General features: G+C 57.2%; 90 protein-coding genes, 2 tRNA genes and 1 riboswitch (1 of these 93 running past the window's edge). Of the genes, 64 read left to right on the top strand and 28 right to left on the bottom strand.

Annotated elements, in window-relative coordinates; translation table 11 throughout:
• On the bottom strand, window positions 1–758 hold the 5' portion of the coding sequence (locus ALMA_RS06320; RefSeq protein ID WP_094726861.1) for a hypothetical protein. Its footprint begins 529 nt before the window's first position; only the first 758 of its 1,287 coding nucleotides appear in the window; the start codon lies at window positions 756–758; its stop codon lies beyond the left edge, outside the window.
• Entirely contained in the window at window positions 751–1,653 is a 903-nt protein-coding gene (locus ALMA_RS06315; RefSeq protein ID WP_094726860.1) for a hypothetical protein, read from the bottom strand. The genes ALMA_RS06320 and ALMA_RS06315 overlap by 8 nt, the downstream gene beginning before the upstream one ends.
• A gap of 268 nt (window positions 1,654–1,921) precedes the next feature.
• On the opposite strand from ALMA_RS06315, the gene ALMA_RS06310 reads away from it, so the two are divergent.
• Window positions 1,922–2,554, top strand: coding sequence for a hypothetical protein (locus ALMA_RS06310; protein WP_148140279.1), 633 nt, complete (start codon window positions 1,922–1,924; stop codon window positions 2,552–2,554).
• Window positions 2,555–2,573: 19 nt separating this feature from the next.
• Window positions 2,574–2,975, top strand: a complete 402-nt coding sequence (locus ALMA_RS06305) for a hypothetical protein (protein ID WP_148140278.1) — start codon at window positions 2,574–2,576, stop codon at window positions 2,973–2,975.
• A 101-nt stretch (window positions 2,976–3,076) separates the two neighbouring features.
• Here ALMA_RS06305 and ilvD read toward each other — a convergent pair whose 3' ends face one another.
• The gene (gene ilvD / locus ALMA_RS06300) at window positions 3,077–4,936 is read right to left on the bottom strand and encodes a dihydroxy-acid dehydratase (protein ID WP_094726857.1); all 1,860 of its coding nucleotides are present in this window, start codon (window positions 4,934–4,936) and stop codon (window positions 3,077–3,079) included.
• Between the two features lie 129 nt (window positions 4,937–5,065).
• Between ilvD and rpoZ the strand changes: the two genes are divergently transcribed.
• The 5 genes from rpoZ (at window position 5,066) to ALMA_RS06275 (ending at window position 11,541) form a co-directional block, all read left to right on the top strand.
• Window positions 5,066–5,335 (top strand): DNA-directed RNA polymerase subunit omega, encoded by a 270-nt coding sequence (gene rpoZ, locus ALMA_RS06295; RefSeq protein ID WP_086106022.1) that lies wholly within the window; start codon window positions 5,066–5,068, stop codon window positions 5,333–5,335.
• Window positions 5,336–5,445: 110 nt separating this feature from the next.
• Window positions 5,446–6,672 (top strand): methionine adenosyltransferase, encoded by a 1,227-nt coding sequence (gene metK / locus ALMA_RS06290; RefSeq protein ID WP_094726856.1) that lies wholly within the window; start codon window positions 5,446–5,448, stop codon window positions 6,670–6,672.
• A gap of 8 nt (window positions 6,673–6,680) precedes the next feature.
• Window positions 6,681–9,020, top strand: coding sequence for a primosomal protein N' family DNA-binding protein (locus ALMA_RS06285; RefSeq protein ID WP_094726855.1), 2,340 nt, complete (start codon window positions 6,681–6,683; stop codon window positions 9,018–9,020).
• 27 nt (window positions 9,021–9,047) lie between these two features.
• Window positions 9,048–9,992, top strand: coding sequence for a methionyl-tRNA formyltransferase (gene fmt, locus ALMA_RS06280; protein ID WP_094726854.1), 945 nt, complete (start codon window positions 9,048–9,050; stop codon window positions 9,990–9,992).
• Window positions 9,985–11,541: a transcription antitermination factor NusB gene (locus ALMA_RS06275; protein WP_094726853.1), complete on the top strand. Its 1,557-nt coding sequence runs from the start codon at window positions 9,985–9,987 to the stop codon at window positions 11,539–11,541. The genes fmt and ALMA_RS06275 overlap by 8 nt, the downstream gene beginning before the upstream one ends.
• A 15-nt stretch (window positions 11,542–11,556) precedes the next feature.
• Here ALMA_RS06275 and serB read toward each other — a convergent pair whose 3' ends face one another.
• On the bottom strand, window positions 11,557–12,219 hold the full coding sequence (gene serB, locus ALMA_RS06270; protein ID WP_094726852.1) for a phosphoserine phosphatase SerB: 663 nt from the start codon (window positions 12,217–12,219) through the stop codon (window positions 11,557–11,559).
• 80 nt (window positions 12,220–12,299) lie between these two features.
• Between serB and ALMA_RS06265 the strand changes: the two genes are divergently transcribed.
• The 7 genes from ALMA_RS06265 to ALMA_RS06230 all read left to right on the top strand — a co-directional run bounded on the left by ALMA_RS06265 (window position 12,300) and on the right by ALMA_RS06230 (window position 23,841).
• Entirely contained in the window at window positions 12,300–13,067 is a 768-nt protein-coding gene (locus ALMA_RS06265; RefSeq protein ID WP_094726851.1) for a DUF3800 domain-containing protein, read from the top strand.
• Between the two features lie 885 nt (window positions 13,068–13,952).
• Complete coding sequence (gene arc / locus ALMA_RS06255) at window positions 13,953–15,542, top strand: proteasome ATPase (RefSeq protein ID WP_094726849.1); 1,590 nt, start codon at window positions 13,953–13,955, stop codon at window positions 15,540–15,542.
• The gene (gene dop / locus ALMA_RS06250) at window positions 15,539–17,032 is read left to right on the top strand and encodes a depupylase/deamidase Dop (RefSeq protein WP_094726848.1); all 1,494 of its coding nucleotides are present in this window, start codon (window positions 15,539–15,541) and stop codon (window positions 17,030–17,032) included. Before arc ends, dop begins: the two co-directional genes overlap by 4 nt.
• Before the next feature lie 10 nt (window positions 17,033–17,042).
• The gene (locus ALMA_RS06245) at window positions 17,043–17,900 is read left to right on the top strand and encodes an inositol monophosphatase family protein (protein ID WP_094726847.1); all 858 of its coding nucleotides are present in this window, start codon (window positions 17,043–17,045) and stop codon (window positions 17,898–17,900) included.
• 1 nt (window position 17,901) lies between these two features.
• The gene (locus tag ALMA_RS06240; RefSeq protein ID WP_094726846.1) at window positions 17,902–18,138 is read left to right on the top strand and encodes a ubiquitin-like protein Pup; all 237 of its coding nucleotides are present in this window, start codon (window positions 17,902–17,904) and stop codon (window positions 18,136–18,138) included.
• Window positions 18,139–18,164: 26 nt separating this feature from the next.
• Complete coding sequence (locus ALMA_RS06235) at window positions 18,165–19,685, top strand: proteasome accessory factor PafA2 family protein (RefSeq protein WP_158520676.1); 1,521 nt, start codon at window positions 18,165–18,167, stop codon at window positions 19,683–19,685.
• Window positions 19,686–19,791: 106 nt separating this feature from the next.
• The gene (locus tag ALMA_RS06230; protein WP_158520675.1) at window positions 19,792–23,841 is read left to right on the top strand and encodes a Cna B-type domain-containing protein; all 4,050 of its coding nucleotides are present in this window, start codon (window positions 19,792–19,794) and stop codon (window positions 23,839–23,841) included.
• A gap of 76 nt (window positions 23,842–23,917) precedes the next feature.
• Here the strand turns inward: ALMA_RS06230 and ALMA_RS06225 are convergent, their stop codons facing one another.
• The 12 genes from ALMA_RS06225 to ALMA_RS06170 form a co-directional block, all read right to left on the bottom strand.
• A complete protein-coding gene (locus tag ALMA_RS06225; RefSeq protein ID WP_086106009.1) occupies window positions 23,918–24,199 on the bottom strand; it encodes an HU family DNA-binding protein in 282 nt (93 codons plus the stop codon).
• Window positions 24,200–24,410: 211 nt separating this feature from the next.
• Window positions 24,411–27,011 (bottom strand): lysylphosphatidylglycerol synthase transmembrane domain-containing protein, encoded by a 2,601-nt coding sequence (locus ALMA_RS06220; RefSeq protein ID WP_094726843.1) that lies wholly within the window; start codon window positions 27,009–27,011, stop codon window positions 24,411–24,413.
• 158 nt (window positions 27,012–27,169) lie between these two features.
• The gene (gene purB / locus ALMA_RS06215) at window positions 27,170–28,606 is read right to left on the bottom strand and encodes an adenylosuccinate lyase (protein ID WP_094726842.1); all 1,437 of its coding nucleotides are present in this window, start codon (window positions 28,604–28,606) and stop codon (window positions 27,170–27,172) included.
• A gap of 34 nt (window positions 28,607–28,640) precedes the next feature.
• Window positions 28,641–30,068: a PGAP1-like alpha/beta domain-containing protein gene (locus ALMA_RS06210; protein WP_094726841.1), complete on the bottom strand. Its 1,428-nt coding sequence runs from the start codon at window positions 30,066–30,068 to the stop codon at window positions 28,641–28,643.
• Window positions 30,065–30,325 (bottom strand): hypothetical protein, encoded by a 261-nt coding sequence (locus ALMA_RS06205; protein WP_094726840.1) that lies wholly within the window; start codon window positions 30,323–30,325, stop codon window positions 30,065–30,067. Before ALMA_RS06205 ends, ALMA_RS06210 begins: the two co-directional genes overlap by 4 nt.
• A 92-nt stretch (window positions 30,326–30,417) precedes the next feature.
• Window positions 30,418–30,975 (bottom strand): DUF6466 family protein, encoded by a 558-nt coding sequence (locus ALMA_RS08205; RefSeq protein WP_211278344.1) that lies wholly within the window; start codon window positions 30,973–30,975, stop codon window positions 30,418–30,420.
• Entirely contained in the window at window positions 30,972–32,096 is a 1,125-nt protein-coding gene (locus ALMA_RS06195) for a vWA domain-containing protein (RefSeq protein WP_244568900.1), read from the bottom strand. Before ALMA_RS06195 ends, ALMA_RS08205 begins: the two co-directional genes overlap by 4 nt.
• Window positions 32,096–33,187, bottom strand: coding sequence for a vWA domain-containing protein (locus ALMA_RS06190; protein WP_094726839.1), 1,092 nt, complete (start codon window positions 33,185–33,187; stop codon window positions 32,096–32,098). The genes ALMA_RS06195 and ALMA_RS06190 overlap by 1 nt, the downstream gene beginning before the upstream one ends.
• Window positions 33,188–33,691 carry a hypothetical protein gene (locus ALMA_RS06185; protein WP_094726838.1) on the bottom strand — a complete coding sequence of 168 codons (504 nt, stop codon included), beginning with the start codon at window positions 33,689–33,691 and terminating at the stop codon, window positions 33,188–33,190.
• A gap of 15 nt (window positions 33,692–33,706) precedes the next feature.
• Window positions 33,707–34,630 carry a DUF58 domain-containing protein gene (locus ALMA_RS06180; RefSeq protein ID WP_244568899.1) on the bottom strand — a complete coding sequence of 308 codons (924 nt, stop codon included), beginning with the start codon at window positions 34,628–34,630 and terminating at the stop codon, window positions 33,707–33,709.
• A 46-nt stretch (window positions 34,631–34,676) separates the two neighbouring features.
• The gene (locus tag ALMA_RS06175; protein WP_094726837.1) at window positions 34,677–35,759 is read right to left on the bottom strand and encodes an AAA family ATPase; all 1,083 of its coding nucleotides are present in this window, start codon (window positions 35,757–35,759) and stop codon (window positions 34,677–34,679) included.
• An 84-nt stretch (window positions 35,760–35,843) separates the two neighbouring features.
• Window positions 35,844–36,548, bottom strand: a complete 705-nt coding sequence (locus ALMA_RS06170) for a uracil-DNA glycosylase (protein WP_086106001.1) — start codon at window positions 36,546–36,548, stop codon at window positions 35,844–35,846.
• Between the two features lie 107 nt (window positions 36,549–36,655).
• Between ALMA_RS06170 and ALMA_RS06165 the strand changes: the two genes are divergently transcribed.
• The gene (locus ALMA_RS06165; protein WP_094726836.1) at window positions 36,656–37,375 is read left to right on the top strand and encodes a LytR C-terminal domain-containing protein; all 720 of its coding nucleotides are present in this window, start codon (window positions 36,656–36,658) and stop codon (window positions 37,373–37,375) included.
• A 174-nt stretch (window positions 37,376–37,549) separates the two neighbouring features.
• A complete protein-coding gene (gene groL / locus ALMA_RS06160; protein ID WP_086105999.1) occupies window positions 37,550–39,163 on the top strand; it encodes a chaperonin GroEL in 1,614 nt (537 codons plus the stop codon).
• A gap of 160 nt (window positions 39,164–39,323) precedes the next feature.
• Here the strand turns inward: groL and ALMA_RS06155 are convergent, their stop codons facing one another.
• Window positions 39,324–39,611, bottom strand: a complete 288-nt coding sequence (locus ALMA_RS06155; protein WP_094726835.1) for a WXG100 family type VII secretion target — start codon at window positions 39,609–39,611, stop codon at window positions 39,324–39,326.
• 264 nt (window positions 39,612–39,875) lie between these two features.
• On the opposite strand from ALMA_RS06155, the gene ALMA_RS06150 reads away from it, so the two are divergent.
• From ALMA_RS06150 to ALMA_RS06135, 4 genes are all read left to right on the top strand, one after another.
• Window positions 39,876–40,607, top strand: coding sequence for a response regulator transcription factor (locus ALMA_RS06150; RefSeq protein WP_094726834.1), 732 nt, complete (start codon window positions 39,876–39,878; stop codon window positions 40,605–40,607).
• A gap of 60 nt (window positions 40,608–40,667) precedes the next feature.
• Window positions 40,668–42,971, top strand: coding sequence for a sensor histidine kinase (locus ALMA_RS08325; RefSeq protein WP_094726833.1), 2,304 nt, complete (start codon window positions 40,668–40,670; stop codon window positions 42,969–42,971).
• A gap of 243 nt (window positions 42,972–43,214) precedes the next feature.
• Complete coding sequence (locus ALMA_RS06140; protein WP_094726832.1) at window positions 43,215–43,604, top strand: cold-shock protein; 390 nt, start codon at window positions 43,215–43,217, stop codon at window positions 43,602–43,604.
• Between the two features lie 45 nt (window positions 43,605–43,649).
• Window positions 43,650–44,684 carry a DUF3027 domain-containing protein gene (locus ALMA_RS06135; protein WP_244568898.1) on the top strand — a complete coding sequence of 345 codons (1,035 nt, stop codon included), beginning with the start codon at window positions 43,650–43,652 and terminating at the stop codon, window positions 44,682–44,684.
• A 5-nt stretch (window positions 44,685–44,689) separates the two neighbouring features.
• Here ALMA_RS06135 and ALMA_RS06130 read toward each other — a convergent pair whose 3' ends face one another.
• Window positions 44,690–45,631: a universal stress protein gene (locus ALMA_RS06130; protein ID WP_094726831.1), complete on the bottom strand. Its 942-nt coding sequence runs from the start codon at window positions 45,629–45,631 to the stop codon at window positions 44,690–44,692.
• Window positions 45,632–45,816: 185 nt separating this feature from the next.
• Between ALMA_RS06130 and ALMA_RS06125 the strand changes: the two genes are divergently transcribed.
• Window positions 45,817–48,384 carry an ATP-dependent Clp protease ATP-binding subunit gene (locus ALMA_RS06125; RefSeq protein ID WP_094726830.1) on the top strand — a complete coding sequence of 856 codons (2,568 nt, stop codon included), beginning with the start codon at window positions 45,817–45,819 and terminating at the stop codon, window positions 48,382–48,384.
• A gap of 264 nt (window positions 48,385–48,648) precedes the next feature.
• Here the strand turns inward: ALMA_RS06125 and ALMA_RS06120 are convergent, their stop codons facing one another.
• Together ALMA_RS06120 and ALMA_RS06115 are read right to left on the bottom strand one after the other, a co-directional pair.
• Complete coding sequence (locus ALMA_RS06120; protein WP_094726829.1) at window positions 48,649–50,811, bottom strand: energy-coupling factor transporter ATPase; 2,163 nt, start codon at window positions 50,809–50,811, stop codon at window positions 48,649–48,651.
• Entirely contained in the window at window positions 50,808–51,383 is a 576-nt protein-coding gene (locus tag ALMA_RS06115) for an ECF transporter S component (RefSeq protein ID WP_094726828.1), read from the bottom strand. The genes ALMA_RS06120 and ALMA_RS06115 overlap by 4 nt, the downstream gene beginning before the upstream one ends.
• Window positions 51,384–51,390: 7 nt before the next feature.
• Window positions 51,391–51,510: riboswitch (FMN riboswitch) on the bottom strand.
• 169 nt (window positions 51,511–51,679) lie between these two features.
• Between ALMA_RS06115 and ALMA_RS06110 the strand changes: the two genes are divergently transcribed.
• Window positions 51,680–56,242 (top strand): Cna B-type domain-containing protein, encoded by a 4,563-nt coding sequence (locus tag ALMA_RS06110; RefSeq protein WP_158520674.1) that lies wholly within the window; start codon window positions 51,680–51,682, stop codon window positions 56,240–56,242.
• Between the two features lie 121 nt (window positions 56,243–56,363).
• Here the strand turns inward: ALMA_RS06110 and ALMA_RS06105 are convergent, their stop codons facing one another.
• A complete protein-coding gene (locus ALMA_RS06105; protein ID WP_094726826.1) occupies window positions 56,364–57,212 on the bottom strand; it encodes a nitroreductase family protein in 849 nt (282 codons plus the stop codon).
• Between the two features lie 126 nt (window positions 57,213–57,338).
• Between ALMA_RS06105 and ppgK the strand changes: the two genes are divergently transcribed.
• From ppgK to ALMA_RS06090, 3 genes are read left to right on the top strand one after another with little or no spacing between them, the layout of a single operon-like run.
• On the top strand, window positions 57,339–58,097 hold the full coding sequence (ppgK, locus tag ALMA_RS06100; protein WP_094726825.1) for a polyphosphate--glucose phosphotransferase: 759 nt from the start codon (window positions 57,339–57,341) through the stop codon (window positions 58,095–58,097).
• A 1-nt stretch (window position 58,098) separates the two neighbouring features.
• Window positions 58,099–59,274 carry a pyridoxal phosphate-dependent aminotransferase gene (locus ALMA_RS06095; RefSeq protein WP_094726824.1) on the top strand — a complete coding sequence of 392 codons (1,176 nt, stop codon included), beginning with the start codon at window positions 58,099–58,101 and terminating at the stop codon, window positions 59,272–59,274.
• A 2-nt stretch (window positions 59,275–59,276) separates the two neighbouring features.
• Window positions 59,277–59,888 carry an FUSC family protein gene (locus tag ALMA_RS06090; RefSeq protein WP_094726823.1) on the top strand — a complete coding sequence of 204 codons (612 nt, stop codon included), beginning with the start codon at window positions 59,277–59,279 and terminating at the stop codon, window positions 59,886–59,888.
• On the opposite strand, the gene ALMA_RS06085 is transcribed toward ALMA_RS06090, so the two are convergent.
• A complete protein-coding gene (locus tag ALMA_RS06085; RefSeq protein WP_148140276.1) occupies window positions 59,854–62,019 on the bottom strand; it encodes a hypothetical protein in 2,166 nt (721 codons plus the stop codon). The genes ALMA_RS06090 and ALMA_RS06085 overlap by 35 nt on opposite strands.
• Before the next feature lie 227 nt (window positions 62,020–62,246).
• Between ALMA_RS06085 and ALMA_RS06080 the strand changes: the two genes are divergently transcribed.
• The 4 genes from ALMA_RS06080 (at window position 62,247) to ALMA_RS06065 (ending at window position 70,222) form a co-directional block, all read left to right on the top strand.
• A complete protein-coding gene (locus ALMA_RS06080; RefSeq protein WP_148140275.1) occupies window positions 62,247–65,729 on the top strand; it encodes a tetratricopeptide repeat protein in 3,483 nt (1,160 codons plus the stop codon).
• A gap of 26 nt (window positions 65,730–65,755) precedes the next feature.
• Complete coding sequence (gene ligA, locus ALMA_RS06075) at window positions 65,756–68,386, top strand: NAD-dependent DNA ligase LigA (RefSeq protein WP_094726820.1); 2,631 nt, start codon at window positions 65,756–65,758, stop codon at window positions 68,384–68,386.
• A gap of 62 nt (window positions 68,387–68,448) precedes the next feature.
• The gene (locus tag ALMA_RS06070) at window positions 68,449–69,591 is read left to right on the top strand and encodes an Mrp/NBP35 family ATP-binding protein (RefSeq protein WP_094726940.1); all 1,143 of its coding nucleotides are present in this window, start codon (window positions 68,449–68,451) and stop codon (window positions 69,589–69,591) included.
• The gene (locus ALMA_RS06065; RefSeq protein ID WP_094726819.1) at window positions 69,584–70,222 is read left to right on the top strand and encodes an SGNH/GDSL hydrolase family protein; all 639 of its coding nucleotides are present in this window, start codon (window positions 69,584–69,586) and stop codon (window positions 70,220–70,222) included. The genes ALMA_RS06070 and ALMA_RS06065 overlap by 8 nt, the downstream gene beginning before the upstream one ends.
• Here the strand turns inward: ALMA_RS06065 and ALMA_RS06060 are convergent.
• On the bottom strand, window positions 70,187–71,146 hold the full coding sequence (locus ALMA_RS06060; RefSeq protein ID WP_158520673.1) for an alpha/beta hydrolase family protein: 960 nt from the start codon (window positions 71,144–71,146) through the stop codon (window positions 70,187–70,189). The genes ALMA_RS06065 and ALMA_RS06060 overlap by 36 nt on opposite strands.
• A gap of 82 nt (window positions 71,147–71,228) precedes the next feature.
• Here ALMA_RS06060 and ALMA_RS06055 point away from each other — a divergent pair, with 82 nt between their 5' ends.
• A complete protein-coding gene (locus ALMA_RS06055) occupies window positions 71,229–71,777 on the top strand; it encodes a Panacea domain-containing protein (RefSeq protein ID WP_158520672.1) in 549 nt (182 codons plus the stop codon).
• Between the two features lie 436 nt (window positions 71,778–72,213).
• Here the strand turns inward: ALMA_RS06055 and glnA are convergent, their stop codons facing one another.
• The 4 genes from glnA to ALMA_RS06035 form a co-directional block, all read right to left on the bottom strand.
• Window positions 72,214–73,647 carry a type I glutamate--ammonia ligase gene (glnA, locus tag ALMA_RS06050; RefSeq protein WP_086105979.1) on the bottom strand — a complete coding sequence of 478 codons (1,434 nt, stop codon included), beginning with the start codon at window positions 73,645–73,647 and terminating at the stop codon, window positions 72,214–72,216.
• 264 nt (window positions 73,648–73,911) lie between these two features.
• Window positions 73,912–74,637, bottom strand: a complete 726-nt coding sequence (locus tag ALMA_RS06045) for a DUF4191 domain-containing protein (RefSeq protein WP_094726816.1) — start codon at window positions 74,635–74,637, stop codon at window positions 73,912–73,914.
• A 75-nt stretch (window positions 74,638–74,712) separates the two neighbouring features.
• Complete coding sequence (locus tag ALMA_RS06040; RefSeq protein ID WP_094726815.1) at window positions 74,713–76,143, bottom strand: dihydrolipoyl dehydrogenase family protein; 1,431 nt, start codon at window positions 76,141–76,143, stop codon at window positions 74,713–74,715.
• Window positions 76,144–76,248: 105 nt separating this feature from the next.
• The gene (locus tag ALMA_RS06035; RefSeq protein ID WP_094726814.1) at window positions 76,249–76,881 is read right to left on the bottom strand and encodes a DUF3043 domain-containing protein; all 633 of its coding nucleotides are present in this window, start codon (window positions 76,879–76,881) and stop codon (window positions 76,249–76,251) included.
• Between the two features lie 137 nt (window positions 76,882–77,018).
• Here ALMA_RS06035 and ALMA_RS06030 point away from each other — a divergent pair, with 137 nt between their 5' ends.
• From ALMA_RS06030 to recN, 24 genes are all read left to right on the top strand, one after another.
• Complete coding sequence (locus ALMA_RS06030; protein ID WP_094726813.1) at window positions 77,019–78,392, top strand: dipeptidase; 1,374 nt, start codon at window positions 77,019–77,021, stop codon at window positions 78,390–78,392.
• 268 nt (window positions 78,393–78,660) lie between these two features.
• Window positions 78,661–79,191 (top strand): hypothetical protein, encoded by a 531-nt coding sequence (locus ALMA_RS06025; RefSeq protein ID WP_148140274.1) that lies wholly within the window; start codon window positions 78,661–78,663, stop codon window positions 79,189–79,191.
• 9 nt (window positions 79,192–79,200) lie between these two features.
• A complete protein-coding gene (locus ALMA_RS06020) occupies window positions 79,201–79,452 on the top strand; it encodes a hypothetical protein (RefSeq protein ID WP_094726811.1) in 252 nt (83 codons plus the stop codon).
• Window positions 79,453–79,704: 252 nt separating this feature from the next.
• On the top strand, window positions 79,705–80,358 hold the full coding sequence (locus ALMA_RS06015) for an ECF transporter S component (RefSeq protein ID WP_094726810.1): 654 nt from the start codon (window positions 79,705–79,707) through the stop codon (window positions 80,356–80,358).
• The gene (locus ALMA_RS06010) at window positions 80,359–82,509 is read left to right on the top strand and encodes an ATP-binding cassette domain-containing protein (protein WP_094726809.1); all 2,151 of its coding nucleotides are present in this window, start codon (window positions 80,359–80,361) and stop codon (window positions 82,507–82,509) included.
• Between the two features lie 71 nt (window positions 82,510–82,580).
• Window positions 82,581–83,420 (top strand): TrmH family RNA methyltransferase, encoded by an 840-nt coding sequence (locus tag ALMA_RS06005; protein WP_094726808.1) that lies wholly within the window; start codon window positions 82,581–82,583, stop codon window positions 83,418–83,420.
• 141 nt (window positions 83,421–83,561) lie between these two features.
• The gene (gene pheS / locus ALMA_RS06000; protein WP_094726807.1) at window positions 83,562–84,629 is read left to right on the top strand and encodes a phenylalanine--tRNA ligase subunit alpha; all 1,068 of its coding nucleotides are present in this window, start codon (window positions 83,562–83,564) and stop codon (window positions 84,627–84,629) included.
• Between the two features lie 90 nt (window positions 84,630–84,719).
• A complete protein-coding gene (pheT, locus tag ALMA_RS05995) occupies window positions 84,720–87,362 on the top strand; it encodes a phenylalanine--tRNA ligase subunit beta (RefSeq protein ID WP_094726806.1) in 2,643 nt (880 codons plus the stop codon).
• Between the two features lie 16 nt (window positions 87,363–87,378).
• Window positions 87,379–87,990 (top strand): DUF4190 domain-containing protein, encoded by a 612-nt coding sequence (locus tag ALMA_RS05990; protein WP_094726805.1) that lies wholly within the window; start codon window positions 87,379–87,381, stop codon window positions 87,988–87,990.
• A 152-nt stretch (window positions 87,991–88,142) separates the two neighbouring features.
• The gene (gene argC, locus ALMA_RS05985) at window positions 88,143–89,243 is read left to right on the top strand and encodes an N-acetyl-gamma-glutamyl-phosphate reductase (RefSeq protein WP_094726804.1); all 1,101 of its coding nucleotides are present in this window, start codon (window positions 88,143–88,145) and stop codon (window positions 89,241–89,243) included.
• Window positions 89,240–90,418, top strand: a complete 1,179-nt coding sequence (gene argJ / locus ALMA_RS05980) for a bifunctional glutamate N-acetyltransferase/amino-acid acetyltransferase ArgJ (RefSeq protein ID WP_094726803.1) — start codon at window positions 89,240–89,242, stop codon at window positions 90,416–90,418. Before argC ends, argJ begins: the two co-directional genes overlap by 4 nt.
• Before the next feature lie 14 nt (window positions 90,419–90,432).
• Window positions 90,433–91,392: an acetylglutamate kinase gene (gene argB / locus ALMA_RS05975; RefSeq protein ID WP_094726802.1), complete on the top strand. Its 960-nt coding sequence runs from the start codon at window positions 90,433–90,435 to the stop codon at window positions 91,390–91,392.
• Window positions 91,392–92,639, top strand: coding sequence for an acetylornithine transaminase (locus ALMA_RS05970; protein WP_094726801.1), 1,248 nt, complete (start codon window positions 91,392–91,394; stop codon window positions 92,637–92,639). Before argB ends, ALMA_RS05970 begins: the two co-directional genes overlap by 1 nt.
• Window positions 92,640–92,683: 44 nt before the next feature.
• Entirely contained in the window at window positions 92,684–93,664 is a 981-nt protein-coding gene (gene argF / locus ALMA_RS05965; protein ID WP_094726800.1) for an ornithine carbamoyltransferase, read from the top strand.
• 31 nt (window positions 93,665–93,695) lie between these two features.
• Window positions 93,696–94,340, top strand: coding sequence for an arginine repressor (locus ALMA_RS08265; protein ID WP_244568897.1), 645 nt, complete (start codon window positions 93,696–93,698; stop codon window positions 94,338–94,340).
• A gap of 227 nt (window positions 94,341–94,567) precedes the next feature.
• On the top strand, window positions 94,568–95,806 hold the full coding sequence (locus ALMA_RS05950) for an argininosuccinate synthase (RefSeq protein ID WP_094726799.1): 1,239 nt from the start codon (window positions 94,568–94,570) through the stop codon (window positions 95,804–95,806).
• Between the two features lie 78 nt (window positions 95,807–95,884).
• Window positions 95,885–97,357: an argininosuccinate lyase gene (gene argH / locus ALMA_RS05945; protein ID WP_094726798.1), complete on the top strand. Its 1,473-nt coding sequence runs from the start codon at window positions 95,885–95,887 to the stop codon at window positions 97,355–97,357.
• Window positions 97,358–97,610: 253 nt separating this feature from the next.
• Window positions 97,611–97,907 carry a thiamine-binding protein gene (locus tag ALMA_RS05940; RefSeq protein ID WP_244568896.1) on the top strand — a complete coding sequence of 99 codons (297 nt, stop codon included), beginning with the start codon at window positions 97,611–97,613 and terminating at the stop codon, window positions 97,905–97,907.
• A 111-nt stretch (window positions 97,908–98,018) separates the two neighbouring features.
• Window positions 98,019–99,338 (top strand): tyrosine--tRNA ligase, encoded by a 1,320-nt coding sequence (gene tyrS / locus ALMA_RS05935; RefSeq protein ID WP_086105956.1) that lies wholly within the window; start codon window positions 98,019–98,021, stop codon window positions 99,336–99,338.
• Between the two features lie 2 nt (window positions 99,339–99,340).
• A complete protein-coding gene (locus tag ALMA_RS05930) occupies window positions 99,341–100,897 on the top strand; it encodes a tetratricopeptide repeat protein (protein WP_094726797.1) in 1,557 nt (518 codons plus the stop codon).
• 20 nt (window positions 100,898–100,917) lie between these two features.
• Window positions 100,918–101,985, top strand: a complete 1,068-nt coding sequence (locus tag ALMA_RS05925) for an HAD-IIA family hydrolase (RefSeq protein ID WP_169712323.1) — start codon at window positions 100,918–100,920, stop codon at window positions 101,983–101,985.
• Window positions 101,985–102,734: a TlyA family RNA methyltransferase gene (locus ALMA_RS05920; RefSeq protein WP_094726795.1), complete on the top strand. Its 750-nt coding sequence runs from the start codon at window positions 101,985–101,987 to the stop codon at window positions 102,732–102,734. Before ALMA_RS05925 ends, ALMA_RS05920 begins: the two co-directional genes overlap by 1 nt.
• A 74-nt stretch (window positions 102,735–102,808) precedes the next feature.
• Window positions 102,809–103,720 carry an NAD kinase gene (locus ALMA_RS05915; protein ID WP_094726794.1) on the top strand — a complete coding sequence of 304 codons (912 nt, stop codon included), beginning with the start codon at window positions 102,809–102,811 and terminating at the stop codon, window positions 103,718–103,720.
• The gene (gene recN, locus ALMA_RS05910; protein ID WP_094726793.1) at window positions 103,721–105,454 is read left to right on the top strand and encodes a DNA repair protein RecN; all 1,734 of its coding nucleotides are present in this window, start codon (window positions 103,721–103,723) and stop codon (window positions 105,452–105,454) included.
• 157 nt (window positions 105,455–105,611) lie between these two features.
• Here the strand turns inward: recN and thrC are convergent, their stop codons facing one another.
• On the bottom strand, window positions 105,612–107,147 hold the full coding sequence (gene thrC, locus ALMA_RS05905) for a threonine synthase (RefSeq protein WP_094726792.1): 1,536 nt from the start codon (window positions 107,145–107,147) through the stop codon (window positions 105,612–105,614).
• 87 nt (window positions 107,148–107,234) lie between these two features.
• Between thrC and ALMA_RS05900 the strand changes: the two genes are divergently transcribed.
• From ALMA_RS05900 to ALMA_RS05855, 10 genes are all read left to right on the top strand, one after another.
• Window positions 107,235–108,506: a glutamate-5-semialdehyde dehydrogenase gene (locus ALMA_RS05900; protein WP_094726791.1), complete on the top strand. Its 1,272-nt coding sequence runs from the start codon at window positions 107,235–107,237 to the stop codon at window positions 108,504–108,506.
• Window positions 108,503–108,979 (top strand): hypothetical protein, encoded by a 477-nt coding sequence (locus tag ALMA_RS05895; RefSeq protein WP_094726790.1) that lies wholly within the window; start codon window positions 108,503–108,505, stop codon window positions 108,977–108,979. Before ALMA_RS05900 ends, ALMA_RS05895 begins: the two co-directional genes overlap by 4 nt.
• Complete coding sequence (gene nadD / locus ALMA_RS05890; protein ID WP_094726789.1) at window positions 108,976–109,719, top strand: nicotinate-nucleotide adenylyltransferase; 744 nt, start codon at window positions 108,976–108,978, stop codon at window positions 109,717–109,719. The genes ALMA_RS05895 and nadD overlap by 4 nt, the downstream gene beginning before the upstream one ends.
• A 329-nt stretch (window positions 109,720–110,048) precedes the next feature.
• Complete coding sequence (locus ALMA_RS05885; protein WP_086106955.1) at window positions 110,049–111,062, top strand: ribose-phosphate diphosphokinase; 1,014 nt, start codon at window positions 110,049–110,051, stop codon at window positions 111,060–111,062.
• 86 nt (window positions 111,063–111,148) lie between these two features.
• Window positions 111,149–111,219: transfer RNA gene (locus ALMA_RS05880), tRNA-Gln, on the top strand.
• 172 nt (window positions 111,220–111,391) lie between these two features.
• Window positions 111,392–112,189: an HAD-IIA family hydrolase gene (locus ALMA_RS05875; RefSeq protein ID WP_086106954.1), complete on the top strand. Its 798-nt coding sequence runs from the start codon at window positions 111,392–111,394 to the stop codon at window positions 112,187–112,189.
• A 38-nt stretch (window positions 112,190–112,227) separates the two neighbouring features.
• Complete coding sequence (gene glmU, locus ALMA_RS05870; protein ID WP_094726788.1) at window positions 112,228–113,613, top strand: bifunctional UDP-N-acetylglucosamine diphosphorylase/glucosamine-1-phosphate N-acetyltransferase GlmU; 1,386 nt, start codon at window positions 112,228–112,230, stop codon at window positions 113,611–113,613.
• Window positions 113,614–113,670: 57 nt separating this feature from the next.
• Window positions 113,671–114,141: a ribosome silencing factor gene (gene rsfS, locus ALMA_RS05865; protein WP_094726787.1), complete on the top strand. Its 471-nt coding sequence runs from the start codon at window positions 113,671–113,673 to the stop codon at window positions 114,139–114,141.
• A gap of 10 nt (window positions 114,142–114,151) precedes the next feature.
• Window positions 114,152–114,949, top strand: coding sequence for a histidine phosphatase family protein (locus ALMA_RS05860; RefSeq protein ID WP_094726786.1), 798 nt, complete (start codon window positions 114,152–114,154; stop codon window positions 114,947–114,949).
• 123 nt (window positions 114,950–115,072) lie between these two features.
• Window positions 115,073–115,145, top strand: a tRNA-Ala gene (locus ALMA_RS05855).
• Window positions 115,146–115,343 lie beyond the last annotated feature (198 nt).

Genomic DNA, 115,343 nt, shown 5'->3' with positions numbered 1-115,343 from the left:
GGATAGAAGTGCCAGATAACGTAGTCGAAGTAGACATATCCACGGCCCACAAGCTGTGAGATGAGAACATCACCCCAGAAAATGGTGGCAAATCCTCCCACTACAGTACTCGCGCTGAGCTTGGCGCTGAATGTGCGCGTATAGCTTACGGTGAATCTGTGGGAGACGAAGAGGAGATACGCGGGAGCTACTATGCTGCACAGGATAAGTCCAGGATTTAGCCAGTCGAGAGTATATACATCTCGGGTTTCTCCTCGAATAGTGACGAGGATACCAGCGAAGAGGAGAAGAATGACTGTGGCTATGATAGTGTCACGCTGCGCTTTCTGATCTGGTGTAGCAGAGGGGTTCCACTGGCACTTCAGCAGTGCTGCGAGGGTGAGGAACATCATGAGGAGAAGAGATAGGAGTGTAACCTCAAAAGTATACTGACTACCCGTGTATGCTATAAGGAACTGATATATATCGTCTGCAGTGTACAAGGAAACGTCACCAAGTCCGAGATGTACCGCTGTAAAGAACCCTATAGCATAAGCAGAGATTCTCAGGGCGCGGCTGGTTACAGTGGTGTGTGCGGTGCCCAGTAGTCCGAGGAAGATGAGCGGGAAGACAAAACCTATGAGTGCGCTTGCTGTACCGAGAGCTTGTGGGGCTAGCATAGTGTCCTGCGAGTAGACGATGAGACACGTCACGGTCAAGAATGCGATGCTGAGAAAGCTCCATATGAGGACAGCTGGGCGCGACGAATGATTAGTCATAAGAATGCCTTCTTTCATTTCTCCCTATCATCATAAGACTGACTATGCTCAGGAGCATCATGCAGAAGGCTATCTGGACATTCAGAATCTGTCCCGTGTGATAATTCGCGAAGCTATTATCTGGTGGAGTACCGGTGAGAGCATCGCTGGAGGAGATGATGACGAGGGAGAGGAAGAATTGGCAGAAGGAAAGGAACAGAACGAACAGGCGCGTACTTTCTGAAGCGTAACGCGCCCCAGCGTACGCGAGCGCAGCGGGAAGCAGGAAGCCGCAGATGGCGAGGCTGACAAGCGAGGCAGTCCAGACGAGCTCGCCGGTCAGCAGTGCGCGGCCGGCGACGAGGAGCCCCGAGACAGTCAGAAGCGCGGACGCAGGAAGAACTGCAGAAGACCTGAATCTGGAAACGTGCTGCGGGCGGGCGTTCAGAGTAATGATGAACAGGATGACGATGCTCATGAGACTCGTAAGCAGGATGACGAGAGGGTAGTCATCCCGGGCGATGCTGTCGGGCGTCATGAGATCATGTTCGAGGGCGACGGTCTTCAGCGCGAGGTCTCCATAAAAGATAAACGCGAGCGTGCCGAGGATGGTCAGCGCGCTCAGGCCGGCCGATGCCCAGCGTACGGTGCCGGAGTTCAGTCTATGCGTGAGAAGGAAAAGGTATGCGGGCGCGACGATGCCAGTGAGGAGAGGGGCAGGATTATCCCAGTCGAGGTCGCCGTAGCTGGCGAAGAGAGTGGCGGAATGCGAGGAGAAGAGAAGGAGTACGAGTGAGGCTGCCGGGCACAGTGTGATGGCGAGGGTGTGTACGCTCCAGTGTGTCTTCGGGGTGGCTTGTGCCGAGTCCTGCCTGCTCGGGAGGGGAATGCGCGTATGCGCGGTGTGAGGATTCATGATAAACCCGTCTCTTCTGTGGTGTGTAGCGCCGTCGATAACGAATCTTTTCCCGCACCACTGAAGGAAAAGATTAGATAATATTCTACTCGGATGGGAGGTCCAAGCACATGGATGGAGTATATTATTCGGACGGTTGTGAGACTATAGCATGCATGATAAATAGAGATACGGAAAATAAGGATTGGCGTGTCGCACCTTTGGTGAATATAAAATATATGTTAACTTTTCAAACGAAAAGTTAGAACCACTAAGAAAGTAGGCAACGATGCGTACACGACATCACTTTATTTATACCGTAATGGCCGTTCTAGCTATTCTGGGGTTTGTTTTTTCTATGCCGCATAGTTATGCTCTGGAGACAGAGAATACGGGAATTCCAGCAGAAATACGAGGACTAGATTCATATATATCCTACTCTACTTCTGAAGGTTTTATGCTGAATGATAAGGAAGCTATCCTTCGAGGGTATACACAAGAGTCTATTAACCAAGTTAAAAAGAATTTGGAGGTTATGAACCTTATTAATAGTCAGACAGAATACGCTAGCGTGAGTGGTGCAGACTTGACTGTATATGTTCCTCCAGATTCGTCGATGAATTCTGGGTATAGTGCGTTTCGTGCTGCTCCAGCTCGTGGAGTGAACAAAGTAGTAGCTCACTGGTATGGAGTCACTGAAACGTGGATGGATAGCAAAGCAGCTGATAAGTTTATTAATGCACTTAAGAGCGGAAAAACTCCGGCTGGTTTCATTACTGGCTGGGTAGGTGTAGCTACTAAAGTCATGCTGAATTCTCTTATCCAGAATGCAACCGCTGCTGCTAAAAAGGGAAGAGGCATAATAGCATACTCCCAGATGAATTCTGTGGGTAATATGAATATATGGTTCGGCGCACAGTAGCACAGTGAATAATGGAGGAATGAAAATGAAATTCTCTTCGACTGCTAAAAATGCGGTGCTACTCATAGCATATATAGCGGTTTCTACTGCGCTTTCGCTATGGTTAACTCAGTATGATGGAACACATCAAGGAGTGTACTTTTTAGGTACATATACGTGGATTCTTCCATTATCGGCACTTATACTGGTGTGCGGAAGTTTCCTTTTAGCGTTACGTTTTATAGGAAAATACTTTGTGGCTATGTGCTATGTGGAGCTCGTGACGCGAGCAGTAATGCAATCGATTACTCTCCTTAACCTTCAAGGAGTAGAGAATCTGATGTATGTAGTGACTGCAGTAAATATCATATCGGATATCGCGGTGTTTGTACTCTTCTGCTTGTGGCTTTTCTCGCCAATGCGGAAGAAAGAGAATGCATAGATTTTCGGGTTTGATAGAGGAACGCATAGACGAGTATAAAGTGGAGTGCAGGTTTTAACTGCGACGAGTTAAAACCTGCACTCCACTACTATCGACTCAGCTTACTCCGCCTGATGCGCGAGCTTATTAATTAGCTCTGGGTCACGCGTGGCGCCCTTATCTGCAGAGCGAGCGAAGGCGGCGTATGCTTTCAGAGCGAGCGAGACCTGGCGGTCGCGGTGTGGACGGTAGCCGTACCCGTTTTCTATGGCTTCGCGGCGCTGAGCGAGAACTTCGTCTGGCACATCCACGTTTATCGTGCGGTTCGGGATGTCTATGACGATGGTGTCCCCGTTCTCCACGAGAGCTATAGGTCCGCCGGCAGCAGCTTCTGGGGCGATGTGACCTATGGACAGCCCGGACGACCCACCCGAGTAGCGCCCATCAGTCAGAAGTGCCACCTGCTTACCGATGCCCTTACCCTTTACGAAGGACGTAGGGTAGAGCATCTCCTGCATACCAGGGCCGCCCTTCGGGCCTTCGTAGCGGATGATCAGAGCCTGGCCAGGCTTCAGAGTGTCATTCAGAATCACTTCCACAGCCTGCTCCTGAGACTCCACCACGAGAGCTTCGCCGGTAAACGTCCAGATGGATGGATCCACGCCAGCAGTCTTCACTACGCAGCCATCTGGAGCGATGTTTCCACGCAGAACGGCCAGGCCTCCCTCGGTCACGGATGGGTGGTCGATGTCATGGACAGCACCATTAATATAGTCGCGGTCCAGAGTCTCGAAGCGTGCGTTCTGGCTCATGCCTTCTGCTGTACGCTCGCCACCCGGAGCAGCAGTAAAGAGGTCGAGTGCCTCGTCGGTCACGCTGTCTCGTCGGATATCCCAGTCATTCAGCTTCGCTTCGAGAGTAGGGTAGTCCACAGAGTGCACGTCACGGTGGAGCTTTCCACCACGGTCCAGCTCGCCGAGGATGCGGGAGATACCACCAGCGCGGTGAACATCTGAGATCTCCCATGGTCCCGATGGACTCGCCTTACAGATGCATGGCACGGTGTGGGAGATGCGCTCGATGTCTTCGAGAGTAAAGTCCACATCGGCGCTCTGTGCAGCAGCGAGGATGTGCAGCACAGTATTCGTGGAACCACCCATGGCCACATCCATGGTCATAGCGTTCTCGAACGCATGCTTCGTCACGATGGAGCGTGGAAGCACAGAGGCGTCATCCTCATGGTAGTAGCGGTTCGCCAGTTCCACTATCTTCGCGCCAGCCTTTTCGAAGAGGGCAGTGCGTGCGGCGTGGTCAGCCAGTGTGGTGCCGTTCCCAGGAAGGGCTAGGCCGAGAGCTTCCATCAGGCAGTTCATGGAGTTTGCGGTGAACATACCTGCGCAGGAGCCGCACGTCGGGCAGGCGGTGCGCTCATAGGCGAGCAGGTCCTCATCCGAGACAGTGTCATCTGCCGAGGCATACATGACGTCGATGAGGTCAGTGCTCTTCGTGGTGCCGTCCGAGAGGGTAGTGGTACCCGACTCCATAGGGCCGCCGGAGACGAAGATGGTAGGAATGTTCAGTCGTAGCGCTGCCATGAGCATACCTGGGCTGATCTTATCGCAGTTCGAGATGCAGATCAGAGCATCAGCGCAGTGTGCATTCACGGAGTATTCCACAGCATCGGCTATGATGTCTCGGCTCGGCAGCGAGTAGAGCATTCCTGTGTGGCCCATGGCTATGCCGTCATCCACAGCTATGGTGTTGAACTCGCGCGGAATGCCGCCTGCCTGCTTAATGGCATCTGAGACGATGCGCCCCACCTTATTCAGGTGAACGTGTCCTGGAACGAACTCGGAGAAGGAGTTCGCGACGGCGATTATAGGCTTGCCGAAGTCTTTTTCTTCGACGCCGGCGGCACGGTAGAGTGCGCGAGCACCAGCAAACATGCGGCCGTTCATGATAGTAGCGGATCTCATCTTCATACCTGCTTATACTAGCGCGCAGGGCTGGAATATGCCGCGTGGCGTTCACGTAGTGGGAAGTACGGTGGTCTGAGTACACTAGAGAGAACTAGAAAAGACTAGGAACACGTAGTTTCGTATGGGAGAAAAATGGCACTGGGAACTAACCCTGAACCACAGGGACTTGTAAATCCTCCATTGGATGAGCTTACTGAGCACGTAGACTCGAAGTATGCACTGGCTATGTTCGCAGCTCGTCGCGCTCGCCAGATTAACTCGTACTTTACGCAGCTGAATGAAGGCCTGCTGCAGAATGTGGGTCCGCTCGTCGAGTACCAGAATCATGATAAGCCGCTGTCCATCGCTTTCCGTGAGATTAACGACGGTCTGCTGGAAGCGACGTTAGGCGACGACGAGTAAGCTCGCTTTATTTTAGGTCAATTTTTCGATCCCGCGCACTAGCCCCCACACGAGCGGCTGACGCGGGATTTTTGCACGCATACAGGACGCCAGGAGGAGCTGCGGACAGCATGACACAGGACATTCATCTTTTTACCTCGGAATCCGTGACGGAAGGGCATCCGGATAAGGTCTGTGACCAGATATCGGACGCCATTCTCGACGCCTACATGGCTGCGGATCCACACTCGCATGTGGCTGTGGAGACCTGCGCGACAGCGGGTCAGTTCGTCATCTTCGGCGAAGTCTCCTCGTCTGCCCATGTGAATGTCTCGAAGGTGGCACGTAATGTGCTCACGCGCATCGGCTACACAGACTCGCACATCGGCCTCGACGCGGACACGGTGGGCATTATGGAGTCCATCATCGAGCAGTCTGCAGAGATAAACCAGGGCGTGAGCGCCGAAGTGCGCGCGAAGGCAGCTGGCACAGGGAAAGTGAACAGTGCTGAGCAGCGCTATGAACTGCAGGGCGCTGGAGACCAGGGACTCATGTTCGGCTATGCGACGGATGAGACCGCTGAGCTTATGCCTCTGCCTATCGTTCTCGCACATAAGCTCGCTGCACGTCTGGCAGCTGTGCGCCACCAGGGTATCGTGCCTCACCTGCGTCCGGATGGAAAAACACAGGTGACGGTGGCGTACGACGAGCAGGAGCGCCCACTGTATGTAGATACAGTGGTGGTCTCCACTCAGCATGATCCTGAGGTCACGCAGGAGTGGATACGCCAGCAGATTCGTCAGCATGTGGTGGAGCCTGTCCTCGCACAGGTCTGTGGTGAAGAAATCACCCACGCAGACTACACGCTTCTCGTGAACCCTACGGGCTCCTTCGTTCTCGGTGGTCCCGCTGCAGATGCAGGCCTGACCGGGCGAAAGATCATCGTGGATACCTACGGCGGTGCCGGACATCACGGTGGTGGCGCCTTCTCTGGTAAGGATCCGAGTAAGGTGGACCGCTCAGCAGCGTATGCAGCGCGCTGGGTGGCGAAGACCATCGTGGCTGCAGGCCTAGCTCACCGCGTGGAAGTTCAGGTGGCGTACGCCATCGGTGTGGCAGATCCTGTGTCCGTGTATGTGAATACCTTCGGCACTCAGACCGCGTCTCGCGCGAAGATAGAGCGCGCTGTGAAGCGCGTTTTCGACCTGCGGCCAGCCGCGATTATCGATGAATTGGGACTGCTCGCACCGCTGTACGCGAAGACAGCAGCATACGGACACTTCGGACGCCCAGAGTTCAGCTGGGAAAGCACGGAGCGAGCCGAAGCGCTGAAGGCAGTAGTCGAGCAGATGAACTAGGAGAACGCATGAACGAGGAGAGCGCGCACGCCCAGCAGCCAGCACTCGACGGGCTGGCTGTGCGCAAGCGCGCATCCTCGCGTTCTGCGGCGGCGAAGGCGCGGGACGCGAAAGCGGCAGCTGAGCTCGCGCCGGCCGCACACCAGCCCATAGCGCGCGTGGTACTGGATATTCAGACGCCGCATCTCGGTCGTCTTTTCGACTACATCGTCCCCGAAAAGTGGGCGAAGCTCGCGCAGCCGGGCGCTCTTATCCGCACACGCTTCGGTGGTCAGCGCGTGTCCGGAATCATCTGGGAACGCGCGGACGAAAGCAGTGCGCCGCGTTCCTCTCTGCGCCCACTCGAACGCGTACTGACCACAGTGCCCCTCGTGGGCGAGCACATGCGTGCCGAAATCGATGCCATAGCCCAGTACTTTGGCGGAAGTAGCGCGAACATCGTGCGTCTCGCGGTACCGCCGCGCGTGGCGAAAGTGGAGGGAGAACTGGCAGACTCGGACAGAGCGCACGTCCACGCAGACAGCACACATCTCGACACGCTTACTGCACTCTATGCGAACATGAGTGAGCTGAATCGTGCGCTCGCCATACATACAGTCAGCGCGCACGTGGTGTGGGATACGCTGGCCGGCTTTACAGATGGACTCGTGCAGTGGCAGTATGACCTCACGTGGCTGGCGCGCGCGGCTCTCGACCAGGAGCGGCCGTCCGTTTTTATTCTTCCAGACATGCGCCATGTGACTCAGCTCGCCGAAGCGCTGCGCCGCAGTGGATGCAGGGAGCTGAGCCGTGATGCTGCCACTGGGCAGTGGCAGGGGGATTTCGTGGTTCTGAACGCATCCCTGCCAGCAGCTGACCGGTATCGCGCATACTATGCGGTCAGTCAGGGGAAAGTGAGCTGTGTGCTCGGCACGAGGGCTGCTATGTATGCTCCTGTGGGGCCGGGGGCTGTGTATGTCTCGTATCATGATCACGTGTATCAAAACTGGGACGGGTTTACCCCCTACCCGAACGTCTGGGACGTGCTGAAGCTGCGTGCAGAGCGTAGCCGCGGAATCGTAGTGAATGCGGGATATGTGCGTAGCCGCATGAGTCAGTGGCAGATGGATGCGCACGAAAAAACGACCATAGAAGTTCATGCTCTTCCGGCAGTAGCTGCTGAACGCAGTGCGTGGGTGCGGCATCTGAACCGGGAAGAACTCGAACGTTTGGCAGATCCGGCCATCGGAGCTCGCGTGCCGTCCACGGCTGTGCGTGCGCTGCGCTCTGCTGTGGAGCGCGGACCTGTGCTGCTGAGCATTCCGGCGCGCTCGCAGTCTGCTGTGCTGTGCTGTGGAACGTGCAGGAAGCTCGCGGCGTGCAGGCGGTGCTTGGGGCCGCTCATGCCGGCGGGGGCTGCGGCATCGGCTCAAGAGAGTTCTGCAGCGTCGGGGCAGGGCGTACCTCAGCGCGCACTTCAGCGCACGCGCGAACAGCATGCCGTCTGCCAGTGGTGTGCCACGCCTACCTCGTCCGCCACGTGGACCTGCCGGCACTGCGGCGGCTCTGCCATGCGTCTGCTCCACGTGGGGACGGAAGGGACGGCGCAGGAGCTCGCAGGGCTGATCCAGGGTGTGCCCATCGTCATCTCCACGCCACATCAGGGCAGGGGAGTAGTGGACTGGATACCGAATAAGCCGGCGGTGGTCATCGCCACGCCGGGCGCGGAGCCTGTGGTGCGCGCGGCTGGAGGAGACGCGGCTGGACGCGCGAACGGCTCGAGTCAGCACGCCGGCTACCAGACAGTGGCCATCATCGACGCGTGGACGAGCTTGTACGGATCTGCGCTCGATCAGCGCATCGATACGCTGACGAGCTGGGCTGAAGCTGCCGCGCTGTGCGTGCCTCGACGCGAGGGCGGGCAGGTGCTCATTCTCGGTGAGGCAGAACGCAGCGTGGCGCAGTCCCTGCTTCTGCAGGATACGCGTGTGCTGGCTCGGCAGGAGCTTTCTGATGCGAGAGAAACGGGACTCCCGCCGGTGATCAGTGCAGCCCTCGTCTGGGGGGAGAAGAATAGCGTGCTGCAGGCTGTCAGCGCGGTAGAGGCAGACTTTGGCGGGCTTCCTGCCATTCAGACTCTAGATGGCGAGCTTCCGTCTGTGCTCGGACCAGTTCCGAAATCCATTCCGCAGACTATGCGCCAGCAGTACATGGAGGGGATGTATCAGCGTGTCCAGTGTGTGATACGAGTCCAGCATGCGGACCTTCCTCGTCTCGTGCGCTCATTACGTGACGCCCAGGCGCGCCACACTGCGGCGAAGGGCAGTGAAGAACTGCATTTTCATGTGCATCCGAAGAACTTGATATAGTCGAAGACCTAGAGAAATGAGGACTGTATGACACGTATACTTTTCGCTGGAACTCCTGATGTGGCCGTAGCGCCCCTGAAAGCGCTCGTCAGTGCTGGAGGAGACCTCGAGGTCGTGGGCGTGCTGACGCGTCCGGATGCGCCGCAGGGTCGTGGACGCAAGCTCATGCCGAGTCCGGTAAAGCAGGCCGCGCTCGAGCTGGGCCTGCCGGTCATCGAAGCGAAGCCGACCTCGCCGGAGTTTTTCGAGGCTGTGCGTGAGCTTCAGCCGGAGATGGCTGCTGTGGTCGCGTATGGGAATCTGCTCAAGCAGGAGGCTCTCGACGCGATTCCGCTCGGCTGGTATAACCTCCACTTCTCGCTGCTTCCGCTGTGGCGTGGCGCCGCTCCTGTGCAGCGCGCCATCTGGGCTGGGGACGAGGTGACGGGTGCGTCCGTGTTCCGCATCGGTCCGGGCATGGATGATGGCCCAATTCTCGCTCAGCTGACGGTGAGCATAGGCGCACACGAAACCTCAGGCGAGCTGCTGCAGCGCCTTTCGGAGGATGGTGCGCTCCTGCTGTGCTCAGCTTTACAGGGACTCATCAGTGGCGAGGTCACTCCTCAGCCACAGGACGAGGGTTCGTACGAGCACGCGGCGAAGATCCATCCGGATGATGCGCGCATTCGTTTCGACGTACCTGCCTTCGCAGCAGACCGTCAGATTCGTGCCTGTACTCCAGAACCAGGCGCGTGGACCGTGCTTCATAACGGTGAGGATGATGTGCAGCTGCATGTGCTGCGCGCTCAGATCAGTGAGGTAGAGGAAGAATTGACCCCAGGAAAGCTTCTCGTCACGAAAAAGCACGTGTGGGTGGGCACGAGCACGCAGCCGCTCGAACTGCTCGACGTGAAGGCACAAGGAAAGAAGCAGATGCGGGCAGCGGACTGGGCGCGCGGCGCTCGCCTCGAGGACGGAGCATACTGTGAGTAAAGCGAAAACTCTCGCCAAGCGCGTGCGGCAGGGCCGTATGCCGCAGCAGGCGCCGAACGCGCGGTCTGTGGCCTACTCTGTGCTTACGAAAGTGCAGGAACAGGACAGCTACGCGAATCTGCTGCTGCCACACGTGCTGGGCGGATCAGAACTCAGCACGGATGACAAGCGCTTCGTTACGGACGCGGTCTACGGCACGCTGCGCTGGCGCGGACTGCTTGACGCCGTTATCGTCTCTGCGCACGGTCGCTCGCTGAACTCCATTAACAAGCGCCTCGTGAACGTGCTACGCCTGGGCGCGTACCAGTGGCTCTTCATGAACGGCGCGGAATATGCCGTGGTGAACGAATCCGTGAAACTCGCGAAAAAGCGGGCTGGACAGCAGACGACGGGATTCGTGAATGCGGTGATGAGAAAGATAGTCGCGCGCACTCTCGATCAGTGGCGCGAGACGCTCTCGCAGGAGTCGTCGTATGAGGATGAGGCCGAACGTCTCGCCGTCCAGTACTCACATCCAGCGTGGATAGTACGCGAGCTGGCGGCGGCGTGGAATGCGGGTGGATATGCGCCTGAACCGAGTGTGAAGGAATCCGGCGTGAACGAGGAGCTAGAGGGTCTAGAGGGTCTCGAAGCCATGCTCGCCGCGGATAATGAAGCGCCAGCCGTAACGCTGTGCGTGCGCCCGAGCCTCGCGGACATGGACGCCGTGTATGACGAGGTGGAAGCGCTCGGCGGTCGTGTGCAGCGCGGCGAGCTTTCGCCGTATGCGCTGCGCGTACGGGGCGTGAATCCGCAGAATCTCGCGAGTGTAACGGAAGGTCGCGTGGGCGTGGAAGATGAGGGCTCGCAGCTCGCGGCTCTCGCGCTCGCGCTGGCTCCGGTGGAGGACGCTGATGGCGTGAAGGGCGCTGAGGGCACAGAGGACGCTGCGGAAAGGGGCGAGCGCTGGCTGGACATGTGCGCCGGTCCGGGCGGAAAAACTGCGCTTCTGGCGTCTATCGCACAGGAAGTGGGAGCCACGCTGAGCGCTAATGAGCCGCATGAGCACCGCCGCGAGCTCGTGCGTGAGAATCTGAAAGCTATCGATGCGGGCACGCTCGGCGAGATATCAGGGCGCGATGGGCGCGAGTTCGGCGCTACTTTCCCGGGTGCGTTCGACCGCGTGCTCGTGGACGCTCCGTGCTCGGGGCTCGGAGCGCTACGCCGTCGTCCGGAAGCGCGCTGGAGGAAGACTGCTGAGAGCGTGCAGGAGCTGGCTTCTCTGCAGAAAGAGCTGCTGAATAGCGCTCTGGATGCGACGCGTTCGGGCGGCGTGGTAGCATACGTGACCTGCTCGCCTGTGCTGGCGGAGACGCGCGACATCGTGTCTGCTGTGCTTTCGGCTCGTTCGGATGCGAGCCGGCTGGACGTGCCGAGTGTTCTCGAAGAGCTCAATTCATCGATACCGCTTCCTGCCTCTGTGGATAGCGCAAGTCCGCGGGATATGCAGCTCTTCGAGAACATTCACGATACGGATCAGATGTTCATAGCACTGATACGGAAGATATAAGGAGGAGAGGAATGCTCAGCGTCGTGAGTCGTGACGGTCGATGATGTCCAGAGCGAGCGCGAGATTTCGCTCGTTAATCTGGTACGGCGCTGCAGCTCTCGTCACAGGCTTTGCGCAGAAAGCTATGCCCACTCCAGCCGCCTGAATCATAGGAATGTCGTTCGCGCCATCGCCGATGGCTATGGTCTGATCCAGGGTAAGACCATCTTTTTCAGCCCACGCGCGCAGCTGTGCGAGCTTCGTCTCCTTGGTGACGATGTCTGACGTGACAGTACCATCAAGCACACTCTGACCGTCCTCTCTGGTCGAAGTGCCGAGGGTGTGCGCGTAGCAGTAGTCGATGCCGAGCTCGGCCACGAGCTTATCGGCCACCTCGTGGAATCCTCCCGAGACTACGCCCACCGTCCAGTCCCGTGCGTGCGCAGTGTCGATGAGTGTGCGTGCGCCATTCGTGACATGAAGACGAGCGTAGACCTCGTCGAAGATATCGGTGCTCAGACCCTTAAGTAGACGAACGCGCTCCTGAAGTGCCCGCGTGAAATCTATCTCCCCATTCATAGCTCGAGCAGTAATCTCAGAAATCTGCTGTCCGAAACCGCAGGCGTCACCGAGTTCGTCGATAACCTCTTCGTCGATGAGAGTGGAGTCTATGTCCATAACGAGTAAGCGCTGAGTCATAGTAGAGATGATAGTGGAAGGCGGGGAGAGAGGTGGGTAGAGGCGACGTGTTCTGCTGGAGAAACGGGTAGTATGAAGTTATGTTGAAGGCATATATAGATGAATCGTATACTCTTCCTTCCGTGCGAGGTGCAAGAGGAATTTACTATGTCGGTAGCTTACTCGTGGATGAGCAGCAAGATGAGTATATTAATCGCGAATTGAGTGTATTGAGAGAAAATGTACATAGGAAATTCGGTATTCCACAGGATGCTGAGTTTCATGGACACTGCATGTTCCATTATAAAGATGATTGGGAATGCATGTATGGTTTGCATAAGCAAACGCACGGTATCTATAAGGCAGCTATGCGTATTCTTGCTGACTCTGGTGGAATCTTAACCTTTCGTGGTATTCGCATAGAGCAAGGTAATGAGGAATATCAGTGGAAAGTCCGCGAAGCGCATGGGCTTGCACTACAGCACTGCTTAGATAGGATTAACTTCATAGGTGAATCGCTACAAGAAGATATTCTTATCATTGCGGATAAAGTAGAGGATGCTGCAGCTCAAGAAGGTCGAATTCGGTATATCCAAGAGAATGCGAGTCATGAAGAGTATGAAAAGCGAGCGCTTGCGAATATACTTTTCCCATTTCACTGGGAAGATTCCCGAGAGTTTGTAGGGCTACAAATGGTGGATATGGCCTTATTCATTTCTGCTCGTGCAGCTTCGGCAGAAGCGAAAGGGAATGACAAATCGCAAGGGGATAAAGCTGTTCTCGCAACGGCAAATATTATTAAGTCGAATATACGTAATTCCGGAGTGGTATTTGCGGAAAAACAGAAAATTACAAACGAAATATTTTAAAAATGCTGAAGGGCTACCGTAGTAGCCCTTCGCCGAACCGCAATCCTGATACTATGTCAGGCTTGTCGTATTTACGATTATATCCGAAGGTAGCGTATACGTCAAGTTAGAACACGATGAGCAGACATTCGTATTACGAATAATAGGTGAAAAGGAACTCCCATCTATCGTCTGTGAGAGCGTAATACTCAGCGAAATATCGCGTTACACCATCACGGTGGGATTCTGTAATGGTTATGGAGTCTGGTCTTTTCCTTCCGTAGAGTGTATATGCGCAGCATTAGATAAAGATATGGCATGCTTCCTGCCAAGAGCTGAATAGCGTCGGCGACGATTCTGACCACTCCAGAGAAGGATGAAGATACAGCGTTCCTATAGCTGCCAGAGTGAGAATGCTATTTCATGGGTATCTTTTCATCGTTGTTCCGAGGGGCAGAGAAAGTACAGCACAGCAAAAGCGACTCCACTGATAGCGATGTAAGGAATCATGGTGAAGAGAACCACATAATGTGCAGCACTCCAGGCTGGGTGTGTGAGAAACTCGAGATAATACAGAAAAGTGTGAATCATGCCGAGGAAAAGAATAAAAAGACAGACAGTCCAGCGCAGTATGACAAAAAACTCATGTGATAGTGGTGTATTCATAATAGGACACCTTTCCAGCTCTGGAATATTCTCTTATATTTTATCACGAGATGTTCGCGCAGGGGAAACTTCCCTATGATGATATCTATATATCATCGATGTCATTCACATGGACTATGCTTATATATAACAGTAGTCCCCTAAGCCTCTTTACAATGCTCAAATCTGGGGACTCATTTATATCATCCATAGCGTGTGCCCTCACTGTCCTGTAGCCTAGTACTAGCTCAAGGAGGAAACATGCCACCAGAGAACGCACAGCCTAGCCAGAACGCACAGGATCTCACTGCCCAGATCGACCAGTTGCGCCACAGAAACCACTCGCTGGCCGCTGCTCTGCGCAAAGCCACGGATCAGCTCCAGGAAGCACGCAGTGCTATGCATGCACTGAGTAATCCGCCACTGACCACAGCCACGTTCGTGCGCATCTACTCGGACAGCACAGTGCAGGGCCTGCGCATTACCACTCTCGAAGTCATAGCGAACCACCGCCACCTCGTCGTGGCAGCATCCCCAGAAGTCCAGCCCATGCAGCTGCGTGCAGGTCAGCATGTCCTCCTAGATGAGAATATGCGTGTAGTAAGAACAGAAGACTTCCCTTCCCTAGGGCGCGTATCCATAGTGATTCAGGTCCTCGAGGGTTCTCGCCTTCTCGTGCGCGACGCCGCTGGTAACCGTAGTGTTATCCGTCGCGCACATAATACCCTCCATACGCACATCGACCCGGATGATACGGTCCTCGTGGATGACAGCGGTGAGTATGCCATTCAGGTTATGGAGTCCAGCAAAGCCCAGGAGCTGCTACTCGAAGAGTATCCAGACACGAGTTTCGCGGACATTGGCGGTCTCGACGAGCAGATTCGTCAGATTCGTGACGCGGTTCAGCTACCGTTTACGCACCGTGAGCTCTACTCCTTCTATGGCCTCGAAGCTGCGAAGGGGATTCTGCTGTACGGTCCTCCAGGGAATGGTAAGACGCTGCTGGCGAAGGCCGTCGCTCACGAACTCGCTGCAGACCAGCAGGGCGCATTCCTGTCCGTCAAAGGCCCAGAAGTGCTCAGTAAATTCGTGGGCGAAGCGGAGCATATGATTCGCATGGTCTTCGAGCGAGCTCGCGAGATAGCGGCAGAAGGCAAGCCAGTGGTCATCTTCATCGATGAGATGGATTCGCTTCTACGCACGCGCGGCACGGGTGTTTCTTCAGATGTGGAGACCACGGTCGTGCCGCAGTTCCTCTCCGAGCTCGACGGCCTCGAAGACTTAAAGAACGTCATTATCATCGGTGCGTCGAACCGCCTCGACATGCTCGACCCAGCGGTGCTGCGTCCAGGGCGTCTCGACATAAAGATACCCATCGGCGCTCCAGACGAAAGAGCAGCCCGCGCCATCCTCGCGCAGTACATCGATGCGCGCATGGTGGAACAGGATGACGTGGACAGCATTCTGGATACCGGAGTACATAGTATTTATGACGAGACGAAGACCATAGCAGAGCTCACGTGCGAGACAGAAGCACCACTTACCGTCCGCATGAGTGAGCTCATCTCGGGCGCGCATCTGAAGAATATCGTGGACCGCGCGAAGATGACCGCGGTGAAGCAGAGCCTAGAGGCGGACGAGCCCGTACACGCGGCAGGCGAGACAGGTGCGTCGCCGCGTGTCCTACTTACACCAGGGCACATCCGTCAGGCTGTAGAGGACGAGTATGACGAGATGCTCTCCACGTGCGCGCATACCACGCTCGGCGGCTGGAATCTGCTGCTCGAGCTGAACGGCCGGCGTGTGCGCTCCGTCCGCATGCATGACGAGAGAGAGGAGATGCGCGCATGAGCGTTCGCCGCGTGATGGGCACCGAGACCGAGTATGGCATTAGCGCGCGGGGAGGCGAGTATGAGAATCACGCGCAGCTGAGCTTCGACGTCATTCAGGCCGTCGCGCAGCTGAATCCTCGCACTCAGCATGTGCGCTGGGATTATGGCAGCGAGAATCCGGTGCAGGATGCGCGCGGATATGCCATGCCGCGTGCACATGTGCGCTCGGATCTGCTCACGGATTCGCCGGCGCTGCGTGCCACGAATGCCCCGCAGATAAACGGTGCACGCGTGTATGTGGACCACGCGCATCCCGAGTATTCCTCACCGGAAGTGCTCACTCCTCGAGACGCTGTTACATATAATCGCTCAGGAGATGAGATTATGCGCCGCGCTCTGAAGACATCAGGTCAGCAGATTACCCTGTACCGCAGTAATGTGGATGGCAAGGGCGCGAGCTGGGGGAGCCATGAGAATTACCTCGTCGAGCGTTCTGTCCCCTTCGAGCAGCTCGCCACGCTGTTTACTGTGCATGCGGCCACACGGCAGATTTTCACCGGTTCGGGTCGCGTGGGGCTCGGCCAGGCGAGTGAAGAGCCGGGCTTTCAGATCAGCCAGCGCGCGGATTATTTTACGCAGAAGGTGGGTCTGCAGACCACGTTCGACCGGCCCATCGTGAACACGCGCGACGAGCCGCATGCGTCTGGCGCGTACCGCCGATTCCACGTCATCGTGGGCGACGCGAACCGCATGGACGTGCCCGAGCTGCTGAAGGTGGGGACTACGAGTCTGCTGTTCTGGGCGCTCGAGCACGACGCGAATCCGGCTGCTTTCCTCGAGAGCATCGCGCTCGCCGACCCGGTTTCCGCGCTCCACGACATCTCGCATGACCTGAGCGTGACGCAGACGTACCGTACGCTGCAGGGTGAGGAGCTTTCCGCAGTCCAATTTCAGCTCCGCCTTCGCTCGTGGGTCTATGCAGTGGCGGCCGCCACCTACGACACAGACTCCCGAGGAGAGCCTCTATGGCCCGACGACGACACAAAGGAGGTCGTGGCACTGTGGACGCAGGTGCTGAAAGACCTGCTGAAGGTCTCGAAGGCAAGTGCGGATGAGCGCCTGAATATGACAGAAGAAGCCGGCCGCCTCGAATGGCTGCTCAAATGGCAGATTCTCGAATCCATGCGTCGGCGTAAAACCACGACGTGGTCGAGCCCACTCCTGAAAGCCATGGATATCTCGTGGGGAAGTCTCGCTCAGAGCTCTCTGTGGGAGAAGGTCTCCTCTCGCTCGCAGAGGCTGATCAGTCAGGGGGAGATTGACACTGCGACGAAAAATCCTCCCGAGGACACGCGAGCGTATACGCGCGGACGTGTACTCGCCGAGCGTCCAGAGGAGGTCATCGCGGTGTCGTGGGATACGGTCACACTCGCGGACGGCGTGCTCCACATGGACGACCCGTACACGTTCACGGCTCAGCATAAAATAGACTCTACGAATCGATCATAAAGGAGGATATATGGACTTGCAGCAGCTCGCCATGCAGGTAGCGAAGATTACGCAGGACGCGGGGCGTCACGCGGCTCAGGACCAGCTCACTCCTCACGTCCTGCGCACAGCCTCGCCGGCGGATGAACAGAAGACGAAGTACTCGTCGGACATCGACGAAACGGTGGTGCGGTATCTTCGCGAAAAGATTCTCGAGGTAAACCCGCTGGACGGATTCTGGGAAGAAGTGGGGTCCGAGCGCACGCCGGGCGCGTACTACTGGTGCATAGGACACATCGACGGATCGATAAACTACATGCGGAATATGCCGGAATGGACCATTACGGTCTCCGTTTTCTCCATAGGCGAGGACGGCTCGGCGACGCCGGTCATCGGCGTAGTACACGCGCCGGCGCTGAACGTGACATATGTGGCAGCCGCAGGACACGGAGCCATCCGCATCCGCCGTTCGGTCATCGGAGAGAAGCGTGAAGCCATTATGCCTACCACCACGCCGCGCCTGAAGGGCTCGGTCATCAGCTTCGGCATGTCGTACTTCTCCCGCGAGTCCATGCGCGCACTGAATACCGTATCCGCGCTCGCCGGCCTGCCGTCAGACATCAAGCGCGTGGGGCCAGCCTCGCTGGACCTGTGTAAAGTGGCAGACGGTACATATGATGCGTACTTCGAGCCATCCTTGCATTCGTGGGACGTTCCAGCAGTTTCTGCTGCTACCGTCGTGGTCTGGGAAGCGCAGGGACGTCTGTGCCAGTGGGATAAGACACCTATTAGCTGGTATAAGACGAATGATGTGGTGGCATGTAATGGGCTCATCTTCGACGAGCTCAGCGGATACTTGCTCGAGAATATGCCGGAGGATGCGCAGTAATATGCCAGAACAGATCTATGCACAGAATCAGTCGTTCGAGCAGAATGAGGAGCAGGACGCGGAGCTGAACGAGGCGCAGGCTGCTGGGCAGGCGAACGCGCAGACCGGCACTCAGGCAAAAGCACAGCTTTCGGATGCCATCCTGGACGTGGACTCTCTGCTCGATGACATCGAGTCCACTCTCGAAGAGAACGCCGAAGAATATGTGAGTAGCTTCGTGCAAAAAGGTGGGGAATAAGGGGACTAGGCAGCAAGGAGAGAGCAGTGCCTCAGCTTCGAGACAGTAGTAATTCTGGCCCCACATCGCGCACTTTATCCGTCACACCGGATACGAGCTTCGAGCGCATCTTCGGCATCGAGACCGAATATGGGTTGAGCGTCACGGGTGAAAAGTCTGCTACGGAGGGCGCCAAGCACGGGGAAACGAAGCTGGATGCTGCCCGCGTGGCCTCCGTTATGTTCGAACCCGTGGTCGCGCAGTCGCGCTCCACGAATACGTATGCGGATAATGGGTCGCGCCTCTACCTCGACGTGGGAGCACATCCCGAGTATGCCACGGCAGAGGCACGCACAGTCAGTGATGCTGTGCTGCTCGATGCTGCGGGAGAAAACCTCATGGCCGCTCTCGCTCATGGTGCGGAGCGTGCGCTGCAGGAGCGCGAAGGCGAGCCAGACCTGCGCGTGCACATGTATAAGAATAATGCGGACTCGCAGGGGCACTCCTTCGGCTGCCATGAGAATTATCTCGTACGTCGCAGCGTGAGCCTGCGCGAGCTCGAAAAATGCTTTATTCCATTCCTCGTGACACGCCAGATTTTCGCGGGAGCAGGAACCTTCCGCGATGGCGAGTACCAGATAAGCCAGCGCGCAGACTTTCTTGATGACACGATATCCTCGGCGACGACCCGCTCGCGTCCCATGATTAATACGCGTGACGAACCGCACGCGGACTCGCGCTTGTACCGGCGTCTGCACGTCATCGTGGGGGACTCGAACCGCTCTCAGCGTGCCACCTGGATGAAGATGATGACCGCGCACCTCGTGCTGTGTATGCTCGAAGCGCAGTCGCGCGGGGAAGACTACCGTCTCGGTGTCTTCGCTATGAACGAGCCGGGCTTCCATATGAAGAAGATTTCGCGTGACCTGGACTTCCGCTACCGCATTCCGCTATCTGGGGGAGTGGAAGTGTCTGCTATCCAGATACAGCGCGAGTACTGTGATGCGGCTGAGCTTTTCCTGCAGCGTCATGCGGATGAGCTGAAGCCAGATATGCGTGAGGATGCGGCTGTGTGTGTGCAGCTGTGGAGGCGCACGCTCTCGCAGTGTGAGGCGCGCGACTGGACTGCGCTGGCGTCCTGGGTGGACTGGGTGGCGAAGTATCAGCTTATTTCGGGAGCTGTGCGCCGTGGTGCGAGCGAGGCGAAGGGATTACAGCTCGACTTCGCGTATCATGACATCGCGCATGATACGGTTTTTTCTGCTTTGCAATCGCGTGGTTTTGTGCAGGCTCTGTACAGCATGGACGCTGTGCGCCGTGCTCGGCATGAGGCGCCTCGCGGAACTCGTGCTGAGCTGCGTGGGGAGTTCCTGCGTCTGGCTCGACAGTCGCCTGCGCGCTGGAGTGCTGACTGGACGAGTCTTTCGGCAGCGCCGGCTCAGGAGACGCGCGCGGTGACGGCGCATATCCTCGACCCGTTTAGCGTAGAGAAGACGTCCGAGTATGAGGCTGTGTGCGCGGTGCTGCGTGGTGGGCGTGGCGAAGATCCGATGCTGCCGCTCATATAGTTTTCGTTCGATTTTTCTGGTAAAGCGCACAACCATTCTGTGCGCTTTTTGCTTTTCTGGTATACTAGAAGCGAATGTTTTCAGTTTCGACGACGAGGGCGGAGACATGAAAAGGGTAAGAAATATTCTTATCATCCTCGTGGCAGTGCTGGGCATGAGTATCCCACTGACCACTGGTTCAGTGCGGGCTTTCGCGGAAGAAGTCACCGATATTTATGTGGATGGCGCTAAAGGGGATGATACACGGACAGGACTCGATGCAGGGTCTGCAGTACAGACGCTTGAGAAAGCGAAAGAATTGGCACTCGCACATAACGCAGAGCGCCTCCGCGTCACCGGAACACTGAACGTATCCGGCGACGTCACACTGAAGGGAACGCGGGCGGTGCTGATGCGCGATCCGGCGTTCGACGGATATCTGCTGAACATCACCGGGCCGACCACTCTCTCGGACATCACGGTGGACGGGAACGCGGCAGAAGCGAAGGCCACGAAATCGCTTATTCAGCTGAAAAATACCTCACTGGAGATACGCGACGGGGCGGTGCTGACGAATAATATTCTGACGGATTTGCAGGCGTATCATGCAGAGGGTGGAGCCGTATATGCGGAAAATGCCACTATAACCATGATGGGCGGTGTCATCTCGCGAAATACGGCTAACCGAGGTGGAGGTATCTACGCCCTCGGGAGCATTATAACGATGAGTGGGGGCATCATCGAGGAAAACCATGCTGTCGTGGATTACACGCTTCTGAGATCCTCGAGGGATCCGGCTGAGCTATACAGTGCTGGTGGAGGCATAGTCATCTTCGATGGCGGAACTCTGAACCTGAGTGCACGTGCTGTGATACGAAATAATTCCTCATCTGATATAGGTGGCGGTATCTCCTTAGGAACCACACAGGCAAGCATAGGGTCGCTGTACCTGAACATGACAGGTGGAACTGTCTCGGGAAATACTGCAGGAGCTTCTGGTGGAGGTATCTTCGTACAGGTGGGGATATCACTCGCAGGATATCCTGAGTACGAAACTGTAGCTCGGATAACAGGTGGAGATATCACTGGAAACGTTATGAGTGATCGTGGAGATGGAAACACCGCTTTCGGCGGTGGTGGTGTCTATGTAAATGGAAACCTCAGTTCGGGGGATGGATATACTTTCCATAATGGAATTCTTTATCTCTCAAACGCGCTCATCACAGATAACTACGCGTGGATGGAGGGTGGCGGATATGCGTCCTGTCCTATATCTACGACGCGGATAGACGATGGCGCGGCAGCCATATATGGGAATCGTTCCGAGATGGCAGCCAAAGATGTGTATGTCCTCGGCAGTCATGATGAGGAGTGGGAAGTTCATGCGGGAAACCCGACATACTCCGTCTCTCCACTCATGCTCGGAAACCAGCCTGCGCACTGGAAGGATAATGCAGGGACAGAAGTGCCACTGGATAAGCTCTCTGGCGTACTGAACGGTGCTCAGAATGAGTCCCTCGACCTCCATACCGATGAAACTCCGAGCGAAGCTGCTCTGAGCCATGCACGCGTGCGCATTACGGGAAATGAATCTCGCACACGCGGAGCAGGAATAGGATCGAACGGAACGGTCATCATGACTGCTCTCGCTGATTCGACTCCGCCGGACCCGCCAGCTCCAGAGGTGACGAGTGTCCACGTGACCAAGCGCTGGGATGGCTTGAGCGGAGAAGGCTCCGAGGGAAACCGTCCCGTCCTACCAGAGAGCATTCAGGTGGAGCTCTACCGCGCGACGGGCGCAGACGGTACAGAGCCGGAGTACATAGGCTATCAGTCCATCACTCCTGATGCAGACGGAAAATGGGAGACTACCTTCACGAATCTTCCATCGCGCTCGCCAGATGGAACGGCATACGCTTACAGCGTTCGCGAACGAGCTCTTTCGGGATACAGCTCCGAAGTTACCGGTAGTGCAGCAGATGGCTTCGTCATCACGAATAAGCCGGCAGTATCCGTCTCCGTGCGTAAAGTCTGGGAGGGTACTCCAGCTGACCGCGTGACGGTGGAGCTGCTGGCAGACGGTGAGGTCATCCAGACGCGAGAGGTGACGGCTGCTGACGGCTGGGCTACCACTTTCACAGACCTTCCGGTTCGCTCGGCAGATACGGGTGCGCGCATAGCGTACACAGTTCGCGAGCGGGCGCTGGATGGATATGCGACCACGGTGACGGGTAGCGTAAGCGATGGTTTCGTCATCACGAATGCTCAGCGTACATCGGTATCGGTAGAAAAGCGCTGGCTCGGTAAGCCTGCGGACCGTGTGACTGTGGAGCTTCTGGCGGATGGTGAGGTGGTTCAGACGCGTGACCTGACCGCGACTGACGGCTGGACGACTCGCTTTACGGATCTTCCGGTGGTGTCGAATGGTCAGACCATTACGTATACGGTCCGCGAGCGTGCTCTGGATGGGTATGCGACCACGGTGACAGGCAGCGCTGCAGACAGTTTCGTCATTACGAATACGGAGCTGACATCTGTCCACGTGACCAAGCGCTGGCTCGGTGCGCCGGCTGAGCGTGTGACGGTGGAGCTTCTGGCGAACGGTGCTGTGACGCAGAAGCGCGATATCACATCTGCAGAAAACTGGACGACCACGTTCGAAAATCTGCCGACTACGGATGCGGAGGGGAAGGCCGTGGCGTATTCCGTACGCGAGACGCTACTGGACGGCTATGCATCTACTGTGTCGGGTAGTGCTGCAGAAGGTTTCGTGCTGACGAATACGGAACTAACGTCCGTCCGCGTGACGAAACGCTGGATAGGTCAGCCTGCGACTTCTGTGACGGTAGAGCTGCTCGCTGGTCAGCGTGTGGTCGAATCGACGACGCTGACTGCTGAAACCGGCTGGGAGACGACGTTCGAGAATCTGCCGACTACGGATACGGATGGAACCGCCATAGCATATACCGTGCGTGAGACCCCGATTCCTGGATACGCGTCTGTTACTTCAGGCAGTGCGGCTGAGGGTTTCGTGCTGACGAATACCGCGCTTCGGGACATTACCGTAACGAAGCGGTGGGTGGGCGTGCCTGCAGAGGGCGTCATGGTGGACCTGCTGGCAGACGGTGTGGTCGTGCAGTCGCGTGAACTGACTGCTGCAGGCGGCTGGATGGCAATCTTCTCGAACCTTCCAGTATCCACTGGCGATCATGACATCCTCTATACAGTGCGTGAGCGCCCTGTGGAGGGATACTCGACAGTCGTGGATGGTTTCCTTATCACGAATACTGAGCTGATGTCGGTGAAAGTGACGAAGCGTTGGATCGGTGAGCCTGCTGATGCTGTCACGGTGGAGCTTCTGGCTGGAGATCGTGTGGTGCAGTCGAGGACGCTTACCGCTGAGACGGGATGGGAGACTGTCTTCGAGAATCTGCCGGTCGGGGAGTATACAGTCCGTGAGGTTCCACTCGACGGGTACTCTTCGAGTGTCGCGGGAAATGCTACGGATGGGTTCGTGCTCACGAATACTCAGCTGCGCAGCATCGAGGTGACGAAGCGCTGGGTGGGCGTGCCTGCAGCTCGTGCGAGTGTGGACCTGCTGGCGGATGGTGTGGTCATCGAGTCGCGTAACATCACTGCAGAAGATGGGTGGCGGACTGTGTTCGCAGATCTTCCAGTATCCACTGGCGACCATGACATCCTCTATACGGTTCGTGAGCGTCCTCTCGAAGGATACTCGACAGTCGTGGATGGTTTCCTTATCACGAATACGCAGCTCACATCAGTGAAGGTGACGAAACGCTGGGTGGGTACTCCTGCAGATTCTGTGACAGTGGAGCTTCTGGCTGGAGATCGTGTCGTGGAGTCGAGGAAGCTCACTGTGGATACGGGCTGGGAGACTGTCTTTGAGAACCTGCCGGTCGGAGAGTATACAGTCCGAGAGATTCCACTCGACGGGTACACCTCGACGCTCACAGGGAATGCCACGGATGGGTTTGTGTTCACGAATACACAGAATCCGACCGTGCCTATCTGCCCAGACTGTGTAGTGAAGCCACAGCCGAAGGCGAGAAAACCGCTGCTCGCCCGTACAGGAACGAGTGTGAGTACTCTCGTCTTTGCGCTGGTTCTGGCGGCGATGATGTCTGCTACTGTGCTTCTGATACGGAGAAAGTAGGAATCAGAAAAGGTGAGGGGCGGGTCTCATGACCCGCCCCTCACCTTAATAAAGAAAGGAAAAAGAAAAGAACGTCTTACTCCTGTGCAGCCTTCTTCAGGAGGGAACCTGCGGTGAGCTTCACGCCCTTGCTTGCAGGAATCTCGATGGTTTCGCCGGTGCGTGGGTTACGACCGGTACGAGCAGCGCGCTCCACGCGAGCTACGGACAGAACGCCGGTCAGACGCAGGCCTTCGCCGGTCTGCAGGGACTCAGCGAGTACTTCCTGGAAAGCATTAACAGCAGCTTCTGCCTGTACCTTGGTGAGGTTAGTCTTCTGAGCGATCTTTGCGACGAGGTCAGACTTGTTATATGCCATTATCATATCCTTCTAGTTAGGGGCTCCTCGTGGAGTCCGTTACACACATCTACGATAATACACGATATTTTCCGCAAAATCAGCCAAAAACGGCGGAAACTCGCGGAAAATATGAAATTTTCCACTTTCGGAGTGTCTCAGAACAAAATTTGTAAAGGAATAGTGTGCAAAACGCCACTATACTCAGGTTCGTCGTGTATTATGGGACGTTTTATATAAGATTCTTCTTTCCGAGCCAGCTCATGGCCATGGCTCCCAGAGGAATACGGATCCAGTAGGTCATGACTCTAAAAAGCAGAGCAGCAGACAGAGCCACTGCGGAAGGAATACCCACGCCAGTGAAAGCTACAGTCAGAGACGTCTCCACGCCACCGAGTCCACCAGGAGTAGGAGCAGCAGAACCGATGGTATTCGCTACGAGAAAGATGAACGTCGTCTCTATAAAGCTTGCTGGCATATTAAAAGCCTGCAAGGCTGCCCAGAAGCTTAAGCCGAGCATGAGGTTCTGGAACACGGATCCGAGAGCACCGAGGGCGACCTTTCCAGGCTGAGTGAGAAGAAGGATGAATTGACGGGCAAAGTTCTTCACACGAGGCAGAAGCTTCACGAGGATAAACTGACGAACGGGCGGCACGAGCATACTCAGAGCGATGCCGAGCGCCACGACGCCGAGCAGAACAGCGAGCGTGCCCGTCGGCACGAGGCCAGTCAAGCCGTTATTCCCCGTAAACAGGCCGAGCGCGACCATAAGCAGGAACGTCGTAGCGAACTGAACCGCCACGACGGCACTCATAGCAGCCGTAGCCGCCGTATTCTTATGACCGGTTTTGCGCAGAAAACGCAGATTCACGAACGCAGGCCCCACGCCTGCCGGCATACTGACAGCGGCAAAACTCTGCGCGACCTGAGACATAAAAATGCCGAGATAGTCCCGCTTCTCACGGTCCATATACGTGGCGAGGGTGAGCGACGTGCCGAACCATGACGCGCAGCCAGCCAGAAGGCTTACGAGCGCGAACACAGGATTCGCATTCTGCACACTCTCTACCACAGCGCGTACGTTCAGCTGCGTGAGAATAACCGAAAGCGCCACCACGATGAGAAAAGCAGTAATGAAGTTCCGCACGTTAAAGCGGGACAGTGCCACCAGCTCGACGGTGTCCGGCTCTGTATCTTCGGACGTGGTCACAGCGATGAGCCGGGTGCGCACTTCCTTCGAGAGCGTGCGCGACCATCCCGCAAGCTCGCGTACTGAGGACGGGATGAGCACATTCTGAATATAGGGGGCCACACTGCTGAGGGTAGCTTTATCCCAGACTTTCTGCGCGGCGCTCAGCGTGGTATCGATGCCGAGGAGAGCGGACAGAAGGATGAGGATCTGCACGCGGTCTGCAGCTATATTCGTAGCGCTGGATGCGAGGTCTCCGTTCTCCCAGCCACACAGAATGAGGTGATTGGTTTCGCGGGCGGAGGTGGAGGACGTGGTGGCCGTGCTACTGTCGCTCGCCTCACTACTGTCGCTCACCTCGCGGGCGAGTGCGTTCGGTGAAATGTGACGATGGGTAATACCGCGCTGATGAGCAGCGTCGAGGTAGCTCAGAACACTCACAGCATCGGCTTCGCTCAGCTGTGTGAACTCATCGAAACTGACCTGCTGGATGTTCGCATTCTCGTGAAGGAACAGAACAGAAGATTCATGCGAATCCGCTACAGCATAAGGACCTACAGCGCTCAAGCCGGCATCACGGAGAGCCAGAAGCATGAGGAAATGATGGTGTGTCATGTCCACGACAGAACGGTCGTGGCGCAGAGAAAGTCCTGTGAGCTTGAGCCACTGCCACAGCTGACGTAAGTAGCTCTGGCTATGACGCTGTGTATCTGCTACGGACGCAGTATAGCGCTCACCGCTGCGTGTGATGACGAGGTAACGGCGGGAATTATAGGTGAGGTCATCATCCGCGCTATACGCAGAAGGAGCCCCAGGAACCTGAAGAGTACCACGCGTACTCGTGTCTCCCATGTACTGGATGCTCTCTGGTTCGAGTCCTACTGAGCGAGCAGCATCCACGAGGTCTTCTCCCCACACTCCGAAGCTCGGCGAGCCCACGGCGTAACGGATGATGAGGCCTACCATGCGGCCGAGCAGGAGAGCTATGGCCATGCTGACGAAGGAATTCGCTGAAAGCATGACGAGCAGAGCGGACACTGTAAACATAGTATTCCAGCTCCAGCCGAGCGTGGAGCGGCTACGGCGAGGTCCTGCACAGGTGAGGAAGGCAGTCAGCCCAGCAGAAAGCTCAGGGAAGAGGTACTGCACGTGGCTGGCTGAGCGCAGAGAGTCGATAAGAGGCTGGTAGCCTATAACGGTGATGAGCTGTGAGACTGCTATAGCTGCGGCTATGCCTGCGAGGAATCCTAGCATGGAGATGACCGTCTGCCACCATTCGCGGTGGGTGAGCATCTGGACGACCACACTAATGGTAATGACCACCATAGTGGCCTGCTGCAGGAAGGAGAGCGGCAGTGCGAAGAGCCAGTCGTTCAGGAGGTCTCCCACAGTATGTGCATCTTCTTCCACGCCACTGGTAACGCCATGAAGGTAGAGGGAAAAGAGCGCGAGAAGAATGGCTCCCACGAGAGCGAGTGATGCGTTCGTAAGGTCAGAGAAGTCGTGCGCACGGTGAGGCTCGGCGTCGGTGATGTGGACGCTGGTGATGTGGACGCTGGCATCGTCGCTGCGAGTAGCGTCGTTCGCTACAGCTTCCGGGTCGCGTGCAGCATTCGGGGTAGGGGAAGAAGAATTCGAATCCATGGGGTATAGCGCTCATCTCTCAGTGGTGTATGACCTGGTCTTTATGGAGTTTTCCTACTCTATCTGACCAGTTCGAGTCATCTATAGTGCGAAAGAGGCAGTAGCTGTGCCACTGCCTCTTTCTCGGAGCTAAAATGTGCTTCCAGTATAGCAGAAAATTACTGCTGGATAAAGTCCACGAGGCTTTCGGCAGCACCCGTGTAGGTGGCAGGAGTGAGTGCGGCCAGGCGTTCAGCGGTATCCTCTTCGAAGTTCAGAGTGGAGATGAACTTTTCTACATCCTCATGCGAGATGGAGTGTCCGCGCATGAGTTCCTTCACACGCTCGTAAGGATTATCCATGCCCTCTACGCCTTTCAAAGCCTGAGCGCGCATAGCGGTCTGGATAGGCTCGCCGAGTACTTCCCAGTTATCCTCCAGCTCGCCAGAGATGATGGCCTCATTCGGATGAATGGACTCGAGACCGCCCGAGAGGTTATACAGGGCGAGCATGCCATAGCCGAAGGCGGACCCCACGTTACGCTGTGTGGTCGAATCCGTCAGGTCTCGCTGCCAGCGGGACTCTACGAGAGTAGCACTCAGTGAGTCCAGCAGAGCGCAGGAAAGCTCGAGGTTTGCTTCTGCGTTCTCGAAGCGGATAGGATTCACCTTATGTGGCATGGTAGAAGAGCCCGTAGCTCCCTTGACAGGGATCTGCGCGAAGACACCGCGGGATATGTACATCCAGATGTCCTGTGCGAGGTTATGTGCTATGCGGTTAAAGTGGCTCATGGTCGAGTAGAGCTCAGCCTGCCAGTCGTGGTTTTCTATCTGCGTGGTCAGAGGATTCCACGTTAGTCCCAGGCGCTGGGAGACGAACTGGCGGGACAGGTTCACCCAGTCTACATCTGGAAGAGCTGCCAGGTGTGCGCCGAAAGTACCTGTGGCACCATTTATCTTTCCGAGGTATTCCTGCTGCTCTATAGCGTGGAGCTGACGGCTGAGGCGGTAGACCCACACTGCGCACTCCTTACCAAGAGTGGTAGGAGTGGCAGGCTGACCGTGTGTGAGGCTCAGCAGTGGCATGGAGCGCGTGCTCTCGGCGAACTCAACCATGCGAGTGACCAGTCCTCGCGCGGCTGGAAGCCACACGTTCTCCACAGCACCCTTAATGCACAGTGCATAGGAGAGGTTATTAATGTCCTCGCTCGTGCAGGCGAAGTGGACGAGAGGCTTAAGGCGACCCAGCTGTGTGCCTTCACCAAGTGTCTTATGAGCATCTTCGAGGCGTCGGTCTATGTAGTACTCCACAGCCTTCACATCGTGGCGAGTGACGGACTCTATCTCTGCCAGTTCAGCTATGCCTGTGGCGCCGAAGTCTTCTTCTATGGCGCGCAGGTACTCTATCTCGTCCTCCGTGAGCGGCTCGACGCCAGGGATGAAGGAGTGTGAGCTGTTCCCATTCGCCAGTTCTATCATCCACTCGACCTCGACGTGAATGCGCGCACGGTTCAGTGCAGGCTCGCTGAGGTATTCGACGAGAGGAGAGGTAGCGGACTGGTAGCGTCCATCCAGTGGGCTCAGAGCGATATGTGGGGTAATATCAGTCAAGTTCATACTCCTAGAATACGTGAAGGGCTAAACGCGTGGATCAGGGTCCTGTATTCTCTGGTGTTCTGTGCGTATGCTCGGAATCCGGCTCCTTATTCATCCGGCACTCATAGGCGAGATTCCGGTCGAGCCTGCCCTCGGTAAGCTCAGAAAAGTGGGTTTCGTGTGCTTCAAGTTCAGGGCTGGGCAGGCGCTTAGCGTCGCGGAACGTGGCCGTATGGTAGTTCATCGCGTGTGAGAGCTCATGCGTGTCCTTTGCATTCGGAACGCGCGTAGGCTGCAGGCTCGCGCTGGGCTGGGAGTCTCGTATCCTCCCACGCACCGTCAGCCAGTGCTCGCGTATGGGGTTATCTTTTCCGTCGAGGCTGGAGACGAGTTCGCGGTCTGTTTCTACGCTCGTGACCCACGTTTTACTCGTATCGATGGGGTGGCGTGCTATGGGAGATCCTGCCGTCACCACGTGCGAGATGGTATACGGATGCTGCGACGCGCTCGCTATGGATGCGGCGATGATGCCGCCCTGCGAGTGTCCTACAAGTGCCACGGGTTCGCCTGGCTGTATTCCGGCTTGCTGCATAGCGCTCAGGACGGCGCGCTGGCTGTCTGCAGTGGCGCGCGCACGTTCGCTCCTCGCCATGAGGTCCACGTTTTGCGGCCATCCGAATGGCGAGTCTTTCTGCCCGTCTGTGCCTGGGATAGTGACTACCCAGGAGTGCATTCCGTTCGCGCGCGTGTAGCGCTGGATGCTGACGGTACCGTGCTTGAGGCTGCTGAGAGTTTCGAGGTTCGCTAGGCTCTGGCTGAGCGTAGAGGCGGCAGGCAGTGGTGCAGCTGGCATGGGCGTGACGGTGAGGGAGTTTCCCTGCCAGACATCGGCCAATTCTTCCGCTCCCTTCGCGAGTCTTTCCGCGGCTCCAGGTACGCCTCTACCGTTCGATAATCTATTTCCTAACTGGTCGAGATAAATCTGCTGCTCTCTAGGATGCCGGCCGAAGAATCCTGCCAAGGATGCTTTCCCCGAGCTTAGCTCTTCTGCAGCACTTACTGCTGCGAGCCCTAGTCCCGTCTGAACGGGGAAAACATACGAGGATGCGGCCAGGAGAGACTGCATCCAGCGTGAAGTCTGAGCTTCTGCATGCGAGTAGAGGTGCAGAGCGCGCATGAGCTTATCGGCAAGGTCACGTAGATAAGCAGCGTAGGATTCGAGCAGAAGAGCGGTCTGTTCACAGTGCCGTGCGGCTTCACTCAAGGGTGCAGCGGCGGGGCTCATTGCGTAGATATGCTCAGGACAGGCGTACGACGAGCTCATCTGCTGGGAGGCGAAGAAAGCACTCTGACCGTAGGCGTGAGCACAGCGGGAGAGCTCGTCTGCATGATTCCACAGGAGGTGAGCAGACGAGATGAGGTCGTCAGTGTTTTCTATAAGAGTGCTCGACGCGAAAACTTCCGCGCTCGTGTAGAGGCTCATAGCACACCACTGACACGAAAATGCTGGAGCTGAGACCGTAAGGAGATACACTGCTGACGAAAAAGCTCAGAGGAGTGTCCCGTCCAGTTCAGAGCTTCACACCGCTGTAGTGCAGACTCTGTAGATGCCACAGTGGTATCCGCCATAGCGGACGCTTCACGCAGAACCTCCTGCGTCTGCTGGAGAAGAAGAGAGCACGTGCAGGTGGTGAGGCGCTCAAGCAAGGGCGGTGTCTGGAAGAAAATGTCAGTACGCATAGAGACATTTTCCCAGAGAACCATGCGAGGAGTCTAGCGTGAGAGGTACATGTGACCCGATGTGGATAACCGTGTCGAACCCCTGTGAATAACTACCACGGCTTCTTCGTAGTCGTCTTCGGTGCTTGTGGCGTGTATGTCTGCTGATTCTGGGCATTATTATCCGTGAGCGTACGCATACGCTCCTGAGTGTCCTGGTCGAGAGTACTCGTCGAGGAGCTGCTGGATGAGGATGATGAATCAGAGGATGAGGACGAAGAGTCCGAAGATGAGGACTGTGAAGAGGCATCAGAAGAATTCTGCTGCTCCATATCCTTTTTAATCTGTGCGGTCAGCGCTGCAGACACAGCCTTATTCTTCTCCACCGACTGCTGAAGAGCAGGAAGCTGAAGCCAGCTGAGCTGGGACGCATCTTCGAACTGAGAGTCTGTCTGAGTCTGCTTTGCCGCGAGAAGCTCGAGGTCTGGAGAGTCTGTAGAATACTGGGCTATGGTAGCGGTGAGGTTCTCAGTGGCAGAATTGAACATACCAGCCACAAGCAGATTAAATGCACACACAGCAGCTGCGAGCCCAGCGAGGACAGCGAGAACGACGAGAGCTATACGCACGCGAAGGCTCGCGCGCGGGGAAGTGGAAGAACTAGAAGTCATAGAATAAACAGCTTTCTCGAAACGGCCGTCCAGCTGGACAGCTCCCAGAAGGCCACGAGCGCGAACGCAAGGCCGAACGGCCAGAGCAGCGAGACAGGCCGCTGCAGAGTGCGAGTCGTAGTCACGAGGCGGTACTTATCCGAAGAATCCGAGGACAGTGCAGTCTTCAGCGTGGTCTGCGCGTCTGGATGAATATACGAACCGGACAGCTGGTCGGCTATGGTCTTCAGATTCGACTCATTCATCTGCGAGATGCCATCGGTGCCGGTATCTGGGTCCTGAACCCAGGACTGCGTAGACTGCTGCACCTCAGATGCGGACGCAGTAGCGCGAATCCCTGTAGACGTCTGCGGAATACGGCCACCTTCAGCCGAGCCGAGCCCTACCACCACGGCATTCGTAATGTATGGACGCAGAACCGAGAAGCTCTTTACTGCTTCGCCAGTCGTCTGCTCGCCATCTGTAAGAATGTAGAGGATAATGGTGTCCTGCGGATGGGCATCGCGGGCAGCTTTCAGCGCTGTAATGAGAGTGTTCAGCGGAGCGTCGAGGCTGGAACCAGACGAGACATTCGTCGGCTCGGTAGCCAGGCTATCTGCCCAGCTGGTCAGGGCCATGCGGTCTGGAGTGAGGGGAAGCGTTACCGAAGCGCTCGCGCCGAAGGTCACAGCCGAGAAGCTCGCATCCGGGTAGTGATCTGCGATGTCATAGACGGCCTGACGGGCGGCTGCGATGCGGGTGAGTGTCTGGTCTGAGCCGGTCGCGCGAGAAGAAACGGAGGAGGAGCCAGACGTGCCATACTGTGCGTCAGACACAGCCATAGATCCCGTAACATCAGCGGCCACGAACACGTCTGTAGCGTTCACTGCACGGGTCGTCGTCGATGCATATGTGCTCGGGCCCAGAAGCATAACGCACAGAAGTACTCCGAGAGTCCAGCGGCGAGCAAGCATGCCATGCGTCATATCGGTAGAAGATGTGTGCACCGAGGTCGCGCGCACGAACTGTACCGTCATCCACACGCAGGTAGCGAGCACGAGCACGACTACTATGAGGGAGCCTACCCAGCCGAAAACTGGAGAAAATGTGGGCATAAAACTCAGAGAATTCAGAAAACTCATCAGCGACGCATCCTTCCTGCTGTGAGGATAAAGGCGAGGAAAGAGAGAGCGAGAACGAGAAGAATAAGCCCAGGTGCATCGATGAGGTTACTCGTCTCATCGTGCAGCTGCGGTCCAGACTTCGTGGAGGTGATGTCGCGCACGATGTCCTCGACGGTGTCATTCGCATTTAAGTCCACATATGTGCCACCGTGGCTGGTGATGGACTCACGCATGTTCACTGCAGCTTCGGAGCTACTCGTCTGGTCCGTACCTACGTAGAGGGCGTCCACATTTATCTTCGCATTACGTGCGATGTCGAGTGCCTCGTTCAGCGTAAACGTCTGCTTTCCAGACGGCACGTTATCCGTAGCGAGGATGATGGAGGCGCTGCGTGCGTTCTGCGCGTCGCGCGACTCGAGCTGCGGCAGCATCATGGTGCAGGAGACGAGCCCGTCGCCTATGAGCGAGGTGGAGTTCTCCACGTTCTGCGTTCCGGCCAGCCAGTCGTTTACTTCCTGGTACTCCTGGTCAGTCATCTTATCGATGGATTCCTGCGTCTGCACGCGGCTGAGGAGTGTGTACGCGTAGTTCAGCTGGTTCGTTATAACAGACGAGTCGTCCGTCAGTGGGAAAACCGTCTTCGATGTGGAATTAAAGATGCTCATACCTATGCGCTCTCCCTGAAGGTTCTGCGCGAGCTGGCTGTATGCGGCTATGATTTGGCGGTCGTAAGCGAGTGCAGATCCGGATACGTCGAGGCAGAGGATAATGTCGCGTGAGGCTGTGCTGGAGGGCTGCGGGTTTATGGTGGATGGCCGGGCTATGAGCACTGCTCCCGCGCACAGGGATACGGCTAGGCTACCTGTAGCTATGCGGCCGAGACGGCGGTACGTGCGCATGCGGCGGCTCGCGGTATCCGTCTGGAAGTCACGCTCGAGGTTATACACCGTGGCTGTGCCGTCTGCTGTTTCCTCGCTGGTAGGCCTGTTTTTCGCGCTGTACGTCAAGTAGGCGAGGACCACGAGTGTGATGAACAGGACTGCTGCCACGACCAGGGCCACCCAGGGCCACGTGAAGCGTGTGGGCAGGAATGATGAGAGTGTAGACATTTACGCATCCCACCTTTCTATGAGAGCGTTCACCCATCCGCAGGCTTCGATGACCGTGACTTCTGCACTGCGCGCATGCGTGGCTTCGTAGGCGAACTCTGGCGGGTAGAGCGCTTCTATGGTCGTGCGCAGAAGCTGGATACCGTTCGCATTTCCGTTCAGCTCAGCTAGAGTATGTGTGGTGACGTCCTGGTCGAGGCGCTGTGAGGCAAACTGGCGCGCTATGGCTGCCAGCTCGCGGAAAGCGTCCTGCTTGCTGATGCGCCGCGCGTCCCACGCCTGCTCGACCTCGTGTACGCGCTGCTTAAACGAGGCGTCCGTTTCGGGAGCTTTCTTCTGCCCAATTCCCGCTTTTTCGGCCCGTGGCATCCACGAGATCAGGGCAGCCGCGATGCCAGCTACTGTGATGAGGAGCAGAATGCCGAGCGCGATGAGTAGTGGAGTTCCACTAAACTGCGGGTCGGGCACCTGAGTAAAGGTGGCGGATAAGTGTGTAAAAGTCATAAATGTAAAGCTCGATTACTGAAGGAAAGACGAGGATATGTGGGCGAGGGATATGCGGTGGACAAATTCGTGAAACATGTCCTCACTGGATTTCGCACTGAAGAGGGACGCGCCCTTCGTATTCAGACGGCGGGTGAGCTCATCTGCCGTGAGCTTCCTCTGAATGGTTACTTCCTGAGCGAGGGATTCGTCTGAGAGGAAGGCAGGAATGTGGCGGTGTGATACTCCGTCGCGCACCATGCTGAAGTACTCAGAATGCTCGAACGGATTCAGAGCTGCGACGTTCAGCACGACCACTGGATGTGTCTGCGTGAGCACGCCGAGGTGCTCGAGAGTGTCCTTCGTCCAGGATGTGTCACTCGTGGCCATAATGATAAGCGCATACTTATCCTGGATGTGACGCGCGTAATCCATGAGGGCCGGCCAGTTACTGTCGTACTTCGCTGGCTGCTGGGCTATCTGGTCGAGCAGAGAATCCGCCTCGCGGTATCCCCCCGTAAAAGGCATACGTGTAATGCTGTGTGCATTCCCGATGATGAAGTTCACATTATCCGCACGCTTGAGAGAGAGCATGGTGAACATGCGTACTGCATTCAGCGCCACGTCTATCTGCCGCTCTCCCGAAGCGGTATGACCAGTCAGCTGGCGGCCTGAGTCGATGAGCACCCATACATTACTCGTAGATGTGCGTTCTTTCAAAGAGACGATAGGCTCACCAGCACGCGCGGTCGCTTTCCAGTCTATGGAGCGGGACTCGTCTCCTATAACATAGGGGCGAAGGTCCATAAACTCATAGCCAGAGCCACGCCTGCGGCTATGATGCTCGCCTTCGACGATGCCCATGGCTCGGCGGACTAAAGGCAGGCTGAGGCGTGGCCCCAGAGCCTCGATTTTTCGACGCGTAGGGTCGCTCAGCGATGCAGTATGCACGGTATCCACGAAAAAGATCCTTTAGCTAGCGGGAGAATTGGCATAAAAACGACGCTTACGGAACAGGCACGGTCGAAACGATAGTGTCGATGACCTGGTCTGCCGTAATGCCGTCTGCCAGCGCCTCGAAAGTAAGCAGAATGCGGTGACGCAGAACGTCGTGCACGTGCGACTTCACATCTTCTGGAATAACGTAATCGCGACCAGAAATAAGCGCCTGAGCCTGTGCGACGCGAAGCAGGCTTATGGATGCGCGAGGAGAAGCGCCCAAGCGTACCAGCGAAGACAGGCCTTTAATAGGGCGAGTTCCAGCACCGCGGGACGTCGAAACGATGTCTACCACATACTTCTTCACATCCTCGCTCACGTGGACGCTACGCGCTGCAGAACGCAGATATGCCACATCACTGAGCGTAATGGACTGCGTCTCATCGCGCTCGAAGTTCATGGTATCGCTCGACTGGTTCCCCAGAAGCGAGAGCATGGCCACTTCCTGCTGAGACGACGGATACGTCATGATGGTCTTCATCATAAAGCGGTCCATCTGTGCCTCAGGAAGAGTATAGGTACCCTCTTCCTCGATAGGATTCTGCGTAGCGATGACCATGAAAGGCTGAGGCAGGCTGATGCGCTCGCCGCCGATGGTCGTAGCGCCCTCAGCCATGGCTTCGAGCATGGCAGACTGCGTCTTCGCACTCGAACGGTTAATCTCATCCAGCAGGACGATGTTCGCGTGGACAGGGCCTATCTGCGTGATCATCTTCTGAGAAGCAAAGTCGAAGACCTGAGTGCCGATGAGGTCTGCAGGCATGAGGTCTGGTGTGCACTGGACGCGCTTAAACGTGCCAGAAACGCAGGAAGCGAGCAGACGGGCAGCCGTGGTCTTCGCCAGGCCTGGGACGGACTCGATGAGGATGTGACCGCCGGCTATGAGCGTAAGAATAAGAGACTCACGCAGCTGCTCCTGGCCTACCAAGCCCTGAGAGAAGCGCTCGCGCATGCGCTGGGCGAGCTGCATGGCGTGCTGAGGATTCTCCGGAGTGCGGGTGGCAGCTGGCTGCTGGAGTGCTGGCGCCGCTGGTACTGGATTCGGGAGCGGTGGGAGCGGGGTTTCAGATGAATTCGAAAAAAGTGACATAACTTTTACCTTACGGGATGAGGAGTAAGAATGCGTAGTTTTACGCGCATCGCTAAGGAATCTGCACAGAATATGTGCAGAATTTTAAGGAAGCGTCCAGTTTATAGGAGTGGCACCGAGGTGCTCGAGGGCGGTGTTCGTGCGGGAAAAAGGCTTCGAGCCGAAGAAACCACGGTAAGCGGAAAGTGGACTCGGATGAGGTGATTCGATGATGGCTGCGTGAGTAAGCAGTGGCTTAAGACTGCGTGCATGTGCACCCCAGAGGATGGCCACGAGAGGCAGTGGCTGACCTGTGGCTGGATTCGTGCGGTCATTCAGAGCACGAATGGCTGCCTCTGTGATGGCTTCCCAGCCTTTACCCTGATGCGAATTCGCTGCATGAGCACGCACGGTCAGTGATCTATTCAGAAGCATTACTCCCTGGTCTGCCCACGGGGTGAGATCTCCTGTAGATGGTTCAGGAACGCCGAGATCATCCGTAAGCTCCTTATATATATTTATGAGACTCTTCGGGATAGGGTGAGTGTCCGCGGCGACCGAGAAGCTGAGGCCCACTGCGTGGCCGGGAGTGGGATAGGGGTCCTGGCCGACGATGAGAACCTTAACGGAATCCAGGGGGTAGGTAAAGGCCCTGAGAATCTGGTGGCCGGGAGGTAGGATCTGCTGTCCGCTGGATATCTCAGCGCGAAGAAAATCTCCCATAGCGTGAATCTGAGGCTCTACATCCTGGAGAGCTTGAGCCCACGAGGGGTGAATAATGCTCGAAAGCGGTGGGAGTGAAGACGTCATGGCTTCCATACTAGTAAGTTCGAGCGAAAATTGGCGGGAAAAAACCAGAGCGAAACGTGTGTGCAGGGCATTACGTAGAATGGTGCACAGTACATGAAGGAGCAGTTATGGCACAAGCACATGCGTATCCACGCGACGAGTTCGATCATTATGCAGGACAGCACGGCGGCGCACACCGCGGAAAGCGCACGGTACTCGCGCGCCTCAAGCCGTACATCATAGCCATCCTCGTGGCGGCCCTGTGCGCCCTCGCATTCCTGACGTGGACGAACGGATGGCTCGGCTCGAACGGGCTGAACTGGCTGCCAGGAACCTCAAGCTCGCGCACGGCCGCAAGCAGCAAGGCGAGCAATGCATCGAAGTCTACGACATCGAACTCTTCGAGCTCGTCGAACTCGAGCGCGTCGAGCAGTACGAACTCGGCGGACTCGTCGAACGCATCGTCGACGACGAATAGTACGACGTCCAGCACCACAGACCAGAGCCAGCAGAACACTACTACGCAAGACGCGCAGAGCGCGCAGGCTCAGCAGGCTGCGCAGCCGGTAAATAAGACGCGTACCATCACCGTGTATAACGGAACAGGCGTATCTGGCTATGCGGCACGTCGCGCATCTGTACTGACGTCCGATGGATACTCGAACGTAACAGCAGCAAATCCGACGAACCGTTCCACCCTGCCAAGCGCGAACACCGTATGGTATGTGGAAAACTCGGATAAGTCCACCGCTGAAGAAGTCGCCTCGAAGCTCGGAATCTCGAATGTAGAGCAAGTAGCGAGCCTCGGGCAGGGAAACATAGCTGTGGTGCTGATGAGCCAGCAGTAAAGAATGCCATTCGGCTTTGGCTTAAGGCAAAACACCTTTCCGGAAATTAGCGTTTTCTTCCGAGGAGGTGTTACTCTTAGGGAAGAAAAGTTGAGTGCTTGGGACTCAGGTTTTGAAAACTCGACTTCTAGATTTTGATAACACTCCGTGTGAACTCAGTGTGAAAGGAAGATCATGGCAAAGATAATTGCATATGATGATGAAGCACGTCAGGGCATGCTTGCTGGTCTCGACCAGCTGGCAGATACCGTGAAGGTCACCCTCGGCCCTAAGGGTCGTAACGTCGTTCTCGATAAGACTTACGGCGCTCCTACCATCACGAATGATGGTGTGTCCATCGCTAAGGAGATAGACCTCGAAGATCCATACGAGCGCATCGGTGCTGAGCTCGTGAAGGAAGTAGCGAAGAAGACCGATGACGTGGCTGGTGACGGAACCACCACGGCTACCGTGCTCGCGCAGGCACTCGTGCACGAAGGTCTGAAGAACGTAACCGCTGGTTCGAACCCTATCGCTCTGCGTCGCGGTATCGAAAAGGCTGCATCTGCTATCGTTCAGTCTCTGCTGGATTCTGCTAAGGATGTGGAGACGAAGGAGCAGATAGCTGCTACTGCTACCATTTCTGCTGCAGATCCTGAGGTCGGCGAGCGCATCGCTGAAGCTCTGGATAAGGTAGGCCAGGATGGCGTGGTCACCGTCGAAGATAATAACAAGTTCGGCCTGGACCTCGACTTCACCGAAGGTATGCGCTTCGATAAGGGCTACATCTCCCCATACTTCGTGACGAACCCAGAAGACCAGACTGCAGTTCTCGAAGACCCATACATCCTGCTCACCTCGGGTAAGGTTTCCTCTCAGCAGGACATCGTTCACGTGGCTGAGCTCGTCATGAAGTCCGGTAAGCCACTGCTCATCGTGGCTGAGGATGTGGATGGCGAAGCACTTCCTACCCTCGTGCTGAATAAGATTCGCGGCACCTTTAACACTGTGGCTGTAAAGGCTCCAGGCTTCGGCGACCGCCGTAAGGCTATGCTTCAGGATATGGCCATCCTCACTGGCGCACAGGTCGTCTCTGAAGAAGTGGGTCTGAAGCTCGACTCCATCGATGAGACCGTGCTCGGACACGCAGCAAAGGTCATCGTTTCTAAGGATGAGACCACCATCGTATCCGGTGCAGGCTCTGCTGAAGAAGTAGCAGCACGCGTGGCACAGATTCGCCAGGAAATCGAGTCCACGGATTCCGACTACGACCGCGAGAAGCTCCAGGAGCGCCTCGCGAAGCTCGCAGGTGGCGTGGCCGTCATCAAGGTGGGCGCGGCTACGGAAGTAGAAGCGAAGGAACGTAAGCACCGCATCGAAGATGCTGTGCGTAACGCAAAGGCAGCTATCGAAGAAGGTCTCGTCCCTGGTGGTGGCGTGGCCCTCATTCAGGCAGCTGCTGCAGTGGAAGATTCCGTCCAGCTCGAAGGTGACGAGGCTACCGGTGCCAGCATCGTCTTCCGCGCTGTGGAAGCTCCTATCAAGCAGATCGCCTCGAACGCAGGTCTGTCTGGTGATGTGGTCATCGATAAGGTGCGTTCCCTGCCTGCAGGCCACGGCCTGAACGCAGCATCCGGTGAGTACGAAGACCTCATGGCTGCTGGTGTGACCGACCCAGTGAAGGTGACCCGCTCTGCTCTGCAGAACGCAGCATCCATCGCTGGCCTGTTCCTCACCACGGAAGCAGTGGTAGCGAATAAGCCAGAGCCGGCTGCTCCAGCTCCTGCAGCTCCAGACATGGGCTACTAAAACTGGTCTGAGTACGTCTAGTCCTTACTGAGCAAGGCTTGGTAAGCTGAGCAAAGCTTATAGCCTTGCGCATAAGAAAGTCTCGCATCGCTTCGTTTTCTCTCGAGAAGGCGAAACGATGCGAGGCTTTCTCGTTCTTGGCGAAAGGTGGGGCTTGGTTTTAGCTGAAGAGCTGGCTGGCCTGAACTTCAGCATCTGCATAAACAGCAGCGGCCTGGCTGAGCGCCTGCTGAATATTTTGCAAGGTGCTTTCCATGGCATGCTGAGATGTTCTCCACTGCTGGATGACAGACTCGAACTGGGTGGCAGCTGAGCCCTGCCAGGAACCTTCCAAGGCTGTGAGGTTCGTATACATGGCCTGAACGGCTGTACGCATCTGGTCTATAGAGTGATACACAGCTATACTGGCCTGCTGAATCTCCTCTGAATTTACGTGATACTGTGGCATGAGGGTGGTCCTTTCTTTTTTCTCCATCGCGGTATACCTTTTATCGCGGCATACTTTTTCGATGTCGAGGAAGTAGCTCTTAGCCTACGGCGACTAAAGAGTAAAAGTCCAGCGTGCGGAGCATATGTGACCCGATGTGGAAACACGCCGTGTTCGACGGGGAGGTGGATAAGTTATCCACAGGATGTGAGTGCGTATGAGACATTTCACGAATCTACAGTTCATTCTCAGAAAATTCTCAGATACCTCTGCCATACTGAAAATATGGTAAATAATCAAGAAGCACGTTTAGTAGTAGTGGATGATGAGCCATCCATCCGAGAGCTGCTGTCTGCATCACTGCGTTTTTCTGGATTCGACGTGGTGACTGCTTCGAATGGTACCGAAGCGATAGAGACTATAGTGAGCACGAATCCAGACCTCATCATCATGGATGTGATGATGCCCGACATCGACGGCTTTACAGTGACCAGCCGTATCCGCCAGGAGGGGATAGATGCCCCAGTTCTGTTTCTTACTGCGCGCGATGATACGCAGGATAAGGTGATGGGTTTAACCGTAGGTGGAGATGATTACGTCACGAAGCCATTTAGCCTCGAAGAAGTAGTGGCACGAATCCGTGCTATCCTCAGGCGTACTCAGGACCAGGTGGAGAATGATCCTATCATCCGCGTGGCCGACCTCGAGATTAATGAGGACTCCCACGATGTGACTCGCCACGGGGAGCTCATAGACCTGAGTCCTACGGAGTATAAGCTGCTGCGCTACCTCATGGATAATGAAGGTCGCGTGCTCAGTAAGGCACAGATTCTAGACCACGTGTGGCAGTATGACTGGGGCGGAGATGCAGCCATAGTGGAATCCTATATCTCGTATCTGCGCAAGAAGATAGATGGCGTGACATATACGGATGAAGATGGAAACGAGCAGAAGGTAGTCCCTATCATTCTCACTAAGCGCGGTATAGGCTATATGATTCGTGAGCCACGCGACTAAGTGGGGCATGAACGCACGCTAGAAACTGTAGGAGCCTCTCGCAAAACAGAAAGCTGACGCATGGCACACGTAACGAAAGATACCACTCAGCGCACTACTGTACGTGCGAAGCTGAAGTGGAAGTTAAGTTCCATACCACTGACCACGAGACTCGTGGCAGTGGTTCTCGCGTTTCTCTTCATAGCGAGTTCTGTGCTGGTGATAGCTTCCCAGCAGCTCGTCTCTTCGGCGCTTCTCCAGAAGATGGATACGCAGATTATGCGTCAGGCCACTCTTGTGGTGAATAATCTGCGTTTCCTGCAAAATGAGAATGCGAGCAGCTCGGTGAATGACAGCACCCAGAATCCGAGCACGGACATGACGCCGAAAAATAACGCGCCATCCTTACGGGAGTACCTCAGCCGGGGCTCACAGAGTGGGCAGAGTGGGCAGAGTGGAAGCCAGAACGGTCAGATTCATGCTCCAGAGGGCCGTCCGAAGCCGTACTCGACCACAGGAAACCAGAACCTCGGTCCAGCCGATTATTTCGTACAAATCCGCGATGCGGATAATAACATCGTGAGCATGCCACTCGTGCCTATAGCGCATGATGGTGTCATATCCATTCCTACACTTCCTGCGGAAGGAAATGATGGTAAGGATGCGAACTTCGATTTTAATGAGCCTGTGACGGTTCCGGCGAGTGTGGATATAGCAGATAAAGTCTCGCTGAATGATTATGAGGCGAAAATGGCATATTCACCGTGGCGAGTGGTGGCTATTAAGTTCGTGAATGCGAGCACGAGCGAGCAGCTCATCGCCTATGTGGGCCTGTCCCTCTTCGATGTAAACGAAACGACTCAGGCTCTCACTCTCTACTTCGTATGGGCTGCTGTGGCCATCGTGGTCTCCGCAGGATTCCTCGCGTTCCTGGCCATTCGTCGCTCACTTCGCCCTCTGAAACGTATAGAACATACGGCGGCGAAGATAGCAGCGGGGGATCTGTCTCAGCGCGTGGATAAAGTGCCGGAGAACACGGAAATAGGCTCTCTGTCCGCTTCGCTGAACACGATGCTTTCACGCATCGAACGCAGCTTTAAAAAGCAGGAAGAAGTAACGAACCAGATGAAGCGGTTCGTTTCGGACGCCTCGCACGAACTGCGCACGCCATTGGCCGTCATCCACGGAAGCACGGAACTGTATAAAATGCAGAGAAACGCGCCCGGAATGGATCCGGTGGAAAGTGCGGACATGGTCATCGATCACATCGATAAATCCAGCTCACGCATGTCCGCGCTCGTGGAAGACCTCCTCAGCCTCGCGCGGCTCGACGAGGGGCGTGGCATAGACCTCGCACAGACCATAAAAGTCCATAACCTTCTGGCGGACTCGGTGGAAGACCTCCACGCTCTCGACCCGGAACGTGTCATTACACTCGGACGGCTGAACCTCGAAGCGGGAAGTGTGCTGAAGTCCGTGCGCGAGGCGGGAGCTCAAGCGCGCTCGGCGGGTGCACAGGAGCGAGCCGCTGGGGCGCATGACCACATGCACGACGCCACAGACGAGCAGAATGAAGGAAATGAGGGGGACATTCTCACCTTCGTTCCAGGAAAGCTACCAGACATCAGCGCGGGCGGAGATCCTGTACGTATGCGGCAGGTGATAACGAACATCATAGGGAATATCCACCGCTATACGCCAGCAAACTCACCGGTAGAAGTGGCCGCAAGTGTGGTCGGAGCAAGGATGGATGCGCGCGACTTCGCCACACTGCCATCCACACAGGAGACTTTAAACATGTTCCTCGACGACGTGTCCTCCTTGATGAAGCATGCGCATGCGCTGGAATATGTGGTCATCCGCATTAGCGATCATGGTCCTGGTATGAGTGAAGAGAACCGCGCACGCATCTTCGAACGCTTCTACACAGCTGACCCGTCTCGCGCTCGGGAAAAGGGTGGAACGGGACTGGGTATGTCCATAGCACAGTCTGTGGTAAAGGCTCATCATGGTCTCATCTGTGCTACGGCCACTCCTGGTGGCGGTCTCACGTTTACCGTGGTGCTGCCTATCTCGCAGACGACACTGTTCCGCGAGAATGATCCGGCTGAGGAGAAGCTGCGTGAGAAGAATACGGCGCCGGCCATCTTCGGAAAGCGCAGGCGCACGGCTGGGCGCTCTTCTGCGGGGCGTTCTTCTGCTGGGCGCGGGGCTGAGTGTGTTACTGAGCGTTCGGTTCGGGAAGCTCATGAGGCTCGTTCGGCTCGCGAGGCTCGTTCAGCCCGTGAGATGGAACGAGACATCCTCCCCACGACGGAGATAAAAATCTCGCTCTCTGCGAGCGAAAAAAGCGCGTCGCGTGACTCGTCCCGTCGCTCGCGGTAGAATGTAGGTCTGATAGAACGACTGCTGGAACGGCTGTACGGTCTGCACTCTGTACTCTGCACTCTGTACAGCCGGCGCGTTCTAGGGCTTATGAGCTCTACGACTTGCGCTGAAAGGTCGGCGCTGAAGGTCAGAGCTGCGCCAGGCCAGCGCAGGAAGGCCCAGCGCAGGAAGACTAAGAGAGCAGGTATGCACGGGGCGTGCCTGAAGTGAGACGACGAGAAGGATGAAAAGGTTTCGAAAATGCCGAGTGGAAAAGTAGTATGGGTAGACGCGCAGAATAAGTATGCTTTTATAAGTTCCGATGAAGGTGAGCGCGTCTACATGTCTATGTCTGCGCTGTCGGAGGGAGCGAAGAGCGTGCGTAAGGGTACGCGTGTGGAGTTTTCGCGCATCGAAACGGCGCGTGGAGCTCAGGCGCGTGATGTGAAGCTGCTCACTCCTGCTCCATCGCTTGTGAAGGCCACGCGTCCGCATCCGGAGGATATGGCTGCTATCGTAGAAGATGTGATTAAGCTGCTGGATACTGCTGGGAATGACTTACGTCATGGGCATTATCCTCGTTCGCGCGACGCTCGTAAGCTCGTGCAGGTGCTGCGTGCTGTGGCGGATAATTTCGACGTTCAGGACTAGTTTTCGAGACTAGTAAGAGACTAAGAGACTAAGTAGGGTAAGAACATGACGGAAATGACGCAAGAGGGTGCTCTCGAGAACGATGCTCGTGGCGAGGAGACTGCAGGTGAGCAGCCTGCTGTAGAGCCGGTTACTGCCGAGCAGACTGCCACTGACCAGGCTGTTGCTGACCAGGCTGTCGTTCCAGTCGATGATGCGACGGTAGCTATGGCCCGGGCAGCGCTCGAAGAGCTGGCGGATGTGGCAGACCACGTGGGAGACTTCGTGACGGCTGTGCTCGCTGCTGAGAATGTGGTGGACTTCCGTTTCTCCTCGGAGCTGAAGGGGTATGAAGGCTGGCAGTGGTCTGTGACGCTCTACCATGATGTGGAGGCTGAGCGCTGGACTGTGAATGAGTCCTCACTCCTGCCGACTTCCGAAGCGCTTCTGGCTCCTGCCTGGATTCCGTGGAAGGACCGGATTCGTCCGGAGGATATCTCTCCGACGGATGTGCTGGGTACGGATGCTGAAGATGAGCGTTTAGAGCGGGGAGTTTCTTCTGAGGTCAATTCTTCCTCCACTGAATCCGTCGAATCCAGCGATGATGAGTCTTTTCGAAAGACTGGTGAAGCGTCAGAAGAGCAGGAGATAGTCGATGAGTTTGCGCTCGCGCGCTCTCGCGTGCTGTCCCCAGTGGGGCGCGCTCAGACAGCCGACCGCTGGTACTCTGGTCCTCATGGTCCGAAGTCTCTATCTACACGCGTAGCGGAGGGAAAGACCTGCCAGACATGTGGCTTCTTCGTCCCGATTCAAGGTGAGCTCGGCACTATGTTCGGCGTGTGCGCGAATAAGTGGAGCCAGGATGACGGCCGTGTGGTTTCCCTCGACCATGGCTGTGGCGAGCACTCGGATATAGAGCCGCCAGAACCATCCACCCTGTGGATTCAGCCTGCGCCTACTGTGGATGATAACGATGAGATTATCCTCGTGCCACGTCCTCCACGCGAAAAGCCTACTGCAGAGCAGAGGCGCATAGCTGAAATCCTCGAAGATGCAGAGGATGTTTCGGAGGATACCGAAGAGGAATCCTCCGAAGAGTAGACGTGCTAGTGCACCACTGTTACGGGTGCTACGGATGTATCGAGTAGCTTCTGGCTGACCGATCCGAGGGCATACTTATCGAACTGTCCCAGCCCGCGAGAGCCTACGATGATGCGATGCGCATAGTGCGAAGCATCAGCTAGCCCCTTCGCTGCAGGAACATGTACGGCATGACCAGTTACTCGCACTACAGGGGGGATTTCTGCCTGCTGAATAATCTGGTCGAGGACGCGGCGAGCGAGCTCATCCTCCTCGGCTACCGAAGGTATAGCGTGCTCCGTCTGCATATAATCCGCCAGTGTCTTCGTCTGCCAGCAGTAGAAGACGTGGAGGTCGCGTCCCTCAGCGCGTGCTGCCTCGGCGGCGAAATCTAAGGCGCGCAGGCTCACCTGGGAGCCATCGACCCCCACGACGACAGGCAGGAGATGACCTTCTCCGAGCATGCTAGACTCGAGGGCGCTGCTCGAACGCGAATGCGCTGTGTCATCATTTTTCATAAGGCGGACCACGGTGACGGGTGCGGCAGCGCGGTTTACGAGGTTTTCACTCAGGGACCCGAGGAACCAGCGGGCTACTACATTCATGGTGCGTCTACCCACCACTATTTGATGTGCACGCTGACCTATATCGAGCAGAGCAGTGGTGCCAGCCGCGTGGACGGACGTGAGCTTGAGTGCGGACATGTCGAAGTTCGTATCTACCGAGGCCTCGTCTGCCCAGGAACGCAGCTCGTCATTAATAATGTGCCGCACACGTTCCCAGTCTTTCGGCGTCTGGGGCTCATCTCCCAGATCCCACGAGTGTGTCCATCCGTAGATGGCATGCACTTTCTGACCGGTGACGGATGCTTCGCGCATAGCCCATGTCAGGGCAGCGAAAGACTCTGGCGTGCCATCGACTCCGACGGCTATCTGAGCCAGCTGAGGATGTGTAATCTGTGTGTCCATGATGACTCCTTTTCTTCAGTGTACACCCATTTATGAGGAGGGAAAATTGACACACGAGAAAACGCAAAACTTGAGTCGAACGCACGCAAGTTTTTGTGCTCTCAGGTGGAATTCTCGCGAACACTCAGCAGAAGTTCAGGAAAACCTGTAGAGTAGAAGATAGTAAGAAGTAATGGAGGACAGGAATGTTTGAACGTTTTACCGACCGAGCGCGGCGCGTTATCGTGCTCGCTCAGGAAGAAGCGCGCTCGCTCCAGCATAACTACATCGGCACGGAGCACCTGCTTCTCGGCCTTATTCGCGAGGGCGAGGGTGTAGCAGCGAAGGCTCTGGAGGCGAAGGGCGTACAGTTCGAGGCGACGAAAGCCCAGGTCGAGGAAATGATAGGGAAGGGAAGTGTGGCACCATCCGGCCACATTCCGTTCACTCCTCACGCAAAGCAGGTGCTTGAGCTGTCCTTGCGCGAAGCACTGCAGCTGGGCCACAGCTACATCGGCACAGAGCACATCCTGCTCGGCCTCATCCACGAGGGCGAAGGCGTGGGTACGCAGGTTCTGCTGAAGATGAGCGTGGACCTGACGGAACTGCGTACGTCGGTCATCGATGCTATCCGCGACACGCATGACACGAACTCGGACGGCGAGCTCGCGAACTCGGGTAATGTGGCGAATAAGCAGAACCAGTCCGGCTCTGCTCTGCTCGACCAGTTCGGTCGTAACCTCACCCAGCAGGCACGCGATGGGAAGCTCGACCCAGTCATAGGTCGAAGTGCTGAGATTCAGCGCGTTATGGTGGTGCTCAGCCGCCGTACGAAGAATAATCCTGTACTCATCGGTGAACCGGGCGTGGGTAAGACCGCTGTAGTAGAAGGTTTGGCGCAGAAGGTCGTGGCTGGGGATGTTCCAGAAACGCTGAAGGATAAGCAGATTTACTCGCTGGACCTTGGCTCCATGATAGCGGGCTCGCGCTACCGTGGTGACTTTGAAGAGCGCCTGAAGAAAGTACTCAAGGAGATTCAGACACGCGGGGACGTGGTGCTGTTCATCGATGAGATTCACACCATCGTGGGCGCAGGCTCGGCAGATGGCGCTATGGGTGCTTCGGATATGCTCAAGCCTATGCTCGCGCGTGGCGAGCTACAGACCATCGGTGCTACTACCACGGACGAGTACCGCAAGTACATCGAGAAAGATGCTGCTCTCGAACGTCGTTTCCAGCCTATTCAGGTGAACGAGCCAAGCATCGCAGATACCATCGAGATCCTCAAGGGTCTTCGTAAGAACTATGAAGACCACCACCGCGTGACCATCACGGATAAGGCCCTGCAGTCCGCCGCTGAGCTGTCTGCACGTTACATTCAGGACCGTCATCTGCCAGATAAGGCTATAGACCTCATCGATGAAGCAGGAGCGCGTCTGCGTATCCGTCGCCTTACTGCTCCGCCAGAGCTGAAGGAGATGGACAAGCGCATCGCTCAGCTCAAGTCCCAGAAGGATGAGGCCATCGCTCAGCAGGAGTTTGAAAAGGCTGCATCTCTGCGCGACGAGCAGGAGGGTCTGGAAAAGCAGCGTAAGGACCGCGAGCAGGCCTGGCGTGAAGGCGAGTCGGATGTGTCCATGGTGGTGGATGAGGAAGTCATCGCACAGGTCATCTCTTCGACCACTGGCATCCCAGTGTTCAAGCTCACACAGGAAGAGTCGAAGAAGCTGCTGTCCATGGAGTCTGAGCTCCATAAGCGCATCATCGGCCAGGATGAAGCTGTCACTGCACTGGCTCGCTCTATTCGCCGCGCTCGCGTGGGACTGAAGGATCCGAAGCGTCCTTCTGGCTCGTTCATCTTCGCAGGGCCTACGGGTGTGGGTAAGACCGAGCTGGCGAAGAGCCTGGCGCAGTTCCTCTTCGACGATGACGATGCGCTCATCCGCATCGATATGTCCGAGTTCGGCGAGAAGTATGCGGCTTCGCGCCTCTTCGGTGCCCCTCCAGGATATGTGGGCTACGATGAGGGTGGCGAGCTGACTGAAAAGGTCCGCCGCAAGCCATTCTCCGTGGTGCTTTTCGATGAGATAGAGAAGGCTCATCCGGACATCTTTAACACGTTGCTGCAGGTGCTGGATGATGGCCACTTGACCGATGGTCAGGGACGTAAGGTGGACTTTAAGAACACCATTATCATCCTGACCACGAACCTGGGTACCAGTAAGATATCCCAGTCCGCGAACACTGGCTTTAACCTCAGTGGAGACACGCAGACTTCCTATCAGCGCATGAAGGACCAGGTGTCCACGGAGCTGAAGAGCCAGTTCCGTCCTGAGTTCCTGAACCGACTGGATGACATCATCGTCTTCCAGCAGCTCACGGAGCCTCAGGTGCGTCAGATAGTGGATCTCGACGTGGCTCGTCTGAACGACCGCCTCTTCGAGCGTCACATGTCTGTGGAGCTGACGGATGCGGCGAAGGACCTGCTGGCACAGAAGGGCTTCGACCCTCTGCTCGGCGCACGTCCACTGCGTCGCGTAATCCAGCGTGACATCGAGGATGCAGTGTCCGAGAAGATTCTGCTGGGCGAACTGCACGATAACGAGCAGATTCGCGTGGATGCAGAAGGCGAGGGGATCCTCGGCGAATTTATCTTTACGGCGGTGCCGTTCGAGACGGCGGAGGCTGAGCCTGAGGTGGCGGCGGAAGCAGAGACTGAGACTGCCGCAGACCAGACTGCTGAAGCTCCTGCTGAGGCTCCTGCTGAAGACTAAGTAAACGAGGGTAATGAAGGCGTCCCAAAAGGGGCGCCTTCAGTTTTTACAAAGAGGACATGGACTGGCACGCGAAGTGTGCTGTGCGGAGGAGATCCTAGAAGTAAAAAGTGCGACTTTTCTAGAAGTTCATTGAAAAATTTCGGCTTGCTTGTAGATTTTTTCCACGAACTTCTAGAAAAGTCGCACTTTTCATATCCGATGCCACCCAGATCCAGGCGCAGCCCCAGACCGTCCCCAGCCCCAGATCCAAGCCCAGCCCCACTACACAAAGCTCACGAAATACAGCCCCACCACAGCCGCCAGATACACTACGAATGCAGCCACGAGAGCCCAGTCGCGCCCCGTCATACGCATCACACGCCACGGTACGCGTGTGGCCGAGCTGTCAAATCCGCGAATATCCAGAGCCACACTGAGTTTATCCGCGTGACGCAGAGCGTTCGCAAAGGACGGCACGATGAGCGCTTGCGCGGAGCGAGCACGAACAGCGAGGCTTCCGTGACGAATGGTCCCACCGCGCAGCTCCTGTGCCGTTATGAGCGAGCGTACATCCCGTGTGAGAATGGGGATGAAGCGTAGGGACAGGGACATCATCAAGGAAAGCTCATGCACTGGCCACCCGAGTCGCTTCAGTCCCCCGCACAGAGATTCCACAGCATCGGTGATACGTGCTGGCGGGAGGATGTGCAGCACACTCACGGCCACGACGGCCAGCAGTGCGAAGCGTCCGGCATAGAGTACACCAGCCCACACACCCGCATCCGTCAGACGCACCGGACCGAACTGAACGAGCTCAGCCCCGCTTTGCACGAAGAAAAGATTAAACAGCCCCATAAACGCGATGAAGATCCAGAATCCGTGGAGCTCTGTGACGAGTTCGGATGGCCGTATATGTGCAAGCAGAACATAGGCAAGCGCCACGAGAACACCGAGACCAAGCTGGGCAGGCGTGTGCAGTGCGAAGGATGTAAACAGCGTGAGCAGCGTCACCGTGGTCAGTGCGCGTGGATCGAAACGCGAGAGGGGAGCGGTGACCGCGTCCTCAGGCGTGACGGACGGATCAGCGGCATACGAAGGAGGCTCAAGCAGAATGGCACGCGTGGCGAGCTGACGGATATGCGCGAGCGAATGCGTGATCATGAGGATGGTCATGCCCTGTTCGTGCAGCGCTTCGAGCACGCTGAGCAGCCGTGCTTCCACGTGCGTGTCGAGGCCGGCGGTCGGTTCATCGAGAATGAGTACGTCCGGTTTCATGGCGAGTGTTCCGGCTATGGCCACGAGACGCTGCTGCCCGCCCGAGAGATTCCACACCGGGCTGTCGAGAAGGTCTGTGATACCGAGAAATTCTGCCATTTGGGCGACGCGCGCATCTACCTCGTCTGCGCTCAGGCCGAGGTTACGCGGCCCGAAGGCGATGTCCTCGCGCACGCTTTCGGCGAAGAGCTGCTTTTCCGGCTTCTGCAAGACGAGGCCGATGCGCTCGGCATGAGAGATGACACTGCCCGACGTCGGCTGGAATGCGCCGGCGAGCAGATACGCGAGAGTACTTTTTCCTGTTCCGTTCGGCCCGCTGAGCGTGACGAATTCGCCGCGCGCCACGCTCACGTTCACGTTTTCGAGCACACTTCGTCCGTCGTATGCATAGGTGAGATTTTTCGCTGCGAGGACCGGCTGAGCTACCTCGTTCTGTACTGGTACAGGGATGCGTTCGGCACTGATGCTCTCGTCTGCGCTCACGTCGTGAGGCTTCCCGTCATGGACAATTCTCCCTTCTCCTAGCGTGATGACCCTCTCGCCGAGGGCAGCTACAGACTCGTGGTGCGTGATGATAATGATGGTCACGCCTCGCGAGTGCTGCGCTGAAAGAGACGAAAGAATTGACCTGCGGGCAGCCACGTCCACATACGCGAACGGTTCATCTAAGATAAGCAGGTCTGGCGAAGCAGCCAGCGCGGATGCTATGGCCACGCGCTGCTGCTGACCGCCGGACAGATGCTGCGGGTCGGTGTCGCTGAACGTGAGCATGCCCGTCTGACCGAGCGCGTGCTGGACGGCAGAAGCCGTATCACACGGCGCAAAGCCCAGGTTCTCCGGTTCGAAAGCCACGTCATCCTTCACGGTCGCGCCCACGATGTGGTCTTCCGGATTCTGCGTGACGTAAGACAGCGCATGCCGAGCGCGGATGTATGCGTCGCGGTGCACGCCGCCCGCATCGAATAACGTGTTCCCGAGGACAGTAAGCGTGCCGGATGTGGGAGCACTCACAGCAGAAAGAAGGCGCGAAAGTGTAGACTTACCGCTGCCATTCGCGCCTACTATGGTAAGCCACTGTCCGCGGGGAACCGTAAGCGAGATGTCCTGTAGAACATCACGCTCACCATCGTACGAAAAGCTCACATGGCTGAGCTCGACAGCTGCACTCATACGCGGCGGCTAGCAGACTGTGAGGCGGAGAAGGACTTGAGGAGTCCGGTGATAGGTTTGTAGCACAGCACAGTAATGAGGAGGTGTATGACAGCCTTCATCACGTTAAACGGAAGAAGGATAGGTAGAATCATGGCCACTACAGCGCTGAATGGAGTAGCGTAGTAGAACGGCGTAATGAGAAGGTTCAGGCCTATAGCTGTGATAATGAACAAAACTGCGCCGAGAATCATGGATGCGAAGGCGCCTATGCGGGTGCGTCTCTTCGAGTACAGCCATGCGGACGGGACGCTGAACGCGAGAATGCACAGCATCATGATGAGACCGCCGAACGGATCTGTGAACACATGCGGCAGGGAGCTCAGGACGCTGATAATGACGGCAGCGAGCGGACCATAGGCAAAGCCTGCGAGCAGGACGACGATGCCGCTCGGGTCATACTTGAGGAATGGCGCTGCTGGGAAGATAGGTATCTGAACAAAGCTCAGCACGATGGCGAGCGTGGTGAACAGCGCGTAGATAGCGATGCGCTGGCTGGACCAATACGTCGAAGTAGACGTGGAATTAGACATAGTAGTCTCCTTGTTTCTCTTCATCCGGACTGTACCGTTGGCCTAGGAGTCTCACCTAATCAACCGCTTTCGCGGCTCGCGGGCTGTACCGCCAGTCGAGGAATTTCACCTCACCCTGAAACTTACTCTTCTAGGGTAGCACGATGGGACGATAGGTGGATGTGGTAGCACAGTGATGTGGTAGCAGAGTGGCGTGATGGTATGTCTTCACTTGCTGGGGGGGGGGGAGTCTTTGCTATGATATTCACCTAATGGAGAAGAAATTCTTTTATATAGAGAGGCACTCAGGGAGAACTATGTCACGAGCAGCGAAAAAGCTCTATTCCGTCATGCTTATAACCGTACTGGTAGCAGTGCTGATGCCTGTGAGTGGTCTGGTGAGTGGCCCCGCTTTCGCAGCGGATACGCCGACATATACCCCGGATGTGACCGTACATTCCTATGCAGAGCTCAAGGATGCTCTGGCTGATGCCAGTCGCAGCGAGGTAGTGATAGGTCTCGCAGCTGGAGACTATGAAGCGACCGAGAAGCTGAGCATTACAGGTAAGAAAGTGACGCTGGCGGCTGTGGGAGGAGAAGCACGGCTGTATAAGACGGCGGCGTATAAGAGCACTATGCTGGATGTGGCAGCTGATGCGTCGCTTACGGTGACCGATGGTGTCACGTTCGATGGAGCGAATGTGCCAAATGACTCCTCGGAAAGAAACGAAGGTGGTTTTATCTTTACTCGCGGTCCACTGACTCTCGACGGTGGAACGTTTAAGAACGATGCACGTTCTCGTGGTCTGTTTAATGCACCGATTTACGCTACTGGGACATCTGCAGTAGTGACGATGAATGGTGGAACTATTCGCGATAATGACTATGGTGATCTCTCTGCGGCATATGGTGCAGGCGGCATCTACCTCGGTGACGGTGCTCAGATGACCATGAATGGTGGCGTGATCACCGGGAACCAGGCATCGAATCAGAAGTCTTTCGGCATTAGTCGTGTTATCTCGGATAGCTGGGGTGCTGGTGGCATTAACGTCTCTCCAGGCGCTACTTTTACTATGAATGGCGGTGAAATATCCGGAAATAAAGGAGGTGCTGGTGGCATACTTGCGGGCTTCGCGGATGCCTATAGCACAAACCGCCAAGCTACGAACGTGGCTCAGTTTAAGACACAGAAGATAGCCACAGTCACACTCAATGGCGGAAAGATAAGTGCTAACGGTGGATTCTACGGTGGGGGTCTGGCTGCACACACTGCTGCAAAGATAGACATTCCTGCTACCAGTACCGTGGAAGTCACGGGGAACGCTGCTATTCAGGGCGGCGGCATGCTCCTTTCTGACTGGGCTGTGAGTGGTGATGATATAGCTCAGCCAAAGAACTACGCTGTTCTTATGGATGAGTGGAGTAAGTACTTCCCTGTTACGCTGAACATGCAGGGTGGAAAGATAACGAATAATCGCTCGCGGATATCTGGTGGCGGTCTCTTCGTATCGACGAATGGGGCGTATGTCACAGGTGGTGTTATCGATGGAAACTCTGCTGCAAAGCAGGGTGGTGGTGTCTATGTGAGTACATATCCCTACACTCTTCATCTCGAAAATGCGTACATCGAGGGAAATAAAGCGACACGGAACTTCAGAAATGAAACTTCTGAAACGGGTATAAATATGTATAGCCGCTCGGGTGGTGGTATCTGGTTCTGTCCTACGGGTTCAGGTGTCTTTTATGCGGATCATGGTGCGTTCATCGGGGATAATAATGATGCTTCGTATGAAGGATCTGGACTGGTAAGCACCCGTAAGAATACAGGAAGCGACTATTCCGTTACTCTGACAAATCGTGCTAATACGGGTGCCTATATGGAGTATGTGACCGATACTCGGGCAGTACGTACGGGCAGCGCTCAGGCAGAGCCAGTGGAGATAAAAAATATTAATACGGACCTGGCCGTGAAGACTCAGCTTGATTCTGGCTTCGATAAAGACCTCGTTCGCGCAAATTCGAGTCTGATGATTACGAATAATACTGCGAGTTTTGGCGGTGGCGTAGGCACAAATGGTAACGTCGTCTTCGGTCGTCCGAACAGCCCACTCATCGATATCTCCATGGATAAGACGTGGAGCGGGAACGTCACAGATGCAGATAAGCATGACGTGGAGGTGGAGCTTCGTGCGAAGGCTACTGTGGGCGGTGAGGAAAAAGACTGGCTCATCCAGCGTGTGAAGCTCACGAAGGAGAATAACTTCCATTATGATGTGACAGATCTTCAGGCAGAGCTTTTCGGGCATAAGACCACTGACATTCTCTACGTGAAGGAGCTGAATCACGACGGATATGATGTGACTATCTCTCCTCTAGCAGAGAAGCAGGTGACACCTGACCAGCCTTCACCACAGCCTGTTCAGCCGACGGAACGTAAGCTCTCCTTCGAGCTGCTACGCGCTGAGGATGGAGATAAGTTCGCGGATAAAGACCGCGACTTTAGGGTGAATTATGATCTGTATGATTACACGACGAGTAATCTTCTGACGGAAGAGACGATGCATTACGACTCCTATCTCAAGCGCTGGGTGAAGAGCTATAATCCTCTGAAGTTCAGTGATATCGCTCTGAAGACGAAGAATGTGCAGGCTGTCTATACGGAGGATACGGAAGCTGGGAATCCTTATCGTGACACGTATAATCTCTTCCTTTACGAAGATACTGCGTCGGATACGACATACATTCTTATTCCTCAGGTTCTCGCCGGTGCCGCAGATACTGACCAGCCTATCCAGATACGTAATATCACGGTGACTGGTGGCGAAGATCCTGAGCCTCAGCCAGACCCTACGCCGGCGAAAAAGTACTACACGCTGACCATCGATAATAAAAAGAAGGATCTCGTCTCTATACCGGTGACGAAGGTGTGGAACGACCGTGAGAATGCAGCGAACTCGCGTCCAGACCATATCCATGTGCGTGTCCTGAATGGGACGGCTACCGTGGCTGAAGCAGACATCACGCCAGATGATTCAGGAGTATGGAAGCATACCTTTGAAGGTCTCCCGAAGCATGATGAAGCAGGTAATGAGATAGCGTATACCGTCTCTGAAGATGCAGTATCAGGCTACGGCGCTCCTCAGTACTCTGGAAACGTGACGGATGGTTTCACTATTACGAATCCTAAGCAGTTCCTGGATATTCCTGTGACGAAGGTCTGGGATGACCGTAATGATGTGGCGAAGAAGCGTCCGCAGAGCGTAACCATCCATCTGCTCGCTAACGGCGAAGCTGTACAGAGCACCACCCTGAATGCTGAAAACTCGTGGAAGCATACCTTCGAAAACCTGCCAGTGGCCGATGCACAGGGTGAAAAGATAACGTATACCGTGTCTGAAGATGCTGTTCCAGGCTACGGTACTCCTCAGTACTCGGGGAATGCGACGGATGGATTTACCATTACGAATCCGAAGTCGTTCATCGACATTCCGGTGAAGAAGGTGTGGCTGGATGCGAAGGGTGAACCGGATACTCAGAAGACGACGCCTGTGACTGTGGAGCTTGTGAAGAATGACACTCCTACCGGGCAGACTGTGAAACTGAACGCGCAGAATAAATTCTCCGGAAAGTTCGAGAACATCGAGCTAGAGACGGATGCCACGTATAACGTCCACGAGGTGGGAGAGCAGGATTCGAAGGCTACCTTCGATGGCACAGACTACGCAGTGAGAGTATATGGTTCTCAGGTCGAAGGCTTCACTGTCTATAACATGCCACTCGAGACGGATGAGCCGCGTACTCCAGATGTGCCTACCGCTGAGAGGGTAAATATCCCAGTGACGAAGGTCTGGGATGACCGTAATGATGTAGCGAAGCAGCGTCCGCAGAGCATTACCGTCACACTTCTCGCAAATCGAAGCCCAGTCCAGTCTGCCACCCTGACTGCGCAGGACTCCTGGAAGCACACCTTCGAGAAGCTGCCTGTGGTCGGTGCGCAGGGGCAGAAGATAACCTACACCGTCTCAGAAGAGGCAGTGCCAGGATATAACGCGCCGGAATATAGCGGGAATGAAAAGGATGGCTTCACCATTACAAATCCGAAGTCCTTCCTCGATATCCCAGTAAAGAAGGTGTGGCTAACGGCGAAGGGCGAGCCAGATACGCAGAAGACCACCCCAGTAACGGTGGAGCTGCTGAAGAATGGCACATCTACGGGCCGGTCTCTCGAGCTGAATAGTGCGAATAACTTCACGAGCCGCTTCGAGAATATAGACCTCGAGACGAACGCCACCTACACAGTCCACGAAGTGGGTGAAGCAGATTCGAAGGCTACCTTCGATGGTACAGACTATGCAGTGAAAGTAGATGGCTCTCAGGTAGAAGGCTTTACCGTGTATAACATGCCTCTGGAGACAGACGAGCCACGCACGCCTGAAGAGCCTACGGTAGAGAAGACGAAGGTCACAGTGAGGAAGGTCTGGAAGGGAGACGAGAAGTCCCTGAACACAAGGCCTCAGGACATCACAGTGACTCTCCTGGCTAGCGGAAAGCCAGTTCAGCGCGTCACGCTCACTGAGCAGAATGGCTGGAGGCACGTCTTCGAGAAGCTTCCAGTGATAAATGAGAATGGAGACAAGATAGAATACTCCGTATCCGAAGATGCTGTATCAGGCTACACCAGCCACATCGAGCAGGATGCGCAGAATGCCTACGCATTCGTTATCACGAATACGAAGGTGGTGCCTACCGTTCCGAACACTCCAGGCGAGCCAGCTAAGCCGGGACTTGCGAAGACGGGGTCAGCTATTCTGCCCGCGCTCATCGCAGCTCTCGCAGCTGCAGCTGCAGGAGTAGCGCTGAGACTGCGTCGCCGTTCGTAGAGTTCTTCGTAGACCACGTGTAGAGCACGCGCAGAACACACGCAGAACACGCGCAGAGTCCTCGGGGACGAAAAAAGAGGGAGCTTCCACCCGGAAGCTCCCTCTTTTTCTAGCGTGACACCTACTTCAGAGTAAACGCTCCGCCATTTCCCCAGGACCACTCGCCGGAGACGGAAGAATTGACATCCGAGTGCGCGCCTATCTGAGCGTGCAGCTTATCGATGCCCATGATGAGGTAGTCGCGCGTGACGCCAAGCGAAAAGTCCGGGTCGATGAACGCGCGGACCGAGCGCGCGTCGTCGGCGAGGAGGAAGCGGATAGGCTGCTTATGCGCGGGGAACGGGGCCTTCGTCACAGCCGTAATAGCGCTGACGTACCAGGACGGGCTCTCTGGCGTGACGCCGCCGAGGGCAGACAGATTCTGACCGCCGCGATGGGTGGCCTGCAGCTGAGCGCGTGCTTCGTACGAAAGCTTCAGCACGTGATCCTGGTCCTCGAAATATCCCACGACGATGCCCGCATACGGAACTTCCGCGCCGTCCTCCGACGAGCCGTCCGACGAGCCGTCCGACGAGCCGTCCGACTCGCCCAGCCCAGCCAGCCGCGCCGCGCCCTCCAGATCGATACTGTTATCTATCCAGCTCGTCGCCAGCCCCATGAGCGTGGCGGCCAGCACGAGCCGCTCGCCGTAAAAACCGGCCTTTTCCAGCGCTTCCTTATCCCCAGCCGGACCGCTCAGGAGGATAACGTGCGCGGCTCCCACGAACTCGCCCTTCTCCTCGACCACGCGCGCGAAAAGCTCGGGATGGTTCTCCAGGAAGGTGAAGCGGACACCAGACAGCAGGCTCATGGCATCCATGGTCTGGGTGAGCTGGCTGAGCAGACCCTCTTCGATGAGGTCTGGACTGTAGATGCGATTCGAGATACGAACATTAATGGCATCGATGACTTGTGAATGCGTAGTACTCATACTTGCATTATACTGATAAAGGCAGAAGCGCTGGCTGAGGTGAGCGCGGAAGATAACACTGTGTGAGGAAAAGCACAGTACGAAGCAAACAGAGATGAAGATTCGAATAATTCGAGGAGGTGCCTCATGATAGAGACGGCACAGGCTTTCGGCATAGACATCGGCGGATCGGGCATTAAGGGAGCGCCCGTGGACCTCATAAATGGAAAGTTCGCAGACGAACGCCTGCGCATTCCTACCCCAGAGGTCTCCACGCCAGAAGCGGTAGCAGACATCGTAAAGCAGATTCTCGACCATTATGAGGTCTCCGACGGCACGCCAGTGGGCATCGCCTTCCCAGCGCCGGTCAAGCGTGGAAAGAAGCTGGACTGGATAGCGAATCTCGACCAGTCGTGGATAGGCGTGGACTTGAATGCGTTCATGAGCGAGCATGTGGGTCGGCGCGTGCATGTGGTGAATGACGCGGACGCGGCGGGCCTGGCCGAAGCCCAGTTCGGTGCAGCGAAGGACACGAAGGGCCTGGTCATCGCTACCACGCTCGGCACGGGCATCGGCACGGCGCTCATTATGAATGGCGTGCTTGTGCCGAATACTGAGCTCGGACACATCGAGCTTGAGGGTAAGGATGCGGAAAAGTATGCTGCGGATTCTGCCCGTTCGGCGAACGAGCTGACGTGGAAGAAGTGGGGTAAGCGTCTGACGAAGTATTACTCCACTATGGAGAAGCTTTTCAGTCCGGACGTCTTCGTGGTCGGCGGCGGTGTGTCGAAGAAGAGCGAGAAGTTCTTCGAGTTTATAAACATTCAGACGCCTATCGTTCCGGCCGCGCTTTTGAACGACGCGGGCATCGTGGGCGCGGCATATTACGCGTCCGTCCAGGAGTAAAATGTACCATTTTTCTCACCGTACGGGAGATATGACGCTGAATGCCCTGACTGCGCGCTCTGAGCAGCTCGCAGTTCAGGGCGTTCGTGTGCATGCTCTGAATGATTCGAATCCCACGCATGCGGGCCTCAGCGTGCATGGAGCGGACTTTCGCTATGCTGCGCGCGCTCGCGGCTCTGAGGAGGCTCGCCGTGCGCTGGCCTCGTTTTTGAGTGTGCGCTACGGGCGTGTGGTGGACGCTGAGCGGCTGTATCTGCTGGATTCGACCTCGCAGGCCTACGCGTGGCTGACCATGCTGCTGTGCGACGCGGGTGACCGCGTGCTTTTTCCGCAGCCCGGCTACCCGCTCATCGAGTCGATTTGCGCGCTGACGGCGGCTGAGGCTGTGCCGTACCGTCTGCGCTACGACGGCTCGTGGACCATCGATTATGCAGACATCGAAGGCCAATTCTCCCGCTACTACGACACGCCTCATCCGGTGAAGGCTATCGTTCTCATTAATCCGAATAATCCGACTCAGTCGTATGTGAAAGCCGAAGAGCGTGCGCGGATTCTGGACCTGTGTGAGAAGTATGGGGTGGCCATCATCGCTGATGAGGTCTTTTATGATTTTCCTCTCGACGCTTTTCCCGGTCGCTCGCGTTTCGTGGGAGAGAGCCGCGTTCTCACCTTCGCACTCGATGGGTTCTCGAAGATGCTGGGCGCTCCGGATGTGAAAGTGGGCTGGATTTATGTGAGTGGGCCTTCTGCGGAGGTGACTGAAGCGCAGAGACGTCTCGACATGATAGCGGATGACTTCCTGCCCATGTCCTCGCTCGTTTCGCGAGAGATTCCGCCGCTGCTTCAGCAGGCAGATGCTCAGACTGCTCGCATTCGCCAGCGCTGTGCGGAGAACCTCGCGTGGCTGCAGAATTATCTCGTCTCGGATACCTCCGGTGTGGTCTCTGTACTACGCACTGAGGGCGGATGGAGTGCGCTCCTGCGCTATCCGGCGAGCATCGATGATGACGAGCTTGGGTTAGCTCTTCTCGAGCAGGCTCATGCCATGAGTGCTCCGGGATACTTCTTCGACTTCGAGACGCCAGGGTATATGGCTGTGTCCCTTCTGCCAGAATCTTCCTCTTTCCGGTATATGATGGAAGAAACTCTCCGCGTCCTAGAAAGTCTTCTCTTCTGATTATGAGTGAGCCCACCATCCGAAACCGCATTCTCGGCTACTTGGATAAGCTGACCGACCATGTCCACCGTCCTCGCGTCACCACGCTGGAGATAGAAGTGGCTGTGGGCATAGCCATCGTAGCGGTGGTCTCGCTTTTCACCATCCATTACTTCACCACCCCCATGGCTACCGCAGTGGTGGTGTGCACGCAGATAGACCGAAAGGAAGCGCGCAAGCTCGGATGGCGTCGTCTCATAGGCACGATGTTCGGTGGCTTGTCTGGACTGCTCGTGGTCATCATCGATGACCACTTCGGCGGAAACCCGTACATCTTCGTGGGCCTCGCATTCACTGCCATTATCCTCATCGGCTCGCTCTTTTATGTCTTTAAGCTGCCATCGGGTTCGTGGAAGATAACCATGATCTCTCTGGCTCTCGTCATGCTCGTCCAGTTCGGCGAAGACCGCGTCCTCTACGCTATCTTCCGCCTGCTGGGCACTGTGGCTGGAGTCCTCCTCAGCGTGGTCATCACCACGCTCTGGGCACACACGGAGATGGCCATAGAATCTTACCGCGAGCAGAGAAAGCTCGCTGAAGCTAAGGAAGAAGAGTCAGAGCATCCGTCACACTAGACCAGATGCTCGGCGCATACTGGGTCAGCGTGTCAAATCGATTTCCTATGAACACGGTGAGGAGAAGGACAAGCACCTGGTAGATGGTAAGCCCCGCGAAGAGCCACGTGCTACGCTTTTTCTTCTGAACGAGGAGCGCCATCAGCGGAGCGAAGGATCCGAAGACGAAGGCCCAGGAGAAATCGATGTAGTATCTCCAGGCGAGGCCTCCGCTGCGTGTGATGAACATGCACAGGAACAGTCCCATGAGCGTGCCACACACAGGATAGAGCCACAGGAATCGAGGCTTCAGTGCGCGTCGCACAGATGGCAGGAGCACACTGAGCAGTGCTACGAAGACCACGGGAGTAAAGACGAAGAAGCCTGCGATGATGGTCTCTCGGTGAATCCACGTACTTGTGAGGATGTGTGGCGTTTCGAGGTAGGGCGCATTCGGGTTAAAGTGCAGAGGCGTAAAGAGGTAGTATCCCATGCCTTCGAGTGTGGCGAGCCAGGTGGGGTGGAGGTGACGCATGTCGGTGACGGTGATCTGGTACTGTGCGCCGAAATTGAACACAGAACCAAAACGCCAGACGTTATACCAGAGCGCAGGCAGAAGCCCGAGCACAGCCGGAAGAATGCAGACGAGAGCCTCGCGCGCGACGTCGAGCAGGCGCGTACCCCAGACGAGCTCGAGGAAGATAGGCAGCACGAGGATGGCCATGAAGATGAAGGTGGGGCGGCAGGCCACGCTCAGCGCGAGGAGGAGCGAGCCGGCGGCCATGCGGATGCGGTTCTCGCGCTTCGAACGCTCCGGCGAGACGCGCATCCAGATAAACAGTCCCAGTGAGGAGACGAACAGAGCGCTCGAAAACGCGACCACATAGATAGTGGTGGCTGCTACGAGCGGCAGGAAATTCAGCCCGATGAGCAGCGTGATAATCGCGATAATGCTATGCGCTACGCTCGCCTCCGGGAAGTAGCGATGAATAAAGCGGATGGTGGTAGCGCTCAGGAGGATGATGGACGCGGCCATGAGCGGCAGAATAATGGTAAAAATGGACGGCCACTGGTCGAAGATGGCATGGAATGGCAGATAAAAGGCGAGGGCAGGAAGGACACCGAAGTACGAATACCAGTGATGGTTATAAAACGCGAAATCCCAGTAGATGTGCGGCGTAGGATCCTGAGCGAGAATGGTATTCCTCAGCTGCGGATCATAGGGGTTCGCGAGGGCGTCAAACGCGGGATCGACAGGGAGGTTCACCCACGGGTGGCCTTCGAGAATGCTTTCCGCCACGAGGATATAGTGGCGGTAGGAGTAGATGTAATTATGCGTATCGTGCCACTGGTCAGTGCCGACGAAGAAGCCGTTATTTGCCACTTGAACGAGGCTCAGGATGGCGATGGGCGCCGCGAAGAGCAGCCAGAAAGCGAGCTTCTGAACTCTCGAGCTCGGGTCGAGGACGGTGGCGTGAAGCCGTGAGCGTGGGCGCAGAGCCCAGACGAGGGCAGCGATGATGGCGAGGAGCGTCAGACGCGTGAGACTGATGTGAAAGGGCTTGCGCGCGTTCAGCGTGATGGAGCTCAGCGGAATGCGCGTGGGGGTGTTCTGGTCCAGGGACGGTGTGCTCTGCGACCCGCTGAGGAAGTGAAGAGTGAGATGGCCACTCTGGCGGATCTGGTTCGTGACAGTCTCGGGGAGGAAGACGAAGGTGGGGCGGTCTGCGCGTAAGGTTACGGTTTTTTCGCCGATAGTCAGGGAGGAGAAGAAGGATGAGGCAGTCTTTTCCGACGATGAGGAGGTGCCGCTTCTCGTAGTGTTTTGTCCCGGCTGTCCAGGAGTGAACGACAGCGTACGGATACCGCGGTCGGCGGCGTCTTTCGGCACGGTGAGCGTGAGCGTGGCGCCGAAGTCGTGTATGGTGAGGATACCGTCGTTCAGGCTCGCGCCGTCGAGGGTGGAGGTGCAGGAGCTGTGGCTGGACTGCGTGCTGGTGCGGCTGCTGAGCTCACTCAGCTGGCAGGTCACCGCCGCATTCGCAGCAGGGGAGAGCCATGTGCCTATGTTAAAGACGGCCACCTCGAGTGTGACGAGGATGATGGCGCATACGAGTGCGAAAAGCGCTGTCCGGTTCCTGCTGCTGGTCATAGGAAGTATTTTATGGCGACGAGTGGAAGAATGAGCAGCGGCGTCGGCACGGCTCATGAGCCTCTCCCGCGCTCCCTGAGCCCTTCCTGCCGCCACTTTTTCTCCCAGCACACTGCGTGGCGCATGTCATGCAGATTTGGGACACTAGAGGTATGCCTGACCGAAAAACTACTGCACTGATGCCCCGTATTACTGAGACATTTCCGTGGGCTCACGAGGAACACCCCGTGAGGTTCTTTACCGCGCGTCACATGCTCACCGAAGTGAAGCTCGGGGAGCATACCTTCCGCGTGGGATGGATGCATGACCCGCTGCGCATGACGAAGAACCGCGTGGCCCTCGGCATCTTCACGCCGGAAGATACTTTCGTGCCAGTGGCAGTGGCCAGTATGTTTGGTGCCATCTACGAGACGGCGCACATCGAGGATGACTTGACGAACGCGGAGCCGCGTGTGCGTGTAGTCAGCGAGGGAGACGGACACGTTCATGCGTATCGTTTCCTGAAGGCGAGCCCGAGCGAGACGAATTCGTTCCTTCTGCCCGTCTACCACGGCTCGGTCATCGCGCGCAGTGAGGATGGGCGCTTGCGCTGGCTGTCCTCGTGGATGCGCGTGGAGGATGAGCTTCTCTCTGAAGCATCATCACCGAAAGAGTCTTCTGCGCAGAAGACTCTTCAGAGCCTCGCACGCGCCACGCGTCACACCTCGCGCTACACCTTCGAGCAGTTACGCTCGAATGCGCTCAGTCCTCAGGCCAGTGCGAACCTCGAGTATAAGGACGCCATGGTTCTCGCATACTTCGTGGCGTACGCGCAGCCTACTCTGGCCGCAGACGTGATTAGTGTCATGGGTTTCGGCACGTCGAACATCTACCGCCGGCTTCGTCAGCAGGCGCCACTGAGTGCTATCCGTCGTTCCGTGGCGGACTCGGAGCGCGCGCGTGCGGCGGGGCTGAGGGTCACTGGACTCGAAGAGTACTTTACGCACATGATGCGTGAGTCGGGAGCGCTCGAACGCATTCCGCGTCTCGAGGCGAAGCATGCGCAGGAGAATCTCGAGCTCATGACGAATCCGCGCTCGCACCTGTACTACCTCCATTCGCGTAACGGCGTGGACTTCCAGACTGCGCTGAAGACGCTGCGTATCGAGACGAATCTGAACCGTTTTACTGCGGTTAGTAGCGTGATAGAGAATAATTATCATTATGATTTCACGCCTACGGAGGACATGATTTCGCTGCCGTACGTGGCGAAGCTCAGTGCTGATCTGCTCGAGAATCCGGCTTTCGACGCACTGAGCACGCTTCCCACGAATGGCGTGGATGATCCGGATGCGTTCCCGATGCTGCGTTTCGAGCATGCGGACGGTCGCGTGACGGAGGAGACCTCGTTTGCCTCTGCATGGTTAGGCCAATTCTACGCTGAGCAGCGCCGTCACCAGGATGGACAGAACGCTGCACTTCGCTTAGAAAACATAGCAGAGATAAATGCCGTATACCCATTGATGAAGGCTGCACATCAGACAGCTCAGCGACTCGGCAGACACTCGGGAGTAGTGAAAAAAGAACGCCCATCCAGCCAGTGGCTCTACCGCCAGACGCTGGCCACGCTTTTCGCACACATTCGCCTGCCTATCCGCAGTGACATCGACTTTCGTGCCGATGTGAAGGGGAGTCATCAGGCCATCATCGACTTTACGTCGCTGGCCTCCACAGGCATGCCTGAGCGTCGCTACGACCCACAGAAACTCGAATGGGTGGATATTTCTCCCCTCGAGCGCGCTCAGATGAGTGCTCGGTATAACCTGCGTGTGGGCATTATGCTCGCAGCTCTGGCTTTCGGAGCGAGCGAGGAGATAGAGAAAGTGGCTGTGCGCATCGACACGCTGGATGGTGCTGAAGACATTCAAGACCGCGATCCTACAGTCTTCTCTCTGCTTCTTCGTGCTCTGAATCAGATGGGAGTCGAGCAGCGCCAGCATCCGAGCGCCAGTAGCGAGGATGCGAGCTCCGCCAGTTCTTCTGTGCATTCTGAGCAAAACACCGTACCAGGCCGGGGCCACGCGAAGCCGAAGGATGCCACCTCGGGCGTGGACGCGCAGGATAAAGAAGATACGTATGAGATGGCACAGTTTATGGACATCATGCGGTCGGCAGATTTCTCTGAAGAGGAGATAGATGCCTTCCGCGCTGCGGACGAACCGAACCGGATGAGCGATGAGGAAGTGAATGAAGCGTTCGGGCAAATGCTCGGAGCAGAAAGCAGTCAGCATCCTGAGGATGATCTCATGCCGAGCGTTCAGGTGGCCGACGGCATCCAGATGAGCATCTTCTCGGGACCAGGAGACCCTCTCGACCTCATCCGGAAGACCGCTCTGAATACCACCGTCGCAGCGGTGGAGTTCGACCGCGAGACGTTTGTAGAATTGGCCAAAAAAGAAGGCCTCACCGACCCGTACAGCTTCTACGCGGCCTTCGATGCGAACGTGAAGCCGGACGAAAACGGCATCCTCTCGCAGATCACCACGACGCTCGACCTGCGCGACGCGGCGTTCACGCCGGCCGGCGCTCAGGACGAGCCGGAAATCTCGCGCGCGGTACTCACGAAGCAAGCCGCGGCCTTCCTCGGCGCGGAGAGCATCACGGATCTGGCTATCCAGCGCTCGGACGTTCTGGAACGCGCCCAGGAGGACATCGCGCAGCTGGCCGAGGGTCCGGCGCTCAGCGTCCCCGAGCGCGCACAGGCCATCGCACAGTATATAGATGATCTGCACGACCCGGAGCTCAGCGGCCATAAGGACGCGTACGTGACGAACGTCATCGATGGGCAGAGCATAGACCGCACGCGCTTCACGCTTCAGCAGGAGCTCGAGGACGTGCGCACGAGCTCGCGCGAGACGTTTATGAGCGGAAAACCGTCAGAAGCTCTCGCCGCGATGAACGAGAAGCTCGAGAGCCTCGACGCACTTTTCAGCGCGGACGGGCGCGTGCCGCTGTACTTTAACTCGTACGCCGAACGCGTGGTGTATAACCAGTTCTTCATCACGCCGGGCGAAAAGCTCGTGCTCATCCCGGACACGCTTTTCCAGTGCCATATGGAGATGGTGGAAGTGCTCAGTCATATGGGTGAGCGTGAGGCAGCGCTGAAGCATCTGAATGCTGCGGTGCGTTATGCTCCGGTGTATCCGCTGCCGCATCTGCGTTTGTCCGTGATGCTCGCGGAGGCTGAAGACTGGGAGTCCTCCTTCGCGGCGGCCAGTAACGCTCTGAGGGTGGCGCTGGATAAAGACGATGCTGCGTACGCGTACTACCGTATGGCGTTTGCGGCGTGGATGCAGGATAGGTTCGAAGAGGCAGCCGCGTGCTACATGTTCGCCATGGCCATCAGCGAGTCTACCGTGCCGGGCGCGCGTCAGGAGCTCGACGAGCTCATGGACCGTGCGCGCTCGCAGGACATCGCGCTGCCGGAGAACCTGGACGAGGCGTCCGACGCGCTCGAATACTTCGGCATCGACATGTGGCCGTTTACGCAGGCTGCTGATCTGATGGATGCGGCTGCGCAGGCTTCTGTAGATTCCGACCTTTTCGTGGCCGGGCGTACGCTGGCTGTAGCTGCAGCGCGCATTCAGGCGGTCAGGGAGTCGCTGGATGGCGAGGATGGCCAGATGAGCGCTCTCGAGCAGGCTCAATTCCTCCGTTCCCTGAACGCATAGCACTTTCGACGAGGTGATGATAACGCATGACGAATGATACGATGCAAGGCGCTTTTGATTTGTTTGAGGAGACTTCGGGGGCGGACGCTTTTCCAGCCGTGATTACCAAGCAGGACACTCAGCAGGACGCTCAGCCGGATACGCCGTGGTACGAGGCGCTCGAGTATACCGATGCGAGCGCGCTGTCTCTGCAGGCGCGAGGCGTGTCTGAGGTGGCTGCTCTGAGTGCGGATGTGGCGCAGCGTGTCTGGGCTCGCGTGGCTGCCTGGGTGGAGGCAGACCAGGTGGCCTACTATGTGAAGGATGCTCCGGGCTCGTCCGATGCGGCGTATGATGCGCGCATGGAGTTCCTCAAGAGGCTCGAAGCGGCTTTCCCTGCACTGGACACAGAGCAGAGTCCTACCCACCGCGTGGGGGGAGATTTTTCGAATGATTTCGCCTCGGTAGATCATCCGTCGCGTATGCTCAGTCTCGATGATGTCTTCAGCATAGGCGAGCTGGAAAACTGGTATACGGGTGTGCGCCGCCAGCTCGACCTCGGCGCGCATGACCCCCTGCCTATGACGTGCGAAGTGAAGATCGATGGCCTGGCGCTGAACCTCATCTACAGCAACGGTGTGCTCGAGCAGGGGCTGACGCGTGGCGATGGTGTGACGGGTGAAGACATTACAGCAAATGTACGCACCATAGCGAATATCCCGCAGAATCTCTCGGGTTCGCCTGAGGACATTCCGGAGTTTGTGGAGATTCGCGGGGAAGTCTTCATGCGTTTCGATGACTTCGAGGAGCTGAACCGCGCGAATGAGCGTGCTGGGCGTGCTCTCTTCGCAAATCCGCGTAATGCTGCAGCTGGTTCGCTGCGGCAGAAAGATCCGCGTATTACCGCGCAGAGGCGTCTGAGCTTCTATGCGCATGGACTCGGTCTCGTGCGCTGGGGCGAGGGCTCTGCTCACGCGGGTGTGAAGGGGAATGCGGCGGAACACGCGGCGGGGCTCGAGAAGCAGAGCGATGCGTATGATTTTTACGAAAAGTGGGGTGTTCCCGTTTCGTCGCATACGCGCATCGTGCAGTCTTTCGCGGACATTACGGATATGATCGAGTACTACGAGCAGCACCGCTATGACATCGAGCATGCGCTCGACGGTATCGTGGTGAAAGTAGACGAGCGTGCGCTTCAGCAGCAGCTCGGTATGACCTCGCGTGCCCCACGCTGGGCCGTGGCCTACAAATATCCTCCGGAAGAAGTGAACACTGAGCTTCTCGACATCACTGTTCAGGTGGGGCGCACGGGACGAGTCACCCCAGTGGCACAGCTGAAGCCTGTACTCGTGGCTGGTTCGACCATCTCGCGCGCGACGCTCCATAATCCGTCCGAAGTGGAATTTAAGGGAGTGAAGATAGGCGATGTGGTCGTGGTGCGTAAAGCGGGCGACGTCATCCCCGAGATAGTGGGGCCAGTGCTCTCTGCACGCGAAGGGAGAGAAGACCAGCTACGTGACTTCGTCATGCCGGATGTGTGCCCGAGCTGCGGTACGCCTATAGCTCCAGAAAAAGAAGGGGATAAGGATGTCCGCTGTCCGAACTCCGAGTCCTGCCCAGCGCAGCTGGCTGAACGCATTATCAAGCTCGGGTCGCGCGAAGCCTTCGACATCGACTACCTCGGAAATCAGGTGGCTCAGGCCCTGGCAAACCCAGAACTCGACCGTCCGAGCTCCGTGGAGTTTTACGCTCCAGACCTGAAGGCTGTGGAAGTGAAGGATGATGCGTCAGGATCAGCGGCTGGCTCAGCAGTATCCTACATTCCAGCTGAAGGCCTGACTCTGCCAGCAGAGCAGACGCCTGTGGTCCAGTCCCTGGCGGATATCTTTACTTTAGATGCGGATAAGCTTCGTGACGTGAAAGTGTGGCGTGAAGTCCCACTCGTGCACGTCACCTCGTATGTGGATCCAGACACAGGAAAGAAGAAGACGAAGCGCAAGCGCGTGGGCGGATCTGGCCTGTGGCATCAGGTACCAGCCTTCTATAATGCTCCGAAAAAGAAAAAAGACGAGCACGGCCAGGAGTATGTGGAACCTGCTGAGCCGTCGAAAACTACGGTGGCCATACTCGAGCAGCTCCAGAAAGCTCGTGACGCAGACATGTGGCGCGTACTCGTGGCCCTGTCCATGCGGCACATCGGAGCTCCAAATGCGCACGCGCTCGCAGCTGTGTATCCATCCCTACCTTCCTTCGTGGGAGTGAGCATGGAGGACCTCAGCAGCATCGATGGAGTGGGTGAGGCTCTCGCGGAATCGGTCTACTCGTGGATGTCTCATCTCGGGAACACTGCCGACTGGCGTGGTCGCATTCTTCAGGCATGGATGGATGCGGGCATAGGCATGCGCGTGGCCGAAAAAGAAGAACTCGACCAGACGCTCGCCGGGCTCACCATCGTGGTTACCGGATCTCTCGAAGGCTTTACCCGCGACGGGATCAAAGAGACTATCCTCGCTCATGGGGGTAAACCATCAGGATCAGTGAGCAAGAAAACGGACTATGTGGTCGTGGGCGAAGCTCCAGGAGCGGCGAAGATTACGAAAGCAGAGGCTGCAGGTGTCCCTATGATCGATGCGGATGCCTTCCTGCACATGCTCGAGACGGGGGAGAGGCCACAGTGAGCGAGCTGAACGAACAGAACGAACTCACCGAGGAACGTCTCGCGCGCGAGATCTACGCACGCATGACCGGCGTCATCGACCCGGAACTCGGCAAATCCATCACGGACCTCGGCATGGTGACTGGCGTAGAAGTGACGCGCGAGGATGAGCAGGGGGCGCAGGGCGCAGACCATGCGCACGGTGCGCACGGCGCAGACCACGCGCCCGCCTTCCGCGTCCACATCAGCATCGAGCTGACCGTTCCCGGCTGCCCGCTCTCGGACGTCATTCGCCAGCGCATCGAGGACGCCGTAACGAGTTACCCTGATGCACACCTCACCCTCGAGCTGACCGTCGGCTCCATGAACGAGGAAAAACTAGGGAACCTCGTGGCCGAGCTGAAGGCAGCACGCCGCGAGAATCCGTTCCACAAGCCGGGCATTAAGACACGCGTCTTCGCCGTGGCCTCCGGTAAAGGAGGAGTAGGAAAGTCTAGTGTAACGGCGAATCTCGCCGCCACGTTCGCCGCTCTCGGCTATGATACTGCCGTCATCGACGCAGACATTTATGGTTTTTCCATGCCGAAGCTACTCGGCGTGACGAGCCATCCCACGAACCTGAACGGTATGCTCATGCCTGTAGAAGCGTGGGGTACGCGCGTCATGTCCATAGGCATGTTTGCTGGCTCGGATCAGGCTATCCTCTGGCGCGGCCCGCGTCTGCAGCGCTCGCTCGAACAGTTCCTTTCGGACGTGTGGTGGGGAGAACCGGATGTTCTGCTCATCGACATGGCTCCGGGTACAGGAGACATGGCCATTTCGGTGGCTCAGGCGCTGCCGAATGCGGAGCTCATCGTGGTGACCACTCCGCAGCCGTCTGCGTCAGACATCGCAGTGCGCGCGGGGCTCGTGGCTCTGCAGGTGCCGATGGATGTGGCAGGCGTGGTGGAGAACATGTCCTGGTATGACCACGTGGGTGAGCGCTTACGCATCTTCGGGGAAGGCGGCGGCCAGCGCGTCTCTGACCAGCTCACCGCGCAGTTATCCGCGAAGCTCGGCCACGACGTGCCTCTTCTCGCGCAGCTTCCGCTCGAGACCGATATCCGCGAGGTGGGCGAGAGCGGCCGGCCTGCCGTGCTGAACGCGGACGGTAGCCTCGCCGATTCCGCGCTGGCTGAGAGCTTTACGCAGATGGTGCGCTCGCTCATGGAGCGTGACCGTGGCTGATTTTCTGACTGGCTGGGAGTCCTTACCGGGGAACGGTGCGGAGTATGACGTCTCGCACGTGTCTGCTCGCTCGGCGGTGGATGGCCTGACGGGTGCGCGCGTGCTCATGCTCGGCTCCTCCGTGACGTGGGGGTATGCGTCCGGCGGTCAGGCGCTCGGCGAGTATCTGGCTGCCCGCTTTCGTATGCGCGTGACGAAGGAGGCGGTGAACGGGACGACGCTATCTGGCGACGACTCGGATACGTACGTCGCGCGACTTCAGCGGCGCGAGGAGACGTATGATCTGGTCGTGGTGCAATTGTCCACAAACGACGCGACGCACGACCGTCCGGTCCGCGCCGTCCTCGCCGCGCTCGAGACGATCCGCGCGTACGTACGGCGCAGGTGGAACGCGCCGGTGGTCGTCTACACGAATACGCGGTATGGCAGCGCGCTGTACGGGCGGATGGTGGACGCCGTTCTTCAGGCCAATTTTCCCACGATAGACCTCTGGCACTCTCTCGAACCGGAGCATCTCGAACTGTATATGGCAGACGCCATCCATCCTACTCGCGCCGGATACGTCCGGTGGTGGGCGCCTGAAGTGGAACGGCAGTTAATTCTGAAGCAGGAACGCGGCGAGCTGCGGTAGAGCGCTCGAGATGGCCTGCGCATCTGCCGTATGACCTGTCCCCTCGAGCGGAACGAGCTGAGCATGCGCGAAATTCTTCACCGCAGCCTCGCTGTAGCTATAGGGAACGAGCTCATCCGCCGTGCCGTGGATGATAAGAACGGGTCCCGTATACGCTTTCTGGTCCGCAGTGGGGTCATAATGGAGCGCGTCGAGGACGTAGCGGCGGCCGATGGTACGATTCTCATACGTGACAGACGGCGGAATCTGATCCTCGCTCGTAAAGCCGAGCTTCTGGTAACCATCCTTCACGAGGTCTGGTACGTTATACGCCGGAGCGAGAAGAATGAGCGCGCGGACGTCTTTCGGGTGGGCGGCGGCGACCATGGTAGAAATGAGACCGCCATGGCTGATGCCGGTGAGATAAATGTGACCTGTGTCCACGTACGTCTGCTGATGCCAGTGGGCGAGCACGGCTTCGAGATCAGCCTTCTCAGTCTGAATGGACATGTCCAGCATGTCACGGTCTCCACTGCGCGAATTTGTGGAGCCGCCATAAAAGTCAAACGCGTAGACCACGTACCCCTGCTCAGCTACTTTCGGGGCCAGAGAGTCTGCGAAGTCTGCATTCGAATTATATCCGTGCGCGAGAATCATCACGGGAAGCTTCAAGCGCTGGTAATTCGACGGAGCATAGACCTTACCGTAAAGGTTTATGGTCTGGCCGTCCGCGGTGGTGCGGCGGATGGTGGTGTCGTGGCTGATGATATGCTTCGAGGCCTTATTCTGCTGGCTGATCTTATCTATCTGACCCGTGATGTTCGTGATGGTCTGTGGGGTGAGCTCAAGATCCGGGAAGAGTGTTTTCAGCGCGAAAAAAGCGCCGCCGAGCACGAGAGCGAGGGCGACGAGCAGGATGAGAGCACGACGTATCACCTTTTTCATAGTGGTTATAGTATACGCGGGGTGGGGGAAGTTATACTGAGAGGAGAAGAGTGAAACAGGTTTGAGAGGGGAGAAGCTGAGCATGGCTGGAGTAGTGGATGTAGCTCGTTTTATTCTTTCAGCGAGGCGGCGGAAAAACCTGAGGACTAGCCCTGATATGCTGCAGGGACTTCTGTACATCTGCCAGGGATGGATGCTCGTGGCGCGAGACTGTCCACTCTTTCCTGAAGGTATTCTGGCGGATAAGAGAGGGCCTATCGTACGCGAAATAGAAACACAGATGAATAGCCTTCGTCGTGAATGTCTCGTCTCTGAAGGGGATGGGGATGAAGCAGTAGGGCTTACTACCGTGGAACGAATGCTCGTGGAAAGAGTGCTGCGTATCTACGAGGACTACAGCGGCGAGAAGCCTTCTCTAGGTGAGAGCTGGTCGGGTATAGAGACTGTGCAGATCATCAGTCATGACAGTATTCTTTACTACTTCTCACAGCTTGATGCAGATCCTGGAGTGGAAAAGAGTATGCCACGGCCTTATCTTGCGGATATCTCAGTGAGGTCTTTTATTAGCGAAAATGATTATGAACAAATAGAAGAATACATGCGCTTGGCATACGGTGTCAGAGCGTTCTGATAAAGTAACCAATAACAGCAGCCCCCTAAGCCTCCTGTCACAGCTTATGTGAGAGTGCTCAAACCTGGGGGTTCTTTCTTTTCAAAATGCTCACGCTATAAACCTTTACCACTGCTGAGAATACATGTGATGTACAGCGAAAGCCCTCCACCTCGTCAACAGTCAGGCCAGTTGTGTGTAAATCCGTTCGCATGCGTACTCATTTTTCTGGAATATCTACTTCAGCGATTCGTAAAACGAATGAAGTTGCAAACAGCTATCTCTAGTAATGGCGTCAAATCCCATACTCCACTGTTCGATTTTATTTTTTGCTTATCGGCGCATTTTATGAAGAGGGTGATGAAGAAAATGAGCCGATGAGCAAAAAGTAGGGGTGTGTACCGAATCACATTCAGTACACACCCCCTACGAAGAAACTATCTAACGATAGACACCCTTAAATATGGAAGTACAGCTGGTACTCCAGTGGGGTAGGCTGCAGGCGTGCTGCGTCTATCTCCTGCTTCTTCAGGTCTATCCAGGTCTCGATGAGATCCTCCGTGAAGACGTTTCCTGCGGTGAGGAAGTCATGGTCTTCTTCCAGAGCCTTCAGAGCTTCGTCCAGCGAGCCTGGAACGGTCTTGATGCCTACCATTTCTTCTGGTGGCAGCTCGTAGAGATCCTTATCTACTGGCGCTGGTGGCTCGATGCGGTTCAGGATACCGTCGATGCCTGCCATGAGCTGAGCAGAGAAGGCGAGGAATGGGTTCGAGCTAGGATCTGGAGCACGGAACTCGATGCGCTTAGCTGCTGGAGACGTACCAGCCAGTGGGATGCGGATAGCTGCAGAACGGTTACGTGCAGAGTACACGAGGTTTACTGGAGCTTCGAAGCCAGGAACCAGACGCTTATACGAGTTCAGCGATGGGTTCGTGAAGGCGAGCACTGCATCCGCATGCTTGATGAGACCGCCGATGTACCAGCGTGCGATGTCCGAAAGTCCACCGTAGCCATTCTCATCGTAGAACAGTGGCTTTCCATCCTTCCACAGGGACTGGTGGCAGTGCATACCCGTACCGTTATCCCCAGCGATAGGCTTCGGCATGAAGGTAGCTGCCTTACCGAACTGAGCAGCAGTGTTATGCACCACATACTTGAACTTCATGAGGTCGTCGCCTGCGTACTTCAGAGAGTTATAACGGTAGTTAATCTCTTCCTGGCCAGCGCCACCGACTTCGTGGTGGGAACGCTCGAGGGTCAGGCCTACCTTCTGCAGGTTATGCACCATTTCGTCACGCAGGTCTGCAGTCTGATCCAGTGGTGGAACAGGGAAGTATCCACGCTTCGCCTGATTCTTAAAGCCAGTGTTCGGAGTGCCGTCGATGTTCGTCTCTGCCCCCGAGTTCCAGCCAGCCTCATCCGAGTCTACCTCGTAGAAGGACGTGCGCATGGAGTTCTCGAAGCGCACCTTATCGAAGACGAAGAACTCTGCTTCTGGAGCGAAGGACGCAGTATCTGCGATGCCCGTAGACTTCAGGTAAGCTTCAGCCTTTGCTGCTACCTGACGAGGATCACGCGAGTAGGCTTCACCGGTGATAGGATCCACGATAGAGAAAGCCACGTTCAGCGTCTTATGCTTACGGAATGGGTCGATGTATGCCGTGGTGACGTCTGGAACCAAGTTCATGTCCGACTCATTAATGGCCTGGAATCCCTGTACCGAGGAGCCGTCGAATGGAAGACCATCCGTGAAAGCACCATCGAGGAACTCGCTGGCAGGAACATTAAAGTGCTGCTGCACACCGATGAGGTCAGTGAAGCGTACGGATACGTATTCGATGCCTTCAGAATTAATGAGAGCTTCTACGTCTTCTTTAGTAGAAAGAGCCATGAGCTATACCTTCTCTAGTCGATTAAGAGTACAGTATCTATTCTAAGAGAAGGGGTTTCCTAAATGAGATATTTAGGTTACGAGCGTGTAAAGCTTAACGCCAGCTGAAGGAACACAGGGCGTGTCGCGCGAAACGCCGCCTTAGCCAGCTGCCCGCTACCAGCTGCCCGCTGCCCGTCCCCGAGATCGCCGTCCTATACGACAAAGGCCCGCCTCGCGAACGAGACGAGCCTGAGCCCTTAAGCAAAATGGACCTCAGAAAGCTTAACGTCCACGCATCGCGCGACGGCTTTGATGCTGAGCAGCGCGCGGGTCGATGCCTCCCGGAATGCCCATGCCAGCCATACGCTGCAGCGTGCGCAGACGGCCGTTCAGATGGTCGAGCTCATCCGAGGTGAGCGTGCCCTTATAGCGCTTACGCATAGCCTTACTCAGCTGGGAGATGCGCACCTGGCCCTCGTCGTTACCCGTGTTAATGACGATGATGCGGATGTTCGAGCCCTGTGTGACGCGGCGAATCTTCGCCTTCTCGGACTCCACAGCCTTCGCCACGCGGCTCGTAGGACCCTCGGAGACGAGGTAGACGCCATACAGGCTCGTACCGCGCCAAATCATATCCTTCGTGCGAGGATCCACCCACACAGGCTGCTCCTCGAAGGTATAGATGCGCTTGCTCAGAGACTGCAGCACCGCGCCAGCAGCTCCAGGATTCCCCTCGATGCGCTTATACCCGACCGTCTCCGAGCGGCGCGAGAGCACGAAGGTAGCAGCCAGAAGACCCACCATGAAGGCGAGGATGACGTTCAGTATCCACGCGAACCAGCCGAGCTGGAACGGCAGACCCAGCAGAATGACCACCACGAATGGGATGAGGAATGCGCCGGCCACCCATGCGGTCACCTGCGGATCATCCTGCCGTGTGAAGTCATACAGCTGCTTCATCTGACGGAATATGTTATTACGTCGTGGCTTTTTCTGTTCGTCTGCCATAATGTGCGTTAACCTCGCCCTTCCTGCTTTCCTGCGCTGGACAGTTTCTAGATACCCTACTGTAGCACGGGGCATTTACCGTACGTTCAGTGGCCTGCCGTCTGCCTTGAGGAGCGTTTCGCCGAGCGTTTCGCTTAAGGTTGGATGCGCGAACAGAGCGTTTGCAGCGTCGGTGAGTGGTATGCGGTTCTGAATGATTTCGCGCGCGGCTCCGGCGAGCTCGGACGCGCTCGGTCCGGCCATGTGCACGCCCACGACGATGCGCGCGGCCTTCTCATCTGAGCCGTCGGACAGCGCGGTGACGAGTACGGTCGTTCCGTTCGCGCCGAGCATGGCCACGCGTGGGTTCGACAGCTGCGGTACGACCGTTTCCTCCACGCCTTCGAATCCCGCGTCTTCAGCTTGCTGAGCCGTGTATCCTATGCTGACGGCGTCGATGATGCCGTAGACCACCTGAGGAATGGTGCGCGTGTCCACGACGTGCGTGGAGCGTCCGGCTATGCTTTCCGAGACGGTGAGTGCTTGCTCGAAGGCCTCGTGTGCGAGCAGGAGTCCGCCTGTAGCGTCTCCCACCGCCCACACGTCCTCGAGATTCGTGCGTCCGTACGCGTCCGTGCGGATGAATCCGCGCTCATCGAGGTCAATTCCTGCTCCAGCAAACCAGTCCGCCTGCGTATTTGGCACGCGACCGATGGCGATGAGTACCTTATCTGCCGAGACGGTTTTCTCGGTCTCGTCGCCTGTCTTTGCATTCGCTACAGCATAGGTGACAGTACCGTCCTCAGCCACGGAGGTGATGTGGCTGTGCGTCTCGAAGTGGACACCTTCGCGCTTCATGGTGCGCATGATTACGGAGCTGACGTGGCTGTCCCATCGGGACAGGGGAGCGTCTTTCCGCAGAAGTACGGTGACCTGAGTCCCCAGAGAATTCCAGAAGGTGGCGAATTCGAGCGCGATGGCTCCTGCTCCCACGATGACCACGCTTTCTGGCTGCTCAGTGAGGTCGAGTGCTTCGTCCGAGGAGAGAATGCGCTCGCCATCCACAGGGAAGCCGTCCAGTTCAGCCGGACGCGACCCCGTGGCCAGTACCACATGCTGAGCGGAGAGCTCACGCGCATCCTCGCCATCGACCACGCGCACCTGGTGGGGCGCCAGCAGAGAGCCTTCGCCGTGAATGATATCGATGGAACGCGCCTTCATATGCTGGGTGAGACCCTTCACCACGCCAGTGACGGTCTTATCCTTCGCCGCTTTCAGAGCAGACATATCCACAGCATTCACGGAGATATCCAGACCCCAGACATGCGCACGCTTCGCGTCATGGAGAGTATGTGCAGCAGTCAGATATGCTTTCGTAGGAATGCAGCCGCGATTCAGGCAGGTGCCGCCCACCTCATCACGCATCTCTATCACAGCAGTGTGGAGGCCCAGCTCGCTCGTGCGCAGAGCCGTAGCGTAGCCACCAGGGCCAGAACCTATCACGATGACATCATAATCAAAACTCATAGGGCTTATTCTACCGCGAGGGTGCGCAGTTCGTTAGTAGCGGATAAATTGGCATGAAAAAAGCGCGCCCGTACGACACGAGCGCGCTCAGAAAAGCCGAAAGCCTTACTTCGGCCAGACGCCATGCTTCTTCGAGCGCGGCTTCGGCAGACGCCACGGGCGAATCTGCAGAGCGCGGCTCCACGCGTAGTAGCCCGAACGCATACCGCGAGCCACAGCGCGCTCGCCGAACTTCTCCACGAGCTTCTTCTTCAAACCGCGCCACATGAGCCAGCAGTCGATGATGATGGCGAACAGATATACGTACATGAGCACGAGGATGACGAGCGAAGCCTGCGGATACACGTAGCTGGCCACGAGCGAGACGACCAGAAGCGCCACGACCACGATCATAAAATACTCGCCGATGTTAAAGCGCGCATCCACGTAATCGCGAATGTACACGCGCCACGGAAGCTGCTCACTCTTCGGCATGTTCCTGAGGTCGCCCGTGCGCATAGCCTCATACTCGCTGTTCTCGCGCTCGCGGCGGCGGGCGTTTGCGGCCTTACGCTGCGCCTTACGGTCCTTCGGCGCCAGAGGAGTCATGCGTGCGTTCTCAGCATCACGACGCTTCGGAGTAGGACGACCCTTCTTCTCCGAGCCAGTGGAAGCAGAAGCGGTCTGTCCCGCGCCAGCGCTGGCAGCGGAGGACTGCTCCTCGTCCTTATTTTTACGATTCAATGGATTCCAGTTCATTCTTTTAGAGTAGGAAAGAGCCTAGACCTCGGGGAATGAGGCAGGCGCGAGGAGAGCGCGCGGCGATGTGCACTGCATGGGCTAAGGTCGTGCGTAGGTACTGTATGAACTTGCATACACATAAAGAAAGGATATTCATGGCTGAACTGTCATTAGAAGAAATCCGCGCTCGCGTGGAGTCCGACTGGACACGCGTGGTAGACGTGCTCTCCCAGAAGATAGCGCTCGGTGCAGTGTCTGCGAAGGGCATTACGGCGGACCATATGAAGGCGTCGGCTGAGTTCGTGGCCGAAGAGATGCGCGCTCAGGGTATAGACGCGCGCGTGGTGCAGTCCACGAATCCGGACGGAACGCCGGGTGCGTGGGAAGTGATCGGCTCGAAGATAGTGGATCCTTCTGCGCCGACCGTTCTGCTGTATGCGCATCATGACGTGCAGCCTGTGCCGGACGAGTCCGCATGGGAGACGCCTGCATTCGAAGCGACCGAGAAGGACGGACGTCTGTATGGACGCGGTGCTGCGGATGACGGCGGCGGAATAGCAATTCATTCGGGCGCGCTGCATGCTCTCGGCGACGACCTGGCTGTGAATATCCGCATCTTCATCGAGGGTGAAGAAGAGATGGGCTCGCCGAGCTTCATTCCTTTCGTGGAAAAGCATAAGGATGAGTTTGAGTCGGACGTCATCATCGTGGCAGATTCGGGAAACTGGTCGGATACCATTCCGAGCCTGACCACGTCTCTGCGTGGTAATACGGACATGGATGTGACTGTGCGCGTGCTCGGACATCCTGTGCACTCCGGTCAGTTCGGTGGTCCTATCCTCGATGCGAATACGCTTGCTGCCATGCTCATCTCATCTCTGTATGACGAGAATGGGGATGTGGCGGTTCCTGGCGTGCTGGCGGAAGAGCCTATCGGCGGTCTGCAGCGCGACATGGATGAGGCTACTGTGCGCCGTGATGCTGCTGTGGTGGAAGGATATCAGTTCGCTGGTACGGGCTCGCTCGCTGCGCGCATGTGGACGAAGCCGAGCATTACCGTCATCGGTTTCGATGCTCATCCGGTCGAGGGCTCGTTTAATGTCATAGCGGATTCTGCTCGCTTCCGCCTGTCGCTGCGTACGGCTCCGAACCAGAAGCCAGCTGAAGCACAGAAGGCACTGGCAGACTTCCTCGTCGCTCATGCGCCATTCGGTGCAGAAGTGACGGTGGAGCCGGGTGAAAACGGTCAGGGCTGGGCTATGAACCCAGACTCGACGGCTGTGGCCGTGGCGGAAGCTGCTATGGAGTCCGCATTCGACGTCTCGCCTGTGAATAAGGGTGAGGGTGGATCCATCCCATTCATCCCAGAACTCCAGCGCATCTTCCCTCATGCTCAAGTGCTCGTCACAGGTCCAGAAGATCCGAAGGCAAACGCGCACTCGCCAAACGAATCCATCAGCCTGCCAGCGCTGAAGAATAACGTGGTGACTGAGGCGCTCATCCTGCAGGGACTGGCTGCGGGGAAGTAGACGCGAAAGTAGGGCGCGTTTAGCTCATTCCAGACCAGTCTGGAACATGCTGAGAGAGGCTGTGCACCGTGCTGAAAAGCGGGTGTGCAGCCTTTCGTATAGGGAGTAGATTAGGGAGTAAATTCTGCCCTTCATTATTACGTAAGTATGCTTGACTAAATAATTTGTCTGATGATACTATGAAAACTGTTCACTCAAGTGTGGATGAGAGAGCGCATAAAAACAAAAGAATTCTTGACGAGAGAATTATGAAACAAGGGAGTCGTTTATGCGTTATCACATGCATAAAGTTTTAGTTTCTATTTGTGCAGTGTTAGCACTGATGATGGGGTTAGCAGTATATAATCCTGTCTCTGCAGTGGCTGCAGAAAATTCTACGAATTCGCGGACTATGCAGGAACTAGAAAAAGTTAACTGGTCAGAGGTTAAGCGTGTCTTTGATGCTCAGATGCAGTCACGTGGTTATCTTGATGAAATTCAAGAGGTCCGGGACTTGCATGCTTCACTGAAGCAGGAGAGGGGGCCTAAGTCGCTTGCAGCGAAAGCTGCTCTTAAAGCTGCCCTTAAAACACTTAAACATATAGGGAAGAGGAGCTGGGATGCCACGATTAATAAGCTTCCTCTGCCTGTGCAGGTTAAAAGATTTTTGGGATATGATATCCTGTTCAGAGCCATAAATATCGGTATTAATCTTCAAGGCATGGGTGAAGATTTTCTTACCAAGGGGCTTTCTATGGTTGGTGTGCCTGAATGGATAGCAGGGCCAGTAGTACGTGCTGCTTTTGAATTACTTTTGTAGGTAACACGTATGATGAAAATCATCTGGGCATACGTTCGTCTCGCCATGGTGGGAGTGATGTATCTTATCGGTTTTAGAGTGGCAGTGGGAGCGTATCCTAACAAAGAGACAGCTGTGGCTGGCTTGTGGATACTTATGTTTCTTACCACGGGACTACTTCTACGCTATCTAGAGACGAACGAACTTCCGTATAAGTGGATAGTATCTTTAGGAAGTATGTTCGTAGTCGCATGGATTATCCGCTGGTTCTTTCCCATCTAAGTCTGGCACAGTGGGGAAAACCACCCCTTCCTCTATACTAAAAACTGACACGGGTGCTCGAGTAACGCTGAAGAGTTATGCGAGCTGAGATATGAAGTGTGGGACGGAGTTCGTCTGAATGAGGCGGATTCGTCCCCATCTTCTGACCGATAGAACGTATACCGGGTAATGCCGGCGCACGGACGTCATGAAACCCGTGCCTCACGCACATCATGGTGGTGTGTGATGACCGAACGATCATAGGAGGCACTTATGAACACTTCTTCACCTGTAACTGCATCTGCTGCGACCACGCGGAGCCTGAAGTGGCGCGTCGTGGATATCACTGTAGCCAGCGTCATAGGCGTGGCGAGCTCGCTCATTTACTGGCTGGCAGCCCTCGCGTATGGACCTATCTCTGTGCTGGATTCCTTTATTCCAGGACTCTGGGGTGTGATTAATGGTCTGTGGCTTTTCGCTGCTCCTCTGGCGCTCATCATCGTGCGCAAGCCTGGCGCTGCCATTTACGCAGAGGTCGTGGCGGCTATCCTCGAGTCTCTCCTCGGAAACTCGTGGGGCGGTACGGCCACCTTCCTCACAGGTCTCGTCCAGGGCATCGCGGCCGAGGTCGTTTTCCTCGCGGTGGCCTATAAGGTGTGGAATCTGTGGATTACTGTCCTGTCGGGAACGGTAGCAGGGCTCGCATGCTGGGGATACACCTTCTTCACGAACCTGCAGGCCATCGACTGGAATGGTCCGTACGGAGCGATGAACCTCATCACCACGCTCATCTCTGGCGCTGTCTTCGCGGGATTCTTCGTGTGGTGGCTATATCTCGGCATCGCGCAGACGGGTGCTCTCGACCACTTCGAGTCGGGACGCGATGTGCGCGCTAAGGCTACTGGAGCCACAAGGGAGCGCGCATAAGTGGGCTCTCGCATAGAGATAAAGAACTGGTCCTACCGCTACCCGCTGAATGATGCGTGGGCAGTGGAGGACCTCACCCTGAATGTGGCGGCTGGAGAGAAGGTTCTTCTCACCGGCCGCTCCGGCTGGGGGAAAAGTACAGTACTTCAGGCCATAGCTGGCATCCTCGGCTCTGCAGATGAAGGAGGCGAATCCCGCGGAAGTATCACTATAGATGATACTCCAGCCCTCCAGGCGCGCGGTCGCGTGGGACTTATTCTGCAGAATCCAGAAAGCCAGGTCATTTTCGCGCGCGTCCAGGATAATGCCACGTTTGGTGGGGAGAACCTTGGGGTAGAGCGCGAGGAAATTCTCACGCGAACTGAAGAAGCTCTCCACACTGTGGACCTCGACGCCGAGCATGGGATATCTCCCCAGCGTCTCGCGCAGCACCTCTCGGGCGGCCAGACACAGAGGCTGGCCATAGCGAGCATCATGGTGATGCGCCCCGACGTCATTATCTGTGACGAGCCGACGGCGAACCTCGACCCGGATGGCGTTCAGTGTGTGGTGGATGCCATAGCCGATGCAGCACGTCAGACGGGAGCCACGCTTTTGGTCGTGGATCATAACGTGCAGGCGTGGGATGGCATCGTCGAGCGCCGCATAGCTCTCGGAGAGCAGGTGGACTTCGAGGATTATGCAGGTCGGTACGCTTCCACGAGACCACATGGTCCGAAAGCACTCGAAGCACAGAACCTCAGCTTCGGCTATGCAGGAGAGCCGCTGTCCTACCCGCTCACGACCCACTTCCATACACACGAAGTGACGGCTATTACGGGAGTGAATGGTGCAGGAAAGACCACGCTGTCTCTCACTCTCGCTGGTCTGCTTCCCGCTCTGGCAGGAGAAGTACGCGTTAGCGACGCCATCCGAGCAGACCTGCCGAGCGCACACCCCTCCGACTGGGACAGCCATCAGCTCGCCGAGCGCATCCAGTACGTCTTCCAGAATCCGGAGCATCAGTTCGTCACAAACACGGTACTGGGGGAGATGGAAAGTGCACTGCGCATCTCGCATCCCGAACTAGCGAAGGATGAGGAGGAATTGGCATACAAGGCGAAAGAACGGCTCGCCTACTATGACCTCGCCGAGCAGCAGGCGCAGAACCCGTACTCGCTGAGCGGCGGCCAGAAGCGCAGGCTCACGGTCGCGTGCGCCATCGAAGCGAAACCGAAAATTCTCCTCGTAGACGAGCCGACCTACGGTCAGGATCCGCGCACATGGCTCACGCTCGTAAAAATGTTCGCGAAGCTCAGAGACGAGGGCACCTGCGTCATCACCGTCACGCACGACCGCGCGTTCATCGACGCGCTCGGCGCACGCGAACTCGTCATCCCCGCGCGCACGTATGACGAGAATCACGAGGATAAGGACACGCGCGTGGACAGTCCGTCTCGCATCGTGGCGCGGCTAAACCCGCTCACGCGATTCTTTACAGGACTTCTCGTGGGGCTGCCGCTCATCATCTCGCTGGACGTGGTATCCGCGAGTGTAGCGCTCGGTGCCATACTCGTCGTGCTCCTCGCACTCGGCTTTAGTCCGAAAAAGCTGGCGCTCTACACGTGGCCTATGCTCATCGGAGCGGCAGGGTCCTTCCTCACCGTCATCATTCATAACGCACAGCATGATCCGGTGCTCGCCTCAGCCACCGCCATCCGCGTGCTGGCCATGAGTGCGCCTGCCGTGGTGCTCGTTATGGGCATAGACCCTACAGACCTCGCGGACGCCTTCGTCCAGAAGCTCCATCTTTCGGACCGCTTCGTGTACGCGGCGCTGGCCGGATTCCGCCTGCTGCCACTGCTGAAAGAAGACCTCGAGTGCATCCACCAGGCGCGCACCATTCGAGGGCTGCACACGCGCTCGAAGTTCCGTCAGCTGTTCAGCGATGCGCTGAGCATCCTCATTCTGGCGGTGCGCCGCTCCACCACACTGTCGCTCGTCATGCAGGCGCGCGGTTTTGGCGCGGATGTGCAGCGCACGCTCGTGCGCATCTCGCGCACGAGCGCTCTGGACTGGTTCGCATACGCGCTCGCCGTAGCCATTCCACTCCTATCGCTGGGTGTGGCGTATTATAGTGGCAGTATGAATTTATTCGGTAACCTCATCTAAGAGCTACTGCGTACTCTACGCGTACTCGCGCGTACTCAGAATCACGCCGAACCACACAGAAAGCGGACCTTATGCCACTGCAGAACGAAGTCATGGATAATCCTCGCGCCACACGCGTGCGTCACGTCGCGGAGCTGTCCGCGCGCAAAGCGAGGAAGAAGACGGGACTTTTTCTCGTAGAAGGTCCGCAGTCTGTGCGTGAGCTGATCCGCTTCGCACCCTCGGACGTGCGCGACCTCTACATTCATGAGCAGTATGAGGATGCACCTGTACTCAAGGACCTGGCGAACGAGGCCATGCTCGCAGGCATTTACGTGCATAAGGCCACAGATGAGGTGCTGCTGGCCATGAGTAAGGACTGCCAGGGTATCGTGGCGGTGGCGCGTGCTGAGGCTGTGGAGAGGGATCCGGAAGACTTTTATGTGAAGAATGGTTCGCTCGTGGCGGCTTGCTGGCAGCTGCGCGATCCAGGGAATGCGGGCACTATCATCCGTGCGGCAGATGCGGCTGGCTGTGGGGCAGTGGTCCTCGTGGGAGACTGCGTGGACGTGCTGAATCCGAAGGTCATCCGCTCCACCGCCGGCTCGCTCTTCCACGTTCCTGTGGTGAGCATGAGTGAGGAGCAGTTCTTCGAGTGGTGCGAGCGCATTCAGGCTGTGCTCACAGCCGCTGACGTGTATGGGACGACAAATACGCAGGTTATGGAGCTGAATACGGTGCTCGACCAGACGGACTTCCGCCGCTCGCAAGTGGTGCTGTTCGGGAACGAGGCGCGCGGGCTAGAGCCTGAGCTTGTGGACGCGTGTAATCGCGCGGCTGTCATTCCGCTCTATGGTCAGGCCGAGTCTCTGAACGTGGCCATGAGCGCGTCTATTCTGCTGTACGCGTTTGCGCTGCGTGCGCACGCTTAGCTGAGGTCAATTCTTCCGTTCCCGTCGCGAATCACACGCGGGGAGGAAAGATAGACCTAAAGTCTAACCCAGAAGGAAAAATGGCATACAGTTCCCGCGCGCTCTCACGGCGCTCTACGGAAGGTATGAAGGAAGGTAAACGTGGCTGAGGATATCCAGTTCGACGCTCAAGCGGTGGAAAACGCCGTCCGCGAAGGCATAGAAAAACTGAAGACAGTAAAGACGCTCGACGAGCTGAAGGCCCTGCGCAGCGAGTACGCAGGAGGCAGCTCGGTGATGGCGCAGGCGAGTAAGGCCATCGGCGCGCTCGCTGCAGAACGCAAAAAGGAAGCCGGAAAAGTCGTAGGAAAGCTGCGTGCAGACTTCGGCCGCGCCTTCGCCGAGCATGAAAGCCAGATTAAAGAAGCACTCGAAAAGGCAGCTCTCGCCGCAGAAACCGTGGATATGACCCAGCCAGTGAAGCGTCAGCCTCTGGGCGCACGCCACCCGCTGCCGAAGCTGCTCGAAGATGTGGAAGACTTCTTCGTATCCATGGGCTGGCAGATAGCAGAAGGCCCAGAAGTGGAGACGGAATGGCATGACTTCGACGCGCTGAACTTCGGTCCAGACCATCCAGCACGTCAGATGCAGGACACCTTCTACATTAAGGGAAACCAGGCGAAAGACTCCGCAGGCTTCGTGGGGTCGAACATGGTGATGCGCACGCATACCTCGCCAGTGCAGGCGCGCTCGCTGCTCAGCCGTGGTGTGCCACTGTACATCGCGTGCCCAGGGCGCGTGTTCCGTACCGACGAGCTCGACGCCACGCATACGCCAGTCTTCCACCAGTGCGAAGCTCTGGCCGTGGATAAGGGCCTGACCATGGCAGACCTGAAGGGTGTGCTCGATAAGCTCGCTGTGGCCATGTTCGGTCCGGATGCGAAGACGCGCCTGCGTCCGAGCTACTTCCCATTCACAGAGCCAAGCGCTGAGCTGGACCTGTGGTTCCCGGATAAGAAGGGCGGTCCAGGCTGGATAGAGTGGGGCGGCTGCGGCATGGTGAACCCGAATGTGCTTCGCTCGGCTGGTATCGACCCTGAGGTGTACTCCGGATTCGCGTTCGGCGTGGGTATGGAGCGCACACTGCTGCTGCGCCACGACATTAATGATATGCATGATCTCGTAGAAGGCGACGTGCGCTTTAGCCAGCAGTTCGCCATGGGCGAGTAGAGCTGACATTCAGCGCGGATAAGCGGACAGACGGACTTACAGCACACGTACAGCACACGTACAGCACACGTACAGAAAGAAACGTAAAACATGCCATTACTCGATATGAATTGGCTGCGCGACCATGTGGCCGTGCCAGACAGTGAAACATACCATCAGCTCGCCGCTGACCTCGTGAAGGTGGGCCTGGAAGAAGAAGAGATTCACACCTCGCAGGTGACCGGACCTATCGTGGTGGGCTACGTGAAGGAACTCGTTCCTGAGCCACAGAAGAACGGTAAGGTTATCAACTGGTGTCAGGTGGACGTGGGCGAGCATAACGTCCTCGACGAAGACGGACATAAGGTGCCACGCGGCATCGTCTGCGGCGCACCGAACATTAAGGCTGGCGAGAAGGTGGTCGTGACCCTGCCAGGCGCTGTCCTTCCTGGAGATTTTAAGATAGAGCCGCGTAAGACCTACGGCCACATCTCGAACGGTATGTGCGCTTCGGAGCGTGAGCTGGGACTGGGGTCTGACCACAACGGCATCATCCTGTTCAGCCAGTATGGCCTGACTCAGGAGCAGTATGACGCGCTCGAGCCTGGTCAGGATGCTATGGAGATCCTCGGACTGCATGAGCCTACCCTGGAGATAAACATTACTCCAGACCGCGGGTATGCCTTCAGCTACCGTGGCGTGGCGCGCGAGTTCCATCATTCGACGGGCGCTCCTTTTACGGATAAGGCGCTCGAGTATGCTGCATGCGCTGAGGAGCTTTCGGCTTCGGATGGTTCGGAAGGTTCGGAAGTGCAGGTCATCATCGAGGATACGAATCCTATCCACGGCGTTCCAGGCTGCGACCGCTACTATGCGCGCACGGTGCGTGGTATTAATGCGTCCGCGCAGTCGAGCTCGCTCGTGCGTCAGCGCTTGCTGCGTTCGGGCATGCGTCCGCTGTCTGCTGCTGTGGATGTGACCAATTATGTCATGCTGGACGTGGGTCAGCCGCTGCACGCGTATGATCTCGATAAGATAGAGCAGCCTATCGTGGTGCGCCGCGCCGTGGATGGCGAAAAGCTCACCACGCTGGATGGTAAAGAGCATGAGCTCGTCTCAGAAGACCTGCTCATCACGGACTCGCCAAACGGTGAAAAGGGCTCGCGCATCCTCGGCATCGCCGGTGTGATGGGTGGCCTCTACGGTGAAGTGACCGCTGAGACCACGAATGTGCTGCTCGAAGGTGCACACTTCGACCCTATCTCCATAGCGCGCTCTGCTCGCCGCCATAAGATTCCATCTGAGGCCAGCCGACGCTTCGAGCGTGGCGTAGACACGAAGCTGCAGGCAGCAGCCGTGTATGAAGCTGCCGAGATGCTCACGAGTGTGTGCGGCGGACTTGCATCCTCGTACCCTACGGATATCGATGCGACGAGTGCTCCAGAAGCCATCACCTTCCGCACCTCGGAAGTGGCACGCCTGACGGGTCTGGATACCTCTGCTGAGGAGATTCAGCGTATTCTCGAAGATGTGGGCTGCACGGTGGAGGCAGGGGAGGCTGCTGGCGACGGCGAGGTGGACACCTTCCGCGTCACCCCTCCGACCTGGCGCCCAGACATCACCGAGCCATGCGACCTCGTGGAAGAAGTGGCTCGCCTCGTGGGCTACGACCAGATAGCGGTCACGGTACCAGCAGTGCCAGCCTCGGCTGCAGGCCACTCGGGTCTGACGGACTCGCAGCTGCGCCGCCGTCAGGTGGCAGATACCCTCGCCGAGTATGGCCTCACGGAGACCATCAGTTACCCATTCGTGGGCGAGGAAGACTTTAAGGACTTCGCTCTGAACGCTGAGGAGATTATCCCAGTGAGTGTGGAGCTCGAAAATCCACTGGCAGGAGACCGCCCATATCTGCGCCGTGACGTACTGCTCACGCTCATGCGCACTGTTCAGCGTAACTTCCGCCGTGGTAACCTCCAGGCCAGCTCCTACGAACTGGGCCACGTCTTCGAGTGGGATCCTCAGGCTCCAGCCATCCCAGCACTTCCTGGTGGAGTGCGCCCGAGCGACGAAGAACTCGCAGCTCTGGACGCAGGCCTGCCGAAGCAGCCGCTCCACGTGGCAGCAGTCTTTACGGGCACCGTCCAGGAGACCGGCTGGATGGGTGAAAAGCGTACGGCCGACTGGACGGATGCTGTGGAAGCAGTGACGCGCATCTCCGAGCGCCTGGCAGCACACCTGAGCCTCACGCAGGTCTTCGGCGAGGACGTGCCAGCGACCTGGCATCCAGGACGCTTCGCGTACGTGAAGGTGGCAGAAGGTGCCGGCGACGTGACCGTGGGTCGCGTGGGCGAGCTGCATCCGCACGTCATCGAGTCCCTCGGACTTCCATCACACACGGCAGCTTTCGAACTGGACCTCGACGCTCTCTTCGCAGCGGTAAAGTACCAGCCTCTGCAGGCGAAGCCAGTGTCCACGTACCCTCCAGTGCACCAGGACTTCGCATTCATCGTACCTGTGGAGATGACCTCGGAGGAGATGAGTACCGTCGTGCGTAAGGCTGCAGGAGACCTCCTGGAATCCATCGATCTCTTCGATGTCTTCGTAGGACCAGGCGTAGGCCTCGGTAAGAAGTCTCTGGCGTATGCGGTGACGTTCCGCGCTCAGGACCGCACACTGGATGCCTCGGATACGGAGGCCGTTCGTGCGCAGATTATCGCTGCTGCAGAAGCTGTAGGTGCTGTCCTGCGCGCCTAGAGGAAGGGAGCTGAAGGTGACGGATGAATTGACCGAAAAGAAGGATGACGCTCAGACCGTGGATAACGGAAAGGCGTACGGCCGTATGCGCGCGGAATTCCCGGGCTGGGATCCGTACGTGTATGGGAAGCCGGAAGAGCGTAAGGCAGACGACGAGCGCAAAGCCCGTCGTGGCGCGCGCAATCCGTTCGCGCCAGACGCTCAGCCGGACTCGGCTCGCCAGAACGCGCCGGTGGACTCGGACGAGCAGAATGCGCAGAATCAGCAGGCGCCGGGCATTCAGTTCTATAACATGAACGGTCAGCCGCTGCCTATTCAGGAGTTCGACCCGGACGACCCGAAGAAGAATCCGCTGTATGGACGCTGGGACTTTTATGCAGTTCTCGCGTTCATCGGCGCGTTCTTCTCGGCCACGGCACCGCTCGCGCTGTTCTTCGGCATCCTCTCGCTCGGCCGCACGCGCCGTCTGCACATGAAAGGCCGGGCGCTGGCCATCGTCGCGCTTGTGCTGTGTGCGGCGCAGATAGGCCTGTACATCTATCTTATGGTGACGAATACGACCGAGGTGGAGTTCGCGCGGATGCTGCTTGAGTGGGCTCAGGGGCAATTACAGTCTCTGCAGGCGTAGCTCCCGAGCGAAGTCGCGGTCAGTGTCTTATACGGGGCGGTAGGGGTCTTCGGATTCTCTACCGCCCTTTTTCTATGCTGGCTGAAGTCCGCGTGTCGTCGTCGTGCATAGAGTGCATACTTATACAATACGATGAATAAGCAGGTGTAATTATGCATACGGAAGTGGATCATACCTATACAGTCGCGGTGGCAGGCGCGACGGGGTACGCAGGGGGAGAAGCCCTGCGCATTCTGGCCATGCACCCGAATTTTACTGTCACGTGCGTCACAGGGCACTCGTCTGTAGGGGATACGCTCGGTAAGTGGGCGCCGCATATTCCATCCCTTGCTGGACTCGTTATCGAGGACACCACTGCTGAAGTGCTCAGCGGTCATGATGTGGTTATCCTCGCTCTTCCGCATGGTGCTTCCGGCGCTCTGGCAGCTGAACTTCACGATGTTCAGGTGGTGGTAGACCTCGGAGCGGACCACCGTCTGGAGTCTCAGGAAGACTGGGATGCATATTATGGTGGTCAGTATTTCTCCCACTGGACGTATGGTATGCCAGAGCTCATGACGGGGGTGTCTGGGCATGATTTCCAGCGCTCGGAACTTGCAGGGGCCACGCGCATCGCAGGTCCAGGATGTAATGTTACAGCCACCACGCTCGCCATGCAGCCGGCACTGGCTGCAGGACTTGTGACGCATGACGTCGTGGCGAACCTCGTGGTGGGGTACTCCGGAGCAGGAAAGAAGCTCGGGCGAGTGAACCTACTGGCGTCTGAGGCTTTGGGATCCGCTGTGGCGTATGGTGTGGGTGGTACACACCGCCATATTCCTGAGATTAAGCAGAACTTCGCCCACGCGTGCGGACTTAGTGGTGGGACTGGAGCAGACTCTTTTAGTCTCGGGTTCACGCCGGTACTCGCGCCTATGGCACGGGGCATTATGGCCACCGTGAGCGCCCCTCTGACGGATGCGGGGCGTGAGCTCGGTGAAGAGAGCATTCGCGCGCTGTATGAACGTGTGTATGCAGACCAGATGTTTATGCAGGTGCTGCCGGCAGGACAGCTGCCTGCTACGGGGAATGTGCTCGGTTCGAATGCAGCACATATCCAGGTGGCTGTGGATGAGCGCGCGGGACTGCTCTATGCGTTCAGCGCCATAGATAATCTGAATCGAGGGACGGCTGGCCAGGCCATTCAGTCCCTGAACATAGCTCTCGGCTTACCAGAAGATGCGGGACTGACAGTGATAGGAGTGGCACCATGAGCGTCGTCTATGCGCAAGGATTTAGCACTGCAGGAGTGCGCGGAGGTATATCTTCCGTACCAGGGAAAAAGGATGTAACGCTCGTCGTGAATGAGGGGCCGCTTTTCGTGGCGGCTGGCGTTTTTACGGCGAATCGCTTCGCGGCAGCTCCAGTCCAGTACTCGCGTGGAGTGGTAGCGTCTGGACGCGCGAAGGCTATGGTGATTAACTCCGGTGGAGCGAATGCGTGTACGGGCGAGACAGGACTCGCCCAGGTATACGAGACTGCTGCTCATGCAGCCTCAGTTCTGGGCTCGGACTTCGCGAGCGAGGATGTCCTCGTGGCGTCCACTGGTCTTATCGGTGAGCTGCTTCCTTTAGACGCTGTGTTTGCTGGTGTGACGAAGGCTGCAGGGGCTCTGGCTTCAGATGAAGCTGCCGGTCAGGCTGCTGCTGAGGCCATTATGACCACGGATACAAAGCCGAAGACCGTCACCCTGGATGGTACGGGATACCGTATGGGTGGTATGGTAAAAGGCTCGGGCATGATAGCCCCACAGCTGGCCACCATGATTAGTGTCATTACCACGGATGCTGTGGTAAGCTCTGAACTCGCTCAGGAGGCTCTGAAAACGGGAACGAGCACGAGCTTCGACTGCATCGATGTGGATGGATGCATGTCCACGAATGATACTGTCATTCTTCTCGCTTCGGGAGCCAGTGGAGTAGAGCCAGACGTGGACGAGTTTAAAGCTCTCGTGGCTCAGGCGTGTGCGAGCCTGGCACGGCAGATTATAGGCGATGGAGAAGGCTCTTCGCATGACATCCGCGTTCGTGTGACGGGAGCAGAAAGCTACGAGGCTGCGCTGGCCTGTGGACGCGCAGTGTCTGCGTCGAACCTGCTCAAGTGTGCCATTTATGGAAATGATCCGAACTGGGGACGTGTAGTCTCGTCTCTCGGTACTGTGCCAGAAGATGTGGCTGCATTTGATCCGAATAACGTCACCGTGGATATAAACGGGATTCGCGTGTGTGATGGCGGAAAGCCAGGGCAGAGCCGTGAACTCGTGTCCATGGCGGAGCGCGAAGTGCACATCGATATCGACCTCGGCACTTCCGGCACCGCTGAAGCGACAGTATGGACTGATGACTTGACTCTCGACTACGTGCATATTAATGCTGACTACGAGTCTTAAGAGGAACGAGACATATGGTGGAAATACGAGAAAATACAAACGAACCTTTTCATGCCTTTGACGTTCATGAGGATCTCACGGATAGTCAGAAAGCAGAAGTGCTCCTCGAGATGCTTCCGTGGCTGCAGAAATTCACAGATTCCCTCGTGGTGGTCAAATATGGTGGAAACGCCATGGTCAGCGATGAACTGCGAGAAGCTTTTGCTGAAGATATGGTCTTCCTGCGTCAGCTCGGTCTGCATCCTGTGGTGGTGCACGGTGGCGGTCCTCAGATAAATGAGATGCTCAGCACTGTAGGCATCACGCCACAGTTCCGTGGCGGACTGCGTGTGACGAACGAAGAAACCATGGACATCGTGCGTATGGTGCTTACGGGAAAAGTCTCCCGTGAACTCGTAGGTCTGATTAACTCGTATGGTCCCTATGCTGTGGGCTTGTCCGGTGAAGACGGAGGACTCTTCTCCGCTGCTCAGCGTATGCCCATAGTGGATGGCGAACGCGTGGACGTGGGCTTTGTGGGAGACGTAGTCAGCGTGGATGCCAGCGCTGTCGAAGACCTTATCGCCTCGAATCGCATTCCTGTGGTGTCCTCTGTAGCGCCGGATGAAGATGATCCGACGCAGGTGCTGAATGTGAACGCAGATACAGCGGCTGCCGCGCTCGCTGTGGCACTGGGGGCGCGAAAGCTCATCATTCTGACCGACGTGGAGGGGCTCTACTCGAACTGGCCAGATAAGACTTCTCTGGTCAAAGAGATAGGCGTGGAGACACTCCGTGAGCTGCTTCCGCAGCTCGAAAGCGGGATGCGCCCGAAGATGGAGGCGTGCATCCGCGCTCTCGACGGGGGAGTGAAGCAGGCTCACATCATCGATGGACGAAAGAAGCATTCCATCTTAAACGAGATATTCACCACGGCAGGCATAGGCACGATGGTGGTCGAGGGTGAAGGCATGAGCAGGAGGAGTAAAGCATAATGACAGATACGACATACTCGAATCAGAACGAAGACGAGCTTCTGCACGCGTATAGCGAGCATCATATGAATGTGTTCGGCACACCACTGCGTGTCCTCGACCACGGTCAGGGCTCGCATGTGTGGGATGTAGAAGGAAAGAAATACCTCGACTTCCTCGCGGGCATAGCCGTGAATTCCGTGGGATATAATCACCCAGTATGGGCACAGGCTGTAGCTGAACAAGCGGCAAAGATAGCTCATACCTCGAATTACTTCGCTACCGTTCCTCAGATAAGCCTCGCCACGAAGCTCATCGAACTCGCAGGAGCTCCAGAAGGCTCTCGTGTCTACTTCGGTAACTCGGGTACAGAAGGAAACGAGGCAGCGCTCAAGCTCATGAAGCTTCATGCCGATGCGCGTGGAGTGGGTGAGTCGGCCCGTATCCTCGCGCTTACACATAGCTTCCACGGACGCACCCTCGGAGCGCTCAGCGTGACATGGAAGCCAGTCATCCGCGAACCCTATAACCCACTGCTTCCGAATGTGGAGTTCGTCGAAGCGGGGAATGTGGATGCACTCACAGAGGCTTTCGAACGTGGTCCTGTAGCGGGCATCATTATGGAGCTCATCCAGGGTGAAGCAGGCGTACTTCCTGTGGGAGCGGACTTCGTGAAGGCAGCACGAGCACTGTGCGACGAGCATGATGCACTCCTCGTTATCGATGAAGTTCAGACGGGAATGGGACGCACGGGACACTGGTTCGCCTTCCAGGATGAGACACTCAGTGGTGGGGTCACTCCAGACGCCATCTCCTTCGCGAAGGGTGTGGCAGGAGGCTTCCCTATGGGCGGACTCATCAGCTTCGGAGAAAAAGTATCCTCGCTCTTCACCCCAGGCTCGCACGGATCCACCTTCGCGGGAAATCCTCTGGCCACAGCAGCGGGCATGGCCACCGTGAGCATCATCGAAGACGAGAATCTGCTCGAGAATACGCGCGCTCGCGGCCAGCAGCTGCGAGACACTCTCGCGCAGAGCGAGAATCCGCTCTTCGTCTCGGTGCGTGGAGCAGGACTCTTAAACGCTGTAGAGCTTTCCCATCCGTGCGCGCATGCAGTGGCGGACTGGGCACTCGAGCATGGCCTCATCGTGAACGCAGTAGCACCGAATGCCATTCGTATGGCGCCACCTCTGAACGTGAGCGAAGACGAAGTACGCGAAGGATGTGCTATCCTCATGCAGGTGCCAGATGACCTGCCGAACGATTAAATTGGATATATACAAAAACGCAGAGAAAACAGAAGGAGACACGCATGACCGGACAGCTGCGCCACATGCTGCGCGATGACGACATCTCGCATGACGAGCAGAAAACCATCCTCAAGCTGGGCCTCGCATTCCAGAAGAACCGCTTCCTGGCTCGCCCTTTTGAAGGGCCACAGGGCGTATCTATCATTTTCGATAAGCCGAGCACGCGCACGCGCGCTAGCTTCTCCACGGGTGTGGCGGAGCTGGGCGGATACCCACTCGTCATCGATAAGAACGGTTCTCAGCTCGGACGCGGCGAGCCAGTGGCGGATACCACACGCGTGCTCACGCGCATGACCTCCGCGCTCGTGTGGCGTACTTTCGGGCAGGACCGCGTGGAAGAAATGGCACGCTACGCCACCGTTCCTGTGATAAACGCGCTTACGGATGATTTCCATCCGTGCCAGGTGCTCGCGGACTTCCTCACACTCGCCCAGCATAAGGGTGGTGTGGACGCGCTCGAGGGCATGACCATCGCCTACGTGGGAGACGCGGCGAATAACATGTCTCACTCCTACCTTCTGGCAGGCGCTGTGGCGGGCATGCACGTGCGCGTGGCGGGTCCGCAGGGCTTCCTTCCACGCCCAGACATCGTGGCGGATGCCGAGCGTATCGCCGCAGAAAATGGCGGATCTATCCTCGTCACTACAGACCCGTATGAGGCAGTGAAGGATGCAGACTGCATCTTCACCGACACGTGGGTCTCCATGGGTGAGGAAGCACAGTATGAGCTGCGCTCGAAGCCATTCTGGAAGTACCAGGTGAACGACGAACTCATGGCAGCAGCAAAGCCAGATGCGCTCTTCCAGCACTGCCTGCCAGCATACCGTGGTAAGGAAGTAACTGCGAGCGTCATCGACGGACCACAGTCCGTGGTCTGGGACGAGGCAGAAAACCGTCTGCACGCGCAGAAGGCTCTGCTCACTTGGCTCATCGCTCAGCAGCGTGGGGATATGAGCCTGCTTGCAGGCGTGGACGCGCAGTAAGCCGGCAGGAACAGAGCGGAGTGCAGACGTTATGAATGCAGGAATACCGTCCACACGGACAGCGCGCCTGAGCGTTATCGAGCAGCTACTGGGACAGTATGTCGTCAAGTCTCAGCAGCAGCTCGTGAGCTTGCTCGCAGAAGAAGGTATCCAGGTAACTCAGGCCACGCTCAGCCGTGACCTCGATGACCTGCGTGCGAGTAAAGTGCGCACGCAGGAAGGAGACTTCGCCTACGCTGTTCCTACGCAAAGTCCTCTTGAGAAGGTTATGCTCGACGAGATAACGTGTGAGCAGGACCGCCGTAACAGCGCAGCGCATGGAGCGGGCGCTGGAGCGGGCGCTGGCGTGGGGGCTCGGGCAGGTTCGAGAGCTGGTGCGGGGGCTCGGGCATCTCAGCATGTGGATATTTTTACTCCGGTGGCGCGTCGGCATACTCAGCTGGCGAAGGTCATAGGCTCGCTCATTACGAAAGTGGTATGCGCGCAGAACCTCGTGGTCATCCACACGCCTCCAGGAGCTGCACAGTATGTGGCCAGCGCCATAGATAAGTACCCCATCGACCATGTGGCGGGCACTATAGCGGGGGATGACACCGTTATGATGATAACCACGGATAATGCTGCTGCGCAGGAAAAGATGGACTGGCTTATGAGCATGGTGGGCGCGGAGAAGTAGACGCGGAACGGTCGATTCCGACGAGCCGGTACATACCGTGGTGAGCGTAGAATAGAACCAGAGAAGAACTGGTTCAGCAGAGGAAGAATGGACCTCTCGCGTTCACGCAAAACCGCGCGTATACCCGCATACACCGCGTGTAAAACCGCGCGTAAAAACCGTGCGAAAAAAACCGCGCGAAAACCTAAAGATTTATAGATTTACATAAAACAGAAGAAAGGGCAGTTATGTCTGATAAGAACCGCATCGTTCTGGCTTACTCCGGTGGCCTGGACACCTCTGTGGCCATCCCGTTCCTGAAAGACCGCACGGGTAAGGACGTCGTGGCCGTATCCCTCGACGTAGGCCAGGGTGGCGAGCGTCTCGAAGCCATCCGCGCACGTGCACTGGCATGTGGCGCAGTCGAGTCGTACATCGTAGATGCGCGCGACGAGTTTGCAGACGAGTACTGCATGCGCGCTCTGAAGGCGAATGCCATGTATGAAGGCGTGTACCCACTGGTTTCTGCCATCTCGCGTCCGCTCATCACGAAGCATCTCGTGCGTGCCGCACATCAGTTCGGCGCAGATACCATAGCCCACGGCTGCACCGGTAAGGGGAACGACCAGGTGCGTTTCGAGGTCTCCATTCAGTCCATCGACCCGACCCTGTCTGCCATCAGCCCTATCCGCGACCTGTCTTTGACTCGTGACGTGGAGATCGCGTACGCGAAGAATCATAAGCTGCCTATCGAGCAGACCGAGAAGAGCCCGTACTCCATCGACCAGAACGTGTGGGGTCGCGCCATCGAGACCGGCTACCTCGAAGATCCATGGAATGCTCCTACGAAGGACGTGTACTCGTACACGGATGATCCAGCCTTCCCTCCAGTGGCAGACGAAGTGACCATCGAGTTTAAGCAGGGCGTTCCTGTGAAGATAGACGGTCGTGACGTCACGCCTCTGCAGGCCATCGAAGAGATGAACCGTCGTGCAGGCGCACAGGGCATCGGCCGCATCGACCTCATCGAAGACCGCCTCGTGGGCATTAAGTCGCGTGAGCTGTACGAAGCACCTGGTGCTGTGACGCTCATCACCGCGCACCAGGAGCTGGAGAACTTCTGCCTCGAGCGCGAACAGCACCGCATTAAGCGGGACATCGATAAGCGCTGGGCTGAGCTCGTCTATGACGCTCAGTGGTTCTCGCCTGCAGTGAAGTCGCTGAATGCGTTCATCGAGGACACGCAGCAGTACGTCTCCGGTGAGATCCGCATGGTTCTGCACGGTGGTCGCGCAGTGGTCGTGGGCCGCCGTTCCGAGTCTTCACTGTATGACTATAACCTCGCGACGTACGAGTCCGGTGATTCGTTCGACCAGAACGCCTCGAACGGCTTCATCGAGATTTACGGCCTGCCTACGAAGGTGGCTGCAGCACGCGACGTGAAGTTCGGAAACGCTGTAGAAGTTCCGTCTCAGGACGTGCAGTAAGCGCTTTCGCGTTTTTCGCTTTTCGCGTTTTCGCGCACGGTCCATTTTCCCTCGTCCTCTCATATAAAGGAGATACACATGACTCACGCTTCCGAGGGCATCGCCCTCTGGGGTGGCCGTTTTACCTCCGGTCCGTCCGAAGCTCTGGCACGCCTGAGTAAGTCCACTCAGTTCGACTGGCGTCTGGCAGATGATGACATCGCTGGCTCGCGTGCTCATGCACGTGCTCTCGGTCGCGCTGGTCACCTCAGTGCTGACGAGCTCGAGCGCATGGAAGATGCGCTCGACGAGCTCCAGCGTCAGGTCGATTCGGGGGCTTTCGCTCCTCAGGAGAGCGACGAGGATGAGGCTACAGCTCTCGAGCGCGGTCTGCTGGCTATAGCTGGAGATGAGCTCGGCGGTAAGCTGCGTGCTGGTCGCTCGCGTAATGACCAGATAGCCACGCTTATCCGTATGTGGCTGCGCCGCCAGGCGCGCTTCATCGCGGCGGACGTGCTCGACCTCGTGCGTGCCATCATCGAGCAGTCGAAGGCAGCTGACCGTGCTGTGATGCCAGGGCGCACCCACATGCAGCACGCGCAGCCTGTGCTCGTGGCGCACCAGCTTATGGCGCACGCGTGGCCGCTTATGCGAGACATCCAGCGTCTCGTGGACTGGGATGCGCGTGCAGCTTTTTCTCCGTATGGTTCGGGTGCTCTGGCAGGGAACACGCTGGGACTCGACCCTCATGCAGTGGCTCTCGAGCTCGGCTTTAGCGATGTGACGGAGAATTCCATCGATGGTACAGCTTCGCGCGACCTCGTGGCAGAGTTCTCCTTCGTCGCTGCCATGCTCGGAGTGGATATCTCGCGCCTTTCCGAAGAGATCATCATCTGGAACACGCAGGAATTCGCCTTCGTACGCCTGGATGACGCGTACTCCACGGGCTCGTCCATCATGCCGCAGAAGAAGAATCCGGACATCGCTGAGCTGGCTCGTGGTAAGGCAGGGCGTCTCATCGGTGACCTGACTGGTCTGCTCGCGACTCTCAAGGGTCTTCCTACTGCTTATGCCCGCGACCTGCAGGAAGATAAGGAAGCTGTCTTCGACCAGGTGGATACGCTTTTGGTTCTGCTGCCTGCCTTTACCGGCATGGTGGCCACCATGCAGTTTAACTTCGAGCGTATGGAGGCCGAGGCACCGACTGGTTTCGCTCTGGCCACGGACATCGCCGAATGGCTCGTCAAGCAGAAGGTTCCGTTCCGTCATGCGCACGAGCTCAGCGGCGAGTGCGTCCGCGTAGCGGAAGAGCGCGGCGTGGAGCTGTGGGATCTGACAGACGAGGATTACGTGAGCATTTTCGCTGACTTCCTCGATGCTTCGGTAGCGTCAGGCGTACGGTCCGTTCTGTCCACTTTAGGTAGTGTCAATTCTCGCCTCGGCAAGGGCGGCACGGCCTACGAGCGCGTGGTCGAGCAGATGGCTGCCGCTGAAGAGACAGTCATTCCGCTTGCCCAGTTCGCTCAGTCCACGAGTGACGGAAGTGCGTATAAGGCTCCAGGAAGCTTCTAAGAGTTTTAAGAAGAACTGAGAACAGAGAACTGAGAGAGGGAAGGGTCATGTGCTTGAAGCGCATGACCCTTTTCGTATCTGCTCCCCAGAAGTTTTTTGCAGGTCGTGCCGCGGGTGGCGGGCGGGATCCGAGCTCACCACCCCTCGCGCTACACTAGGAACCACGGGAGTCCCAGCGGGGCTGAGAGGAAGCACGGAGCTTCGACCGTACTTGATCTGGATCATGCCAGCGGAAGGAAAGGATACTCAGAAGATGAGCGTACAGATGAATAACTGCAGCATAGCCATACAGGTCTTACCGATGAAGGTAGCGGATTACATCCCAGACATCGACCGCGTTATTTATTACCTCCAGGAGCACTTCCCGGATGCGCGGGTGACGCCATTCGAGACGGTTATCGAGGGAGAGTATGAGGAATGCATGGATGCTCTGCGCCAGTGTGCGCTTATCGCTGCGGAAGAGGGTAGTGATGATATCATCGTGAATGCGAAGATAGCGTACGGGCAGATCCTCACGAGCGAAGAAAAGACGGCGAAATTCCAGAAGTAGGGGAGGAACTCTAAAGGAACACCGCCCGGGGCTAAAAGTCGCGCTCACATGGGAAACTGAAATGAAAAATTGTTTTCACTGACATAGCTAAGTATGGAGGAAAGTTTTCCGATGGCTCAGGTAAGGAACTACAAGGAAGCAGGGTTTAACTCGCTCCTTGAAGAACTGGAATGGCGTGGTTTGATAAACCAGTCTACTGATCGCGAGCAGCTTGCTGCGGCTCTGGGCGGAGAACCTATTACGTATTATTGCGGATTCGACCCTACCGCACCATCTATCCACATCGGAAACCTCGTTCAGGTCCTTATGCTGCGTCACCTGCAGGAAGCAGGCCATCATCCTATCGCTCTCGTAGGTGGAGCCACTGGTCTTATCGGTGACCCTCGCCAGAGTGGTGAGCGTGTGCTGAACTCGAAGGACATCGTGGCACAGTGGACGGAGCGTCTGCGTGAGCAGATATCCCGCTACCTCGTCACCGATGGGGATAACCCAGTGCGCTTTGTCTCGAACTATGACTGGACCGCGCAGATGAACGTCATCGACTTCCTGCGTGACGTCGGTAAGAACTTCCGCCTCGGCACTATGCTGGCGAAGGATACCGTGGCTCGCCGTCTGAATTCGGATGAGGGCATCTCCTTCACGGAGTTCAGCTATCAGGTACTTCAGGGCCATGACTTCCTCTACCTCTTCGACCACTATGGAGTCACCCTCCAGACCGGTGGCGCAGATCAGTGGGGTAACCTCACCTCTGGCCTCGACCTCATTCGTAAAGTACGTGGTGAGTCGGTGAATGTGCTCACTTCTCCTATTATCACGGACTCTCAGGGGAAGAAGTTCGGTAAGTCTGAGGGTGGCGCCATCTGGCTCGACCCTACCATGTTCAGCACATATAAGTTCTACCAGTTCTGGTTTAACCAGCCAGACAGTGAAGTAGTGAAGCTGCTGAAGTACTTCACCTTCCTGCCGAAGGACGAGATAGAGCGTCTCGAAAAGGAAGTAGAGACGAATCCTGGTGCTCGTGAAGCACAGCGCACTCTCGCGTGGGAAGTGACGAGCTTCGTACGTGGTGAGAAGGCAGCTCAGTCTGCCATCGATGCATCTGCAGCACTCTTTGGTCGTGGCGAGCTCACCGATCTCGACGAGGAGACTCTCGAGGCGGCGCTCGAAGGCGTGAAAGTGGACGATGAGAACGGTCAGAAGGTCTTCGCCGCAGGTGAAGCAGGCATGCGCGTAGCAGAAGCAGGCGTGGCATCCGGCCTCTTTAAGTCTCTGTCTGAGGCACGCAAGACCATCGCTGGCGGTGGTGTGTATGTGAATAATCAGCGTGTAGAGGACGCTGACGCTGTCTTAAGCAGCGAAGATTTCCTCTTTAATCGTTTCGCTCTCGTTCGTCGAGGCAAGAAGGCACTTGGTGCTGTGGAGGCTCAGTAAGAATGGCTGAAAATCAAGGTGGACGCCGCTTCGGCGGTAATGGTTCTGCGCGTCGTGGTGGCGCTGGTAACGGCGGATCGCGTGGTGGGAGCGGATCTCGCGGAGGAAAGTTCGGCGCACGCCGTGGAAACGGTGGCGGGCATTCCGGCGGGAAGTTCGGCGGCTACCGCTCGGATCGTCGTCGTGAGGATGGCGAGGAGCGTCGTTTCGACCGTCATGACCGCCAGGAGCAGCGCGACGGCGGTAAGCGTTTTGATCGCCGTGACGACCGTAGGGACGACCGCCGCGATGATCGTCGCGACGGGGAGCGCCGTGGTGGCCAGCGCCGCTTCGAGCGGGACGGCGAGCGTCGTTTCGACCGTCGCGATGACCGCAGAGATAATCGCCGTGGTGAGCGCCGTGATGGTGAGCGCCGTAACCCACGCTACGAGCGTGATGACCGTAGGGATGACCGTCGCGAGAACCGTCGTTTCGACGAGAACCGTCCAAACCACGACGAGCGTCAGTTCGAAGGCCGCGCAGATGGCCGTGGAGACCGTCGTAGCTTTAGTAACCAGCGCGGTAACCATCAGGGTCGTCAGTCGTCGGCGAACTATGATAAGCCACGCCGTAATTCGGATGGCACGCTGAGCTTCCCATCGCAGAATCCGTATACCGACCGTCGTCCGGGCGAGCCGAAGATGCCGAAGGGCCTCGAATGGTCCATGCTCTCGAAGGATGAGAAGGAGCGTCTGCGCGGTCTGTCGAAGGAGCATGCGGAGAACATCGGCTTGCACATGCTGGCTGCGTACGCGCTGGAAGAGGATGACCCTCAGCTCGCTATGGAGCATGCACAGTGGGTGGCTCGTCAGGCGTCGCGCGTGGACGTGACCCGTGAGACGCTGGCTTTCGTCGCGTATCGTCAGGGCAATTATAAGCTCGCCCTGCGTGAGTTCCGTACCGCATTCCGTATGAACGGCTACGGAGACTACCTGCCATTCATGGCAGACTGCGAACGTGGTCTGGGTAACCCACAGAAGGCTGTGGACATAGCCCTGTCGGATGATGCGAAGCGTCTGCATGGTGAAGCGAAGGCAGAGCTCTTCCTCGTGTACGCTGGAGCACTCGCTGACCTCGACCTCTTTGATAAAGCTGTAGAGATAGTACACACCATCTCGCATGCGAAGGGCGTGGGCGGTGCATACCGCATGCGCGCTGTTCAGGCTGAGCAGAACTTCCTCGAGCTGGCTGGACGCAGTGAGGAAGCAGAAGCACTGAACGACCTGCTGGACAGCCTGGAGAATCAGTACGCAGATGCAGATGACCTCGACGAGGATGACGTCTACGTGGATAATGACCTCGAAGTCGTAGACGAAGCCATGCTCGAAGGCCTCGGCATAGACCCACGCGAGATGGCTGCATATCTGGATGCTCAGCAGCCGGATGCGGCTGAAGACTCCGAAGACTCCGAAGAATCCGACGAAGAGTCTGAAGAGCCTGCTGACGAGTCTCCAGCTGAAGAAGCAGAGCCAGAAACCGAAGAAACAGAAGAAACCGAAGAAGAACAGACCGAGGAGTAACACACGTGACCTATCCCACTATGATTCAGGGAAGTAGCACACCACTGGCACAGCGTTATGAGCTGGCCTTACTGGATCTCGATGGGGTAGTGTACCTCGGTGCGAATCCTGTGGTGTATGCGGCCGATGGCATCCGCCAGGCCGCAGCACTCGGGATGCGCATAGCGTATACCACGAATAATCCGTCGCGTTTCCCGCACGTCGTCGCCGAGCAGATTAGCAGCTTCGGCATCGATGCTCACGCCGAAGACGTGATCACCTCAGCCATGGTCTCTGCGGCCATGCTCTCACAGAAGCTCCCTGAAGGCGCGAAGGTCCTCGTCATCGGAAAAGACCATCTGAAAGATGAGCTGACGAAGGCTGGCCTCACAGTCGTCGAATCCCATACCGACCATCCGGATGCTGTTATTCAGTCCTGGTTCCCTGAGATAGGCTGGGCTCATCTCGCAGAAGCGGCATATGCCATCGAGCAGGGCGCCCAGTATTTCGTGACGAACAGAGACCTCACCATCCCGCGCGAAGGCGGCATCGCTCCTGGAAACGGAGCGCTCCAGATTCCTGTCATCGAAGCGACGGGCCAGCAGCCTCAAGCTTCTGCCGGAAAGCCAGAAGCAGCCATGTATCATCAGGCTCGTCACCTCTTCAGCCCGACAGACGAGATGGTGACCACGGAGCGCTGCCTGCCAGTGGGAGACCGTCTCGACACAGACATCGAAGCAGCGAACCGTGGCGGATATGACAGTGCTGTGGTCCTTACGGGCGTAGCAGACGCTGAGCAGATTATCCTCGCGAAGCCTATCCTGCGTCCTACGTACATCTGCGCAGACCTTCTCGGCCTGAGTCAGCCTCAGCCGGCAGTGACGACGAGTGAGAACGGTAGCGACACCCGTAACTTCCTCTGCGAAAACGCTCGCGCGTGGGTGACTGACGAGACGCTGCATGTCGAGGTTGATGGCGAAAAAATTGGCCCAGAAGACGAGATACGCAGTCTGAACGCTCTGCGCGCGGCTGCCAGCGCGGCCTGGGCAGCAGCAGATGCGGGCGAAAGCGTACGCATTCTGCCGAAATTCGCGCGGACTCTCGTCTAATGCAGCGCCTCGATCTCGCGCTCGTAGCGCGCGGACTCGCTCCGAGCCGGTCGCGCGCCCAGCAGCTCATCGACTCGGGCGCCGTCCTTGTGAACGGCAGCGCGGATCGCGCGAAAGCCTCGCTGAAGGTGAGCGATGCGGATACGCTGGAATTGCAGGAGGACGTGCGCTCGAGCGGGAAGTACGTCTCGCGCGGCGCTATCAAACTCGTCGAAGCGCTCGACATCTTTTCGAAAGACGGCCTGCCGAGCGTGACGGGGACGCATTGCCTCGACGTGGGCGCATCGACCGGCGGATTTACGCAAGTTCTGCTCGAAGCGGGCGCCGCGCACGTGCTCGCGCTCGACGTGGGCCACGGTCAGCTCGACCCGCTCATCGCGCACGACCCGCGCGTTACGGACATGAGCGGCGTGAATGTGCGCGCCGTCGAGCCGGGCGACCTGCCGTACGCGCCTGACCTCGTCGTCTCGGACGTCTCCTTCATCTCGCTGACCTACGTGCTGCCCGTGCTGGCCGCGGTTATGCGTCCGGCCGCGCATGCCGTTCTGCTGATTAAACCCCAATTCGAAGTGGGCCGCTCGAAGCTCGGCAAAGGCGGCATAGTCACGCGCGAGGAGTACCGTCAGGAGGCCGTGGAGCGTGTGGTCAGCTGCGCCGAAGAATGCGGTTTTAGTGTGCGTGGACTGACGCCTTCAGCCATTACGGGAACGCACGGGAATCAGGAATATCTCGTGTGGCTCGAAAGGTAGGCATAGAGCTTAATTGACCCCCCGACACGGTAGAATGATTACACGTATTTTAAGAAAAAAGGGGTGGGAACGACATGAGTGAGGACATGCAGCGCACGGCCGTCATCGTTACCCATGCTGCCTTGCGCCAGAACTCGACGGTGAGTGATGCCGTAGCGCAGCTCGAAAATCTCGGATTTAGCGTTCAGGTGCGCGATGACATCCCTGACGTGCAGGAGTTCGGACATCACGCTGAGCCGGTGAGTGAGGACGTGGAGATAGTGGTGGTCCTCGGGGGCGACGGCACCATTCTTCGCGCGGCTGAGCTCGTGAAAGGCACGGACGTCCCCATCGTGGGTATAAACACCGGGCATGTGGGCTTCCTCGCCGAGTTCGAAAGCTCGGAGCTGTCTGAGGCTATGCGCCGCATAGCGCGCCACGAGTACACCATCGAAGAACGCATGATAGCAGCCGTCGAGCTGTATAATCCAGACGGCAGTCCGAGTGGCCTGTGTGACTGGGCGCTGAACGACGTACTTCTCAAGGCGGAAGACCGCTCGCGCATGGTGGAGATAGGCGTGAGCGTAGATGATGTGGCCACGAGTTCCTTCGGCTGCGACGGTATCGTGGTATCCACGCCTACGGGCTCTACAGCGTATGCATTTTCCGCGGGAAGTCCCGTTATCTGGCCTGGGGTAGAAGCGCTCGAGCTGACTCCTATAGCGGCGCACGCGCTCTTTACGCACCCGCTTATCATCGGTTCCACTTCTACCTTTGACCTGCGTGTGCTGGAAGCTTCGGGCTCGGATGGCTGGATATGCTGTGACGGACGGCGGCAGAAGGTTATTCCGAAAGGCTCGCGTGTGCGTGTGCGCCAGTCGGCCAGCGTGCTCAGGCTCGCGCGGCTGGGCGAGGCGAACTTTACAAACAGGCTGGTTCGAAAGTTCGACCTTCCTGTGCGCGGATGGCGTGAGACGGCGTTAGAAAAGAAAGGACATGTGAAGTAAGTGCTCGAAGAGTTAGAGATTCGCGCTCTGGGGCCTATTCAGCAGGCGCGCATTATGCTCGCCCCACACGCTGGGATGAATGCCATCACCGGTGAGACGGGTGCGGGTAAATCCATGCTGCTGAACGCCATCGAGCTCATTTCGGGCGCGCAGTCCCAGCCTGCTCGCGTGGGCGTGGACGCGGATCAGTCCTGGGTTCAGGCCATATTCGACGTCTCGGGGAATGACCGCGTGCTCCAGCTCGCAGACGAGGCGGGCAGCGAGTGCGAGGATGATCAGCTGTTCATCACGCGTACCGTGCCGAAGTCCGGCCGTTCGCGCTCGGTTCTGAACGGGCGGAGCGTGCCGCGTGGCGTTTTAAAAAATATGACGTCACAGCTGGTGACCATTCATGGTCAGTCCGAGCAGCTGAAGATAGCGAATGCCGTGAAGCAGCGTGAGTTTCTCGATTCTTTCGCTGCCAATTCTTCTGCTCGCTCCGCGTATTCTCAGGCGTATACGCAGTACAGTGCGCTGAAAGAAAAGCTCGATAAGCTGCGCCACGCGCAGTCCGATGCAGTGGCACAGATAGACTACCTGCGCGATGCCATCTCTCGGATAGAGACCGTAGACCCTCACGTGGGTGAGGATGAGGAGCTGAAAGCTCAGCGAGACTATATAGAAAGTGCCACAGAGATAGCTCTGGCACGCGGTGGGGCGTTAATGGCGCTGGATGCATCTGCGGGAGAGGCGGATGAGCCGAGCGTCTCCGAGCTTCTCGCACGAGCCATTCATGCGTTGCGCAGCGTGGAGCACATAGAAAAAATGGGGGCTCTCGTCTCCAGACTCGAAGCGGCGAGCGACGAGATTCAGGACATCGTCTACGCACTGAGCCAGGATGCAGATGATGACATCAGCCCGCAGGACCTCGACACTATTAATGAACGCATTCATGACCTCGACGAGCTGATGAAGCGCTGGGGGCCGAGCCTCGATGATGTGCTGGCGTGGAAAGAAAAAGCACAGTTCGACCTAGAGGATCTCGATGCCTCTCCGGAGCGGATTCAGGAACTCGAAAAGGAGCTTGAGAAGAGTCTCGAAAAGGCGAAGGATGCTGCTCGGACACTGACTGCCACGCGCGTAGCTGCAGCTGAGGAGCTGGGCTCGCGTGTGACCGAGGAGCTCAAGTCCTTGGCCATGGAAGGCTCTGAGCTGCACATCAGCGTCACGTCGCGAGACGAGCTGGATAGCTTCGGAGCGGATAGCGTAACCTTCGAGTTTGTTCCATTCCCAGGGTCGCCGCGGCTTCCTTTGGGGAAGAGTGCTTCGGGCGGTGAGCTTAGCCGTCTTATGCTCGCGCTAGAATTAGTATCCTTCGAGAAAAAACATGCGCGAGAAGGCGATGCGGATGAAAACGCACCGCGTGGCTCCGTGCCTACTCTCATCTTCGACGAAATCGATGCAGGTGTGGGCGGAAAAGCCGCGGCTGAACTCGGTAAGCGCTTAGCTCTGCTGGCACGTGGTGCGCAGATTATCGTGGTCACGCATCTGCCGCAGGTAGCTGCATGGGCGAATAAACAGTTCGTCGTCGCGAAGGAAAAAACTCGTGATGGGGCATATACCACCGTCACACACGTGGATAAGGAGGAGCGCGTCGCTGAGATAGCGCGCATGCTCTCCGGGTCTCAGTCAGACATGTCACTTCAGCATGCGGCTGAGCTGATAGAAGAATGTACCTTGCGTATAGAGGGTTAAAAAGAGGCGGGCTCCTCTGGCTGTGTGCCGGAGGAGCCCGTTCTCGTATGGGTAGTTAATATAAAATGCGGCTTTTCGAGAAGCCCATCGAAAAATCAACGAACTGCCCGAAAAGTCGCACACGCAGACGTACAGCGCCAGCCGAGCCGGCCAGCCCCTACGCAGCCGCCCCCGAAGCCCCAGCGAACTTCGCCGCCATAGTCCGCACATACGCCGGCATCTCGTCCACGTCTATCTCATCCGTAAAGCGTGGCAGCTGTCCTTCCAGCGAGCGCAGCGCAGTCGGCGCCGGCACACCACTGAGATCAGCCAGCGCATCCATGCACGCGAAGTCGCTTTCCGGCGCGGCCACTCCCAGAGCAGACAGCACAGCGCGTGGGAACTTATACGGCGACGCGGTAGACAGCACCACGCGTGGAGCCGTCGGTGTCCCCTCAGTGACGCTGAGAGCGTGATACGCGCAGGCTGTGTGGGGGTCGATGACGTAGCCGTTCTCGTCCCAGCAGTCGCGGATGGCCGCGCGCACCTGGTCTTCGTCCGCCCACGCGCAGTCGAAGACTTCACGAATCTTGCGCATCACGCCCGACGGCACTTCGTAGCGTCCCGTTTCCGCGAGATCGTTCATGAGGCGCGAGATGAGCTCGGTGTCCCCGTCGCTGAAGTAGTACAGCATGCGTTCGAGATTCGACGAAATGAGGATATCCATGCTCGGGGAGATGGTCGTGAAGAATTCGCGGTTGCGGTCGTACACGCCGGTCGTGAGGAAGTCGTAGAGCACGTTATTTTTATCCGAGGCCACGACGAGCTTACCCACCGGCAGCCCGAGGCGCTTGGCATAGTATCCGGCGAGGATGTCGCCGAAGTTTCCGGTCGGCACGAGGAAGTCCACCTCGTCACCGAAATTTATCTCCTGAGTGAAGAGCAGCTGAGCGTATGCCGCGCAGTAGTAGACGACCTGAGGCACGAGGCGTCCCACGTTTATGGAGTTCGCGCTGGACAGACGCGTGTGTGCGTTTTCCTCGAGATCTGCGGCGAGAGCGGCGTCGCCGAAGATGGCCTTCACCTTACTCTGCGCGTCGTCGAAATTCCCGTGCACCGCCACGACGCCCACGTTCTGACCGCTCTGCGTGATCATCTGCATGCGCTGGACCTCGCTGACCTGCCCGGCTGGGTAGAAGACCACGATGCCCGTAGAGTCCACGTCCGCGAAGCCGTCGAGCGCCGCCTTTCCGGTGTCGCCGCTCGTGGCCGTGAGGATGAGGACGCGCTCTTTTCCTTCTGCCAATTCTTCCTGTGACTGCGCCTCGCCCTCCTTCACGTGCGTGTGCGCCATGAAGCGTGGAAGTGCCTGCAAAGCCACATCCTTAAATGCTGAGGTAGGGCCGTGGAAGAGCTCAAGCACATAATTCATGCCCAGAGACTTCAGCGGCGTCACGTCCTCATCCTTAAAGGAGCTATAGGCCCCCTCGATGCACTCGCGCAGCTCGTCATCGCTAAAATCAGGCAGCAGAAGGCGTAGAACCTCGAGAGCTATCTCCTGGTAGCTCTTTCCTGGAAGACTTTCCACATCCAGAGTGCGCTCACCGAGGCTGTCACTGACGAAGAGACCACCATCATCTGCTATGCCCTGACGTATGGCCTGTTTCGCAGTGACCTGGATATCTGTGCTGCGTGTGCTGTGAAAAAGTTCCATGCTCGCCCTTTCCGCTCTGTACTATGTAATCCTCATCTTAGCGTGAAACACGCCTAAATGTGCCCCTCGGAGCTTAGAATGAGACGTATGACAGAAGTGATGACTCAAGTACAGCAGCAGGCATTAGCTGCGAAGGTGGCACAGCGCGCCTTAGAGGCTCTCACGAGTGCTGAACGTACAGCTCTCGTACGCGCTGTGGCAGACGCTCTCGAAAGCCGTGCGAGTGAGATAGAAGCAGCGAATGCGCTGGACATGGAGCGCGCTCGCGAGGACGGCATGCCGCAGGGTACTTTGGACCGCCTGCTCTTTACTGCCGAGCGCGTGAAGGCCAGTGTGCAGGGTATGCGCGACGTGGCAGCACTGCATGACCCAGTGGGCGAAGTGGTTCGTGGTATGACCATGGAAAACGGTATGCGCCTGGTCCAGTCGCGCGTGCCGATGGGCGTGGTAGCCATGATTTACGAAGCACGCCCGAATGTGACAGTGGATGTCCTCGCTCTGACTTTGAAGTCCGGGAATGCCGTCATCGTGCGCGGCGGTCATGCTGCAGAGAAGACGAATGCAGCCACTGTGAGCATCGTGCGCGAGACTCTCGAAGCGCACGGTATGAATCCTGACCTCGTCAGCACGGTAGATCCGCTCGGACGTGAGGGCGCGCAGGCTCTCATGGAAGCGCGCGGATACGTGGATCTGCTCGTGCCACGCGGAAGTGCGCGCCTCATCCAGTATGTGGCTGAGCATGCCCGCGTACCGTTCATCGAGACGGGTGCGGGGAACGTGCACATCTACGTGGATAAGGCGGCAGACTTCGAGAAAGCTGTGCCGGTCATTATGAATGCGAAGACGCAGCGCATCAGTGTGTGTAATGCGGCTGAGAAGCTTCTCGTCCACGCGGACGTGGCGGCTGATTTCCTGCCACGCGTCGCTGCTGTCCTCGCTGAGAAGAACGTCGAGCTGCGTGCCGACGAGCGCGCGTACGAGATCCTCGCTGCTGCAGGCTTCCCGGCCGTGCGTGCGAGCGAGGACGACTGGGATACCGAGTACCTAGATTACATCCTCGGCGTGAAGGTGGTCGATTCGCTGGAGGGGGCGATTGACCATATCAACGCGCACTCCACGAAGCACACGGAAGCCATCCTGAGCGAAGACTACAGCGCCGTCGAACGCTTCACACGCGACGTGGAAAGCGCGGTCATCATGGTAAACGCATCCACGCGCTTCACGGACGGAAGTCAGTTCGGATTCGGAGCAGAACTCGGCATCTCCACGCAGAAACTGCACGCACGCGGGCCGATGGGACTCGCGGAACTGACCACGACGCATTGGGTAGGATACGGAACAGGACAGGTACGCGCATGACCTCACAGAACCTGTACGCGGACGCGCTCGCCGCGGAAGAACTCGAACCGCGCACGCTGCTGCGCATCGCCTCCGAGCGCCTGAGCACGGTGCGGTACGTCTTCGTGGTCGCCATAGAAGACGGAATCGCGAACGTCACCCAGCGCAGTGCACTCGAATATTCGGACGCAGTGCTGCTCGGATGGCCAGACATGGACGCGCCAGACGTGCGTGACGCCGAAGCGCCAAACGAGGTAGCGGACTTCCTCGTCGAGCTCGAAAAGCGCATCGACGTCTTCCGCGCGGCCGAACGCGAAAACGACGTGGAGACCATGGCAGATACGCTCATCCGCATCAGCGAATACGTGGCGCGCGTGCGCAAAGCCTACCAGCCGAAATTCCTCCTGCCGACGTATGCGGAAATCCGCCGCTACGTGCAGCAGCAGTGGGAGGAGGAGATGCAGGAGCCTGCGGAGTCGGGGGAGGGTGCGTGAGCGAAAATCCTACTGTCACAAACGGTACTGTCACAAACGGTACTGTCACAAACGTTACTGTCACAAACGCGGCGAACGACCCATCCGCACTCTCCGCGAAACGCCGATCCGCGCGCGGTCACGTGCATGATCGACCGCGCATAGGCATCATGGGTGGCACATTCGACCCTATCCATAACGGCCACCTCGTGGCTGCATCCGAGGTGGCGTGGGTCTATGACCTCGACGAAGTCATCTTCGTGCCGACCGGACGGCCAGTGTTTAAGCAGAATAAAGTGGTGACGAACCCGGAAGACCGCTACCTCATGACGGTCATAGCCACGGCTGCAAATCCGCGTTTTTCTGTCTCGCGCGTGGATATCGAGCGGCCGGGAATCACGTATACCATCGATACCTTGCGCGATATTCGCGCGGCTCGCCCAGACGCGGACCTCTTCTTTATCACAGGCGCAGACGCGCTCGCAGAGATCATGAAGTGGAAAGATGCGGATGAGATGTGGTCGCTCGCGCATTTCGTGGGTGTGACCAGGCCGGGCTATGCCATGGATACCGGCAGTCTCGATGTGCCGTCCGAAGTTCCGTCGGATGCGGTGGATGTGCTGGAAATCCCTGCACTGGCCATCTCGTCTACGGATATCCGTCGCAGGTCGCATGCTGGCGAGCCAGTATGGTATCTCGTGCCCGACGGCGTGGTGCAGTACATCTCGAAGCACGGGCTGTATGCCGGGCTGGGGGTGTAGGGCTGGACTGGGCTGTGTTGTGACTGCGGCCGGCTGGGCTGGCTGGGCTGGCTGCGGTTGTGGCTGCGGCTGGGCGGGCCGATGGTGAAAAAATGGCGACTTTTCTTGAAGTCTGTTGAAAAAAAATCATGATGTGAGTGGCACTTTTTCGACGAACCTCAAGAAAAGTCGCCATTTTTTTCAGCATCGTATATTTCGCTGCGAAGAAAACTGCACATCGTCTCACGCCGCGCTCCACCCCACACGCACCCCACACGCCACGCGCCCCACTGTCACACTTCCCCGATAGAATATCAGGTAACGATGTTCATTTACTGTTTGGAGTTACTGTGAGTGCAGTCCTCGAAGGCAAACCTGATAAGAATCTTATTCTGGTTACAGGTCGTTCTCATCCGAAGCTGGCAGCGGATGTAGCGAAGGCATTAGGTGTAGATGTTCTAGAAACGACGCAGTATGACTTTGCGAATGGCGAGATGTATGTCCGTTATACGCAGTCGGTGCGCGGTGCGGATGTATTTGTTCTGCAGACGGCTACCCAGCCTACGAATAAGTTCATCATGGAGCACCTCATCATGATAGACGCGCTGAAGCGTGCATCGGCGAATTCCATCACCGCTGTGTGCCCTCTGATGCCATATTCGCGTCAGGATAAGAAGCATCAGGGCCGCGAGCCTATCTCCTCGCGTCTGGTCTTCGACCTTCTGCACACTGCAGGCGCAGACCGCATCATGTCTGTGGACCTGCACGCAGCACAGTCCCAGGGCTTCTTCGACGGCCCAGTGGACCACCTGCAGGCCATGCCAGTGCTCGTAGATTACGTGCGGGACTGCCTGGACCTGAGTAACGTGGCTGTGGTCTCCCCAGATGCTGGACGCATCAAGGTGGCAGAGCAGTGGGCTCAGCGTCTGGGGGGCGCTCCTCTGTCCTTTGTGCATAAGACGCGTGACATCACGCGCCCGAACCACGCTGTGGCGAACCGCGTCGTGGGTGACGTCGAAGGTAAGGACTGCGTGCTCGTGGATGATCTCATCGACACCGGCGGCACCATCGCTGAGGCATGCCACGTTATCATGGCGGCCGGCGCGAAGTCGGTGACTGTCGTGGCTACGCATGGCGTCTTCTCTGGTCCTGCTATCGAGCGTCTGCAGAAGTGCGGTGCGCGCGAGGTCGTCATTACGGATACTGTGCCTATTCCTGCTGAGAAGCGCTGGGATGGTCTGACCGTCCTGAGCATCGCCCCGCTGCTGGCATCCGGCATTCGCGCGGTCTTCGAGGACACCTCCATGGCGAAGGTCTTCGATAACTATCCGACGCACCATCAGGGGACGTTCCAGTTCGGCTAGTTTTTTTAAAAGCCCAATTCTTCCTCGAGCACATCTGCCCGTGTCGCACACGTGACGCATATGTGGTAGAGTGCTCTAGAGGACATTCCCCCATGGTGTAATGGCAGCACACGGGTCTTTGGAACCCTTTGTCTTGGTTCGAGTCCAGGTGGGGGAACTCATCAGAAAGGCTGGCGCTCTGCGAAAGCGATGCGCCAGCCTTTCCTATTCTTAGCATTCTCAGCGAACACTCAGGAAGACCTGATACGATAGAGCCGTACGGATATTATAGTAAGTAGCTATACGAAGGAAAGCGCTCACAGGGAGCGTGAAAAGAAAGGTGGATCACTATGACCACACATCAGATAGACACATGGCTGACAGACATGGACGGCGTGCTCGTGCACGAGCAGCGTGCTCTTCCAGGAGCAGCAGAATTCATTCAGGCTCTCCGGGATAATGACCGTAAGTTCCTCGTTCTGACGAATAACCCTATGTACACCCCGCGTGACCTTTCGGCACGTCTGCGCCTGAGCGGCATAGACATTCCAGAAGATCACATCTGGACCTCGGCTCTGGCCACGGCTCAGTTCGTCTCCCAGACCATCCCAGGTGGCTCGGCATACGTCATCGGTGAGGCAGGCCTCACCACGGCTCTGCACGAGGCTGGATACATTCTTTCGGACAGGAACCCGGATTACGTCATCCTCGGTGAGACGCGTAACTACTCGTTTGAAGCCATTACCACGGCAGTGCGCCTCATTCTGAACGGTGCACGCTTCATCTCTACGAACCCGGATAATGCGGGTCCGAGCGACCAGGGCATTCTGCCATCCACGGGTGCTGTGGCAGCACTCATTACGAATGCGACCGGCCGCGAACCATACTTCATCGGTAAGCCGAACCCTATCATGTTCCGCACGGCTCTGAACCGCCTCGGCGCACACTCGGCCACCACGGCCATGATTGGCGACCGTATGGATACAGACATTATCGCTGGTGTGGAAGCAGGTCTGCACACCTTCCTCACGCTCACGGGTGTGACCGCGAAGGATCAGGTCGAGGCCTTCCCATACCGCCCGAGCCACGTGGTGGACTCCATCGGAGACCTCATCTCCATCGCTCAGAGCGGCGAAGTCGAAGAGTAAATTGGCCACAGGAAAAAAAGGAGCACGAGGACTACCAGATGAGCATTACAGCAGCTATCGTTCTAGCAGCAGGCGAGGGAACGCGCATGAAGTCGAGCACGCCGAAAGTGCTGCACTCCATAGCCGGAAAGACCTTCCTCCAGCGCGTCATGCTGGCCGTGGGCGGAACGGAGCCACAGGCGGTCGCCGTGGTCGTGCGAAACCAGGCCGAACGCGTGGCCGCCGCTGCGACGAGCTATAACGAGCAGGCGCTCATCGTGCATCAGGATGACATCCCGGGCACGGGTAGGGCCGTGCAGTGCGCTATGGACGAGTTGACAGCAGAAGGAAGCCTCAGCGGAACGGTGCTCGTCGTAGCGGGCGACATGCCTATGCTGGACGGCGCCACCCTGCGCTCACTCGTGCACGAACACGAGGAAAGCGGGAACGTGGCCACTATCCTCACGTGTCTGCTGGATAATCCGTTCGGATACGGACGCATCATCCGCGACTCGGCGGGCGGCTTCGTGCGCATCGTGGAGCAGAAGGACGGCTCGGATAGCGAGCTGGCTGTCCACGAGGTGAACACGTCCGTCTATGCGTTTGACGCGTCCGTGCTCGCTCAGTCCATCGAAAAGCTCAATTCTTCGAATGCCCAGGGTGAGTTCTACCTCACCGACGCTCTGGCGAACGCACATGAGCTGGGGAACGTGGGACTCGTCACCGTCTCGAATCCACTACGTGTGGAAGGCGTGAACGACCGCGTGCAGCTCGCGAAGCTGGCGAAAGCGCATAATCAGGAGATTTGCGAGTACTGGATGCGCGAAGGCGTGACCATTCTCGACCCTGAGACCACGTGGATAGAAGATGACGTGGTCCTCGAAGCTGACGCCGTCATCCTGCCAGGCTCCTACCTGCAGGGAAGTACCTTTGTGGCGGCTGAAGCAGTAGTGGGGCCAGATACGACGCTGATTAATGCGCGTGTGGAGCGCGGGGCTACGGTAGAACGCTCGCGCGTGGAGTCCACGAGGATCGGACAAGAGGCGACCATCGGCCCGTGGACGTACCTGCGCCCAGGAAATGAACTGGGTAAGGGCACGAAGGCGGGAGCATTCGTGGAGATGAAGAAGGCCGTCATCGACGAAGGCACGAAGGTGCCTCACCTGAGCTACATCGGCGATGCACATATCCACCACCACACGAACATAGGCGGCGGAACCATTACGGCGAACTACGACGGCGTGCATAAGCTCCACACGGAGATAGGCGCACACTCGCACATCGGTGCAGGGAACATGTTCGTGGCTCCAGTGACCGTGGGGGAGAACGTCACGACAGGGTCGGGCTCGGTGGTACGTCACGACGTGCCTGCAGACTCCATGGTGTACTCCGAGAACACACAGCACGTGGTCGAAGGCTGGAAGCCAGCCTGGGAACGCGAGTAATTTTTTTGATTTTTTATCGGGGCCTGAAAGGGCTTAAGAGGGGAACGGATTTTTAGTATGGCAGCATTTGACGAATCGATACAGATGGCACGCACAGCAGCACTGGCTGCAGACGAGATGAAGGGCGAAGACATCGTGGCATTCGACGTGTCCGAGCCACTGGGGCTGACGGACATGTTCCTTATAGCCACGGGCTCGTCGCCACGCCACGTCCTGTCCATCGCAGAAGAAGTGGAAAAGCAGCTCTACCTCAAGCATGGGCTGAATCCACGCGAACGCGAAGGACTCGAAGAAGGCCAGTGGGTTCTGCTGGACTTCGGCGACATCGTGGTACACATCATGGATCAGGATTCGCGTGACTTCTACGACCTCGAGCGCTTGTGGAAGGACTGCCCACGCACGGATCTGCAGCTGCCGGAGCGCGGTGAGTCTGAGGGTGTCTCTGAGGAGGACGGTGCAGACGCGGACGAATTCGAGGACGCGGAGGGTGACGGTGCAGACGACGCGGAATTCGAAGACGCGGAGTAAGCGAGAAAGTATGACGACCACGGCTCCACTGAACGACATTACCTCCACCTCGCAGGGAAAGACGAACCATGCGCGCTTCATCACGCTCGTTCGTCACGGGCGCACGCGCTATAACGCAGAAAACCGCCTCCAGGGGCAGATAGACATCCCGCTCGACGAGGTGGGGCGCTGGCAGATCCAGCAGACCGCTGCGGAACTGCGGCGGCTGTATGTGGGCGGCTGGACTGAGGACGGGGCGGTTTCTGGCCTGAATGCTGAAGAAGGGCAGCAGGAGAAGTGTCAGGAGAAGCCGCTCGTGGTCACCTCGACGCTTGGCCGCGCTCAGGAGACCGCACATGCCTTCGCAGATGCCCTCGGCGTTCCTGTGCACGTGGATGACCGTGTGAAGGAACGCGGCTTCGGTGAGCTGGAAGGCATGCCGGTGACGGAAATGCAGAAGCGCTGGCCAGAAGACTTCGAAAGCTGGCGAAACTTCGGCGACGGTGAGCTCTCTCATGGGGCAGAGCCAAAGGCTGAGGTAGGTCGTCGTGGAGCCGAGGCGGTGAATGAGTGGGCACATACCGTAGACTCGGATACGCAGCTCTTCGTCTTCTCGCATGGTGCGTGGATAAACCAGGTAGTGAATACTCTCATGGGCTGGAGCGAATTCCACTCAGATTTCGCTGACCTCGTGAGCATGCGCAACGCGTTCTGGACTAGGCTCATGCTCTTCGATATGCCTGATGGATCTGAACGCTACCGCCTCGTGGACTATGCGCATGGTCCTGTGGCTGCGTATACGCAGGACTGGGATAATCCGGAGGTGTAGGGGCTGGGAATCGCCTCGGCGGAATCTCCTCAGCGGAAAAGCCCTCTGGAGGAAATCCTTACAGCGAAATCCGCGACACGATTTGCATGAGAGAAAAAACTCATGTATAGTAAAAAAGTCTTCGGGGCTATGGCGCAGCTGGTAGCGCATCTGCATGGCATGCAGGGGGTCACGGGTTCGAATCCCGTTAGCTCCACGAAGCAAGACCTCGGCTGGAAAGCCGAGGTCTTTTTTGTTTTGCGGTGTGGTGACGGTGAAAGCCGGCATATAGGAACTAAAGTTATTGCTTAAGTTTGTGTTAGGCGTTGTGTTTCTTGGTGTTAGGGCGTGTTGAGGTTTTCTTCTGATACCTTGTGGGTGTGTCATAGAAGGTATGAGACATGTTTCTGCCCAA

Origin of the sequence: Alloscardovia macacae, from assembly GCF_002259705.1 — a bacterium.
GTDB lineage: Bacteria > Actinomycetota > Actinomycetes > Actinomycetales > Bifidobacteriaceae > Alloscardovia > Alloscardovia macacae.
The sequence above is the reverse complement of the archived record's forward strand: the minus strand, read 5'-3'. Positions and strand labels throughout refer to the sequence as shown.

Coding starts and splice junctions, on each gene's coding strand:
- ALMA_RS05920 (WP_094726795.1), top strand. CDS start 101,985: ATGCAGCGCCTCGATCTCGCGCTCGTAGCGCGCGGACTCGCTCCGAGC.
- argB (WP_094726802.1), top strand. CDS start 90,433: ATGGTGGAAATACGAGAAAATACAAACGAACCTTTTCATGCCTTTGAC.
- ALMA_RS06175 (WP_094726837.1), bottom strand. CDS start 35,759: ATGTCACTTTTTTCGAATTCATCTGAAACCCCGCTCCCACCGCTCCCG.
- ALMA_RS06135 (WP_244568898.1), top strand. CDS start 43,650: ATGACGGAAATGACGCAAGAGGGTGCTCTCGAGAACGATGCTCGTGGC.
- ALMA_RS05940 (WP_244568896.1), top strand. CDS start 97,611: ATGAGCGTACAGATGAATAACTGCAGCATAGCCATACAGGTCTTACCG.
- glmU (WP_094726788.1), top strand. CDS start 112,228: ATGAGCATTACAGCAGCTATCGTTCTAGCAGCAGGCGAGGGAACGCGC.
- ALMA_RS05925 (WP_169712323.1), top strand. CDS start 100,918: ATGATTCAGGGAAGTAGCACACCACTGGCACAGCGTTATGAGCTGGCC.
- ligA (WP_094726820.1), top strand. CDS start 65,756: ATGACGAATGATACGATGCAAGGCGCTTTTGATTTGTTTGAGGAGACT.
- argJ (WP_094726803.1), top strand. CDS start 89,240: ATGAGCGTCGTCTATGCGCAAGGATTTAGCACTGCAGGAGTGCGCGGA.
- ALMA_RS06170 (WP_086106001.1), bottom strand. CDS start 36,548: ATGACGTCTTCACTCCCACCGCTTTCGAGCATTATTCACCCCTCGTGG.
- tyrS (WP_086105956.1), top strand. CDS start 98,019: ATGGCTCAGGTAAGGAACTACAAGGAAGCAGGGTTTAACTCGCTCCTT.
- ppgK (WP_094726825.1), top strand. CDS start 57,339: ATGATAGAGACGGCACAGGCTTTCGGCATAGACATCGGCGGATCGGGC.
- argC (WP_094726804.1), top strand. CDS start 88,143: ATGCATACGGAAGTGGATCATACCTATACAGTCGCGGTGGCAGGCGCG.
- ALMA_RS06020 (WP_094726811.1), top strand. CDS start 79,201: ATGATGAAAATCATCTGGGCATACGTTCGTCTCGCCATGGTGGGAGTG.
- ALMA_RS06055 (WP_158520672.1), top strand. CDS start 71,229: ATGGCTGGAGTAGTGGATGTAGCTCGTTTTATTCTTTCAGCGAGGCGG.
- ALMA_RS06315 (WP_094726860.1), bottom strand. CDS start 1,653: ATGAATCCTCACACCGCGCATACGCGCATTCCCCTCCCGAGCAGGCAG.
- ALMA_RS05895 (WP_094726790.1), top strand. CDS start 108,503: ATGACCTCACAGAACCTGTACGCGGACGCGCTCGCCGCGGAAGAACTC.
- ALMA_RS05915 (WP_094726794.1), top strand. CDS start 102,809: ATGAGTGAGGACATGCAGCGCACGGCCGTCATCGTTACCCATGCTGCC.
- ALMA_RS06225 (WP_086106009.1), bottom strand. CDS start 24,199: ATGGCATATAACAAGTCTGACCTCGTCGCAAAGATCGCTCAGAAGACT.
- ALMA_RS05900 (WP_094726791.1), top strand. CDS start 107,235: ATGACAGAAGTGATGACTCAAGTACAGCAGCAGGCATTAGCTGCGAAG.
- ALMA_RS06060 (WP_158520673.1), bottom strand. CDS start 71,146: ATGAAAAAGGTGATACGTCGTGCTCTCATCCTGCTCGTCGCCCTCGCT.
- ALMA_RS05950 (WP_094726799.1), top strand. CDS start 94,568: ATGTCTGATAAGAACCGCATCGTTCTGGCTTACTCCGGTGGCCTGGAC.
- ALMA_RS06105 (WP_094726826.1), bottom strand. CDS start 57,212: ATGAGTACTACGCATTCACAAGTCATCGATGCCATTAATGTTCGTATC.
- ALMA_RS06240 (WP_094726846.1), top strand. CDS start 17,902: ATGCCAGAACAGATCTATGCACAGAATCAGTCGTTCGAGCAGAATGAG.
- dop (WP_094726848.1), top strand. CDS start 15,539: ATGAGCGTTCGCCGCGTGATGGGCACCGAGACCGAGTATGGCATTAGC.
- ALMA_RS06015 (WP_094726810.1), top strand. CDS start 79,705: ATGAACACTTCTTCACCTGTAACTGCATCTGCTGCGACCACGCGGAGC.
- ALMA_RS06120 (WP_094726829.1), bottom strand. CDS start 50,811: ATGAGTGCAGCTGTCGAGCTCAGCCATGTGAGCTTTTCGTACGATGGT.
- ALMA_RS06115 (WP_094726828.1), bottom strand. CDS start 51,383: ATGTCTAATTCCACGTCTACTTCGACGTATTGGTCCAGCCAGCGCATC.
- pheT (WP_094726806.1), top strand. CDS start 84,720: ATGCCATTACTCGATATGAATTGGCTGCGCGACCATGTGGCCGTGCCA.
- purB (WP_094726842.1), bottom strand. CDS start 28,606: ATGAACTTGACTGATATTACCCCACATATCGCTCTGAGCCCACTGGAT.
- ALMA_RS06140 (WP_094726832.1), top strand. CDS start 43,215: ATGCCGAGTGGAAAAGTAGTATGGGTAGACGCGCAGAATAAGTATGCT.
- ALMA_RS06165 (WP_094726836.1), top strand. CDS start 36,656: ATGGCACAAGCACATGCGTATCCACGCGACGAGTTCGATCATTATGCA.
- ALMA_RS06025 (WP_148140274.1), top strand. CDS start 78,661: ATGCGTTATCACATGCATAAAGTTTTAGTTTCTATTTGTGCAGTGTTA.
- ALMA_RS06195 (WP_244568900.1), bottom strand. CDS start 32,096: ATGAGTTTTCTGAATTCTCTGAGTTTTATGCCCACATTTTCTCCAGTT.
- rpoZ (WP_086106022.1), top strand. CDS start 5,066: ATGGCACTGGGAACTAACCCTGAACCACAGGGACTTGTAAATCCTCCA.
- ALMA_RS06305 (WP_148140278.1), top strand. CDS start 2,574: ATGAAAATGAAATTCTCTTCGACTGCTAAAAATGCGGTGCTACTCATA.
- ALMA_RS06310 (WP_148140279.1), top strand. CDS start 1,922: ATGCGTACACGACATCACTTTATTTATACCGTAATGGCCGTTCTAGCT.
- ilvD (WP_094726857.1), bottom strand. CDS start 4,936: ATGAAGATGAGATCCGCTACTATCATGAACGGCCGCATGTTTGCTGGT.
- ALMA_RS06070 (WP_094726940.1), top strand. CDS start 68,449: ATGACCGGCGTCATCGACCCGGAACTCGGCAAATCCATCACGGACCTC.
- thrC (WP_094726792.1), bottom strand. CDS start 107,147: ATGGAACTTTTTCACAGCACACGCAGCACAGATATCCAGGTCACTGCG.
- ALMA_RS06205 (WP_094726840.1), bottom strand. CDS start 30,325: ATGCGTACTGACATTTTCTTCCAGACACCGCCCTTGCTTGAGCGCCTC.
- ALMA_RS08325 (WP_094726833.1), top strand. CDS start 40,668: ATGGCACACGTAACGAAAGATACCACTCAGCGCACTACTGTACGTGCG.
- ALMA_RS06030 (WP_094726813.1), top strand. CDS start 77,019: ATGGCTGAACTGTCATTAGAAGAAATCCGCGCTCGCGTGGAGTCCGAC.
- ALMA_RS05875 (WP_086106954.1), top strand. CDS start 111,392: ATGACCACACATCAGATAGACACATGGCTGACAGACATGGACGGCGTG.
- ALMA_RS06125 (WP_094726830.1), top strand. CDS start 45,817: ATGTTTGAACGTTTTACCGACCGAGCGCGGCGCGTTATCGTGCTCGCT.
- glnA (WP_086105979.1), bottom strand. CDS start 73,647: ATGGCTCTTTCTACTAAAGAAGACGTAGAAGCTCTCATTAATTCTGAA.
- ALMA_RS06095 (WP_094726824.1), top strand. CDS start 58,099: ATGTACCATTTTTCTCACCGTACGGGAGATATGACGCTGAATGCCCTG.
- ALMA_RS06045 (WP_094726816.1), bottom strand. CDS start 74,637: ATGGCAGACGAACAGAAAAAGCCACGACGTAATAACATATTCCGTCAG.
- ALMA_RS05930 (WP_094726797.1), top strand. CDS start 99,341: ATGGCTGAAAATCAAGGTGGACGCCGCTTCGGCGGTAATGGTTCTGCG.
- ALMA_RS05860 (WP_094726786.1), top strand. CDS start 114,152: ATGACGACCACGGCTCCACTGAACGACATTACCTCCACCTCGCAGGGA.
- ALMA_RS06085 (WP_148140276.1), bottom strand. CDS start 62,019: ATGACCAGCAGCAGGAACCGGACAGCGCTTTTCGCACTCGTATGCGCC.
- ALMA_RS06040 (WP_094726815.1), bottom strand. CDS start 76,143: ATGAGTTTTGATTATGATGTCATCGTGATAGGTTCTGGCCCTGGTGGC.
- arc (WP_094726849.1), top strand. CDS start 13,953: ATGCCACCAGAGAACGCACAGCCTAGCCAGAACGCACAGGATCTCACT.
- fmt (WP_094726854.1), top strand. CDS start 9,048: ATGACACGTATACTTTTCGCTGGAACTCCTGATGTGGCCGTAGCGCCC.
- metK (WP_094726856.1), top strand. CDS start 5,446: ATGACACAGGACATTCATCTTTTTACCTCGGAATCCGTGACGGAAGGG.
- ALMA_RS06185 (WP_094726838.1), bottom strand. CDS start 33,691: ATGACTTTTACACACTTATCCGCCACCTTTACTCAGGTGCCCGACCCG.
- ALMA_RS06090 (WP_094726823.1), top strand. CDS start 59,277: ATGAGTGAGCCCACCATCCGAAACCGCATTCTCGGCTACTTGGATAAG.
- ALMA_RS08205 (WP_211278344.1), bottom strand. CDS start 30,975: ATGACTTCTAGTTCTTCCACTTCCCCGCGCGCGAGCCTTCGCGTGCGT.
- ALMA_RS06035 (WP_094726814.1), bottom strand. CDS start 76,881: ATGAACTGGAATCCATTGAATCGTAAAAATAAGGACGAGGAGCAGTCC.
- ALMA_RS06130 (WP_094726831.1), bottom strand. CDS start 45,631: ATGGACACACAGATTACACATCCTCAGCTGGCTCAGATAGCCGTCGGA.
- ALMA_RS06005 (WP_094726808.1), top strand. CDS start 82,581: ATGCCACTGCAGAACGAAGTCATGGATAATCCTCGCGCCACACGCGTG.
- ALMA_RS06265 (WP_094726851.1), top strand. CDS start 12,300: ATGTTGAAGGCATATATAGATGAATCGTATACTCTTCCTTCCGTGCGA.
- rsfS (WP_094726787.1), top strand. CDS start 113,671: ATGGCAGCATTTGACGAATCGATACAGATGGCACGCACAGCAGCACTG.
- argH (WP_094726798.1), top strand. CDS start 95,885: ATGACTCACGCTTCCGAGGGCATCGCCCTCTGGGGTGGCCGTTTTACC.
- ALMA_RS06230 (WP_158520675.1), top strand. CDS start 19,792: ATGAAAAGGGTAAGAAATATTCTTATCATCCTCGTGGCAGTGCTGGGC.
- ALMA_RS06155 (WP_094726835.1), bottom strand. CDS start 39,611: ATGCCACAGTATCACGTAAATTCAGAGGAGATTCAGCAGGCCAGTATA.
- argF (WP_094726800.1), top strand. CDS start 92,684: ATGACCGGACAGCTGCGCCACATGCTGCGCGATGACGACATCTCGCAT.
- groL (WP_086105999.1), top strand. CDS start 37,550: ATGGCAAAGATAATTGCATATGATGATGAAGCACGTCAGGGCATGCTT.
- serB (WP_094726852.1), bottom strand. CDS start 12,219: ATGACTCAGCGCTTACTCGTTATGGACATAGACTCCACTCTCATCGAC.
- ALMA_RS06245 (WP_094726847.1), top strand. CDS start 17,043: ATGGACTTGCAGCAGCTCGCCATGCAGGTAGCGAAGATTACGCAGGAC.
- ALMA_RS06190 (WP_094726839.1), bottom strand. CDS start 33,187: ATGTCTACACTCTCATCATTCCTGCCCACACGCTTCACGTGGCCCTGG.
- ALMA_RS06150 (WP_094726834.1), top strand. CDS start 39,876: ATGGTAAATAATCAAGAAGCACGTTTAGTAGTAGTGGATGATGAGCCA.
- ALMA_RS06285 (WP_094726855.1), top strand. CDS start 6,681: ATGAACGAGGAGAGCGCGCACGCCCAGCAGCCAGCACTCGACGGGCTG.
- ALMA_RS06210 (WP_094726841.1), bottom strand. CDS start 30,068: ATGAGCCTCTACACGAGCGCGGAAGTTTTCGCGTCGAGCACTCTTATA.
- ALMA_RS06110 (WP_158520674.1), top strand. CDS start 51,680: ATGTCACGAGCAGCGAAAAAGCTCTATTCCGTCATGCTTATAACCGTA.
- ALMA_RS06220 (WP_094726843.1), bottom strand. CDS start 27,011: ATGGATTCGAATTCTTCTTCCCCTACCCCGAATGCTGCACGCGACCCG.
- ALMA_RS08265 (WP_244568897.1), top strand. CDS start 93,696: ATGAATGCAGGAATACCGTCCACACGGACAGCGCGCCTGAGCGTTATC.
- ALMA_RS05970 (WP_094726801.1), top strand. CDS start 91,392: ATGACAGATACGACATACTCGAATCAGAACGAAGACGAGCTTCTGCAC.